This is a genomic window from Pseudomonas sp. FW305-7 (assembly GCF_058786735.1).
Map to the genome: position 1 here is coordinate 57,672 of NZ_JBYSZA010000007.1, position 115,343 is coordinate 173,014.

General features: G+C 60.2%; 90 protein-coding genes, 1 tRNA gene, 1 pseudogene and 1 riboswitch (2 of these 93 cut by a window edge). Of the genes and pseudogenes, 25 read left to right on the top strand and 67 right to left on the bottom strand.

The window, feature by feature from the left end; all coding sequences use genetic code 11:
* Positions 1–1,981, top strand: partial view of an NEL-type E3 ubiquitin ligase domain-containing protein gene (locus AC3WMT_RS11405; RefSeq protein ID WP_256583545.1) — the 3' end only. It extends 2,666 nt beyond the left edge of the window; the window shows 1,981 of its 4,647 coding nt (coding positions 2,667–4,647); its start codon lies off the left edge, out of view; its stop codon occupies positions 1,979–1,981.
* A 43-nt stretch (positions 1,982–2,024) separates the two neighbouring features.
* Here the strand turns inward: AC3WMT_RS11405 and dnaB are convergent, their stop codons facing one another.
* The 7 genes from dnaB to rnr form a co-directional block, all read right to left on the bottom strand.
* Entirely contained in the window at positions 2,025–3,422 is a 1,398-nt protein-coding gene (gene dnaB, locus AC3WMT_RS11410; protein ID WP_007915846.1) for a replicative DNA helicase, read from the bottom strand.
* A gap of 121 nt (positions 3,423–3,543) precedes the next feature.
* Positions 3,544–3,990 (bottom strand): 50S ribosomal protein L9, encoded by a 447-nt coding sequence (gene rplI, locus AC3WMT_RS11415; RefSeq protein ID WP_003186385.1) that lies wholly within the window; start codon positions 3,988–3,990, stop codon positions 3,544–3,546.
* A gap of 19 nt (positions 3,991–4,009) precedes the next feature.
* Positions 4,010–4,903: a hypothetical protein gene (locus tag AC3WMT_RS11420; protein ID WP_103304672.1), complete on the bottom strand. Its 894-nt coding sequence runs from the start codon at positions 4,901–4,903 to the stop codon at positions 4,010–4,012.
* Positions 4,904–4,939: 36 nt separating this feature from the next.
* On the bottom strand, positions 4,940–5,170 hold the full coding sequence (gene rpsR, locus AC3WMT_RS11425) for a 30S ribosomal protein S18 (RefSeq protein WP_002551829.1): 231 nt from the start codon (positions 5,168–5,170) through the stop codon (positions 4,940–4,942).
* 29 nt (positions 5,171–5,199) lie between these two features.
* Positions 5,200–5,622, bottom strand: coding sequence for a 30S ribosomal protein S6 (gene rpsF / locus AC3WMT_RS11430; RefSeq protein ID WP_103304671.1), 423 nt, complete (start codon positions 5,620–5,622; stop codon positions 5,200–5,202).
* 307 nt (positions 5,623–5,929) lie between these two features.
* Entirely contained in the window at positions 5,930–6,694 is a 765-nt protein-coding gene (gene rlmB / locus AC3WMT_RS11435) for a 23S rRNA (guanosine(2251)-2'-O)-methyltransferase RlmB (protein ID WP_103304669.1), read from the bottom strand.
* The gene (gene rnr, locus AC3WMT_RS11440) at positions 6,691–9,321 is read right to left on the bottom strand and encodes a ribonuclease R (protein WP_103304668.1); all 2,631 of its coding nucleotides are present in this window, start codon (positions 9,319–9,321) and stop codon (positions 6,691–6,693) included. The genes rlmB and rnr overlap by 4 nt, the downstream gene beginning before the upstream one ends.
* Before the next feature lie 226 nt (positions 9,322–9,547).
* Here rnr and AC3WMT_RS11445 point away from each other — a divergent pair.
* The 3 genes from AC3WMT_RS11445 to AC3WMT_RS11455 all read left to right on the top strand — a co-directional run bounded on the left by AC3WMT_RS11445 (position 9,548) and on the right by AC3WMT_RS11455 (position 12,397).
* Positions 9,548–9,634 (top strand) — tRNA-Leu (locus AC3WMT_RS11445).
* Between the two features lie 187 nt (positions 9,635–9,821).
* Positions 9,822–10,832, top strand: a complete 1,011-nt coding sequence (locus AC3WMT_RS11450) for an extracellular solute-binding protein (protein WP_103304667.1) — start codon at positions 9,822–9,824, stop codon at positions 10,830–10,832.
* Entirely contained in the window at positions 10,832–12,397 is a 1,566-nt protein-coding gene (locus tag AC3WMT_RS11455) for an ABC transporter permease (RefSeq protein ID WP_103304666.1), read from the top strand. Before AC3WMT_RS11450 ends, AC3WMT_RS11455 begins: the two co-directional genes overlap by 1 nt.
* A gap of 109 nt (positions 12,398–12,506) precedes the next feature.
* Here AC3WMT_RS11455 and AC3WMT_RS11460 read toward each other — a convergent pair whose 3' ends face one another.
* From AC3WMT_RS11460 to AC3WMT_RS11515, 12 genes are all read right to left on the bottom strand, one after another.
* Positions 12,507–14,441, bottom strand: a complete 1,935-nt coding sequence (locus AC3WMT_RS11460) for a methyl-accepting chemotaxis protein (RefSeq protein WP_103304714.1) — start codon at positions 14,439–14,441, stop codon at positions 12,507–12,509.
* Positions 14,442–14,581: 140 nt separating this feature from the next.
* Positions 14,582–15,871, bottom strand: a complete 1,290-nt coding sequence (locus tag AC3WMT_RS11465) for an adenylosuccinate synthase (RefSeq protein WP_085711159.1) — start codon at positions 15,869–15,871, stop codon at positions 14,582–14,584.
* A gap of 54 nt (positions 15,872–15,925) precedes the next feature.
* Complete coding sequence (locus AC3WMT_RS11470) at positions 15,926–17,113, bottom strand: ATP phosphoribosyltransferase regulatory subunit (RefSeq protein WP_103304665.1); 1,188 nt, start codon at positions 17,111–17,113, stop codon at positions 15,926–15,928.
* 313 nt (positions 17,114–17,426) lie between these two features.
* A complete protein-coding gene (hflC, locus tag AC3WMT_RS11475; protein WP_007950723.1) occupies positions 17,427–18,296 on the bottom strand; it encodes a protease modulator HflC in 870 nt (289 codons plus the stop codon).
* Positions 18,296–19,471, bottom strand: coding sequence for an FtsH protease activity modulator HflK (hflK, locus tag AC3WMT_RS11480; protein WP_103304664.1), 1,176 nt, complete (start codon positions 19,469–19,471; stop codon positions 18,296–18,298). Before hflK ends, hflC begins: the two co-directional genes overlap by 1 nt.
* Before the next feature lie 96 nt (positions 19,472–19,567).
* Positions 19,568–20,869, bottom strand: coding sequence for a ribosome rescue GTPase HflX (hflX, locus tag AC3WMT_RS11485; protein WP_103304663.1), 1,302 nt, complete (start codon positions 20,867–20,869; stop codon positions 19,568–19,570).
* A 12-nt stretch (positions 20,870–20,881) separates the two neighbouring features.
* A complete protein-coding gene (gene hfq, locus AC3WMT_RS11490; RefSeq protein ID WP_095109354.1) occupies positions 20,882–21,148 on the bottom strand; it encodes an RNA chaperone Hfq in 267 nt (88 codons plus the stop codon).
* Between the two features lie 95 nt (positions 21,149–21,243).
* The gene (gene miaA, locus AC3WMT_RS11495; RefSeq protein WP_103304662.1) at positions 21,244–22,215 is read right to left on the bottom strand and encodes a tRNA (adenosine(37)-N6)-dimethylallyltransferase MiaA; all 972 of its coding nucleotides are present in this window, start codon (positions 22,213–22,215) and stop codon (positions 21,244–21,246) included.
* Complete coding sequence (gene mutL / locus AC3WMT_RS11500; RefSeq protein WP_177431408.1) at positions 22,215–24,116, bottom strand: DNA mismatch repair endonuclease MutL; 1,902 nt, start codon at positions 24,114–24,116, stop codon at positions 22,215–22,217. The genes miaA and mutL overlap by 1 nt, the downstream gene beginning before the upstream one ends.
* 5 nt (positions 24,117–24,121) lie before the next feature.
* The gene (locus AC3WMT_RS11505) at positions 24,122–25,501 is read right to left on the bottom strand and encodes an N-acetylmuramoyl-L-alanine amidase (RefSeq protein ID WP_371919316.1); all 1,380 of its coding nucleotides are present in this window, start codon (positions 25,499–25,501) and stop codon (positions 24,122–24,124) included.
* A gap of 57 nt (positions 25,502–25,558) precedes the next feature.
* Positions 25,559–26,029, bottom strand: a complete 471-nt coding sequence (gene tsaE, locus AC3WMT_RS11510; RefSeq protein WP_016985707.1) for a tRNA (adenosine(37)-N6)-threonylcarbamoyltransferase complex ATPase subunit type 1 TsaE — start codon at positions 26,027–26,029, stop codon at positions 25,559–25,561.
* On the bottom strand, positions 26,017–27,516 hold the full coding sequence (locus AC3WMT_RS11515) for an NAD(P)H-hydrate dehydratase (RefSeq protein ID WP_103304659.1): 1,500 nt from the start codon (positions 27,514–27,516) through the stop codon (positions 26,017–26,019). The genes tsaE and AC3WMT_RS11515 overlap by 13 nt, the downstream gene beginning before the upstream one ends.
* A gap of 63 nt (positions 27,517–27,579) precedes the next feature.
* On the opposite strand from AC3WMT_RS11515, the gene queG reads away from it, so the two are divergent.
* On the top strand, positions 27,580–28,659 hold the full coding sequence (gene queG / locus AC3WMT_RS11520; RefSeq protein WP_103304658.1) for a tRNA epoxyqueuosine(34) reductase QueG: 1,080 nt from the start codon (positions 27,580–27,582) through the stop codon (positions 28,657–28,659).
* Here the strand turns inward: queG and AC3WMT_RS11525 are convergent.
* Both AC3WMT_RS11525 and orn read right to left on the bottom strand, forming a co-directional pair.
* Positions 28,641–29,255, bottom strand: coding sequence for a trimeric intracellular cation channel family protein (locus tag AC3WMT_RS11525; RefSeq protein WP_177431410.1), 615 nt, complete (start codon positions 29,253–29,255; stop codon positions 28,641–28,643). The two genes, queG and AC3WMT_RS11525, sit on opposite strands and share 19 nt — an antisense overlap.
* A 202-nt stretch (positions 29,256–29,457) precedes the next feature.
* On the bottom strand, positions 29,458–30,000 hold the full coding sequence (orn, locus tag AC3WMT_RS11530) for an oligoribonuclease (RefSeq protein WP_103304656.1): 543 nt from the start codon (positions 29,998–30,000) through the stop codon (positions 29,458–29,460).
* 107 nt (positions 30,001–30,107) lie between these two features.
* On the opposite strand from orn, the gene rsgA reads away from it, so the two are divergent.
* Entirely contained in the window at positions 30,108–31,139 is a 1,032-nt protein-coding gene (gene rsgA / locus AC3WMT_RS11535) for a small ribosomal subunit biogenesis GTPase RsgA (RefSeq protein ID WP_103304655.1), read from the top strand.
* A 114-nt stretch (positions 31,140–31,253) separates the two neighbouring features.
* Here rsgA and AC3WMT_RS11540 read toward each other — a convergent pair whose 3' ends face one another.
* The 4 genes from AC3WMT_RS11540 to motA all read right to left on the bottom strand — a co-directional run bounded on the left by AC3WMT_RS11540 (position 31,254) and on the right by motA (position 35,142).
* Positions 31,254–31,847: a hypothetical protein gene (locus tag AC3WMT_RS11540; RefSeq protein WP_103304654.1), complete on the bottom strand. Its 594-nt coding sequence runs from the start codon at positions 31,845–31,847 to the stop codon at positions 31,254–31,256.
* A 175-nt stretch (positions 31,848–32,022) separates the two neighbouring features.
* Entirely contained in the window at positions 32,023–33,156 is a 1,134-nt protein-coding gene (locus AC3WMT_RS11545) for a sterol desaturase family protein (protein ID WP_103304653.1), read from the bottom strand.
* 90 nt (positions 33,157–33,246) lie between these two features.
* On the bottom strand, positions 33,247–34,287 hold the full coding sequence (gene motB, locus AC3WMT_RS11550) for a flagellar motor protein MotB (protein ID WP_103304652.1): 1,041 nt from the start codon (positions 34,285–34,287) through the stop codon (positions 33,247–33,249).
* A 3-nt stretch (positions 34,288–34,290) separates the two neighbouring features.
* Positions 34,291–35,142, bottom strand: a complete 852-nt coding sequence (motA, locus tag AC3WMT_RS11555) for a flagellar motor stator protein MotA (protein ID WP_007952169.1) — start codon at positions 35,140–35,142, stop codon at positions 34,291–34,293.
* 166 nt (positions 35,143–35,308) lie between these two features.
* Here motA and AC3WMT_RS11560 point away from each other — a divergent pair, with 166 nt between their 5' ends.
* The 4 genes from AC3WMT_RS11560 to AC3WMT_RS11575 all read left to right on the top strand — a co-directional run bounded on the left by AC3WMT_RS11560 (position 35,309) and on the right by AC3WMT_RS11575 (position 40,403).
* On the top strand, positions 35,309–36,847 hold the full coding sequence (locus AC3WMT_RS11560; RefSeq protein WP_103304651.1) for an HDOD domain-containing protein: 1,539 nt from the start codon (positions 35,309–35,311) through the stop codon (positions 36,845–36,847).
* Between the two features lie 42 nt (positions 36,848–36,889).
* Complete coding sequence (gene rhdA / locus AC3WMT_RS11565) at positions 36,890–37,705, top strand: thiosulfate sulfurtransferase (RefSeq protein WP_103304650.1); 816 nt, start codon at positions 36,890–36,892, stop codon at positions 37,703–37,705.
* An 18-nt stretch (positions 37,706–37,723) separates the two neighbouring features.
* Positions 37,724–38,584, top strand: a complete 861-nt coding sequence (gene asd, locus AC3WMT_RS11570; RefSeq protein ID WP_064388600.1) for an archaetidylserine decarboxylase — start codon at positions 37,724–37,726, stop codon at positions 38,582–38,584.
* A 64-nt stretch (positions 38,585–38,648) separates the two neighbouring features.
* On the top strand, positions 38,649–40,403 hold the full coding sequence (locus AC3WMT_RS11575) for a cyclic-di-GMP receptor FimW-related protein (protein ID WP_103304649.1): 1,755 nt from the start codon (positions 38,649–38,651) through the stop codon (positions 40,401–40,403).
* 144 nt (positions 40,404–40,547) lie between these two features.
* Here the strand turns inward: AC3WMT_RS11575 and serB are convergent, their stop codons facing one another.
* Complete coding sequence (gene serB, locus AC3WMT_RS11580; RefSeq protein ID WP_103304648.1) at positions 40,548–41,762, bottom strand: phosphoserine phosphatase SerB; 1,215 nt, start codon at positions 41,760–41,762, stop codon at positions 40,548–40,550.
* A gap of 134 nt (positions 41,763–41,896) precedes the next feature.
* On the opposite strand from serB, the gene AC3WMT_RS11585 reads away from it, so the two are divergent.
* A complete protein-coding gene (locus AC3WMT_RS11585; protein WP_103304647.1) occupies positions 41,897–43,402 on the top strand; it encodes an AhpA/YtjB family protein in 1,506 nt (501 codons plus the stop codon).
* A gap of 250 nt (positions 43,403–43,652) precedes the next feature.
* On the opposite strand, the gene AC3WMT_RS11590 is transcribed toward AC3WMT_RS11585, so the two are convergent.
* The 9 genes from AC3WMT_RS11590 to AC3WMT_RS11630 all read right to left on the bottom strand — a co-directional run bounded on the left by AC3WMT_RS11590 (position 43,653) and on the right by AC3WMT_RS11630 (position 53,014).
* Positions 43,653–44,363: a PqiC family protein gene (locus AC3WMT_RS11590; RefSeq protein WP_103304646.1), complete on the bottom strand. Its 711-nt coding sequence runs from the start codon at positions 44,361–44,363 to the stop codon at positions 43,653–43,655.
* Between the two features lie 177 nt (positions 44,364–44,540).
* Positions 44,541–46,805, bottom strand: a complete 2,265-nt coding sequence (gene parC / locus AC3WMT_RS11595; RefSeq protein WP_103304645.1) for a DNA topoisomerase IV subunit A — start codon at positions 46,803–46,805, stop codon at positions 44,541–44,543.
* 7 nt (positions 46,806–46,812) lie between these two features.
* Positions 46,813–47,337 (bottom strand): retropepsin-like aspartic protease family protein, encoded by a 525-nt coding sequence (locus AC3WMT_RS11600; RefSeq protein ID WP_103304644.1) that lies wholly within the window; start codon positions 47,335–47,337, stop codon positions 46,813–46,815.
* Positions 47,334–48,323, bottom strand: a complete 990-nt coding sequence (locus AC3WMT_RS11605; protein ID WP_103304643.1) for an esterase-like activity of phytase family protein — start codon at positions 48,321–48,323, stop codon at positions 47,334–47,336. The genes AC3WMT_RS11600 and AC3WMT_RS11605 overlap by 4 nt, the downstream gene beginning before the upstream one ends.
* Positions 48,323–50,230, bottom strand: coding sequence for a DNA topoisomerase IV subunit B (gene parE, locus AC3WMT_RS11610; protein ID WP_103304642.1), 1,908 nt, complete (start codon positions 50,228–50,230; stop codon positions 48,323–48,325). The genes AC3WMT_RS11605 and parE overlap by 1 nt, the downstream gene beginning before the upstream one ends.
* Positions 50,231–50,271: 41 nt before the next feature.
* Entirely contained in the window at positions 50,272–50,880 is a 609-nt protein-coding gene (locus tag AC3WMT_RS11615) for a YqiA/YcfP family alpha/beta fold hydrolase (RefSeq protein WP_103304641.1), read from the bottom strand.
* 158 nt (positions 50,881–51,038) lie between these two features.
* A complete protein-coding gene (gene cpdA / locus AC3WMT_RS11620; protein ID WP_103304640.1) occupies positions 51,039–51,854 on the bottom strand; it encodes a 3',5'-cyclic-AMP phosphodiesterase in 816 nt (271 codons plus the stop codon).
* Positions 51,855–51,953: 99 nt separating this feature from the next.
* Positions 51,954–52,406, bottom strand: a complete 453-nt coding sequence (locus AC3WMT_RS11625; protein WP_064117171.1) for a DUF1249 domain-containing protein — start codon at positions 52,404–52,406, stop codon at positions 51,954–51,956.
* Positions 52,397–53,014, bottom strand: coding sequence for an NUDIX domain-containing protein (locus tag AC3WMT_RS11630; RefSeq protein ID WP_103304639.1), 618 nt, complete (start codon positions 53,012–53,014; stop codon positions 52,397–52,399). The genes AC3WMT_RS11625 and AC3WMT_RS11630 overlap by 10 nt, the downstream gene beginning before the upstream one ends.
* A 243-nt stretch (positions 53,015–53,257) precedes the next feature.
* On the opposite strand from AC3WMT_RS11630, the gene AC3WMT_RS11635 reads away from it, so the two are divergent.
* Positions 53,258–54,004, top strand: coding sequence for an RsiV family protein (locus AC3WMT_RS11635; RefSeq protein WP_103304638.1), 747 nt, complete (start codon positions 53,258–53,260; stop codon positions 54,002–54,004).
* Here AC3WMT_RS11635 and cytX read toward each other — a convergent pair.
* Entirely contained in the window at positions 53,973–55,265 is a 1,293-nt protein-coding gene (cytX, locus tag AC3WMT_RS11640) for a putative hydroxymethylpyrimidine transporter CytX (RefSeq protein ID WP_103304637.1), read from the bottom strand. The genes AC3WMT_RS11635 and cytX overlap by 32 nt on opposite strands.
* Positions 55,266–55,432: 167 nt before the next feature.
* Entirely contained in the window at positions 55,433–57,322 is a 1,890-nt protein-coding gene (gene thiC, locus AC3WMT_RS11645) for a phosphomethylpyrimidine synthase ThiC (RefSeq protein WP_103304636.1), read from the bottom strand.
* Positions 57,323–57,468: 146 nt separating this feature from the next.
* Positions 57,469–57,574, bottom strand: a riboswitch (TPP riboswitch).
* Positions 57,575–57,780: 206 nt separating this feature from the next.
* On the opposite strand from thiC, the gene AC3WMT_RS11650 reads away from it, so the two are divergent.
* Positions 57,781–59,214 (top strand): TolC family outer membrane protein, encoded by a 1,434-nt coding sequence (locus AC3WMT_RS11650; protein ID WP_103304635.1) that lies wholly within the window; start codon positions 57,781–57,783, stop codon positions 59,212–59,214.
* Positions 59,215–59,404: 190 nt separating this feature from the next.
* Here AC3WMT_RS11650 and waaA read toward each other — a convergent pair whose 3' ends face one another.
* Positions 59,405–60,679 (bottom strand): lipid IV(A) 3-deoxy-D-manno-octulosonic acid transferase, encoded by a 1,275-nt coding sequence (gene waaA, locus AC3WMT_RS11655; protein ID WP_103304634.1) that lies wholly within the window; start codon positions 60,677–60,679, stop codon positions 59,405–59,407.
* An 11-nt stretch (positions 60,680–60,690) separates the two neighbouring features.
* Positions 60,691–61,587, bottom strand: a complete 897-nt coding sequence (locus AC3WMT_RS11660; RefSeq protein WP_103304633.1) for a LysR family transcriptional regulator — start codon at positions 61,585–61,587, stop codon at positions 60,691–60,693.
* A gap of 108 nt (positions 61,588–61,695) precedes the next feature.
* Between AC3WMT_RS11660 and AC3WMT_RS11665 the strand changes: the two genes are divergently transcribed.
* The 4 genes from AC3WMT_RS11665 (at position 61,696) to AC3WMT_RS11680 (ending at position 65,278) form a co-directional block, all read left to right on the top strand.
* A complete protein-coding gene (locus AC3WMT_RS11665) occupies positions 61,696–62,028 on the top strand; it encodes a DMT family transporter (RefSeq protein ID WP_103304632.1) in 333 nt (110 codons plus the stop codon).
* A gap of 268 nt (positions 62,029–62,296) precedes the next feature.
* Complete coding sequence (locus tag AC3WMT_RS11670) at positions 62,297–63,472, top strand: NAD(P)/FAD-dependent oxidoreductase (protein ID WP_103304631.1); 1,176 nt, start codon at positions 62,297–62,299, stop codon at positions 63,470–63,472.
* Positions 63,469–64,281, top strand: coding sequence for an aldo/keto reductase (locus AC3WMT_RS11675; RefSeq protein WP_103304630.1), 813 nt, complete (start codon positions 63,469–63,471; stop codon positions 64,279–64,281). The genes AC3WMT_RS11670 and AC3WMT_RS11675 overlap by 4 nt, the downstream gene beginning before the upstream one ends.
* A 31-nt stretch (positions 64,282–64,312) precedes the next feature.
* Positions 64,313–65,278 carry a metal ABC transporter ATPase gene (locus AC3WMT_RS11680; protein WP_103304629.1) on the top strand — a complete coding sequence of 322 codons (966 nt, stop codon included), beginning with the start codon at positions 64,313–64,315 and terminating at the stop codon, positions 65,276–65,278.
* A gap of 4 nt (positions 65,279–65,282) precedes the next feature.
* Here the strand turns inward: AC3WMT_RS11680 and AC3WMT_RS11685 are convergent, their stop codons facing one another.
* From AC3WMT_RS11685 to msbA, 7 genes are all read right to left on the bottom strand, one after another.
* On the bottom strand, positions 65,283–66,083 hold the full coding sequence (locus AC3WMT_RS11685) for a hypothetical protein (RefSeq protein ID WP_103304628.1): 801 nt from the start codon (positions 66,081–66,083) through the stop codon (positions 65,283–65,285).
* A 51-nt stretch (positions 66,084–66,134) separates the two neighbouring features.
* A complete protein-coding gene (locus AC3WMT_RS11690; RefSeq protein ID WP_103304627.1) occupies positions 66,135–66,821 on the bottom strand; it encodes a hypothetical protein in 687 nt (228 codons plus the stop codon).
* Positions 66,822–67,796 (bottom strand): glycosyltransferase family protein, encoded by a 975-nt coding sequence (locus tag AC3WMT_RS11695; protein ID WP_103304626.1) that lies wholly within the window; start codon positions 67,794–67,796, stop codon positions 66,822–66,824. It abuts the gene before it with no gap.
* A 130-nt stretch (positions 67,797–67,926) separates the two neighbouring features.
* On the bottom strand, positions 67,927–69,348 hold the full coding sequence (gene hldE / locus AC3WMT_RS11700; RefSeq protein WP_103304713.1) for a bifunctional D-glycero-beta-D-manno-heptose-7-phosphate kinase/D-glycero-beta-D-manno-heptose 1-phosphate adenylyltransferase HldE: 1,422 nt from the start codon (positions 69,346–69,348) through the stop codon (positions 67,927–67,929).
* Positions 69,349–69,412: 64 nt separating this feature from the next.
* Entirely contained in the window at positions 69,413–70,813 is a 1,401-nt protein-coding gene (locus tag AC3WMT_RS11705; RefSeq protein WP_103304625.1) for a PIG-L deacetylase family protein, read from the bottom strand.
* Between the two features lie 4 nt (positions 70,814–70,817).
* Positions 70,818–71,714: a GNAT family N-acetyltransferase gene (locus tag AC3WMT_RS11710; RefSeq protein ID WP_103304624.1), complete on the bottom strand. Its 897-nt coding sequence runs from the start codon at positions 71,712–71,714 to the stop codon at positions 70,818–70,820.
* Positions 71,708–73,528 carry a lipid A export permease/ATP-binding protein MsbA gene (gene msbA / locus AC3WMT_RS11715; protein ID WP_103304623.1) on the bottom strand — a complete coding sequence of 607 codons (1,821 nt, stop codon included), beginning with the start codon at positions 73,526–73,528 and terminating at the stop codon, positions 71,708–71,710. The genes AC3WMT_RS11710 and msbA overlap by 7 nt, the downstream gene beginning before the upstream one ends.
* A gap of 125 nt (positions 73,529–73,653) precedes the next feature.
* On the opposite strand from msbA, the gene AC3WMT_RS11720 reads away from it, so the two are divergent.
* Positions 73,654–74,307, top strand: coding sequence for a protein kinase family protein (locus AC3WMT_RS11720; RefSeq protein ID WP_103304622.1), 654 nt, complete (start codon positions 73,654–73,656; stop codon positions 74,305–74,307).
* A 3-nt stretch (positions 74,308–74,310) separates the two neighbouring features.
* On the opposite strand, the gene AC3WMT_RS11725 is transcribed toward AC3WMT_RS11720, so the two are convergent.
* From AC3WMT_RS11725 to glnE, 12 genes are all read right to left on the bottom strand, one after another.
* Positions 74,311–75,771, bottom strand: a complete 1,461-nt coding sequence (locus AC3WMT_RS11725) for a glycosyltransferase family protein (protein ID WP_103304621.1) — start codon at positions 75,769–75,771, stop codon at positions 74,311–74,313.
* Between the two features lie 54 nt (positions 75,772–75,825).
* On the bottom strand, positions 75,826–76,734 hold the full coding sequence (locus tag AC3WMT_RS11730; RefSeq protein ID WP_103304620.1) for a glycosyltransferase family 2 protein: 909 nt from the start codon (positions 76,732–76,734) through the stop codon (positions 75,826–75,828).
* Positions 76,727–78,481 (bottom strand): carbamoyltransferase family protein, encoded by a 1,755-nt coding sequence (locus AC3WMT_RS11735; protein WP_103304619.1) that lies wholly within the window; start codon positions 78,479–78,481, stop codon positions 76,727–76,729. The genes AC3WMT_RS11730 and AC3WMT_RS11735 overlap by 8 nt, the downstream gene beginning before the upstream one ends.
* 172 nt (positions 78,482–78,653) lie before the next feature.
* Positions 78,654–78,989 (bottom strand): YceK/YidQ family lipoprotein, encoded by a 336-nt coding sequence (locus AC3WMT_RS11740; protein ID WP_103304618.1) that lies wholly within the window; start codon positions 78,987–78,989, stop codon positions 78,654–78,656.
* A 226-nt stretch (positions 78,990–79,215) separates the two neighbouring features.
* Positions 79,216–80,667, bottom strand: coding sequence for a lipopolysaccharide kinase InaA family protein (locus tag AC3WMT_RS11745; RefSeq protein WP_103304617.1), 1,452 nt, complete (start codon positions 80,665–80,667; stop codon positions 79,216–79,218).
* A complete protein-coding gene (locus AC3WMT_RS11750; protein WP_103304616.1) occupies positions 80,667–81,419 on the bottom strand; it encodes a lipopolysaccharide kinase InaA family protein in 753 nt (250 codons plus the stop codon). The genes AC3WMT_RS11745 and AC3WMT_RS11750 overlap by 1 nt, the downstream gene beginning before the upstream one ends.
* On the bottom strand, positions 81,416–82,150 hold the full coding sequence (locus AC3WMT_RS11755; protein WP_103304615.1) for a lipopolysaccharide kinase InaA family protein: 735 nt from the start codon (positions 82,148–82,150) through the stop codon (positions 81,416–81,418). Before AC3WMT_RS11755 ends, AC3WMT_RS11750 begins: the two co-directional genes overlap by 4 nt.
* Positions 82,150–82,956: a lipopolysaccharide core heptose(I) kinase RfaP gene (rfaP, locus tag AC3WMT_RS11760; RefSeq protein WP_103304614.1), complete on the bottom strand. Its 807-nt coding sequence runs from the start codon at positions 82,954–82,956 to the stop codon at positions 82,150–82,152. Before rfaP ends, AC3WMT_RS11755 begins: the two co-directional genes overlap by 1 nt.
* Entirely contained in the window at positions 82,956–84,077 is a 1,122-nt protein-coding gene (locus AC3WMT_RS11765) for a glycosyltransferase family 4 protein (RefSeq protein WP_103304613.1), read from the bottom strand. The genes rfaP and AC3WMT_RS11765 overlap by 1 nt, the downstream gene beginning before the upstream one ends.
* Positions 84,077–85,138: a lipopolysaccharide heptosyltransferase I gene (gene waaC / locus AC3WMT_RS11770; protein ID WP_103304612.1), complete on the bottom strand. Its 1,062-nt coding sequence runs from the start codon at positions 85,136–85,138 to the stop codon at positions 84,077–84,079. Before waaC ends, AC3WMT_RS11765 begins: the two co-directional genes overlap by 1 nt.
* A gap of 1 nt (position 85,139) precedes the next feature.
* On the bottom strand, positions 85,140–86,174 hold the full coding sequence (gene waaF / locus AC3WMT_RS11775; RefSeq protein ID WP_103304611.1) for a lipopolysaccharide heptosyltransferase II: 1,035 nt from the start codon (positions 86,172–86,174) through the stop codon (positions 85,140–85,142).
* Positions 86,175–86,503: 329 nt separating this feature from the next.
* On the bottom strand, positions 86,504–89,443 hold the full coding sequence (gene glnE, locus AC3WMT_RS11780; protein ID WP_103305384.1) for a bifunctional [glutamate--ammonia ligase]-adenylyl-L-tyrosine phosphorylase/[glutamate--ammonia-ligase] adenylyltransferase: 2,940 nt from the start codon (positions 89,441–89,443) through the stop codon (positions 86,504–86,506).
* A 384-nt stretch (positions 89,444–89,827) separates the two neighbouring features.
* Here glnE and aceE point away from each other — a divergent pair, with 384 nt between their 5' ends.
* From aceE to msrA, 5 genes are all read left to right on the top strand, one after another.
* A complete protein-coding gene (gene aceE, locus AC3WMT_RS11785) occupies positions 89,828–92,473 on the top strand; it encodes a pyruvate dehydrogenase (acetyl-transferring), homodimeric type (protein ID WP_103305385.1) in 2,646 nt (881 codons plus the stop codon).
* Positions 92,474–92,484: 11 nt separating this feature from the next.
* A complete protein-coding gene (gene aceF / locus AC3WMT_RS11790) occupies positions 92,485–94,458 on the top strand; it encodes a dihydrolipoyllysine-residue acetyltransferase (protein ID WP_103305386.1) in 1,974 nt (657 codons plus the stop codon).
* 281 nt (positions 94,459–94,739) lie between these two features.
* Entirely contained in the window at positions 94,740–96,137 is a 1,398-nt protein-coding gene (locus AC3WMT_RS11795; protein WP_103305387.1) for an alkaline phosphatase D family protein, read from the top strand.
* Between the two features lie 243 nt (positions 96,138–96,380).
* On the top strand, positions 96,381–99,077 hold the full coding sequence (locus AC3WMT_RS11800) for a putative bifunctional diguanylate cyclase/phosphodiesterase (RefSeq protein ID WP_103305388.1): 2,697 nt from the start codon (positions 96,381–96,383) through the stop codon (positions 99,075–99,077).
* 148 nt (positions 99,078–99,225) lie between these two features.
* Positions 99,226–99,891, top strand: a complete 666-nt coding sequence (gene msrA / locus AC3WMT_RS11805; protein WP_103305389.1) for a peptide-methionine (S)-S-oxide reductase MsrA — start codon at positions 99,226–99,228, stop codon at positions 99,889–99,891.
* Between the two features lie 126 nt (positions 99,892–100,017).
* Here the strand turns inward: msrA and AC3WMT_RS11810 are convergent, their stop codons facing one another.
* The 5 genes from AC3WMT_RS11810 to putP all read right to left on the bottom strand — a co-directional run bounded on the left by AC3WMT_RS11810 (position 100,018) and on the right by putP (position 106,296).
* A complete protein-coding gene (locus AC3WMT_RS11810; RefSeq protein WP_007915674.1) occupies positions 100,018–100,857 on the bottom strand; it encodes a 23S rRNA (adenine(2030)-N(6))-methyltransferase RlmJ in 840 nt (279 codons plus the stop codon).
* A gap of 240 nt (positions 100,858–101,097) precedes the next feature.
* Positions 101,098–101,418, bottom strand: coding sequence for a hypothetical protein (locus AC3WMT_RS11815; RefSeq protein WP_103305390.1), 321 nt, complete (start codon positions 101,416–101,418; stop codon positions 101,098–101,100).
* A 332-nt stretch (positions 101,419–101,750) separates the two neighbouring features.
* Complete coding sequence (locus AC3WMT_RS11820) at positions 101,751–102,455, bottom strand: DUF4123 domain-containing protein (RefSeq protein ID WP_103305391.1); 705 nt, start codon at positions 102,453–102,455, stop codon at positions 101,751–101,753.
* Positions 102,445–104,460 carry a type VI secretion system Vgr family protein gene (locus tag AC3WMT_RS11825; protein WP_103305392.1) on the bottom strand — a complete coding sequence of 672 codons (2,016 nt, stop codon included), beginning with the start codon at positions 104,458–104,460 and terminating at the stop codon, positions 102,445–102,447. The genes AC3WMT_RS11820 and AC3WMT_RS11825 overlap by 11 nt, the downstream gene beginning before the upstream one ends.
* 351 nt (positions 104,461–104,811) lie before the next feature.
* Positions 104,812–106,296: a sodium/proline symporter PutP gene (gene putP, locus AC3WMT_RS11830; RefSeq protein WP_103305393.1), complete on the bottom strand. Its 1,485-nt coding sequence runs from the start codon at positions 106,294–106,296 to the stop codon at positions 104,812–104,814.
* 457 nt (positions 106,297–106,753) lie between these two features.
* Here putP and putA point away from each other — a divergent pair, with 457 nt between their 5' ends.
* Positions 106,754–110,707 (top strand): trifunctional transcriptional regulator/proline dehydrogenase/L-glutamate gamma-semialdehyde dehydrogenase, encoded by a 3,954-nt coding sequence (putA, locus tag AC3WMT_RS11835; protein WP_103305394.1) that lies wholly within the window; start codon positions 106,754–106,756, stop codon positions 110,705–110,707.
* Positions 110,708–110,936: 229 nt separating this feature from the next.
* Positions 110,937–112,739, top strand: a complete 1,803-nt coding sequence (locus tag AC3WMT_RS11840) for an acyl-CoA dehydrogenase (protein ID WP_103305396.1) — start codon at positions 110,937–110,939, stop codon at positions 112,737–112,739.
* 143 nt (positions 112,740–112,882) lie between these two features.
* Here AC3WMT_RS11840 and AC3WMT_RS11845 read toward each other — a convergent pair whose 3' ends face one another.
* The 4 genes and pseudogenes from AC3WMT_RS11845 to AC3WMT_RS11860 all read right to left on the bottom strand — a co-directional run.
* A complete protein-coding gene (locus AC3WMT_RS11845; RefSeq protein ID WP_371919321.1) occupies positions 112,883–113,728 on the bottom strand; it encodes a methyl-accepting chemotaxis protein in 846 nt (281 codons plus the stop codon).
* A 21-nt stretch (positions 113,729–113,749) separates the two neighbouring features.
* Positions 113,750–114,820: pseudogene (locus tag AC3WMT_RS11850) on the bottom strand (HAMP domain-containing protein); the annotation flags it as partial.
* 99 nt (positions 114,821–114,919) lie between these two features.
* Positions 114,920–115,222 carry a cell division protein ZapA gene (locus AC3WMT_RS11855; protein ID WP_064117128.1) on the bottom strand — a complete coding sequence of 101 codons (303 nt, stop codon included), beginning with the start codon at positions 115,220–115,222 and terminating at the stop codon, positions 114,920–114,922.
* Positions 115,219–115,343 carry the 3' portion of a hypothetical protein gene (locus tag AC3WMT_RS11860; protein ID WP_103305398.1) on the bottom strand. Its footprint extends 106 nt past the window's final position, so 125 of the gene's 231 nt are visible here — the last part of the coding sequence; the start codon falls outside the window, past its right edge; the stop codon is at positions 115,219–115,221. The genes AC3WMT_RS11855 and AC3WMT_RS11860 overlap by 4 nt, the downstream gene beginning before the upstream one ends.

The window sequence follows — 115,343 nt, forward strand, 5'->3', positions numbered from 1 at the left end:
GTTGTGGGATACCGCCCAGCCCTCGGCATTTGATAGTGAAAACTCAAGAGCGCAGCGATACCGACGGCTCTTTCCGAGCAAGAGCATCAAGGAATGCCGGGAGTTCATCTGGGGTCTTGAACGCGGGGCCGTGGCGACGAAACTCAACAGCCTCGAACAGGAGTTTGGCGTGCTGAAAACCCAGCTCGACGCCTGGGTATTTTCTGGAGGAGGCAATCGCGGGGGTTACGTTCGGGCGTTCCAATTGGAGGCCAACGCACTGACCCGCTCGGACCGGGTCAAGGCCAGTGAGCGGATTATCAAGTGCTGGCGCCGAGAAACACCGCAGAGACTGGCCAATGACCGCACGCCCATCGGGCTGGAACTGGATCTCAGTGGCCTGATTCTGCCCACCTTGCCGGACATTGACGTCGATTTCAGTCATGTCGGTTCTCTGCGATTGAGCAATATGGCGCTGAGCACTTCGCCGGAAGGCTTTCTGACCCGATTCCGCCATGTGCGCTGGCTGGACCTGTCACAAAATGAGCTGCGCGAACTGCCGCCGGCCGTTGGCGAAATGAGCGGGATGACTCGACTTTTCCTGCAGAACAATCAGATTTCCCTGACCGCCGACACCGCCCGCGTGCTGTCCGAGCGCACAACACTGCGAGCCCTGTGGCTGCACGAAAATCCGCGACTGGGCATCCCGCCGGACTTCAGCCAGATGACCGACATTCGCTCGGTTAATCTGGCCAACACCGGGATCGACACTTTCCCGAGCGGAATAGCCGATCAGCCATTACTGGATACGTTCAATCTGAGCAACAACCGAATCACAGACATTCCGGATGCGGTCATCGCCCCGCCAGACGATCGACTGGCCCATACGGTGCGCATCAACAACGTGACTGACATCAGGAACAATCCGCTGTCCGCCGAAACCCAAACCCGGCTGTTCCAATATGACGAGCGCTTGTTAGCGGCCGAGATGCCGCTGAGAGGGCTGCGCAACCTGATCGACACGGCACGAGGCCATGCCCCCGTCGTACGCCCAGCGACAGATGATCCGATGTCACGCTGGACATCGGGCCTGACGACAGATGAGGTAACAGCCAGAAGAAGCCAGTGGCGAACACTGCATGAGCAGCCGCGCGCGGAGGGTCTGTTCGATACGCTTGAACGCTTGCTGGACATTCCGACCGGTCACCACGACCTTCAACGACGGGTCTGGAAGCTGATCGACAGCATCACCGAAAACAATGCGGATTCCGAACGCCTGCGCAAAGAGGTATTTGACCGGGCGGGCGACGCCGCCTGTTGTGATCGGGCGGCATTCACGTTTACCAATCTGGAAATCCTGACGATGGTGCACGATGCGCGCAGCCAAGCTCGAGATCATGCTCAAGGCCCGCAACTGTCTGCACTTTCCAAAGCGTTGTTCCGTTTGCATGAGGTCGACAAAATCGCCTCGGCGGACATTGCCCAGCGTGAGGCCAGGATCCTCGAGTCGAGGCCCCAGGGAGCTGCAGTGCAGGCAGCGCATCACGTCCGTGAGGAAGTCGAGATCCGGCTTTTCTATCGCCACCGCTTGAAAGACCGACTCCAACTGCCGGGACAGCCTGAGCGAATGGGTTTCGATAATTTAGTCGAGGTGTCCAAGGCGCAACTGGATGCGGCGTACGACAAAGTCATCGCACTGGACAATTCACCTGAAGCATTCGACGCCCTGGTGTCGAGGCAGTTCTGGCAGGAATTTGTCACTCACAAGTACCGGGTGCAATTTGAAGTGCAGCAACAAACGTTTCAGGATCGCCAGGCGACCCTCGATGACGCGCACGCCGCCGGGACGCTGGCATTCGCCGATTACGACGCGCAATCGAAGGCGCTGCAAACATCGCTGGCGAAAGTGGAAGAGGCGCTGATCGTCACGTTGTCCCGACAGGAACTGAACGAGCATTCCGCGCGCCACACCGGCGAGGAGGCAGCCGGCGGAACTGAATGACACGCGGGGTGAGGACGGCTGGCCGGTTGATACCGGCCAGCCATTATTCGTCGTCGTCGAAGTTGTAGCTGCCCGGCGCAAGGTTCTCGAAACGGGTGTACTTACCGATGAACGCCAGACGGATAAAACCGATCGGGCCGTTCCGCTGCTTGCCGATGATGATTTCGGCGATGCCTTTGTGTTCGGTTTCCGGGTGATACACCTCGTCCCGGTACACGAACATGATCACGTCGGCGTCCTGCTCGATCGCTCCGGATTCCCGGAGGTCGGAGTTCACCGGACGTTTGTTGGGACGTTGTTCCAGCGAGCGGTTGAGCTGCGACAACGCCACCACCGGGCAGTTGAATTCCTTGGCCAGGGCTTTCAGGGATCGCGAGATCTCGGAAATCTCGTTGGTCCGGTTGTCACCGCTGGAGCCCGGAATCTGCATCAGTTGCAGGTAGTCGATCATGATCAGGCCGACATCGCCGTGCTCACGCACCAGACGCCGGGTCCGTGCACGCATTTCCGACGGGCTGATACCGGCGGTGTCATCGATGAACAGCTTGCGGTCGTTGAGCAGGTTGACCGCCGAAGTTAGGCGCGGCCAATCATCGTCTTCTAGCTGACCGGAACGCACCTTCGTCTGGTCGATGCGGCCGAGGGACGAAAGCATACGCATGATCAGCGATTCGCCTGGCATCTCGAGCGAGTACACCAGCACCGCTTTTTCGCTGCGCAACACGGCGTTTTCCACCAGGTTCATCGCGAAGGTGGTTTTACCCATCGACGGACGGCCGGCGACGATGATCAAGTCGGACGGTTGCAGGCCGCTGGTCTTCTCGTCGAGGTCGGTGTAACCGGTGGACAGGCCGGTGATGGCGTTGTCGGTGTTGAACAGGGTGTCGATGCGGTCGATGGCCTTGGTCAGCAAATCGTTCACACCGACCGGGCCACCGGTCTTCGGCCGCGCTTCGGCGATCTGGAAGATCTGCCGTTCGGCTTCGTCGAGAATCTCGGCGGCGGTGCGACCTTCAGGATTGAAGGCGCTGTCGGCGATTTCAGTGCTGATGCCGATCAGTTGGCGCAAGGTTGCCCGCTCGCGGACGATTTGCGCATAGGCCTTGATGTTGGCGACGGACGGCGTGTTTTTCGCCAGCTCGCCAAGATAACCGAGGCCGCCGACTTGCGAGGTCTGACCTTCCTTGTCCAGTTGCTCGGACAGGGTCACGACGTCGATCGGCATGTTCTGATCGGCCAGTTTGGCGATCGCACGGAAAATCAGCCGGTGGTCATGCCGATAGAAATCGCCGTCGGAGACTTGATCGAGCACGCGTTCCCAGGCGTTGTTGTCCAGCATCAGACCACCGAGAACAGCCTGTTCGGCCTCGATGGAATGCGGCGGCACCTTCAGGGCAGCGGTTTGCAGATCGTATTGCTCGGGAGCGGAGATATCGTTCATGGCCACTTGTGTTTGTTTGGAAAAACAGGGAATTCAGAAAGACAAAGGGCACGACCTGTAAACAGGATCGTGCCCGATGTTAACCGTCTGACGGACAAGCCGCCAGCCGATCAGGTGTTGCTTAAGCTGCTACCACGACAACGCGTACGGTGGCTTCAACTTCGGCGTGCAGGTGCACAGCCACGTCGAATTCACCCACGTTGCGGATGGTGCCGTTCGGCAGACGAACTTCGCTTTTCGCAACTTCAACGCCGGAGGCGGTCAGTGCGTCAGCGATGTCGTGAGTACCGATCGAACCGAACAGCTTGCCTTCGTCGCCAGCGGTGGCAGTGATGGTCACTTCCAGCTCGGCCAGTTGGGCAGCACGGCTTTCAGCCGATGCTTTACGGTCTGCGGCAGCTTTTTCCAGCTCGGCACGACGCTCTTCAAACGCAGCCAGGTTGGCAGCGGTCGCAGCGGTAGCTTTGCCGAAAGGCAGCAGGTAGTTACGGCCGTAACCGGCCTTAACGTTTACTTTGTCGCCCAGGTTGCCCAGGTTGGCGATTTTTTCCAGAAGGATCAGTTGCATGTGGAAATCCTCTTAACTTTTAACCTTCACCGTTCGCGCTGTCGGTGTCTTTCGACACGTGACGACCGCGAAAATCAATCAGGCTGTCGACAATGGCCAGAACCACGAGCAACGGATAGATCAGCTGCATGAACAACAGCAGCGTGACGTACAACCCCACCAGCCAGAAACCGGCCAGTCGCTTCTGCCCGACCAGCCCGTGAATCAGGGCCAGACCAGCGAACACCAGCGGTACACTGCACAACGGCGTCAACATGGCCATCTGTGCACCGAAATTCGGGCCCAGAAGCATCAACGCCAGCAGCAACATCGCCGGCCCCAGCGGGATCCGGATGGCGCGAAACTCGCGACCAAAACCACCCGGGTTGTACAACAACGCCTGCCAATGCCGCCCGACAATCAGGCTCAGCACGCTGACGATCTGCAACAACGCCGCAATCAGTCCGGTCAGGACTGGCGCAATCAGGGACGCGAAACGCGCTTGCTCATCGACCGACAATTGCTTGTAGGTTTCACCGAGAAGCGCTGGCATGACCTTTATCAAGGCCTGCGCGAGCATCTCGATCTGGGCCGCAAATGCTGCCCCGAGCACCACTGAAAACACCACTCCAATCACTACGCTGACCAGCAGCGTGCGGACCCAGGATTCACTTGCGCGCAAAACCAACGCAAGTCCCGAAGACCCCAGCAGCACCAGAAGTGCTCGTGGGTCATCGGCATACAGCCACCAGATCAATGCCGGCAGCAGTCCCAGGGACAGAACGCCGAGGGCGTCCGTCAATCCGCGCCGCAGCAGTACAAGACTCCCGGCGGCAGCGCCCAACCAATACAACAACGGCAATGTTGCACATCCGGCCACCACGAGAGTGGCCTGCATACGGCCTCGCATGATGAACTCAGCTAAGGCACGCATGCATTCAATCCTTTGCTACTTGTCGACTGCCCGGTCTCAGCGGCCGTGGCTGTCGGTGTAGGCCAGCAGGGCCAGGAAGCGGGCGCGCTTGATAGCGGTGGCCAGCTGACGCTGATAACGAGCTTTGGTACCGGTGATGCGGCTTGGAACGATTTTGCCGGTCTCGGATACGTAGGCTTTCAGAGTGTTGAGATCTTTGTAATCGATCTCTTTCACGTCTTCAGCGGTGAAGCGGCAGAATTTACGACGACGGAAGAAACGTGCCATTTGATAGGCTCCTTAATAAGGTCCGTGGATTACTCGTCAGCGTTATCGCTGTTGTCGCTGTCATCACTATCGGTGCCTTCGGCGCCTTCGTGCTCAGGACGGTCGCGACGCTCACGGCGCTCACTGCGGTTTTCTTCAGCCTTGAGCATCTCGGATTGGCCGGTTACGGCTTCTTCGCGACGGATGACCAGGTTACGGATCACTGCATCGTTGTAGCGGAAGTTGTCTTCCAGCTCGGCCAGGGCCTTGCCAGTGCACTCAACGTTCAGCATCACGTAGTGAGCCTTGTGAACATTGTTGATTGCGTAGGCCAGTTGACGACGGCCCCAATCTTCCAGACGGTGGATTTTGCCGCCGTCTTCTTCGATCAGCTTGGTGTAACGCTCAACCATGCCGCCGACTTGCTCGCTTTGATCCGGGTGGACCAAAAAGATGATTTCGTAATGACGCATGAATGCTCCTTACGGGTTGTAGCCTGCCGCTCAAAAACGGTCAGACAAGGAGTGAATGACACTTATGGACTTGCCGGCGCGGGGCACATGCGTGCCTGCCGTCACAGCAAGGGGCGCAATTGTAGAGAAGGGACAGGAGAGGTGCAAGGCAATTGGTGATTATTTGAACAATCACCAATCCTGCCTTCACCACAAACCAATGTGGGAGCGGGCTTGCTCGCGAATGCGATACATCAGGCAACATAATTGTCGACTGACACTACGCTTTCGCGGGCAAGCCCGCTCCCACAGTTGATTGCATGCAGCTTTATTTCTTGGCGGAGGCCTTGGCTTTGGCGCCACGCTGACGCTGCGCTTCAAACAGGCACACACCGGTCGCCACGGAAACATTGAGACTGCTGACACTACCGGCCATCGGCAGATTCACCAGATAGTCGCAGTGCTCACGGGTCAGGCGACGCATGCCTTTGCCCTCGGCACCCATGATCAGAATGGTCGGGCCGGTCAGGTCCTGGTCATAAATGCTGACCTCGGCCTCACCCGCCGTGCCGACAATCCACAAACCGCGCTGCTGAAGCTTTTCCAGGGTGCGCGCCAGGTTGGTCACGGCAACCAGCGGAATCACTTCCGCCGCGCCGCAAGCCACTTTACGCACCACAGGTGTCAGCGTGGCCGACTTGTCTTTCGGCACGATCACTGCCAGCGCACCGGCAGCATCCGCCGAACGCAGGCAGGCACCGAGGTTGTGCGGATCGGTCACGCCGTCGAGCACTAGCAACAACGGTGCGCCTTCAGTGCGATCGAGCAGTTCGTCGAGCATTGCCTCGCCCCAGACCTGGCTCGGACTGACGTCCGCAACCACGCCCTGGTGCACGCCTTCAACCCAGGCGTCCATTTCGCGGCGCTCGGCCTGACCGACCTGGACACGATTCTCGTTGGCCAGTTCGATCAGGGTCTGCACGCGCGGATCATTGCGGCTTTCGGCCAGCCAGATCTGCTTGACGCGCTTCGGATGGTGACGCAGCAACGCTTCTACCGCGTGAACGCCGTAGATTTTTTCCAACTGACTCATGACTTCGCCTTCGGTTTACGCGCCCCGCCACTTTTGGCTGGAGCAGAACCCGCTTTTGGCGGGCCTTTACGGTGTTTGCTCGGTTTGGCTGGCTTGCCGCCGGCGGCCTTTTCAGGCGCCGACCGTCCGGTCTTTCCCGCAGACGCCGCTTTACCACCGCTTTTGGCATCGGAAAGCAGTGCTTTCTTCATTTCACGGCTTTTACGCAGCTCGGCGTTTTTCGCCACGGCGTCGCTTGGGCGATAGGCTTCGACAGCCTTCTCTTTGGCTGGACGACGGCTGGAAGTTTTGGCCGGGGCCTTTTCTTCCACAGCCTTGGTCGCTGGAGCAGCAGTTTCAGCGCCACGCTTTTTACGGCCGATCGGCGCACTGATGGTTTTTTCCGCCATCTCGAAGTCGATCTTGCGCTCGTCAAGGTCAACGCGCATGACGCGAACTTCAACGGTATCGCCGAGACGGAAGCTGCGACCGGTGCGCTCGCCCGCCAGGCGGTGATGCACAGGATCGAAGTGGTAGTAGTCGCCCGGCAGCGCGGTGACATGCACCAGACCTTCGACGTAGATATCGGTCAGCTCGACGAACAGACCAAAACCGGTCACCGCAGTGATCACGCCCGGGAACGATTCGCCCACGCGATCTTTCATGAACTCGCACTTGAGCCAGTTCACCACGTCGCGGGTCGCTTCGTCGGCACGGCGCTCGCTCATCGAGCATTGCTCGCCGAGCTGCTCAAGGGCCGCTTCGTCGTACGGGTAGATACGCGCCTTCGGAATGGTCATCGCACCGGCACGGCGAACGTGCGGGGTGTCCTGTTTCGAATGGATCACGCTGCGGATCGCGCGGTGCGTGAGCAGGTCCGGGTAACGACGGATCGGCGAGGTGAAGTGAGTGTAGGCTTCATAATTCAGGCCGAAGTGGCCCTGATTGTCAGCGCTGTACACCGCTTGACTCAGCGAGCGCAGCATCACGGTCTGGATCAGATGGAAATCCGGACGATCCTTGATGCTTGCCAGCAGTGCCTGATAGTCCTTCGGCGACGGGCCGTCCTTGCCTTTGTGCAGGGACAGACCGAGTTCGCCGAGGAACGCACGCAGTTTTTCCAGACGCTCCGGTGGCGGACCATCGTGGACGCGGTACAACGCAGGAATTTCGTGCTTCTTGAGGAATTCGGCGGTGGCAACGTTGGCCGCCAGCATGCACTCCTCGATCAGCTTGTGTGCGTCATTACGGGTGGTCGGACGAATTTCGGCAATCTTGCGCTCGGTACCGAAGATGATTCGGGTTTCCTGCGTTTCGAAATCGATCGCGCCACGTACGTGACGAGCCGCCAGCAGAACCTTGTACAGCGCATAAAGCTGTTTGAGGTGCGGCAGAACGTCGTTGTACTCACCGCGAAGCTGACGCGCCTCGGTGATTTTCGGCGTTTCCAGCATCGCACTGACTTTGTTGTAGGTCAGACGAGCGTGGGAATGGATCACCGCTTCGTAGAAGCAGTAGTCGGTCATTTCGCCGGACTTGGAGATGGTCATCTCGCAAACCATGGCCAGACGATCAACGTGCGGGTTCAGCGAGCACAGGCCGTTGGACAATTGCTCAGGCAGCATCGGCACCACGCGCTCGGGGAAATAAACCGAGTTGCCGCGCACTTGCGCCTCGTTGTCCAGCGCCGAACCGATCTTGACGTAGCTGGAAACGTCGGCAATCGCCACGTACAACTTCCAGCCGCCGGAGAACAGGCGCAGCTTGCCCGGTTTGGCTTCGCAGTAAACCGCATCGTCGAAGTCGCGGGCATCTTCGCCGTCAATGGTGACGAACGGCAGATGACGCAGGTCGACGCGCTTCTCTTTGTCTTTTTCTTCGACTTCAGGCTTGAGCTTGGCCGCTTCTTTCAAAACGGCTTCAGGCCAGACGTGCGGAATATCATAGGTACGCAGCGCGACATCGATTTCCATGCCCGGCGCCATGTAGTTGCCGACCACTTCGACCACGTCGCCTTGCGGCTGGAAGCGCGGTGTCGGCCAGTGGGTGATCTTCACCTCGACGAACTGACCGATCTGGGCGTTGGCATTGCGGCCCGGAGTGACCAGCACTTCTTGCTGGATTTTCGGGTTGTCGGCGACGACGAAGCCGATGCCGCCCTCTTCAAAGTAGCGACCGACGATGGTTTCGTGAGCACGCGACACCACCTCTACGATCACGCCTTCGCGGCGACCGCGACGGTCAAGACCGGAAACACGCGCCAACGCACGGTCACCATCGAACACCAGACGCATTTGCGCCGGGCTCATGAACAGGTCATCGCTGCCGTCGTCCGGCACCAGGAAACCGAAACCGTCCCGGTGACCACTGATGCGGCCGAGGATAAGGTCGAGCTTGTCTACCGGCGCGTAAGTGCCACGGCGGGTGTAGATCAGTTGAGCGTCGCGCTCCATGGCGCGCAGGCGGCGGCGCAGGGCTTCGATCTGGTCTTCTGTGGTCAGACCAAACTCTTCGACCAGTTGCTCGCGGGCAGCAGGCGAACCCCGATCGGCGAGATGCGCCAGGATCAGTTCGCGGCTAGGAATAGGGTTTTCATATTTTTCCGCTTCACGAGCGGCCTCGGGATCGAGGGACTGCCAATCGGCCATTAGAGAGTTTTCACCTTGTCTATATGCGGGTTAGTTTGGCATAGGCGCCATCAAACGGGAAATTTCCGACTCTATAAGGCCCATCTAAAGGCCTGTATCGACGCTTTGCAGGCGTTTTGAACACCGCTGGTAAAAAAAATCAAAAAATATCACAGCAGGGGTTTACAGTTAAAAAGGCGCTCCGTATAGTGCGCGCCATCGACGACGCACAAGCGCTGCCGATACTGCCCAGATGGTGAAATTGGTAGACACGCCAGCTTCAGGTGCTGGTGACCTTACGGTCGTGGAAGTTCGAGTCTTCTTCTGGGCACCAATTCAAACTCAAGGTTACGACCTTGGATTTCACAGAAACCCGCGAAAGCGGGTTTTTGCGTTTCTGGCATCTGAAAAAAATCTACCGCCGTACCAGACCCTGCCTCACCCCGCAAGGCGCACTTGAGAAACAATATCGTTTATCATTGTTGCAAGTTTTTGCAATGCGACAGTGAGGAACCCTGCGAATGACGTTTCGAAATACCCTGCGCCGAAGCCTGACCTTCACCCTCCTCGGCCTGGCGCTCGCCACTCCCCTCACCCAGGCTGCCGATGCGGTTTCCCTGACTCTCTACAACGGCCAGCACAAGGAGGTCGGCGACGCGATCGCCAAAGCCTTCGAAGCCAAGACCGGCATTCACGTCAATGTGCGCAAAGGCAGCAGCAATCAACTCGCCAGCCAGGTCATCGAAGAAGGCGACCGCTCTCCTGCCGACGTGATCTACACCGAAGAATCGCCACCACTGAACAATCTCGGCGAACTCGGCCTGCTGGCCAAGACCGATGACGCCACTCTGGCGGTTCTGCCAAAGACATACGTTGCCGGCAATGGCACCTGGATCGGCGTCACCGCGCGGGTTCGAGTGGTCGCTTACAACCCGAAACTGGTCGATGAAAAAGACCTGCCGAAATCGGTAATGGAATTCTCCGATCCGAAGTGGCAGGGCAAAGTCGGCTTCGTACCCACCAGCGGCGCGTTCCAGGAACAGGCCGTGGCGATCATCAAGCTGCACGGTCGTGACGCCGCCGAAGAATGGCTGACCGGCCTGCGCGCATTCGGCAAGACCTACAGCAACAATATGGTTGCGCTCAAAGCCGTGGAAAACGGCGAAGTCGCCACCGTTCTGGTGAACAACTACTACTGGTTCGCCCTGCAGCGTGAGAAAGGCAAACTTGATTCGAAGCTGCATTACTTCACCGGCGGTGACGTCGGCGGCCTGATCACCGTATCCAGCGCAGCCGTGCTGAAATCCAGCAAACATCCAAAAGAAGCCCAGCAATTTCTTGCCTACATGGCCAGCGAAGAAGGCCAGCGCGTCATCACCCAGACCACCGCCGAATATCCGCTGCACAAAGGTATGGAATCTGATCGCGGCCTCAAGCCGTTCAGCGAACTGGAAGCGCCGAACGTCACTCCTGCCGATCTGGGCAATGCTGAAGAAGCGCTGGATCTGGAACGTGAAGTTGGCTTGAACTGATGACCGCATCGTTATCCGCCCCCGCCGCGCGCGGGGGTTACGTGCCACGGCGCAAGCGCCCGTCGATCTGGCTGGTGCTGCCGGTGTTGTTACTGGTGGTGCTGAGCCTGTTGCCGCTGGCCTACGTTGGCCTGAAAGCCTGGCAGGCGGGCTGGGCCGAGGCGCTGCACTTGCTGTGGCGCCCATATGTGTTCGGCCTGCTGCGCAACACCTTGGCACTGATGGTGGGCGTGACGCTGACCTGCGGTGTGATCGGCCTGTCGCTGGCGTGGTTGCTGGAGCGCAGTAATTTGCCCGGGCGACGCCTGTGGGGTGTGATCCTGTGTCTGCCGTTCGCGGTGCCGGCGTTCGTCAGCAGCTTCACCTGGGTCTCCTTGAGCGCGCAGTTCGAAGGACTCGGCGGAGCGATTCTGGTGATGAGCCTGTCGAAATATCCGCTGATCTTTTTGCCGGTTGCAGCGACCCTGCGCAATCTTGATCCCTCCCTTGAAGAATCCGCCCGCACGCTGGGCCAAAACCGCTGGGGCGTGTTTTTCCGCGTCACCCTGCCGCTGCTCTGGCCGTCTCTGCTGGCCGGCTCGCTGCTGATTGCCCTGCACATGCTGGTGGAGTTCGGCGCACTGTCGATCATCGGCCTGCAAACTTTCACTACCGCGATCTATCAGCAGTTCGAACTGGAATTCAGTAACGCCAACGCGGCGATGCTGTCTGCGGTGTTGCTGGCGCTATGTCTGGTGCTGCTATGGCTCGAATTGCGCGTACGCGGCAAGGGCCGGCATGTGCGCACCGGGCAAGGTGCGGCGCGCCAGGCCGAGCAGGTTCGACTGGGACGGTGGGCCGCTGTCGGTCAGTTGTATTGCCTGATGCTGGCGATTGTCGGCAGCGGGATTCCGCTGGGGATGCTGGCGTATTGGCTTGCGGTGGGGTCCTCGGCGGCCTTCCCGGTCGCGGCGATTACCGAAGCACTGCTGTCGTCGCTGGCACTCTCGCTGGGTGGCGCGGCGTTGTGCCTGGTACTGGCGGTGCCGGTCGGATTGCTGGTGGTGCGGTACAAAGGCCAACTGGCGATCTGGGCCGAGCGCCTGCCGTATCTGCTGCATGCACTGCCAGGCCTGGTGATTGCGCTGACGCTGGTGTATTTCGCCCTGCACTACGTGCCGGTGCTGTATCAGACATCCGGGCTGCTGCTGATCGCTTACGCGCTGCTGTTTCTGCCACTGGCTCAAGCGCCGATTCGTACCGCGCTGAACAAGGCTGCACCGCAGCTGGAAGAAGCGGCGCGTACGCTGGGCGCTTCATCATTCACGGCATTTTGCCGGGTGACGCTGCCGATCATCTTCCCGGCCTTGGGCGCGGCGTTTGCGCTGGTGTTTCTGGATGCGATGAAGGAACTGACCGCGACTTTGCTGCTGAGTCCGACCGGGCTCAACACCCTGGCGACCGAGGTCTGGGCGCATACCGCGAATGTCGAATTTGCGGCGGCAGCGCCTTATGCGGCGCTGTTGATTTTGGTATCCGGGTTACCGGTTTATTTACTGACGACCCGGATGTATCTGAGCCGCTGACAGCGCTTTCGCGAGCAGGCTCGCTCCCACATTTTGACCGAGTCCCATCAGAGGAATGCGATCTAGTGCGGGAGCGAGCCTGCTCGCGAAGAGGGCCGCCCAGACAACCTCAAGCCCTGAACTGCCCCAGACTCGCCTTGAGCTGCGCCGCCAGACCATCCAGCACCTTGCCACTGGCCGTGGTTTCCACCACCGCCTGAGCCGCTTTCTCGGCCTGAGCATGGATCGTCTCGACCCGCCCACGCACGGCCTGCGCCCCCTGCGCCTGATGCGCAGCGGCCTGCGTCGCCAGACCAATCGCCGCATGCACCTGCTCGACCGAAGCCTGTACCGACTGCTGCAGCCGCGCACTGTCGCGCAGCACCAGCAAACCTTCGCTGGCCTGACGTCCGGCCTGACCGATCGCTTCCACTGCCTCACGCGCGCCCTGCTGCAACGCGACAATATGCGCCTGAATATCGCCAGTCGAACTTTGCGTCTTGCTCGCCAACGCCCGAACCTCGTCCGCGACCACGGCGAAACCACGTCCGGTCTCGCCCGCCCGCGCCGCTTCAATGGCTGCGTTCAATGCCAACAAATTCGTTTGTTCGGCGATCCCGTGAATCACCGTCAACACCACTTCAATCTGCTCACTCTGCTGCGCCAGCCGCTCGATGACCTTAGCCCCGGTATCGACTTGCCCCGCCAACGCCTCGATCAAACTGCCAACCTTGGCCGACGTGCGCGTGTTTTCGTCAGTGGCCTGGCGAATATCCACAACCTGCCTCAACGCCGCCTGCATCGCGTGGCTTTCCGATTGCGCTTCGTCGGCCATTTGCGACAACGCACGCAAGCTTTCCGCCACTTCATCACGCTGCATCCCCGCCGCCGCATCGGCGCCGGCATTGCGCAGGGTCATCGCGCCAATTTCCACGCCGGTACGCTGGGCGACATCGCCCGCCTCGCGCACGATCGGTTGCAACTTATCCACAAAGCGATTGACCGCCGAGGCCATGTCACCGATCTCGTCCTTGCTGTTGATCTGCACACGCTTGGTCAGATCGCCCTCACCCGCCGCCAGATCGTCCATTGCCGCGTTGAGCATCTTCAGACGATTGACCACCCGATGCCCGAGTACCACCGCCAGCAGCAACAGCACGCCGCAGCCCACCAGCGCCAGGCCCAAACCGATCCGCCAGCGCAGGGTTGCGGCAGCGTCCTGCACGGTACTCGCCGTGTTGGCTTTCATTTCGGCGGCAGTGGACTGCGCCGACTGCAGACGCGCCTGCATTGCTGCGGCACTGTCAGCGGCGGCGCCCTTGAGGCTGTCGCCGACCAACTGATCGCTGCTGGCAATCAGCGCCGAGAAGCGCTTGTCGAGCGCCGCCAGATCGGTCTCGACCGAAGCTGTGGAAACCCCCATCAGCACCTTGCCAATTTCTACGCCGTTCGGGTTGATCGACGCTTCGAGGTAGTAAACCGACGGATCGTTCTTCGCCGCGCCCAGCACTTTATCCAGCGCACGCTCGCCCTGGCCCTTTTCGAGCAAGGCCTTGTTGATCGGGTTTTCGCGATTGAGATAACGCGTCAGATGCTGCCCCGTGGCGTCGTCGTAGACCACGAACAGCACATTGGGATTGCGCTGGGCACGCCGGGCAAATTCGGACAAGGTCGGTACATCGCTGTCCCACATGGCGCGAGGTGCGACCGAGGCGAGTAATTGGGCCATGTCATTGGCCGAATCCTTCAGATCCTTTTCGAGTGTCGTACGCAGTTGCGCCTGTTCGTCCTTCAGACGCGAGGACAAACCAGTCGTCAGACGCTGACGGGTGCTGGTGGACAAGTTATCGAGGCTCGACGTGACTTCACGCCCGGCCTGCTCCAGTTCGCCGGAAAGCTTCTGGCTGTCAGCACCGAGGCGCACGGCAAGATCAGCTTCCAGCGCCGTGACGGTGCTCCGTGTCAGGGCGACTGCCACCAACACCTGCACCAAAAGGGCGATACCAAGGGTAACGAATACAGGGCGTAATAAACGGCTTTGTAACAGTGAGAGAACGGCCGACACTGTGAATACCTCTACTTCTGACGCCATTAATTTGATGGCACTCTTGTAGGGAGATTCACAGCAAAGGTCATGCCGTCCAACAGGCATAAACGACAAAGGCCCCGATCAAGGGGCCTTTGTGTTTTTACATCAACGACTTATCAAGCGAACGGATGACGCAGAACGATGGTTTCGTTGCGGTCCGGGCCCGTCGAAATAATGTCGATCGGCGCGCCGATCAATTCTTCAACGCGTTTGATGTAGGCACGGGCGTTGGCCGGCAGCTCTTCCAGGGTCTTGGCGCCCACGGTCGATTCGGTCCAGCCCGGTACTTCTTCGTACACAGGCTGCAGGCCTACGTAGCTGTCAGCGTCGGTCGGCGCAACGGCGTTGCCTTGTGCATCTTTGTAGCCGGTGCAGATGTTGATGGTTTCCAGGCCGTCGAGTACGTCCAGCTTGGTCAGGCAGATGCCCGAGATGCTGTTCACATCGATAGCGCGACGCAGGATAACGGCGTCGAACCAGCCGCAACGACGGGCACGGCCGGTGGTAGCGCCGAACTCGTGACCTTGTTTGGCCAGGTGCGCACCGACTTCGTCAAACAACTCAGTCGGGAATGGACCCGAACCGACGCGAGTGGTGTAAGCCTTGGTGATGCCCAGGATGTAGTCGAGGAACATCGGGCCAACGCCCGAACCGGTCGCCACGCCACCGGCGGTGGTGTTGGAGCTGGTCACGTACGGGTAGGTACCGTGGTCGATGTCGAGCAACGAACCTTGGGCGCCTTCGAACATGATGTCTTTGCCGGCGCGACGCAGGTCGTGCAGCTCGGCCGTCACGTCCAGCATCAGCGGCTTGAGCAGCTCAGCGTATTCCTTGCACTCAGCCAGGGTTTTCTCGAACTCGATGGCCGGCTCTTTGTAGTAACCGACCAGCATGAAGTTGTGGTAATCCACCAGTTCACGCAGCTTGTCTTCGAAGCGCGGCATGTTCAGCAGATCGCCAACACGCAGGCCACGACGTGCAACCTTGTCTTCGTAAGCCGGGCCAATGCCGCGACCGGTGGTACCGATCTTCAGCTCGCCACGGGCCTTTTCACGGGCCTGGTCCAGCGCCACGTGGAAGGACAGGATCAGCGGGCAGGACGGGCTGATACGCAGACGCTCACGCACCGGCACGCCTTTCTCTTCCAGCTTGGTGATCTCGCGCAGCAGGGCGTCAGGTGCAACCACCACGCCGTTGCCGATCAGGCACTGCACGCCTTCGCGCAGCACGCCCGACGGGATCAGGTGCAGGACGGTTTTTTCGCCGTCGATCACCAGCGTGTGGCCAGCGTTGTGGCCACCTTGGTAGCGCACTACGGCGGCAGCATGTTCGGTCAGCAGATCAACGATCTTGCCTTTGCCCTCATCACCCCATTGGGTGCCCAGGACTACGACATTCTTACCCATAACACTTGTCCTCATTCGCGCAAACTTGGTGCCGGCGATGGCCGGCAGGAAAACTCAAGAAGCCAGTGGCGATACTTGCCAAAGCCCGTTCTGCTGAATCAATTGCCGGTCGCAGTCCGCATCACGGGCGGCGGCCAAAGGTTGTCCAGGCAAAGCCTGAACGACACGCTGACCCTCACTGCGCAACTGGCAAACCTGCTGCCAGAGTGCCGCATCCGTACTGTCAGGCATCCAGATACCGCCAGACGGTAACTCGATGTCAGCACGCCCCAGGGTCACCAGGGTTTTCAAATCGGTAGAAAAGCCAGTCGCCGGACGGGCGCGACCGAAATCGGCGCCGATGTCGTCGTAGCGACCGCCCTGAGCGATGGACTGGCCAACGCCCGGCACGAACACCGCGAACACCACACCGGTGTGGTAGTGGTAACCGCGCAGCTCGCCCAGATCAAAGTACAGCGGCAACTCCGGGAAGCGCGCCGACAGACGCTCGGCGATTGCCAGCAAATCTTCCAGTGCCGCCAGCACCGGCGCCGGTGCATTGGCCAGACGCTCGCGGGCTGCAGCCAGCACTTCACGACCGCCACACAGATCAACCAGCGCTCGCAGCATGCCGGACAGATCGGCCGGCAAGCCTTCGGTCAAGGTAATGACCTCGTCGATGGCCTTGCGTTGCAATGCATCGAACAACTGCTGCTCGACTTCACCGGACAGGCCGGCGGCGCGCGCCAGACCACGGTAAATGCCGACATGACCAAGGTCCATGTGCACATCCGGCACATCGGCCAGTTGCAGCATGGCCAACATCAGACTGATGACTTCAACGTCGCTGCTCGGGCTGGCATCGCCGTACAACTCGGCGCCCAACTGGATCGGGCTGCGCGAGGACGACAGTGCACGCGGTTGGGCATGCAGCACGCTGCCGGCGTAGCACAGACGGCTCGGGCCTTCACGACGCAGGGTGTGCGCATCGATGCGCGCCACTTGCGGCGTGATGTCAGCGCGGAAACCCATCTGCCGGCCCGACTGCGGGTCGATGACCTTGAAGGTACGCAGATCCAGGTCCTGGCCCGCGCCGGTCAGCAGGGATTCCAGGTACTCGATATGGGGAGTCACGACAAACTCGTAACCCCAGCTCTGGAACAGATCCAACACCTGACGACGCGCAACTTCAATGCGCGCCGCTTCTGGTGGCAGTACTTCTTCGATGCCATCTGGCAGCAGCCAGCGGTCTACCGTTGCCATTACGCCATTCCCCTTTGATCCGGGCGGCCAGCACGAGGGCGAGCCTTGAGTGAAGCAGAAAATGATCGGTCCGTTCAAAACGCACGCGCATGAACGACGCAGCGAAAGGCCTGATACCGGCTTCGCCCATCACTTTCCTCGAAAAACTGTCGAGTCATTCAACCCGATGTTCTGCAGCAAAAACAGCAATCAAACGTGCAGACGCAAAAAAGCCGGGAATTTCCCGGCTGCCGCATCATACACACGTTTTCCCAAAGGATCACCCCGCCCGAGGTTTTAGCCGCCGGGCGGAATGATTCAGGTCAACGGCGTGTCAAGGCTTGGACTTTTCCAGATAACGGAAGAAGTCGCTGCTTGGGTCGAGGACCAGGACGTCGGATTTGTTCGCGAAGCTTTCACGGTAGGCGCGCAGACTACGGTAGAAACCGTAGAACTCTTGATCCTGACCGTAGGCCTTGGAGTAGATCGCAGCGGCCTGGGCATCACCGTCACCGCGAATCTCTTCGGACTCACGATAGGCTTCAGCCAGCAGTACGCGGCGTTGACGATCAGCGTCGGCACGGATGCCTTCAGCCAGCTCGTTACCCTTGGCGCGGTGCTCGCGAGCTTCACGCTCACGCTCGGTGCTCATACGTTCGAACACGCTGCGGTTTACTTCTTTCGGCAGATCGATGGCCTTGACCCGGACATCGACGACTTCGATACCCAGCTCTTTTTCCGCCATCTTGTTCAGCGAAGCGGTGATATCAGCCATCAGCGCATCACGCTCACCCGACACGACTTCGTGCAGGGTGCGCTTGCCGAACTGGTCACGCAGGCCGGATTCCAGACGACGGGACAGACGCTCGTCAGCAATTTGCTTGAGGCCGGAAGTTGCGGTGTAGAAGCGCTCGGCATCTTTCACCCGCCACTTGGCGTAGGCATCAACCATGACGGCTTTCTTTTCCAGGGTCAGGAAGCGCTGTGTCGGTGCATCCAGCGTCATCAGACGTGCGTCGAATTTACGCACCTGGTTAACGTAAGGCACTTTCACATGCAGGCCCGGCTGAACATCCGCCTGCACCACACGACCGAATTGCAGCAGCACCGCACGCTCGGTCTGAGCGACGATGTAGAAGCAGTTCCAGCCCACCAGTACCACGACAACGCCAACGATCAGGGCGATCAGCGATTTATTGCTCATCAGCGGGTCTCCCTTGTACGCGACTGCGGCACGTCAGTGACATGCGGCGTGACGTCCGTGTTATTGCTGGCGGCGGCAGAACCAGTGACCGCTGCATTGCTGCCCGAACTGTTCTGGATCATTTTGTCCAACGGCAGGTAAAGCAGGTTGCTCTGGCCGTTCTTGTTGCCGGTCACGAGTACCTTGCTGGTGTTGCTGAAGACTTCCTGCATGGTATCCAGGTACAGACGCTGGCGGGTGACTTCAGGCGCCTTGCGATACTCGGCGACCAGTTTGGTGAAGCGATCGGCCTCACCCTTGGCACGCGAAACCGTTTCGTCGCGGTAACCATTGGCATCCTCGAGGATACGCTGGGCCTGACCACGGGCTTCCGGCACAACGCCGTTGGCATAGGTTTCAGCCTGGTTGCGCGAACGCTGTTCGTCTTCACGGGCGCGGATCACGTCATCGAAGGCTTCCTGCACTTCACGCGGTGCTGCTGCGCTCTGTACGTTGACCTGGGTGACGGTGATACCGGTGCGATAGGTATCGAGGAAACGTTGCAGACGCTCCTTGATTTCGCTGGCCATCAACTCACGACCTTCGGTCAGCACCTGATCCATGGCGGTCGAACCCACCACGTGGCGCAGGGCGCTGTCGGTCGCATGCTGGAGGCTGATTTCCGGCTGATCGACGTTCAGCACGAAGTCCTGTAGGTTGCTGATCTTGTACTGCACGGTCAGCGGGACTTCGACGATGTTCTCGTCTTCGGTCAGCATCTGGCCCTGTTTGGTATAGGCACGCTCACGCGTGACGTTTTCCATGTACTTTTTATCGATCGGCGGGAAGTAGATGTTCAGGCCGGGGCCGACGGTTTCGTAGTACTTGCCGAAGCGCAGCACCACGGCTTGCTCCTGCTCGTCCACCACGTAGACCGCGCTGTACAGCCAGACAGCCGCCAGCACAACAAGGCCGATGCCGAGCAGACCGCCGAAGCCGCCACCACTCCTGCCCGAACCGCCGCCGTCATCACCACCGCGTTTCTTACCACCACCGAACAACCCGTTCAGGCTTTCCTGCAGCTTTCGGAAGGCCTCGTCGAGATCCGGTGGCCCCTTGCGGTCGCCGTTATTGCGGCGCTTGCCACCCCAAGGATCCTGATTGTTCGAGTTGCCACCCGGCTCATTCCAAGCCATAGCGCTCTCCATCTGATAAAGCAAAGACGCACCCACGGCGCGCCGACCAATGCTACAGAATGCCTGCCGTTGCGGCACAACCGCTTTTTCAGGCTTTTATTGCAAAGTGTGTTGCTCGATGAACTCCGTCGGCACAACGCCTTCACGACTGACCAGTCGATTGAGCTCCGAGCGCGGCAATCGAACGGCCAGCAAGCTGACACCTTCTTCGTCGTATTCTTCTTTCTGCACCGCGCCCAATTCGAAGAACTGTGCGCGCAGACGCGCAAAACGCTGAGGCAACCGTAAGGTACCGACAAACAGGTCACTGCCCAACAACTCGGCAATGGCTTGCTCAAGCAATTCCAGACCACTGCCATCACGCGCCGACAACCAGACCCGTTGCGGCCTGCCGTTTTCGTCGCGCTGGATTTGTGGCTCAACGCCTTCAAGCAAATCGAGTTTGTTGTATACCTCAAGTATCGGCAAGTCCTGGGCCCCAATCTCGCCCAGCACCACCATCACCTGCTCGATCTGCAACATCCGATCCGGTTCGGCCGCATCGATCACGTGCAACAAGAGGTCGGAGTTGCTCGACTCTTCGAGCGTAGACCGAAATGCCTCGACCAGCTTGTGCGGCAGGTGGCGAATGAACCCCACCGTGTCGGCCAGGACAATCGGCCCCAGGTCGTCCAGTTCCAGACGGCGCAGGGTCGGATCCAGCGTGGCGAACAATTGGTCGGCCGCGTACACGTCGGATTTCGTCACGTTATTGAAGAGTGTGGATTTGCCGGCGTTGGTATAGCCCACCAGGGAAACAGTAGGAATATCCGCACGGGAACGGCCGCGACGCGACTGTTCGCGCTGACTGCGCACTTTTTCCAGCCGCCCCTTGATCTGCCGCAGGCGAACCCGCAGCAGACGGCGGTCGGTTTCCAGCTGGGTTTCACCCGGACCACGCATGCCGATACCACCACCCTGACGCTCAAGGTGGGTCCAGCCACGAACCAGCCGGGTGCTCATGTGGTCAAGCTGGGCCAGTTCGACCTGGAGCTTGCCTTCATGGGTACGCGCGCGTTGGGCGAAAATATCGAGAATCAGACCGGTGCGGTCGATCACGCGACACTCGAATACACGTTCGAGGTTACGTTCCTGACTGGGCGTAAGGGTGTGATTGAAGATCACCAGATCGGCTTCTTCGGCATGTACCAGGTCGCGCAATTCCTCGACCTTGCCGCTACCAATCAGGAATTTGGCGGTTGGCCGATGACGCGGCACGTTAAAAAACGCAACGGTCTCGGCGCCCGCCGAATTAGCCAATTCCTGAAACTCCTGCGGATCTTCGCGCGCCTCAGGGTCCTGTCCATCCAAGTGAACGAGTATGACTCGCTCACCACCACCGTGGCGCTCAAAGAACAAAGGAGACTCCTATCAGGCGTTACCCGGAGCTGGATCAGCGTCGCCCTGTTCGTTTTCGGTTGCGCTAGGCAGACGAATTGGACGAACCGGCACTACTGTCGAGATAGCGTGTTTGTAAACCATTTGGCTGACGGTGTTTTTCAGCAGGATCACGAACTGGTCGAACGACTCGATCGTACCTTGCAGCTTGATACCGTTGACCAGGTAGATGGAAACCCCAACTTTCTCTTTACGTAAAGTATTCAAGTAAGGGTCTTGTAGCGAATGCCCTTTTGACATGTGCCGCACTCCTTTAAGGATTCAATAATAAAAAATAGGTAATTCAGATGGCTTTGGCCGTCACACCCCCAAGGATAGACGGCAATTGCAAGGACTCAGCTCAATATGGAGATGGTCCCAAGGTATTTCAAGGCGCGTGGCAGATTGTCGCAATCAAGACTGTCCAGCCAGTGTAAATCTTCCCAGCTGCGCAGCCAGGTGAACTGGCGTTTGGCCAATTGGCGCGTGGCAATGACTCCGCGCTCCTGCATTTCGGACAACGTCAGCTTGCCATCCAGGTAATCCCAGACTTGGCGGTACCCTACTGCACGTATAGACGGCAACCCCGAATGCAGGTCACTTCTTTTACGCAGGGCTACGACCTCGTCGATGAACCCCTGTTCCAACATATTTGTGAATCTTTGTTTAATGCGCTCGTGCAATACCTGGCGATTTGCCGGGGCAATGGCCAAGTTCGCGACAGTATAGGGCAATTGTTGCAGTCCCGAAGCGGCTGCTTCAGTACTTTGCGCAGATTGTTGCTGGCGCAGCGCGGTCATGCTCTGACCGCTGACCCGATAAACTTCCAGCGCACGACTCAAGCGCTGCGGATCGTTGGGGTGAATCCGCGCCGCCGACACTGGATCGATGATCGCCAATTGATCATGCAGAGCTTGCCAGCCAAGGCGTGCAGCCTCTTCTTCGATCTGCGCACGGATGGCCGCATCAGCCGCTGGCATATCTGCCAAACCGTCGACCAGTGCCTTGTAATAGAGCATCGTGCCGCCCACCAGCAGCGGAATTTTTCCGCGTGCGGTGATTTCGGCCATCGCTTGCAGGGCATCGCGACGAAAGTCCGCGGCCGAGTACGCCTCGGCCGGATCAAGAATATCGATCAAACGGTGCGGATATTCGGCCAGCAGCTCTTTGGAAGGCTTGGCCGTGCCGATGTCCATGCCGCGATAGACCAGCGCCGAATCGACGCTGATCAGCTCGCACGGCAGTACCTTGGTCAGCTCGATGGCCAGATCGGTCTTGCCCGCAGCGGTCGGGCCCATCAGGAAAATCGCTGGAGGAAGCTGGCTCATCAACGACCGCGCAGGAACAGTTTGTCCAGATCGTCCAGGCCCAATTGGGTCCAGGTCGGTCGGCCGTGGTTGCATTGACCGCTGCGCTCGGTGTTTTCCATGTCACGCAGCAGGCCGTTCATTTCCGGCAGGGCCAGGCGCCGGTTGGCGCGAATTGCGCCGTGGCAGGCCATGGTGCCGAGCAGTTCGTTCAGGTGTGCCTGAATCCGGTCGCTGGTGCCGTACTCCATCAAATCCGACAGCACGTCACCGACCAGGCGGTTGGCCTCGGCCTGCTTGAGCAGTGCGGGAATCTGGCGGATCGCCAGTGTTTCCGGGCCCAGACGCTGCAGTTCGAAGCCCAGACGCTGGAACCACGCCGCGTGTTCTTCGGCGCAATCAGCCTCGCGCTGACTGACCGCCAACGATTCCGGCACCAGCAACGGCTGGCCACTCAGGCCTTCGCTGGCCATGGCGATCTTCAGGCGTTCGTACATGATCCGCTCGTGAGCGGCGTGCATGTCCACCAGCACCAGACCCTGGGCGTTCTCCGACAGAATGTAAATACCCTTGAGCTGCGCCAGTGCGTAACCAAGCGGCGGGATGTCTTCCTGACCGGCCGGCAATGCGTTGGCATTGGCCTCGGGCAGCGGTGCGAAAAACTCGCGATACGCCGCTTGGGCCTCGGCGGCCGGTGGCACGGCGGATTGCGGACGCGGCGTGTATTGATACTGATAAGCGCCACCAGCGCTGCCACCTGACGAGGTGTTGAATGCCGGTTGCGCCTGCGGCTGCTCCAGCAACGCATTGGCCGCCAGACGCATTTCGCCTTGCGGTCCGAATTCGCCGGCATCAAGGCCGGTCGGACGGACGATGGCGGTGGTCACGGAACCGGCGAGCTGGTCTTCCGGACGCACATCGCCCAGCGCGCGGTGCAGCGTGCCGTAGAGGAAGTCGTGCACCATGCGCCCGTCACGAAAACGTACTTCGTGCTTGGTCGGGTGCACGTTGACGTCTACCGCCGCCGGATCGACCTCGAAAAACAACGCAAACGTCGGATGTCGACCGTTGAACAGCACGTCGCGGTAAGCTTGACGCACCGCGTGGGCGACCAGTTTGTCGCGCACCGCACGGCCGTTGACAAAGAAATACTGCAAATCCGCCTGGCTACGGTTGAAGGTCGGCAAACCGACCCAGCCCCACAGGTGCAAACCGTTGCGTTCGATCTCGATCGGCAGCGCCTGCTCAAGGAAACCCGAACCGCAGATTGCCGCCACACGGCGGGCGCGGGCCGCATCATCGTGGGCCTCGTGCAGGCTGAGGATGGTCTTGCCGTTATGACGCAGGTGAAACGCCACGTCGAAACGCGCCAGCGCCAGACGCTTGATCACTTCTTGCAGGTGATCGAATTCGGTTTTTTCAGTCTTGAGGAATTTACGCCGCGCCGGGGTGTTGAAGAACAGGTCGCGGACTTCCACCGAAGTGCCGACCGGATGCGCCGCCGGCTGAACCCGGGGCGCCATGTCGCGACCTTCGGTTTCGACCTGCCAGGCCTGATCGGCGTCGCGAGTGCGCGAAGTCAGGGTCAGACGTGCGACGGAGCTGATCGAGGCCAGTGCCTCACCGCGAAAGCCCAGGCTCATCACCTGTTCAAGATCTTCCAGATTGCGGATCTTGCTGGTGGCGTGACGGGCCAGCGCCAGCGGGAGGTCATCAGCCGAAATGCCGCTGCCGTCATCGCGAACGCGCAGCAGCTTGACGCCACCCTGCTCGACATCGACATCAATGCGCTTGGCACCGGAATCGAGGCTGTTTTCCAGCAGTTCCTTGATCACCGATGCCGGGCGCTCAACTACCTCACCGGCGGCGATCTGGTTCGCCAGCCGCGGGCTGAGCAATTCGATGCGGGCTGCGTTCGACACCTGATTCATTCTTTGGACGCCAGTTCGGTGCCAGGAATGGTCAGGTGCTGACCGACTTTCAGCTCATCGCTTTTCAGGTTATTCGCGCTGCGCAGCGTCGCCGGCGACACCTGATAGCGCACACCAATCATCGCCAGGGTCTCACCCGGGCCGACACGGTGATCACGCGGGCCTTGGGCGATCTTGCCGGAATCACGCAGCCAGGCAATGTAGGTGCCCGGTGGCGGGTTCTGCTGGAAGAACTGGCGCACGCCACTGCTGATCGAACGTGCCAGCGCCTGCTGGTGGCTCGATGCCGAGAGCTTGTTGGCTTCGTTGGCGTTGGAGATAAACCCGGTTTCGACGAGGATCGACGGGATATCCGGCGATTTCAACACCATGAACCCGGCCTGTTCCACGCGCTGCTTGTGCAGCGGTGTCACACGACCGATGTTGGTCAGGACTTTCTGACCGACGTTGAGACTGGAGGTCAGCGAGGCGGTCATCGACAGGTCGAGCAACACGCCGGCGAGCATACGATCCTTGTCGTCGAGGCTGACGTTGCCGGCACCACCGATCAAGTCGGAACGGTTTTCGCTGTCGGCCAGCCATCGGGCGGTCTCCGACGTGGCCCCGCGATCAGACAGGGCAAATACCGAAGCACCGAAGGCTGCCGCAGACGGCGCGGCGTCGGCGTGAATCGAGACGAACAGGTCGGCGCCCTTCTTGCGGGCGATCTCGGTACGGCCGCGCAACGGGATGAAATAGTCGCCAGTACGCGTCAGTTCGGCGCGGAAACCTTTCATGCCGTTGACCTGACGCTGCAATTCGCGCGCGATCTGCAACACCACGTCTTTCTCACGCTGGCCACGTGAGCCGGACGCACCCGGGTCTTCACCACCGTGCCCAGCGTCGATAACCACAATAATGTCGCGTTTGCCGGGCGGGGCCGGCGGCAACTTGATTGCCGGTTCGGAAGGTGTGACTGGCACCGCTGGCATGGTCGCCACTGACGGCGTTGGAGCAGGCACAGGCGCTGGTGCCGCATCGGCCGCGTTGTCGAACAGATCGACCACCAGACGGTTGCCGTACTGCGCGTTAGGCGCCAGCGAGAAACTTTTCGGGGTGACGGCTTTCTTCAGGTCGATGACTACCCGCAGGTCAGTCGGCGTGCGCTGGGCCGAGCGCATTGCAGTGATCGGCGTGTTCGCGGTCTGCACATTCAGCGGCGCGCCAAGTGTTGCGCCATTGATGTCGATCACCAGCCGATCCGGTGCAGTCAGGGTGAAGACGCTGTGCTGCACCGGGCCGCTGAGGTCGAAGACCAGCCGCGTGTTGTCCGGTGCGCGCCACAGGCGCACGCTGTTGACCTTCGTATCGGCCACAGCGTTGACGGTTACTGCCATCAATATCAGTCCAGCGGCAGCCACCAACGCGCGAAAGCGCATACCTAACCCCATCATTTAATTGGATTCCAATGCCAAAGCGGCACACCAGGCCTCGCCGCGCGACCCCTGGGATAAAATTTTCAGCGAACGCCCGCTGTCTTGCGGGCTAATGGTAATGGTCAGGTCAGGCTTTGGCAAAAAGCCTGCACCTTTATCGGGCCACTCGATCAGGCACAGGGCGTCGTCTTCGAAATAGTCACGGATGCCGAGAAACTCCAGTTCCTCCGGATCGACCAGGCGATACAGGTCGAAGTGGAAGGCGCGGATGTCGCCGATCTCGTAGGGCTCGACCAACGTGAAGGTCGGACTTTTTACCGCACCGACATGCCCCAACCCACGGATGATGCCCCGGGACAGCGTGGTCTTGCCCATCCCCAGATTGCCTTCCAGAAAAATCAGGCCATGGCCCTGGGTCACGCGGGCGATCCGTGCGCCAAAGTCGCTCATGGCCTGTTCATCGGCCAGGTACAGGGTTACTTCAGACACGGTGCATGCTCCTCCAACAACTGACGAATGGCTGGAATCAGATCACTGGCCGCCAGCCCACGGCCGAATTTCCCTTGTTGCATACCGGCATTGGCGTGCAGCCAAACCGCCAGGCAGGCGGCATCGAAACCGTTCATGCCTTGCGCCAGCAGTGCGCCGACCAAACCCGCCAGCACATCGCCGAGACCGGCGGTGGCCATGGCCGGATGGCCCTGATGACACAGCGCCAGACGTCCATCGGGATGCGCAATCAGACTGCCGGCCCCCTTCAACACCACCACCGCTGTATATTTTTTGCTCAACGCCAACGCCGCAGCAGGACGATCGGCCTGCACTTGTGCAGTACTGATCCCCAGCAAACGTGCAGCCTCGCCCGGATGCGGAGTGATCACGCAGTCCTTGGGCAGGCTGACGAAGCCGGTCGCCAGCAAGTTCAACGCATCAGCGTCCCACACTTGCGGCAACGGCGCGTTGGCCGCAGCGGACAACAACGCCCGCCCCCAACTCGCTTGCCCCAGACCTGGCCCTATAACCAAGACTGAAACCTTGTCCAGCAAGCCCATTAACTGGTTGGCCGATGAAGCGCCAAGCGCCATGGCTTCCGGCACGCGGCTCAAGGCTGCCGGCACGTGTTCCGGGCGAGTGGCCAGCGAAACCATGCCGGCGCCGCTGCGCAGGGCGCTTTCGGTGCTGAGCAGAATCGCCCCGCCGAAACCGTGATCGCCGCCGATCAGCAGCACGTGGCCGAATCGGCCTTTGTGCGCTGCCGGTGCACGTGCAGCCAATCGCGGAAGATTAGCCGCGTTAAGGCGTACGGCGCTGACAGGAATGTCACGACAGGTTTCGGCCGAGGCCTGCAAATCGTTAAACACTAGCCCGCCGATGTGATCCGCTGCGTCACCGGTAAACAGGCCGATTTTCAAACCAATGAAGGTGACAGTGAGGTCGGCGCGGACTGCGTCACCGAGTACATGTCCGGTATCGGCGCAGAGCCCGGAAGGAATATCCACCGCGATCACCGGCAAGCCGCTGGCATTGATCGCTTTGATCGCACTGGCATAAGGCTCGCGCACGTCACCGCCAAGGCCGGTGCCGAGCAAGGCATCGACGATGACACCGCGCAACTCGCTTTGCGCAGTCCAGTCCTGCACGGTGACGCCTTCAGCCAACGCCTCGGCATGGGCCAATGCGGCATCACCCTGCAAGCGCTGCGGGTCACCGACCGCCAACACCCGAACCGTCCAGCCTGCGCGCCGCGCCAGCGCAGCGACCAGATAGCCGTCACCTGCGTTGTTGCCATGCCCGGCCAACACGCTCAGTTCGGTCGCAGAAGGCCATTGCCGAACCAGCGCTCGCCATGTCGCATGGGCGGCGCGCTGCATCAATTCGAAGCCCGGCGTACCGGCAGCGATCAGCCGCGCATCGAGTTCGCGCACCTGTGCGGCGCGGTACAGCGCGTCGGGTAATTCATCTTTCGTGTGCGGCATGCGTCTTCGAGCTCCGATGTCTGGCAGAATTATACGCACCTCAGCTCCGGTTTCTCTCGCCTCATGTCCGCCATCACCACAGACCTGCCCGCCCTCGCCCAATCGATCAAGGATTGGGGCCGCGAGCTGGGCTTTCAGCAAGTCGGCATCAGCGGCCTCGATCTGGCCGAACATGAGCAGCATCTGGAGCGCTGGCTCGCGGCCGGCTACCACGGCGAAATGGACTACATGGGCGCCCACGGCAGCAAACGCTCGCATCCCGAAGAACTGGTTCCGGGCACTTTACGCGTGGTTTCGCTGCGCATGGACTACCTGCCGGGCGATACCGAAATGGCCAAACGCCTGGCGCAACCGGACAAAGCCTACGTGTCGCGTTATGCCTTGGGCCGCGATTACCACAAATTGATCCGTAAACGTGTTCAACAATTGGCCGACAAGATTCAATCCGAGATCGGACCGTTCGGTTTTCGCGCGTTTGTCGACAGCGCCCCGGTGCTGGAAAAAGCCATCGCCGAACAGGCCGGGCTGGGCTGGATCGGCAAGAACACCCTGGTGTTGAACCGCAAGGCCGGCAGTTATTTCTTTTTAAGCGAACTCTTCGTCGACCTGCCGCTGCCGGTGGATGAGCCGCACAGCAGCGAACATTGCGGCCGCTGCACCGCGTGCCTCGATATCTGCCCGACCAACGCCTTTGTCGGTCCGTACGTGCTGGACGCGCGGCGCTGCATTTCCTACCTGACCATCGAACTGAAAAACGCCATCCCCGAAGACCTGCGCCCGTTGATCGGCAACCGCGTATTCGGCTGCGATGACTGTCAGATCGTCTGCCCGTGGAACCGCTTTGCCAAGCCTTCCGGGGAAAGCGATTTCAAGCCACGGCACAATCTCGACAATGCCGAACTGGCCGAACTGTTCATGTGGGATGAGGACAAGTTTCTCAGCAGCACCGAAGGCTCGCCGCTGCGCCGCGCCGGTTACGAGCGCTGGCTGCGCAATCTGGCGGTGGGACTCGGTAATGCGCCGTCGAGCATTCCGGTGCTGGAAGCCTTGAAGGCACGCCGTGACTATCCGTCAGAGCTGGTGCGCGAGCATGTCGAGTGGGCGCTGAAACAACATGCCGAGCGTCAAGGCGCGTCGTTATAGACGAACTTGGGCATCTCCCAATGAAACCGGATCGCCAGCAGACGCAATAGAAAGCCGCCGAACAGTGTGATCAAAATCGCCTGTTCACTCGGCACATTGAGATACAGGCACAGCATGTAGCACCACGCCGCCGCGAACGACACGCTGGCGTAGAGCTCACGGCGGAAGATCAGCGGGATGTCGTTGCAGAAGATATCGCGCAGAATGCCGCCGAACACGCCGGTAATCACCCCGCTGACCGAAGCCACCAGCATGCCGTGGCCCATTTCCAGAGCCGTCATGCAGCCGATCAGGGTGAACGCCACCAGACCGACGGCGTCGAGCACCAGAAACAATGAACGCAAATGCCGCATCCAACGCGCGGTGAACACGGTGAGCATGGCCGCCGCCGATGTCAGCACCAGGTATTCAGGGTGTTTGACCCAGGTCAGCGGGTAATGCCCGAGCAACACATCGCGCACCGACCCGCCGCCCAACGCCGTGACGCAGGCGATCAGCACCACGCCAAACCAGTCCATACCGCGTCGGCCTGCGGACAGGGCACCGGTCATGGCTTCGGCGGTAATGGCAACGAGGTAGAGCATTAGCAGCATGATGGCGATCCAGGCAGGAAGGCGCGCAGTCTAGCCATTTCAGCGCCGCACCAGAAGGGGGCGCGCTCCGGGATGCATTTCTGACTTGAATCTTCCGAGGACTCTGTCGCCCTCTTCGCGAGCAAGCCCGCTCCCACAGGGGGAACGCATTCCAAATTGTGGGAGCGGGCTTGCTCGCGAAGACGTCAGTGCAGACACCGCTCAATCAGAACTTGATGAAGTGCTTGCGGTAGTGCTGCAACTCGGCGATGGATTCGCGGATGTCGTCCAGTGCCAGGTGCGTGCTGCCCTTCTTGAAGCTGTCGCGCACATCCGGTGCCCAGCGGGCGGCCAGTTCCTTGAGCGTGGAGACGTCGAGGTTGCGGTAGTGGAAGTAGCTTTCCAGCGCTTTCATGTGGGTATAAAGGAAGCGGCGGTCCTGGCAGATGCTGTTGCCGCAGATCGGCGACTTGCCCTTCGGCACCCACTTCTCCAGGAAGGCGATGGTTTGCGCTTCGGCTTCGGCCATGCTGATGCGGCTGTCACGCACGCGCTGAGTAAGGCCAGAGTTGCCGTGGGTGCGGGTATTCCACTCGTCCATGCGCGCGAGAACGTCATCGCTGTGGTGGATGGCGATCACCGGGCCTTCGGCCAGGGTATTGAGGTCACTGTCGGTGACGATAGTGGCCATTTCGATGATGACGTCGTTATCCGGATCCAGACCGGTCATTTCCAGGTCGATCCAGATCAGATTCTGCGGGTTTTGCATATTTCGGCTCCTAGGCAATGCTGCGCAGTTTAGCCTAGGCCGGTGCCCGGGCGTGCTAAACTCGCGGCCGTTTTACCTAATCGCTGCATTCTTCAGACGGAACACCCATGGCCAAACGCCAACTCAATCGTCGTCAAAACTGGCGCATCGAAAAGATTCAGGGCGAGCGCGCTGCCCGCGCCGCCAAACGCGAGTCCTCGGCTGTCGAAGCCCTGGAGGGCGGCGACCTCGGCCCTGAGCAACACGGTCTGGTCATCGCTCACTTCGGTGTGCAGGTCGAGGTCGAGGCCAAGGACGGCGAACTCGCCGGCCAAGTGTTCCGTTGCCACTTGCGTGCCAACCTGCCCGCACTGGTAACCGGTGACCAGGTGGTCTGGCGTGCCGGCAACCAGGGCATCGGGGTGATCGTCGCGCAATTGCCGCGCAGCACCGAGCTGTGCCGCCCGGACAGCCGAGGCCAGCTCAAGCCGGTCGCGGCCAACGTCGACATGATCGTCATCGTTTTCGCCCCACTGCCCGAGCCGCATGCCAACCTGATCGACCGCTACCTCGTAGCCGCCGAACACGCCGGCATCCGCCCGTTGCTGCTGCTGAACAAATTCGACCTGATCGACGAGCAGAACGCCCCGGCGCTCAACGCCCTGCTGGCCGTTTACCGCACGCTGGGTTATCCGGTGCTGGAAGTCTCGGCGCACCACGGCAACGGTATGGAACAACTGCAACAGCAGCTCGACGGGCGCATCAGCGTGTTCGTCGGTCAGTCCGGTGTCGGCAAGTCGTCGCTGGTCAACAGCTTGTTGCCTGAGGTGGAAACCCGCGTCGGGCCGTTGTCCGAACTGTCGGGGCAAGGCACGCACACGACGACGACCGCACGGCTGTTCCACTTCCCGGGCGGCGGTGAGTTGATCGACTCCCCGGGTATCCGGGAATTCGGCCTCGGCCACGTCAGCCGCGCCGACGTCGAAGCCGGCTTCATCGAGTTCAACGACCTGCTCGGCACCTGCCGCTTCCGCGACTGCAAGCATGATCGTGAACCGGGTTGTGCGTTGCTCAAGGCTCTGGAAGATGGCCGCGTGCAGCAGCAACGGATGAACAGCTATCGCTCGATCATCGCCAGTCTGCCGGAAAACGGTTACTGACCAGCAAGCTTCAAGCGTAAAAAAACCGCGAGATTCGCGGTTTTTTTATGTTCAAGTTCTGACGATGGTTTATCCGGCCAAGAATCTCTTACCAAACAGTGAGACACCCTCTGGTCAAACCTGAAACTTTCTCAGCGGTCCCACAGGGTAATCCAACTGCTTCAGCGATAATTCAAAGTCTCTGAGAAAATCATCCAACCGAGACTTCTTCAAAGACAAAACAAAGCGAAACTGCGCACCGTCATTTCTCTCAATGACAACACCGCAATCCCGCGCACCGAGCCAACCGCCCTGAACATAGCCGGAAATTTGCTTGATATCCGATTGGGGGATTACGCCAGAAAAATGCTCTGAACTCATCTGCCTTTCGATGGTGACGCCCGACGACTCAAAGCCCACATGGAAACCGGACTCGACAGGACTTTCATTATCGGCCTGAGCCTTACTCTCCGACCTTTCTACCAGTTTGATGAGCACAATCACGAATACGACAATCGCCACGACTCCGAGTACCAAGTAAGCGACAGGATCGGAAAAAGAAGGCCTTCCAAACAAATTCGCAAACACGACACCGCACAAAATTACGGCGTACATCCACTTTGTACTCGCTTCCATGAACCTCCAGGCCTTACCGAACGGCTTGATATACGTCTCGTGTGGATGAACATATATCTCTTGGATAACATTCGCCGGAATTAACACACTCACGCCTGACACTCCCTTTCTTCAAATCCATTTAGCAACACATGATAATCAGCACTCTACCCGTGCTTTCCAACTGCCTTGAGGCCAGCCGAAAAGATCGGTCCCGCGCGAAAAGCAACCATTCGAAAGCCAAAAGAAAAAGCCGCGATCATCGCGGCTTTTTCACATCCACCCCGCCCTACTTCGGCTCAGGCTTCCGAAACGCATACAGATGCTGACGCACAATCCCGCCCGGCAATTCTTTGCCAAACACGCCATAACGTACTGGCCATTCCTTCGGCGGCAGCTTGAAGGTGCCGAAGAGCATGTCCACCAGCGGTGTGTGGATTGCGTAGTTCTTGTAGATGTAGTCCTTGTGCCGGGCGTGGTGCCAATGGTGGTAACGCGGCAGGACGATCAGGTAATTCAGCCAGCCGCCGTTGATCCGCACGTTGGCGTGAGCCAGTACGGCTTGGACGCCGACCAGAATCACGTAGGCATTCAACGCCTGCGGCGCGAAGCCCAGCAGCATCAGCGGCACCAGCACGCCGGTGCGGGTCAGAAGGATTTCGATGAAGTGCACACGCGAGCCAGCAAGCCAGTCCATGTGCGTGCTGGAGTGATGCACGGCGTGGAGGCGCCACAGAAATGGCACGACGTGGTAGAGCCGATGCAGCCAGTACTGACCCAGATCCGCCACCAGTATCGCGAGCAGGAACTGCACCACCAGCGGCAAACTTTGCACGCTGGCCTGCAAGCCCGGCGACACCGCCCAACCGGCGATGTAGCTCGACGAGGCAGTGATGAAGATCAGGATGAACTGCACCAGCATGTGGCTGACGAAAAAGTAGGTCAGGTCGGTACGCCAGTGCGGGCGCAGGATGTTCTGCTCGGGGTCTTTGGAGTAAAGCTTTTCCAGCGGAATAAACACGAGCGCCGAGATCAGCAGCGCCAGCACAAACCAGTCCAGACCGAGCGAGTAAGGGGTCTGCCCGATCTCGCTGACCTGCACATTGGTGCCGCCGAGAAACACCGCCAGGCCTGACGCGACCAGTCCGGTGATGCCCAGGCGTTTACGCTTGTTGAGCAGGATGTTCAGGGTGCCGAGGCTGAACGACAGCACCAGCCCGAGCAACAGCGTGGTACGGGCGAATTGCTCGTCGTAGACCTTGCGCAGTTCGGCCGTGGTCAGCCATTCGGGAAACAGGAAGCAGAATACCGCCAGCAGGCTCAGCAGCCCGAGCGTGGCCGAGATGTAGCCACTGACCCGACCCTCGCCGAATTTGAAGGGAGCGTTGCCGTGCCGCTGAAAATAGGCTTTGAGTCTTTCCATAACTGATCTTCCGTGATTGCGAAAACTGCGACTGGTCAATGCGACGCAGGCAGGCACAAAAAAGCCACGGTCACCGTGGCTTTTTATGGATTACTGCTTCGGCGCGGGGGCCGCACTGCCCGGTTCGGCCGGTTTCGGCGCGGCGTCGTCGAACAGGTTGAGCCGTTCGCGCAACTCGTGTGCCGGTACCGGTTGCTGATCCGCCGGTAGCGCGTTCGGGTCGACCGGCGTTGCCGGAGCGGCGCCGTTCTGACTCTCATCGGCCGGTTTCGCCGGATCGGCACCTTGCGAACCTTCGATCGCGGCTTGGGCCTTTTTGGTCAGCACCACAATGTCGATGCGTCGGTTGACCGGGTTGAACGGGTTTTCCTTGTCGAACAATGCCGACGAGGCGTAACCGACCACCCGCGCCACTTGCGCATCCGGATAGCTGCCCGCAACCAAAGCACGGCGGGCGGCGTTGGCGCGGTTGGCCGACAGTTCCCAGTTACCGAAATCGCCGGTGCCGGTGTACGGCTTGGCGTCGGTGTGGCCGCTGATGCTGATCTTGTTCGGCACCGCTTTGATGGTGTCGGCCATGGCCAGCAGGATGTCTTCGAAGTACGGTTTCAGGCGTGCCGAACCCGAGTCGAACATCGGCCGGTTCTCGGCGTCCATGATCTGGATGCGCAAGCCGTTCGGCGTGATCTCGAAAAGGATCTGGTCCTTGAATTTCTGCAGCTGCGGATTCTCGTCGACCTTGTTCTGCAGTTCTTGCAGGAGCAGTTCCAGACGTTCTTTCTCAACCTGCTCGGCCATGCCTTCAACCTGTTCGGTGTCGACCGTGACCTTGTCCGGTTGCGGCTGGGATTTAACCTCGGGGTTGAGGGTGTTTTCCGGCGCCAGCGTCGGCGTACCGCCCAGATCGATGATGTACGGCGTGCCGCTTTCGGAGAAGCCGACCGGGTCTTTGAAATAGCCGGCGATGGCGATCTTCTGCTCAGGCGTAGCGGTGGACAGCAGCCACAACACCAGGAAGAACGCCATCATCGCCGTGGCGAAGTCGGCGAAGGCGATTTTCCACGCCCCGCCGTGATGCCCGCCGGCTATGCGCTTGACGCGCTTGATGATAATCGGCTGATTATTTTCCATGACTTAGCGACCGCGAACCGCTTGTTCCAGCTCGGCGAAGCTTGGACGGTGCGCCGGGTACAGAACCTTGCGACCGAACTCCACCGCCAGCGACGGCGGCATGCCGGAAGCCGAAGCCACCAGCGAAGCCTTGATGGCCTCGTAGACGTTCAGTTCTTCCTTGGCATCGTGAGCCAACGAGTGCGCCAACGGACCGAAGAAACCGTAGGCCGCGAGAATACCGAAGAAGGTACCCACGAGTGCCGCACCCACGTGCAGACCAATGGACTTCTGATCGCCTTCACCCAGCGAGGCCATGGTCACCACGATACCCAGTACCGCCGCGACGATACCGAAACCCGGCATGGCGTCGGCAATGCCGTTCACCGCGTGGGATGGGTGCTCGAGGTCTTCCTTCAGGCTATACAGCTCCATGTCGAACAGGCCTTCCAGCTCGTGCGGAGCCATGTTGCCGGAGGACATGATGCGCAGGTAATCGCAGATGAACGCGGTCATGCGTTCGTCTTTCAGTACCGCCGGGTACTTGGCGAAGATCGGGCTCGCAGCGGCATCTTCGATGTCGCCTTCGATGGCCATCATGCCTTCGCGGCGGCTCTTGTTGAGGATCTCGTAGATCAGGCCGAGCACTTCCAGATAGAAAGTGTGGCTGAAGCGCGAACTGAACATGCTCAGGGATTTCTTGAGCACGTGCATCGTCATGTAACCGGGGTTGGCCTGGAGGAATGCACCCAGTGCCGCACCACCGATGATCATCACCTCGAAAGGCTGGATCAGGGCGGCAATCTTGCCGTGGGAGAGCACGTATCCGCCGAGCACGCTCGCGAATACGACGATGATGCCGATAATTTTAGCCATAGGTAGAAAGTACTTATTTAAGTCGGGTTCAAGGTCATATTCGGAAGTTAAAAAATCTCTTCTTCTACTTATCGGCAAAACTGCGCCAGACTATAGCCAGTTCAGGCGAAAAGCCAATTTAGCCCATGCCGGGCGCGTCTACAGTCAGTGAAGATCTCGTCCAGACATGGCTAATGAAACGAACGTCCCACACGCAAAACCGACCACCGTCGACGGCTGGGTCAAGCTGCTCGACAGCGTCCGCCTGCCCGTGCCGCAAGAGGCTCACGACAAAGTCTGCCGGGCGATCCGTGATAATCGCAGCTCGATACGCGACATCGCCGACCTGATGCAGGACAGCCCGGCGCTGGCCTTGAGCATCATCCGTGAGGCGAATCGTCACACCCACGGCAACATGGGCACGCCGGCGGAAAATCTTGAAGTTGCGATCAATCGTCTCGGCCTCGCCCGCACTGAAGAGTTGCTCGCGCGCCTGCCGGCCGAACCGCAGATGCAGATCCCCAAGGCCCTGCGCCAACTGCAAATGATCAGCCAGCACGCTTCGCAGCAAGCCAACGGTTTTTTCGCCAGTCGCCTGGCGCGGCTGTGGCAGGACATTCATTGGGGCAGTCTGCTGTTTCTCTCGCCACTATGGCCATTGGCGCTGACCTATCCACAGCTACTTGAAGAGTGGGAGCTGCGAGTTATCCACAAGGGCGAATCGGCGCGGACTGTCGAGAAGCAATTGTTCGGTGTGCGTCTGCTGAAAATCGCTGAAGCGCTGGTGCAAGTCTGGCATCTGCCGATCTGGGTGCAGCAGGGCTACAAATTGCTGCTCAGCGAACAGCGCGAACTGGTCAAAGTGTTGCGCATCGCCCGCGACAGCGAACATCCGCTGCGCCAGCAAAATCGCCTCGACGATGACCCGACCTTGCGTCGCTGGCTCAATCAGCCGGCCAACACCGTTCTGTTGGCCAATGGTCTGGCGCTGTCGGCACAGCAGGCCTGGGACAGTCCGCACAGCGAGCGTTGGCAATACCTGACCAGCCTTTACCTGCAGATTTCGATGGACGAGGTGCAGCAACAGCTGCACCAGCAAGCCGCCAACAGTGCGCGTCAGCATGCAATGCCCGATTTGTGGCACCCGGCGGTTTCGCTGTTGTGGCCGTGGGGCACCCATCGTCTGCCTGCCGGCATGTTGCCCGCGCCAGCGCCGAATGCCGAAGATCTGACCCAGTGGCGTAAACAGTGCGCCGAACTGCTCGCCGAGCCGAGCCGCTTTACCAATGCCATGAGCCTGACCGTCGCCGCCCGCGATGCCTTGGTTGCCAGCGGCATGCGCCGGGTGATGATCCTGATGGCCGATCGCACGCAATCGAATCTGCGTGTGCATCAGACGTTCGGTCTGCCGAAGGCAGCCGGGGCGCTGAATTTTGTCGTCAGCCAAAGCAAAGTCCTGCAACGACTGCTGACCCAACAGGCGCAGGTGCGGATCAATCCCGAGAACAACGCACAATTCTCCGCGTTATTGCCGGCAGGCCTGCGCACGCTGTTCCGTGGCGAGCACCTGTTCCTGCGCTCATTGCTCAATAATGGCCGGGTGATCATGATCGTCGTTGCCGATCAGGGCGGCGGGCCATTCGCCGACATCAGCGTGCAAGCCTTCGGCAAAACCGCGCAGTGCATCGAAAAGGCCCTGCACAGCTTTAGCAGCCGTGGCCGATGAGGCTGCGCTACAATCCTCCCCTTTGTGCCCTGGAGACCTCACATGTCTGACTTCTCTGGCTTGCCGCTCGTTATCGAACCGAGCGACCTGCTCCCTCGGCTCGAGTCCAGCGAACTGATTCTGGTGGACTTGACCAGCCCCGCCCGCTATGCCGAAGGTCACCTGCCCGGTGCACGGTTTGTCGACCCGAAACGCACCCAGCTCGGCCAGCCGCCGGCGCCGGGGCTGCTGCCGGCGAAAGCCGATCTGGAAGCGTTGTTCGGTGAACTGGGCCATCGCAAAGACGCGGTCTACGTGGTCTATGACGACGAAGGCGGCGGCTGGGCCGGGCGCTTCATCTGGCTGCTCGACGTGATCGGTCACGACAAGTACCACTATGTCGATGGCGGTCTGCCGGCGTGGCTGGCGGAAGGTTCGCCGATGTCGATCCAGGTCCCGTCGACTGTCGGCGGCCCGGTGCCGTTGACGCTGCACGAAGAGCCGACCGCCACCCGCGAATACCTGCAAAGCCGTCTCGGCGCCGCCGATCTGGCGATCTGGGATGCACGCGGGCCGCTGGAATACTCCGGTGAGAAAGTGCTCGCAGCCAAGGCCGGGCACATTCCCGGCGCGGTCAACTTCGAGTGGACGGCGGGCATGGACAAGGCACGTCACCTGCGCATTCGCACGGACATGCCGCAGATCCTCGAAGACCTCGGGATCACCAAGGACAAAGAAATCATTACCCACTGCCAGACCCATCACCGGTCGGGCTTCACTTATCTGGTGGCCAAGTCCCTCGGTTATCCGCGGATCAAGGGCTACGCCGGTTCCTGGGGCGAATGGGGCAACCACCCTGACACGCCTGTCGAGATTTAAGGTTTTTAAGGACAACTAATGAAAGAGCGTCTGTTTATCCTCAGTCAGTACCTGCTGCCTCATCACCTGCTGTCGCGCCTGGCCGGCTGCGTCGCCGAGTGCCGCGTGCGCTGGTTCAAGAATGCCTTCACCCAATGGTTCGCCAAGCGTTATCAGGTGGACATGTCGCAAGCGCTGGTTGAAGACCTGACCGCTTACGAGCACTTCAACGCCTTCTTCACCCGTGCCCTGAAAGACGGCGCGCGCCCACTGGACCAGACGCCGGGCGCGATCCTCAGCCCGGCCGACGGTGCGGTCAGCCAACTCGGCCCGATCGAACACGGTCGTGTGTTCCAGGCCAAGGGCCACAGCTTCAGCGTGCTGGAACTGCTCGGCGGTGACGCGGCCAATGCGGCGCCGTTCATGGGTGGCGACTTCGCGACTATTTACCTGTCGCCGAAGGACTACCACCGCGTGCACATGCCGCTGGCCGGCACCCTGCGCGAAATGGTCTACATCCCGGGCCGGATCTTCTCGGTCAACCAGACCACCGCCGAAAACGTGCCGGAACTGTTCGCCCGCAATGAGCGCGTAGCGTGCATCTTCGACACCGAGCGCGGGCCGATGGCTGTTGTGCTGGTGGGCGCGATGATCGTTGCTTCGATCGAAACCGTGTGGGCCGGTCTGGTCACGCCGCCCAAGCGTGAACTGAAAACCTTCCGCTACGACGAAGCCGCCCGTGCGCCGATCCATCTGGAAAAAGGTGCTGAGTTGGGCCGCTTCAAGCTGGGCTCGACCGCGATCGTGCTGTTCGGCCCGGATCAAGTGAAGTGGGCCGAAGAGCTGGCGGCCGGTTCGCCAGTACAAATGGGCCAAGGCTTGGCACTGCCAAAAGCCTGATGCCTTGCTGTGGGAGCCGCTTCGGCTCCCACAGGTTGCAGCATTTGCTGCTATGGTTTTTGGCATGAGCCAGACCATCTCCCCTCCGCTGCTAAGCGCCCCCACTCCGACGCAATCGCGCCTGTCGTTTTGCGACGCCACACCGCGCGACCTCAAGCGCTGGATCGCCGGCCTGCCCAAGGCCAATATCGGCGAAACCGCCCGCCAGTTGTATCAAGGACTGGGCGAGCTCAATCAATTGCTGACCCCCAGCGACAATCGCCTGCAACTGCTGGAGCTGTTGCGCCCCGAGGTGTATTTCGTCTGCCAGCACCTGGAGCGGCACTTCCTGCATCAGGCAATCATGCTTGATGAGCGCTCGCGCAAGATCAGCAACCTGTGTCAGACGCTGCAAAGTCAGCTGTCCATCGGCTACAAACAGATCCTTTTGCGCATCGCGCCCAAGTACAGCAAGGATCGCGCGGCGCTGATCAGCCTGGCCCTGCAACGGGCGGCGCATGCACTCAAGGGTCAACTGGTGCGCGCCACGCAGTTGTACAGTTCGCCGCCGGAACACCTGTGGTTCGAGCTGCATCAGCTGTATCGCCTCGCCTGTGAATTGCAGTTGCATCAGCGCCGCGTGCATGACGACCTCGCCAGCCTGACCACGGAGCTGAGCCTCGAACAGACTTACATCGCCACCCTGTTATTGGGCAGCGCCCGTTGCAACCAACTGCGCCAAAACCAGATCGCCCGGCTCGCGGAAGTGTTGGAGCCGTGGAGCGCCTTGCTCAAGCTGCGCCCCGGCAGTCCGGACGATGGCTTGTTTGCGATTAGTGCCGACATTGACGTCGGCCCGCGCTACCGCTCGATGTTTCGTAGTGAGCAAAAGCCCGGGCTACTCGGTTTCGATCCGCAGCCGTTGGTGAATGCCATCGAAGCGCATCTGCTGCGTCAGGACACCTCGACGCCACTACCGATCTCGACAGGCCTCAGCTTCGATACCCTGCAACACTTGCACGCAACCTGGGGCCAGACCGCCGAGCGCAGCTTTCAACGCACCATGGGTCAGGGCACTTTGACCGTGTGCGTGGGCATGAGCGCCCTGCACTTCTACCTCGGCGGCGAACGCACGTTCAGCGAATTGCTCAAGCATCCCGGGGCCCGTGCGGCGAACTTCAGCAGCGTGGTGGCCAAGGGAGAAAAAGACAGCTGGAGTCAGGCCTTCGATGCCGCTCCGCAAAGCCAGGCTGATGAGTTCCTGCCTTATGAGGAAATTCAGTACGACCATCTGGTCGAGGACGAAAACAGCACCGACAACACGCCGCACTATCCGACCTATGCGTTGCCAGTGATCAATCACAGCCCCGGGGGTTATTGCCTTGGCTGGCCGAAAGAGGTGCCCGCCGAATTGCAGGCAGGTGAAATGCTCGGGATTCAGGACAGCGCGAATCTGGGCTGGAGCATCGCGGTGATTCGCTGGATCCGGCAAGTGCGCGGTGGCGGAACGCAGATGGGCATCGAACTGGTGGCGCCCCATGCACAGCCATGCGGCTTGCAACTGGTGCGTTCGCGAGACGACCACAGTCACTATTTACGCGGATTACTGCTGCCGGAAATCAGCGCAATCGATTTACCGGCAACCTTGCTGGCACCACGACTGCCGTTTCAGGAAGGCAATAAAGTGCTGATCAACACCCACGGCGAGGAGCACCGCGCCGGGCTGGATCGACGGGTGGCGAGTACGCACAGTTTCAATCAGTTTGCTTATCGCTCGCTGGAGGCCGCGCAGAATGGCGGGAGCGAGGAGGATTTTGATTCGTTGTGGAAATCACTGTAAACGCACAGCTTGGGATTGGCGGCGCGGCAATCGCGGGCAAGCCACGCTCCCACAGGTTTTGAGGTGATCACAATTTTGTGAGTAACCCAACACCTGTGGGAGCGTGGCTTGCCCGCGATGAGGCCCGCTCAGACAGCAGAGATCTTAGAGCTGCCCGTCGCGATCGCGGAAACCCAGCAGATACAACACGCCATCAAGACCCAACGTCGAGATCGCCTGCTTCGCCGACTGCTTGACCAGCGGCTTGGCACGGAACGCCACACCCAATCCGGCAATCGCCAGCATCGGCAGGTCATTCGCGCCGTCGCCGACCGCGATGGTCTGCTCCAGACGCAAACCTTCCTTGTGCGCCAGCTCCTTCAGCAGGTCAGCCTTGCGCTGCGCGTCGACAATCGGCTCGATCGCCACGCCAGTACACTTGCCGTCGACCACTTCCAGTTCGTTGGCGAACACATAGTCGATGCCGAGTTTGGCTTGCAACTGTTTGGCGAAATAGGTGAAGCCGCCGGACAGGATTGCAGTCTTGTAGCCCAGACGCTTGAGTTCGGCGAACAGGGTTTCTGCACCTTCGGTCAGCCGCAGCGACGCGCCGATCGAGTCCAGCACGCTGACGTCGAGGCCTTTGAGCAATGCCAGACGCTCCTTGAAACTGGCACGGAAATCCAGCTCGCCGGCCATCGCCCGCTCGGTGATCGCCGAAACCTGCTCGCCGACGCCGGCGGCCTTGGCCAGTTCATCGATGACTTCCGCTTCGATCAGCGTCGAGTCCATGTCGAACACCGCCAGACGACGGTTGCGACGGAACAGCGAATCTTCCTGGAAGGCGATATCGACGTTCAGCTCTTGAGCGACGCTGAGGAATTCAGCGCGCAGCGCCTGCGGATCGGCCGCTTCACCACGCACGGAGAACTCGATGCAGCCCTTGCCCTTGTCGGCCGGGGTGTCCAATGGCATGCGACCCGACAGACGGTCGATGTGATCGATGTTCAAGCCATATTTGGCGGTGATCGAGCTGACAGCCTGCAGTTGGCCGGCGGTCACTTTACGGGTCAGCAGGGTAACGATGTGGCGCTTTTTGCCCTGATTGCCCACCCATTGCTGGTAATCCTCTTCGGACACCGGGGTGAAACGCACCTGCTGATCGAGCTCGTAGCCCTTGAACAGGATGTCCTTGAGCACGGATTTACCCTGCTCGGAATCGGGAATTTCCACCAGGATGCCGAACGACAGCATGTCGTGGATCACCGCCTGACCGATGTCGAGAATGTTCACGCCACCCTGTGCCAGAACACCGGTAATGGCCGCCGTCAGACCCGGACGGTCGACTCCCGTGATGTTAATCAGGACGATTTCGCGCAACGCGCACCCCCGCAACTGGAAAAAAACCGCATTCTACCCACTTTCAGTGACCATCGGGCACCGCGAGCGCTTTGCCGGTCTAGGGCCTGTCGCTATACTGCGCGTCAACTTCACGGACAAAAGAGCCGAGCTCAGTGAACCGGCCCACGCCAGTTAAAACCGATAACTTCTTCCTGCTGATCTTCCGTGCACTGCGCCATCGCCGTGTACCGATTGCATTGCGCATTGCCAGCCATAACGTGATCCTGGTCGCTCTGGCCCTGGTGATCTATGCCGGCGTGATGGGTTTGCAATTCAAGCAGGCCATGCACGAGCAGGCCGATGCGCTGGGCGAAAGCCTGACCACGCAGACCGCCACTTCCGCCACGGAGCTGTTGGTGTCCAACGACATCCTCAGCCTCAACGTGCTGCTCAATAACCTGACCAAGAACAAACTGGTGGCCCACGCGGCGATCTATAGCGTGGACAACCGCATCCTCGCCGAATCCGGTCAGCGCCCCAAGCACAGCCTTTTGGGCGAAGCCGAAGGCATGTACGAGAGCAAGATCACTTTCCAGGACGTGACCGCCGGGCAACTGCGCATCAGCCTCGACATGGATCAGTTCCAGCAGCCGATGACCATCAGCCTGCAAAGCATGGGCATTTTGAGTGCGATTCTGTTGGCGCTGTCGTTAGCCTTGAGCCTGCGTATGGGCCGTTACCTGTCGACGCCGTTGCTGCAGTTGCGCGTCTGGCTGCGCCGAATCGACGAGCACACGCCGGGCATCGACCGTCAGGATGAAATCGGCGATCTGGCTCGTCAGTTGCACGCCAACTACGCACCGGAGCCTGCGCCTGAACCGGAACCCGAGTTCGTAGACGAGGACGACGAGCCTGAGTTCGAAGTGCGCAACCTGCGTGATCCGAGCTTCGACGAGACTCGCCCGCTGGCTGCGCAAAAACCCGCGCCTCGCCATGTGGTCAGCACCGTCGAAGACGATGAGGACGATGACGCGTTCGCCGATCTGCGTGACGAATCGCTTGCTCAAACCGCGCACCCGGTGATTCGCAAAGCGACGCCAAGCGTGCCGCAACACACGGCCGTGCTGGCGGTGCAACTGGGTTCGCAAGAGCAGCTGCGGCGTTTGCCTAAAGCGCGACTGGACGAATTGCAGGAACGCTATCGCGACTGCCTCGATCAAGCCGCTTCGCTGTATCAGGGTGAAATCGAAACCCTGAACGACGGCAGCACGCTGATGCTGTTCCACACCGAAGACTGCGGTGACGATTACCTGACCAACGCCATCTGCTGCGGCGAGTTGTTGCGGGCGCTGGGTCATCAGTTACAGATTGAAGTGGCGGACAGCGGTATCACCCTGCAATTGCAGCTGGGCCTGACCCTGGGTGATGAGTTGTTCGGTCTTAGTCAGATTGATCTGCTGCTCACCGATTCGGCCCAGGATGCACTGGCCCTGTCGCAACACAGCCGCAATCTGCTGCTGGTCGAGCGCAAGATCAGTGATGACACACTGATTCGCCAGCGTGCACGGATCCGCCCGATTGCCAGCCCTGAGGGCGCTTGCTGCGTAGAGCGGTTGATGGAGCCTTATCCGTCGATGCTTGAGCGGCAACTGGCGCGGATGCATGAGCGCCGGGCTTAAGCCTCAAGCCTGAAACATCGAAGCCCGCAGACGAGTGATTGTCTGCGGGCTTTTTTGTTGCCTTCACTGGCCTCATCGCGGGCAAGCCCGCTCCCACAGGAGTAGCGGTGTTCACAAGACCCGTGCAACGCCCGATAACCCGTGGGAGCGGGCTTGCCCGCGATGAGGCCAGCACTGAACACAAAGATCTCAAGCCACCAGACACAACAAAGCCCGCACAAGGCGGGCTCTGTTCTGACTCGATCCAGCGTCAGAAGCGGAACACTTCCATATCCGTACGAATCGGTGATGCCATCGGAATCTTCGGCTGCTTCTCGGCTTCTGCCGCCGGCGCTGCCGGTTTCGGTGCCGCTTTACGCGGAGCCTCGGCCACAGGTGGCTGATTGGCCAGTGGCTTGAGCGCCACTGACAGTTGCTCAGCCAGACGCTGCAACAGGATCCCTTGCGCCTGAACCTGCGAAGCCGTGCTTCCGGCGTGCAGTTCCTGCAGATGGACGATGCGGTTATCGCGCACCTTGCCGCGACGGTCGATCAGGCGCCATTGCGCATCGAGAATCGCCGGTTGTTTCTGACCGGAGTCCAGACGTGTGATGGTCAGCAAGACCTGCACATCCGGAGTAAACCCGGTTGTGGCTGGCGCCAGTACCACACGCTGGCTATCCAGATGACCGGCCACCTGACGCATCAACAACTGATCGATATCCGACGAAAGGCTGCCCGCCCAACGACCATCGGTCGCCGCTTGCAGACTGCCGTCCGGCTGACGTTGCAGCAATGTCTCACGTTGCAGGTAATCGGCTACGACCACCGGGCCCAACAAAACAGCCATGCCTGCGCTTTGCGCAGGCTGAACCGGACTTCCGCTGTCCAGTTGATACAGCGACACCGGCTGGTGAACGCTGCAACCCGCCAGGCCCAAAACGCCGGCGAGCAGGAAAATAAGGGGGCGCAGAGCAGTCATCATCCCGTCCAGGTGGCCGCCACAAGGCTGACCACAGTGAAAATACTCAATAAATATGAAGAACGCTCGGCCACGCCGGCGCTTGGAAAAGCCATATCATCCGTGAATATGCGTTCCGACTCCAGCGCCAAAGCGCCGATCTACGCGTTAAATCGTAGATACGGCGCTCTAGGACGCCTAATTGAGGTTTTCGACGAGCAGCGCATCGACCCGCTGGAAGCCACGAGGGAGTTTATTCCCGCGACGTCCACGCTCACCTTTATAGTGTTCGAGGTCGTCGGCCTTCAGCGAAAGGGTCCGTTTTCCGGCCTGCAGCACCAGTGTTGCGCCTTCCGGAAGTACGGCGATGTCCGTGACATATTCTTCGCGACTGGCCACACGCTCACCGGAAATACCGATGATCTTGTTGCCCTTGCCCTTCCCTAATTGTGGCAGATCGCTGATTTTGAAGATCAGCAGGCGACCTTCGGTCGTGACCGAGGCCAGCCAGTTGTGCTCACGATCAGCCACCGGACGCGGTGCGATCACTTTGGCATTGTTCGGCAGACTCAACAGGGCTTTACCGGCCTTGTTCTTGGCTTGCAGATCTTCGCCTTTGACCACGAAACCGTAACCGGCGTCGGAGGCGATCACGTACAGCGCATCATCCTCCGGCATCAGCACGCATTCGAAGGTCGCACCCGGTGGCGGCGTCAGACGGCCGGTCAGCGGCTCGCCCTGGCCCCGCGCCGACGGCAAGGTGTGCGCGGCGACCGAATAGCTGCGACCGGTGGAGTCGATGAACACGGCAAACTGGTTGGAGCGCCCCGCCGCCGAGGTCTTGAAGCCGTCGCCGGCCTTGTACGACAGGCCAGTGGCGTCAATATCGTGGCCCTTGGCTGAGCGAATCCAGCCTTTCTCGGACAATACGACGGTGACTTTTTCGTTCGGCAGCAGATCGTGTTCGGTCAGCGCCTTGGCTTCGGCGCGCTCGACGATTGGCGAGCGACGGTCGTCGCCATAGGTTTCGGCGTCTTTGATCAGTTCGGTACGCACCAGCTTCTTCAGCTTGGCTTCGCTGCCCAGCAGCGCTTGCAACTTGGCTTGTTCCTTGAGCAGTTCGTCCTGCTCGTCACGCAGCTTCATCTCTTCCAGTCGTGCCAACTGCCGAAGACGGGTGTCGAGGATGTAGTCGGCCTGGATCTCGCTAAGGGCGAAACGCTCGATCAGCTTGGCTTTCGGGTGCTCCTCGGTGCGGATGATATGGATCACTTCATCCAGGTTGAGGTAGGCGATCAACAAACCGTCCAACAGGTGCAGGCGACGCTCGACCTTGTCGAGGCGGAACTGCAGACGGCGCCGCACGGTCAGTACGCGGAATTCCAGCCATTCGACCAGCAACGCCCGCAAGTTTTTCAGCTGCGGCTTGCCGTCCAGACCGATGATGTTGACGTTGACCCGGTAGGTAGACTCCAACTCGGTGCTGGCGAACAGGTGCTGCATCAGCGCTTCGTGGTCGACGCGGCTGTTGACCGGAATGATCACGATGCGGCACGGGTTTTCGTGGTCGGATTCGTCGCGCAGGTCGGCGATCTGCGGTGCTTTCGAAGGTTTGGCCTGCATCAGTGCGGCGATCTGCTCCAGCACCTTGGCACCGGAGACCTGATGCGGCAGCGCGGTGACGATGATGTCGCCGTCCTCGACGTGGTAAACGGCGCGCATACGCACCGAGCCCTTGCCGGTTTCGTACATTTTCAACAGGTCGGCGCGCGGGGTGATGATTTCCGCTTCGGTCGGATAATCCGGGCCCTGAATGTGTTCGCAGAGCTGTTCGACCGTGGCTTTCGGCTCATCGAGCAAGCGTACGCAAGCGGTGGCGACTTCGCGCAGGTTGTGCGGCGGCACGTCGGTGGCCATGCCCACGGCGATGCCGGTGGTGCCGTTGAGCAGGATGTTCGGCAGGCGCGCCGGCAGAACCAGCGGCTCCTGCAGGGTGCCGTCGAAGTTCGGGCCCCAGTCGGCAGTGCCCTGGCCCAGTTCGCTGAGCAGCACTTCGGAATAACGCGACAGGCGCGCTTCGGTGTAACGCATGGCGGCGAAGGACTTCGGATCGTCCGGCGCACCCCAGTTACCCTGGCCATCGACCAGCGTGTAGCGATAGCTGAACGGCTGGGCCATCAGCACCATCGCTTCGTAGCACGCCGAATCGCCGTGCGGGTGGAACTTGCCGAGCACGTCACCGACGGTACGCGCCGATTTCTTGTGCTTGGAATCGGCGTCCAGCCCCAGTTCGCTCATGGCGTAGACGATACGCCGCTGTACCGGTTTCAGGCCGTCGCCGATATGCGGCAGAGCACGGTCCATGATCACGTACATGGAGTAGTTGAGGTAGGCACTTTCGGTGAAGTCGGCCAACGATCGGCGTTCTACACCGTCCAGGCTGAGATCAAGGGGGTTGCTCATGCAGGCCTCATCGGTTCGTTGTCTGGCGCAGCAGCATGGTGCCACCGCGCTGAGTAAATTCAAGTTTGTTCAGGGCGCTCATACCGAGCAGCACCTGATCGCCATGCAGCCCCGGCGCCACCAGTGCGCGAACATCCCGCAGCACGATGTCGCCCAGTTGCAGGCGGGCAATTTTTGTCCGATAGCCCTGGCTCAGGCCATTGGCCGTGCTCAGGGTCACACCGAAACCTTCTTCCAGCTTCAAACGCTTGGCCAGATCCGCCGGGATCGCCACATCGGTCGCGCCGGTGTCGAGCATGAACTCCACCGGCTCACCGTTGATCTGGCCGCTGGCGACAAAATGCCCTTGGGCATTGCTCGCCAGCTTCACTTCAATAAAGCCTTCGCCCTGCTCCGAACTCACGACGACGTTCGGATTCTGCTGGCGTTGTTCCCACTGGCCGAAAAACCGTGTGGCCAGAAAAAGTGCAGCACACCACGCTAGAATCATCAGCACCCGACCGGCGCGTTTGCCCGGCGGTTGCTGGCTCACGGCTTGGCGCTCCAACCGCCGTCAGGCGCGGCAAAGCGCCAGACGATCGGGCGTTTTTCGCCGTCGTTGCGGGCACCGTCGTTGTTGTCGATGCCGATCCACGCGCCTTGGGCATCCACCACCAGCGCTTCCGCCAGACCGTAGGCCTGTGAGTACTGGCGCTGTGGCTGCAAGGCATCTTCGGCATACGACCAGCACAGCTCGACCTTGGCGGTTACCGCATCGCGACGACAAATCTGAAACGCATTGCGCTCGAGGGTAAACAGCTTGCCGTTGAACAGCGACAGATCAGCGAAGTCGCGGGTGACGGCACGGGCCTTGGGAAACTGCGGCGGCTGCATCTCGACCCCGCCTTCGCTGAGCAGCACGCAGGCGCCCTCGCAATCCCAGACCGTTTGCTGCCGCTTGATCTTCAGCAGGCCACGGCGCTCACGCTCAGCGGCCAGCCACAACTGATCGCCCGCCGGGTTGATCGCCAGGCCTTCGAACAGCGCATTGAAGTGCAGCAACATGCCGCTGGCCCGAGCCTCTTTCACCAGCATCGGCGAAATCTTCAGCCACGACGCCGGGCCTTGTGGCGGCACTTGCAGTACCGCTGCGTGGGCCTCGCTGACAATGTAGCGATTGCCGGCGTTGTCGCAGGTGATGCCTTCGAAATCAAGATCGCCGCCACGAACGAACGAGGCCGCCCAGGTGCGCGAACTCAAACCCCAGGGCAAGCCGCTGTCAGGCACCTTTGGCACATCGATGTGCACGGTTTCAGCCAGCCAGACTTGATCTGCGGTTTTAAGCCGGTAGATCTGCTCATCATCGCGGTCGGACACCGTCCACAATTCATTGCCGCACAAGGCCAGCCCCGACAGGTTGCCACCGCGCATGCCGTCAACCGGATGCTCGGAGAGCAGGCGCAATTCCTGTAACGGCTCGGCCGAAACGGTCATCGCACTCAGCAGTAACGCACCTGCCAGGGCCCAGCCAAATCGCATCAGGCCAGCACCTCGGCGAGGTTGCCTTTGGATTCGAGCCAGGTCTTGCGGTCACCGGCGCGTTTCTTCGCCAGCAGCATGTCCATCATTTCCGAGGTTTCGGCAAAGTCTTCGCCCAGCGTCAATTGCACCAGACGCCGAGTGTTCGGGTCCATGGTGGTTTCGCGCAACTGCGGCGGGTTCATCTCACCCAGCCCCTTGAATCGGGTGACCTGCGGTTTGCCGCGCTTCTTCTCGGCTACCAGACGGTCAAGAATGCCGTCGCGCTCAGCTTCGTCGAGGGCGTAGTAAATTTCTTTGCCGAGGTCGATGCGGTACAGAGGCGGCATCGCGACGTAAACGTGACCGGCATCCACCAGCGGGCGGAAATGCTGGACGAACAACGCGCACAGCAAGGTCGCGATGTGCAGACCGTCGGAGTCGGCGTCGGCGAGGATGCAGATCTTGCCGTAGCGCAACTGGCTCATGTCTGCGGCGCCCGGATCGACACCGATGGCCACGGCGATGTTGTGCACTTCCTGACTGGCGAGCACTTCGCTGCCGTCGACTTCCCAGGTGTTGAGGATCTTGCCGCGCAACGGCAGGATCGCCTGGAATTCCTTGTCCCGCGCTTGTTTGGCGGAACCGCCGGCGGAATCACCTTCGACCAGGAACAGTTCGGAACGCATCGGGTCCTGCCCGGCGCAGTCAGCCAGCTTGCCCGGGAGTGCAGGGCCCTGAGTGACGCGTTTACGCTCGACTTTCTTGCTCGCCTTGAGGCGGCGACCGGCATTGTTGATCGCCAGTTCGGCCAGCGCCAGACCGGTTTCCGGGTTGGCGTTGAGCCACAGGCTGAACGCATCTTTCACGACACCGGAAACGAACGCCGCCGCTTCCCGGGACGACAGACGCTCTTTGGTCTGGCCGGAGAATTGCGGCTCCTGCATTTTCATCGACAGGACGAAAGCGATGCGCTCCCAGACGTCTTCCGGCGCCAGCTTCACGCCGCGCGGCAGCAGGCTGCGGAATTCGCAGAATTCGCGCATCGCGTCGAGCAAGCCCTGACGCAAACCGTTGACGTGGGTACCGCCCTGCGCCGTCGGGATCAGGTTGACGTAGCTTTCCTGCACCGCGTCGCCACCTTCCGGCAGCCACAGCAGCGCCCAGTCGACCGCTTCCTTGTTACCGGCGAAGGCACCGCAGAACGGTTCATTCGGCAGGCGCTCGAATTCGCTGACGGCGTCGACCAGATACGAGCGCAGGCCGTCTTCGTAATGCCATTCGACTTTCTCGCCGGTGCCTTTGTCTTCGAAGCTGACCAACAATCCCGGGCACAGAACGGCCTTGGCCTTGAGTACGTGCTTGAGACGGCTGATGGAGAATTTTGGTGAATCGAAGTATTTCGGATCCGGCGCAAAGTACACGCTGGTGCCGGTGTTGCGCTTGCCGACCGTACCGACGATTTCCAGCTCGGAGGCTTTGAAACCGTCGTTGAAGGTCATCTGGTATTCGTTGCCGTCACGCTTGACGCGCACCCGGACTTCGGTCGACAAGGCGTTGACCACCGAAATACCTACGCCGTGCAGACCGCCGGAGAACTGGTAATTCTTGTTGGAGAACTTGCCGCCCGCATGCAGCTTGGTGAGGATCAGCTCGACGCCCGACACGCCCTCTTCCGGGTGGATGTCGACCGGCATGCCACGGCCGTCGTCGCTGACTTCCAGCGAGTGGTCGGCGTGCAGGATGACCTGTACCGATTTGGCGTGGCCGGCCAGGGCTTCGTCGACGCTGTTGTCGATGACTTCCTGGGCGAGGTGGTTCGGCCGACTGGTGTCGGTGTACATGCCGGGGCGTTTGCGCACCGGGTCGAGGCCCGAGAGGACTTCGATGGCGTCGGCGTTATAAGAGCTAGCGCTGGGAGTGGCCATAGGGTCTCGTCGTCAGTCATTCATGAAATAGGGGCAAGACTTCACAGTGCGTTGAAATCGATTGCCTGATACAAATCGGCGCCAATGCCGGCAAAACTCAACAACGCCGGCAACTGCCCGGTAAATCCCTGGTAACCATGGTCGCCGCCGGCCTGAATGCGCAAGGCACAGGCCCGGTAATACTGCTGGGCGAGGCGATAGTCCAGTGTTTCATCGCCGGTCTGCAACCAGACCTGATAACGCTGTGCATCCTGGGGTGCCGGCACTTCCAGTTCGGCCAGCGCCGTCACATGGTCATGGGTCAATTCCCAGGTTTCATCGGTATACAGGTTTTTCTGCGTGCCCAGATAACCGTCGAACATCCGGTGCGGACTGACGGCTGGGTTGACCAACAGGGCTTTCAGGCCATGGCGCTCGGCCAGGTGAGTCGCATAGTAGCCGCCGAGTGAGCTTCCCACCAGCAACGGACTGCCCAGTTCGGCAATCGCTTGCTCCAACTGACCGATGGCTTCGCGCGGATGGTGATGCAGGGCCGGGACACGCAGTTGATCGCTCAAACCCAGTCGTTTCATCACCTCGACCAGTTGACAGGCCTTTTTCGAGGCCGGTGCGCTGTTGAAGCCGTGGATATAGAGGATCGAACCGGACATTTGAGCTCCCTGGGTGTCGGCGAAAGATAGCGGAGTTTACAGGGAGTCAGGGAATTCGTGGGTGTTTGTAAGGACGCCTTCGCGAGCAGGCTCGCTCCCACAGGTGTTCGCGTTCCAATGTGGGAGCGAGCCTGCTCGCGAAGGCCGCGACTCGGTATTCAGTAGCCGTTGGAGCCGTAATCGATGGTGAATTCGAAATCGGTAACGCGCTCAACTCCCGTTTCGAGGCGACCATCCGGCAGCAGCCGCAACCAGCGATAACCCGGCGCCTGCTCACCGACCTTGAAGTCTTCACTGCCCGGTTCGAACTGAATGCAGGTCGACGGCGAGGCCATCAGGCGCACGCCATTGCGCTCGCGATCAATTTCCTGATGCACATGCCCCCACAACACCGCCCTCGCCTGTGGAAAACGATCCAGCACCTCGAAAAACGCCTCAGGATTGCGCAAGCCGATCGGTTCCATCCACGCGCAATCGATCGACACCGGATGATGGTGGAAGCACACCAGATGATGACGCTCCGGCGCTTCGCTCAACGAGCGGGCCAGCAATTGCAGTTGATCGTCCTGAAGATAACCCGGCACTGAACCCGGCACCGCCGAATCCAGAAGAGTCACCCGCCAGTTGCCGATATCGACCACCGACTCCAGCAACGCGCTCTGCACCGCCGCCACCGCCATGATTTGCGGTTCGTCGTGATTGCCGGGAATCCAGCGCGCGGGTGCATCGATCTGCGCGCTCATTTCACGAAACTGCTGATACGACTCCAGCGTGCCGTCCTGGGAAATATCGCCAGTAGCCAGAATCAAATCGATCTGGGGCTGCTGCCCCAGCACCAGCTCAATGACCTTTTGCAGGCTCTCGCGGGTGTTCATGCCCAGCAGCGTGCCGTTCGCTTCAGCGAACAGATGGCTGTCGGACAACTGCACCAGCAACGCCGGGTCGGCGGTGGTCAACGTGGATACGCTCGGCAAGGCGTTCTCCCAGGGCAAAGGCACGGATTCGGTTGAATGGCGCAATTATGCTGGGGGACGAGTGAAAGGGGAAACCGCCGAACCGGACGCAGTTCACAACTAGCGTACGACTTCGTACTCGTGCCCCAACGCCAGGCAATGACTCAGCCATTCCCCCAGGAACAGATTGAGCTGAGCTTTTTCATCGGGCTGATGCATCGCGGCGTTCGGGTAAGGATAGATGCCGCGAAAGCGTCGTGCATGTTCGGCGCTGACCACTTCAGCCATGCGTGCGTCGTGATAGACCTGAACTTCCAGTTGCGGCACCGGCAGCCACGGAAGGCTGTGTTCCTGGCGCACTTGCAAGGTGGTGGTGTACGGACAGGTCTGCAGGACTTCGAGGGCCAGCACGCCGAGCATTTGCTCACCCTGAGTCACGGCGATGCGCCGCGCTTCGGGTTCGTTGCGCATGTCCGGCACCAGTCGCATCAGGCGCGCGTAATTGGCCTCGCAGGCGGCTTGCAGCCCTGCGAGGTCAACCCGATAACGATCGCGCAGCTTGTTTACGACCATAACCCCCTCACTTCGGCGCGGTTCAGCGCCAGCCATTGCAAGGCGATGATGCTCGCCGCGTTGGCAATGCGTCCGTCGCGTACGGCCTGCAAGGCATCTTCGAAGGCCCAGACCGTGACGCGGATATCTTCTGCCTCTTCCTCCAGCCCATGCAGGCCGCCAACGCCGTCGGTGCTGCAACGCCCCAGATACAAATGCACGAACTCGTTGCTGCCGCCCGGCGACGGGAAATATTTGGTCATCGGCCACAGGGCCTTGATGTCCAGCCCAGCTTCCTCCTGCGCTTCGCGGTGAGCAACTTCTTCCGGCACTTCTTCCTTGTCGATCAGACCGGCGACCAGCTCGACCAGCCACGGGTTGTCAGTCTTGCCCATGGCACCCACACGAAACTGCTCGATCAGCACCACTTCGTCGCGCTGCGGATCGTAGGGCAGCATGCACACGGCATCATGACGCACGAACACTTCGCGATTGATCTCCCGACTCATGCCGCCGGCAAACAACTCATGGCGCAGGTGCAAACGGTCGAGCTTGTAGAAGCCCTCGTAGCAGCGCTCGCGCTTTACCACATCGACGGTGGTCGGAATGGCGTTGGCAAAATCAGTCATGAAGCATCCTCTTTACTGCGAATCCATTACGAGGTGCCTTTTTGTTACCTGCAACGTGTCACCGGCAACCTCGACTTCGCGCCATCCTAACGCGCCCGCACCGTTTGATGCAGCCCCTTTACCGTCAGCGGGATGGACGGTGGAGGCGAAACCCACTCTAATTAGCTTAGTGGCGAACTGACTGCTTCTGCGAGAGTCGAAGCGGATATCTTTTTGCCTTCCCCTGCTTTCGAAAGGACGCCCATGTCGCTTTTCAAAATTGCCTCCGTGGCCGCCATCGCCCTGACTCTGGGTGCCTGCGCCAGCCTGTTCCAGCCCAATTACCGCACACCGCTGGAGACCACCCGCGATGCGTCGGAACAGCTGAAACCCGGCTGCTCCAACCCTGACTGCCCACTGGTGAATATCGACACTCTGCGTTTCCCGGCAGAACCGGCACTCGACGGGATCATCGAAAAACGTCTGTTGCAAATGACCCGCACCGAGAAAAACGCGCCGGTGGCGCCGACCCTGGCAGCCTATCGCGAGCAGTTCCTGGCCAATGCCGGCCCGCGCAACAGCAGCTACCTGCAAGCGAAAGTACGTGAGCAGCATGACGGCTTGGTGATCATCGAGTTGTCGAGCTACCTCGACACCGGCGGCGCACATGGCACCCCGGGGCGCGGTTTCATCAACTATTCGCGCCAGCAGCACAAGGTGCTGAACCTGTCGGACATGCTGCTGCCGGGTCAGGAAGACGCGTTCTGGAAGGCTGCGCAAGTAGCGCACAACAGCTGGTTGATCAGCACCAAGCTCGATCAGGAAGCGGAATTCGTCAAGAACTGGCCGTTCGTGAAAACCCAGAACGTGGCGCTGACCTATGGCGGCGTGATCCTCAAGTACGACGTGACCACCATCGCGCCTTACGCGCTGGGCCACGTCGAACTGAAGATTCCTTATCCGCGTCTGAACGGCATCCTCAAGCCCGAGCTGTTTCCCGGCCGTAACTGAAGGCCCGGCCCAGCACGAACTGCAACAGCCCTGCCAGCACCAGCGCCGGCAGGGTTGCGCCGACATCCGGATACAGATTCGCCAGCAAGTGGTAGGTGCTCACGCCACCCAGCCACGCCAACAGCGCCGGCCAGCGCAATGCGGCTGACGCGACCTGAGCACTGCGCTTGCGCAGGATGAAGTGATCCACCAGCACCACGCCAAACAGCGGCGCAAACACCGAACCGATCAGCAGCAGAAAATTCTGGTACTGCGCCAATGGCGCCAGCAAGGCGATCAGCGTGCAGATCACGCCGATGGCCAAGGCCAGATGCTCGACTTTCAAGCGCAACAGAATCCCGCTGGACACCGCTGCCGAGTGAATGTCGGCGAAGGCGTTTTCCGACTCATCGAGCAGAATCAGCAGCAACGGAATGCCCAGCCCGGCACCCGCCAGGGCCAACAGCAGCGCGTTGACTTCACCGCTCGGTGCGAACGCCAAGGTGTACGCAACGCCGAGGCTCATCAGCCAGAAATTGCCGATAAAGAAGCCGATCGCGGTGCCACCGAAAACGTTCTTCGCGCGCTTGCCGAAACGCGAGTAATCGGCGATCAGCGGCAGCCACGACAGCGGCATCGCGATAGCAATGTCGAAGCCCACGGCGAACGGCAGCGAACCGTCACCCGCCTGCGCCCATAGCGCCGCCAGATCAGCCTTGGCGAACAGGTTCCAGGTCAGCCAGATGCACGCGCCGAGCAGCAGCCAGATCCCCCACTTGCGCAGGATCTGCCGGACGAATGTCAGCGGCCCGCTGACTGCAAGCAAGGTCGCCAGCGTGCCGAAAAACAAGGTCCACAGCAGCGGGTAAGCCCACAGCGAGTGCTCGCCGAAAGCGCGGGTGCCCAGCAGGCTGGCGGCGTCGCGCATAACGATGATTTCAAAGGAGCCCCAACCGATCAGTTGCAGCAGATTGAGCAGCGCCGGCAGGCTCGCGCCTTTGCGGCCGAGGCTGAGTTTCAGCGCGGCCATCGACGACAGGCCGGTGTCGCTGCCGATCACGCCGACGGCGGCCAGCAGCAAAACGCCGACCAGCGTGCCGAGGAAAATCGCCAGTAACGAACCGGACAGGCCCAGACCTGGCGCTAGTAGCGCACCGGTCTGCAAGACCATCAGGCCGATGCCGAGGGAAAACCACAGGGAAAACAGATCGCGACCGCCGAATACACGCTTGTCGGCGGGCACGGCGAGATCGGGGGAATAAGTGCTGGGTTGAATGCTCAAGGGTGTTATCTCAGAGGGACATTTGTTGTTTTTTTGATCGCCATCGCGGGCAAGCCCGCTCCCACAGAATCCTCGCTGAACACAAATCTTGTGGGCAACGCAAAACACTGTGGGAGCGGGCTTGCCCGCGATGACGGCGGCGCGAGCGCCGCCGGACTCAGGTCAGATCAAACCTTCTTGTACAGCTGACTGCCTTCCTTCTTGAACCGCTCGGCCTGTTCCGCCAGGCCTTGGGCGACATCCACGTCGACCGCGTCGATCCGCTGGTTGGCCGCGTATTCGCGGACTTCCTGGGTGATCTTCATCGAGCAGAATTTCGGCCCGCACATCGAACAGAAGTGCGCGACCTTCGCCGAGTCCTTCGGCAGTGTTTCATCGTGATACGAACGGGCGGTGTCCGGGTCCAGACCGAGGTTGAACTGGTCTTCCCAACGGAATTCGAACCGCGCCTTGCTCAAGGCGTTGTCGCGAATCTGCGCGCCCGGGTGGCCCTTCGCAAGGTCGGCGGCGTGCGCGGCGATCTTGTAGGTGATGATCCCGGTCTTCACGTCATCCTTGTTCGGCAGGCCCAAGTGCTCTTTCGGCGTCACGTAGCAGAGCATCGCGCAACCGAACCAGCCGATCATCGCCGCACCGATACCCGAGGTGATGTGGTCGTAGCCCGGCGCGATGTCCGTGGTCAGCGGGCCGAGGGTGTAGAACGGCGCCTCGTCGCAGCACTCCAGCTGCTTGTCCATGTTCTCTTTGATCAACTGCATCGGCACGTGGCCCGGGCCTTCGATCATGCACTGCACGTCGTGTTTCCAGGCGATCTTGGTCAGCTCGCCGAGGGTTTCCAGTTCGCCGAATTGCGCTTCATCGTTGGCGTCGGCAATCGAGCCCGGACGCAAGCCATCGCCCAGCGAGAAGCTGACGTCGTAGGCCTTCATGATTTCGCAGATTTCGTCGAAGTGGGTGTAGAGGAAGTTTTCTTTGTGATGCGCCAGGCACCACTTGGCCATGATCGAACCGCCACGGGACACGATGCCGGTCACGCGTTTGGCGGTCAGCGGCACGTAGCGCAGCAGTACGCCGGCGTGAATGGTGAAGTAGTCGACGCCCTGCTCCGCCTGTTCGATCAGCGTGTCGCGGAACAGCTCCCAGGTCAGGTCTTCAGCCACGCCGTTGACCTTTTCCAGCGCCTGATAGATCGGTACGGTGCCGATCGGCACTGGCGAGTTGCGGATGATCCACTCGCGGGTTTCGTGGATGTGTTTGCCGGTGGACAAGTCCATCACGGTATCCGAACCCCAGCGAATGCCCCAGGTCAGTTTCGCCACTTCTTCTTCGATGGACGAACCCAGTGCGCTGTTGCCGATGTTGCCGTTGATCTTCACCAGGAAGTTACGGCCGATGATCATCGGTTCCAGTTCGACGTGGTTGATGTTGGCCGGAATGATTGCACGGCCACGGGCGATTTCTTCGCGCACGAATTCGGCGGTGATTTCTTTCGGGATGCTGGCGCCGAAGCTGTGGCCGGCGTGTTGCTGCTGCAACAGACCTGCGGCGCGGGCTTCTTGCAGCTTCATGTTTTCGCGGATGGCGACGTATTCCATCTCGGCGGTGATGATGCCTTTACGTGCGTAGTGCATCTGGCTGACGTTGGCCCCGGCCTTGGCGCGGCGCGGGTTGTTGACGTGAGCGAAGCGCAGTTTGGTCAGCTCTGGGTCGGCGAGGCGTTCCTGGCCGAAGTTCGAGCTCAGACCTGGCAGACGCTCGGTGTCGCCACGGTCGTCGATCCATGCCGAACGCACATCGCCGAGACCTTTACGCACATCGATCACCACGTTCGGATCGGTGTACGGGCCGGAGGTGTCGTAGACGGTGACTGGCGCGTTGATTTCGCCACCGAAGTCGGTCGGGGTCACATCGAGGGTGATTTCGCGCATTGGCACGCGGATGTCCGGACGGGAGCCCTGAACGTAGATTTTTTGCGAACGGGTGAACGGCTTGACCGATTGCTCGTCGACCTTGGCCGAGTCACTCAGGTTGATCGCGTTTTTAGATTTTGTAGTCATCACGGGCTCTCCAGACAGCATCCAGGCAGTGGATTGTCGGAGCAGAACCTGAAAGGCACGGACGCACCAGGACCGGTGCTGTGCATCGTCGTCGAGCGTTCGATTGTCGAACAATTTCCCGGACGAAGCACAAGAGGACTCGCCGGGTGACGAGAAATCTTGTTCCCTACGCAGGCGCTAACCTGATCAGGTTCAACGGGATCCGAAATTATTCGATCTCAGCCTCATAGCAAGGCACCCCGACAAGAACCCGGCCAGTCTAGACACAACCGGCAAAGAACGCCAACACCGCAGCAAACACCATGATGAATGGCGCAATTGGCGGGACTTGCAGGATTGTTGCCGCACGATTGCGCAACTACACTCGCTGTGCCCTGCGCGCCTTGACGCTACCGGGGCCGCGCCGTAGCCTTGGCGCTCACATTATTTTCGTAATATTTCTTGCTAGGGATCGCCTCATGCTGCGCAAACTTTCACTGGCTCTTGCCGTGTCTTGTGCGTCCAACGCAATGGCCTGGGCAGCAGAAGCGCCCTTGTCGAGCAAAACCGATCTGGTCAGCGTCTATCAGGAAGCGGTCGACAACAACACCGATCTGGCCGCTGCCCGCGCCCAGTACGGCGCACAGAAGGAAGTGGTGCCGCAGGCCCGCGCCGGATTGCTGCCGAATCTGTCCGGCGGCGCTGAAGTCGCCGACGTACGCACCTCGATCGACCAGCCTTCGGCCATTGCCAACCGTAGCGCGCATTCCTATCAGGCGACACTCGCCCAACCGCTGTTCCGCGCCGATCGCTGGTTCCAGTATCAGGCGGCCAAGGACGTCAACGAACAGGCCGCGCTGCAACTGTCGGCCACCGAACAGAACCTGATCCTGCAATCGGCCGAAAGCTATTTCAACGTGCTGCGCAGTCAGGACAATCTGGCCTCGACCAAGGCCGAAGAAGCGGCGTTCAAGCGCCAGCTCGATCAGTCCAACGAGCGCTTCGATGTCGGCCTGTCGGACAAGACCGACGTGCTGCAATCGCAAGCCAGTTACGACACCGCGCGGGCCAACCGGATCGTCGCCCAGCGTCAGGTCGATGATGCGTTCGAAGCACTGATCACCCTGACCAACCGTCAGTACAACTCGATTCAGGGCATCGTCCACACGCTGCCGATCCTGCCGCCGGCGCCGAACGACGCCAAGGCCTGGGTCGATACAGCGGCGAAACAGAACCTCAATCTGCTCGCCAGCAACTTCGCCGTCAGCTCGGCCGAACAGACCCTGAAGCAGCGTAAGGCCGGCCACCTGCCGACCCTCGACGCCGTGGCCAAATACGAAAAAGGCGACAACGACGCCCTCGGTTTCGCCAACCCGAATGCTTTTGGCACGCCATACCGTGGCAACGTCGAACAGAGCACGCTGGGCCTGCAACTGAACATCCCGATCTACAGTGGCGGGTTGACCAGTTCGCAAGTGCGCCAGTCGTATGAACAACTGAATCAGAGCGAACAGCAGCGCGAATCCCTGCGTCGACAGATCGTCGAAAACACCCGCAATCTGCATCGCGCGGTCAACACCGACGTTGAGCAGGTGCAGGCACGCCGTCAGTCGATCATCTCCAACCAGAGCGCGGTGGAAGCCACGGAAATCGGTTATCAGGTCGGTACGCGCAACATCGTCGACGTGCTCGATGCCCAGCGTCAGCTGTACACCTCGGTGCGCAACTACAACAACACCCGCTACGACTACATCCTCGACAACCTGCGCTTGAAGCAGGCGGCGGGGACGTTGAATCCGGGGGACTTGCAGGATCTGACGCGGTATCTGAAGGCCGACTACAACCCGGACAAGGACTTCCTGCCACCGGATCTGGCCAAGGCAGCGGAAGCACAGCTCAAGGCCCGGCCTTAAAAGCAAAAGATTGCTGCCTTTTCCTGTAATAGCGGCGGACTGTGGCGAGGGGATTTATCCCCGATGGGCTGCGCAGCAGCCCTGAACCCATTCACCGTATTGATTCAGGAAGACCCCGATTACCGGCTCTACGACTGCTCCGCAGCCGGTCGGGGATAAATCCCCTCACCACAATGGTTTGGTGAACGAGCTATTTGATCAACCTGCCCAAGCCATCCAGCAAACGCTGCAACGCACCCTGGTTGCGACGCATCACCGCCAGCCCCGCATCAGCCATGCGCTGTGCATCCCGTGGCAGTTCGAACAAACGCTGCACTTCCACCGCCAGCCCTTCGGCATCATCCACCTCGGCCAACGCGCCAGCCTCACGCAATTGCGCGGCGATATCGAGGAAGTTGAACAGGTGCGGGCCACTCAACACCGGTTTCGCCAGCGCGGCGGGCTCCAGCAGATTGTGCCCACCATTCGCCACCAGGCTGCCGCCGACAAACGCGCTGTCCGCCAAGGCATAGAGAAACAGCAACTCGCCCATGGTGTCGCCGAGCAGTACCGACGTCTGCGCATTGACACTGACGCCGGTCGAGCGACGCACCGTGGCAAAGCCTTCGCGCTGGCACAGTTCGAACACCGAGTTGAAACGCTCCGGATGACGCGGCACCAGGATCAGCAGCGCATTCGGATAGTTGGCGAGCAAGCGACGATGGGCGTCCAGCACCACTTCATCCTCGCCCTCGTGGGTACTCGCGGCGATCCACACCGGACGCTCCAGCGCCTGCCATTGGCCACGCAACTCAGCGGCTCGTTGCAGCAGCTGCGGGTCGATGGTCAGGTCAAATTTGATCGAGCCGGTCACCTCGACCGTCTCCGGGCGCGCACCGAGATCACGGAAGCGTTGCGCCTCAGTGGCGGTCTGCACGGCGAAAAAGCTCATCTCGGCGAGCATCGGCGCGGTCAGTTTGCTGAAACGCGCGTAACCGCGAGCCGAGCGCTCGGACAATCGGCCGTTGGCCAGCGCCACGGGAATCCCGCGTTTGGCGCATTGGTGAATGTGGTTGGGCCACAATTCGGTTTCCATGATCACCGCGAGTTTCGGTTGCGCACGATCGAGAAACCGCGCCGCCGCGCACGGCAAGTCATACGGCAGATAACAATGCTGGATGCGCGGCTCATCGGCGAACAGTGCATGAATGCGCTCCGAACCCGTCGGGGTCATGCAGGTCACGGTGATCGCAAGCGTCGGATAACGTTGCAGCAAGGCGCGGATCATCGGCGCGGCGGCGATACTTTCGCCCACCGACACCGCGTGTACCCAGATGCCGCCGGGTTGCAGCGTCGGCATCCCGTAGGAGAAACGCTCGCCAATCCGCTCGGCATACGCCGGTGCCTTGCGCGAGCGCAGCCACAGCCGAATCGCCACCAATGGCAGCCCCAGGTAAAACAGCGCGGTGTAGAGAGTTCTATTCATGGCGGCGGAGTTTATCGACTTTTGCCGTCGATCGCCTGCAAGTGCACGGCAAAACGTTCAGCCAGCCAGCACGCGGCCGGACCAAGAGGCTCGTCGCGTCGCCAGACCAACTCGACCACCAGCGCCGGCGGGGTCCATTCGCTGTCGAGTTCGACCATCAATCCCTGATACGCCGAGTACTGCACCACATGGCGCGGCAACCAGGCCCAGCCAAGGTCACGCACCAGCCATTCGGCCATCACGTAAAAACTGTCGGCACGCCATACCTGCGGGCTGGCCGGTTCGTTGCCGGGATAGACACTGGTTTGCGTCGACATCAACAACTGCCGGTGTTGCGCCAGTTGCTGGCAAGTGACCCAGGATTGCGTCGCCAACGGATGATTGATGCCGCAGACCGTGACCATTTCCACACTGCCAAGCACCCGCCGCTCCAGCGCTTCGGGGATTTCGTCGTGATAGAACAACAGCCCGAGATCGGCGCGGCGCTCCACCAGTTTGCGTGCGACCTCGCCTTGGGCGGCGCTGGTCAATTGCACTTCCAGGCTGGGAAATTGCTCGGCCAGCGCACCGAAACTTTCCACCAGCGCCTGATAGGGCATCGCCTCATCCTGCGCCACGCGCAACTGCGCTTCCTGCCCGCGCATCATCGCCATGGCACGGCCGTTGAGGCGTTCGCATTGACGCAAGACTTCGCGGGCCTCTTCCAGCAACGCTTCTCCCGCTTCGGTGAGGCACGGCTGGCGACCGCTGCTACGCTCGAAGAGACTGACGCCCAGATCATCTTCGAGCAGGGCGATGGCGCTGCTGATCGCCGACTGCGCCTTGCGCTGCTTGCGCGCCACGGCGGAGAACGAGCGCTGTTCGGCGACATCGATAAAAACGCGTAGCTGATCGAGATTCCACTGCATGTTGCGTCACCAACCCATCTTGTAAACAGATAGGTAATGACTTTACCGCATCTGGTGAATCTCTAGAATACCGCCTCAGCAAGCAACGTTTCCTATGAGGGTTTACACATGAACGCCTACGTCTATCTGGCCATTGCCATCTGCGCCGAAGTGATAGCCACCGTTTCGATGAAAGCGGTCAAGGGCATCAGTACGCCGCTGCCGCTGATTCTGGTGATCGTCGGCTACGGCATCGCCTTCTGGATGCTGACGCTGGTGGTGCGTACCGTGCCGGTGGGCGTGGCCTACGCGGTATGGGCCGGCATGGGCATCGTCATGGTCAGCGTGGCGGCGCTGTTTATCTATGGGCAGAAACTGGATATCCCGGCGATGCTCGGGATGGCGCTGATTGTCCTGGGTGTCGTCGTCATCCAGTTGTTCTCGAAAACCGCCGGCCATTAATCCCTCTCAAGCACATTCCAAAACCTGTGGCGAGGGAGCTTGCTCCCGCTCGGCTGCGTAGCAGTCGTAAAATCGCACACCACCGAGTGTCAGCAATAACTCGGTCTCAGGTTTTGGGCTCGCTTCGCGACCCAGCGGGAGCAAGCTCCCTCGCCACAGGGGATTTGTCAGGCCAGAGGTTTTGCATTCGGCCTGTTGATCATCGACAAATCCGCCCCTTTCCCGAGTCTGTATACTGCGCCCTCGTCTTGAACACTGAGGTCGTTGCATGCCATCCGTTATTTCCACCGACGTTCTGATTGTCGGCGCTGGTGTCGCCGGCCTCTGGCTGAACGCGCGCCTGCGCCGTCAGGGTTTTTCGACCGTGCTGGTGGAAAGCGCCAGCCTCGGCGGCGGGCAGAGTGTGAAATCCCAGGGCATCATCCACGGTGGTGCCAAATACGCGTTGCACGGTGCGCTGACCGGCGCCTCGGAAGCCATCGCCGACATGCCACGCCGCTGGCGTGAAGCGCTGGCCGGCGACGGTGAACTGGACCTGTCCGGCGTGCGCCTGCTCTCCGAAGCGCATTACCTGTGGTCGCCGGGCACTCTGGCCGGCAACCTCACCAGTTTCTTCGCCAGCAAAGCCGTGCGTGGCCGTGTCGATCAGGTCAAGGGCGATCAATTGCCGCCGGCACTGCAGGACAAACGTTTCAAGGGCAAGGTCTATCGCCTCGCCGAACTGGTGGTCGATGTGCCTAGCCTGATTCAACGCCTGGCCGATCTGGCCGGCGACGGCTTGCTGGCCGGGCAAACCATCGAGCCGTTGCTGGAAGCGGGTGTGCTGGTCGGCTTGAAAGTCGACGGTCGCGAGATCCGTGCGCAGCGCATCGTCCTCAGCGCCGGCGCCGGCACCGCTGATCTGCTCACCGCTCTGGGCCTGAGCCATCCGGCCATGCAACGCCGGCCACTGCACATGATCATCGCCAAAGGCCCGGGCCTGAAACCGCTGTACGCACACTGCCTGGGCGGCGGCACCAAGCCGCGTATCACCGTGACCACGCACCCGGCGGCGGATGGCCAATGGGTCTGGTACATGGGCGGCGACATCGCCGAGAGCGAAGGTGTAAACCGCGAGCCCGCCGAGCAGATCGCCACCGCGCAGAAAGAAATCGCGCAGTTGCTGCCGTGGATCGACCTCAGCACCACGCAATGGGCGACCTTGCGCGTCGACCGTGCCGAGCCGCTGCAAACCGGCCTGACGCGCCCGGACAATGCCTTCCTCGCTGAAGAGGGACGCTTGCTGGTCGGCTGGCCGACCAAACTGGCGCTGGCTCCGGATTTTGCTGATCGGGTGATCGCCTCTCTGCAGCGCGACGGCATCCAGCCGCAAGCCGCCGCACCTTTGCCGCCCCTGCCAAAACCACCGCTGGGCGTCCCAGCCTGGGAGCAACTGCTGCCATGAGTATCGCTACCCTGCATGACTTGCATCGCCCGCTGGGCAGCACCGGCCTGACGGTTTCGCCACTGGGCCTGGGCACGGTCAAACTCGGCCGTGATCAAGGGGTGAAATACCCCAACGGTTTTCAGATCCCCGACGATGAGGCGGCGCGCATGCTGCTGCGGCAAGCGCAGGGTATGGGCATCAACCTGATCGACACCGCGCCGGCTTATGGCCGCAGCGAAGAACGCCTCGGCCCGCTACTGCGGGGCCAGCGACAGGACTGGGTGATTGTCAGCAAGGTCGGCGAAGAGTTTGCCAACGGCGAGTCACGCCACGACTTCAGCGCGGCCCACACGCGCCTGTCGGTGGAGCGCAGCCTGCAACGTCTTGAAACCGATTTTATCGATCTGGTGCTGGTGCACTCCGACGGCAATGACATGGCGATCCTCGAGCACGAAGAGGTGTACGCCACACTCGCGGCACTCAAGGCCGAGGGCAAGATTCGCGGCTTCGGTTTCTCCGGCAAAACCGTCGAAGGTGGCCTGAAGGCACTGGAGCAGGGCGACTGCGCGATGGTCACCTACAATCTGAACGAACAGAGCGAGAAGGCAGTCATTGACTATGCTGCTGCCCATGGCAAAGCCATTCTGGTGAAAAAGGCCCTGGCCAGCGGTCACGTTTGCCTGAGCCCAGGTGTGGACCCGGTGCGTGCCAGCTTCGAATTGCTGTTTGCCCAGCCCGGCGTAGCCAGTGCTATTGTCGGGACGATCAATCCGCTGCACCTCGCCCATAACGTTGCGACCGTTGCCCAGGTCCTTCGTGGTCACTGACGCCGCCCCGCGGCCTTAAGCAGGAGCCGATATGCCGCGCACGCTCATCAGAAAGAACCCGAGCAACTTCAAGACCCTGCCGCTGTTCGTCGAAGCCACCCCCGAAGGCCTGACCTATCAGAGCGTCGGCATGCCGCTGAACTTCGCGCAGACCTTGCAGCGACGCAAACCGGTGAGCGTGGCGGATGCCGAGCGCTTTTCGCTGGAGCTGGCGAATCTCGGAGTCTCGGTGCGCCTGACCCTGCATTGGCAGAATCGCGATTATTGGGTGCTGGTACGCCAGCGCCGGCAGGATCGCGGCGACGTGGTGCTGAAGCTGATTTCCGGTTACGTACCGGCCCACGAACTGAATATTCCGCTGCACACGGCCATCCAGGAAATTGCCGAAGAGTGTTTGCTGGAAACCCCGGAAGGCTGGCTCGGCGGACGTTTCAACGACACGTGGCTGCCGGCGCCCTACTCCTCCGCGCTGCATTACCGCGAGGCCTTGCCGTTTCGGCTGACGCCGTTGTCCGGCTCGGCGCGCCCGATTCGTTGCGCCAACCTGCAATTGCTGGAACGGCCGCGCGCCTATGTGCATTTGCCGACCGCGTCGCTGCAATTGATCTATGACTTGCGTCTGGACGTGCCCAAGGAAGCCAAATCCCTGAGCCTGTTCCATGTCGATGAGCGCCTGGAAGGTGATCAACTGGTGGCACGGCTCGACCGCAAGCGCCCCGACCTCTATCTGATGCCGCTCAAGGACGGTGCACCACTGGCCGAACTCTATACCCTCAAGCGCGACAAACTCCTGCCGGCCGGCACCCGCGGACTTTACCTCGCAGAGAGCTTCGCAACTCAAGAGGGCTGGGTCGTACGCGATGAACGAATTCGCTGGAAGGACTGGGTCGTGCAGCAAGGCCTGCAACCCGCAAAGCCCCCTCGCACAGGCCTCAAGCAACTGAGTCTGAAGGCGCTGCGCCTGGTTGGCATCGGCAAAAAACGCGCGAGCAAATAGCCGGTTAGCGCTTGCTATCGATCCATGTGCGCAAGGTCGCGAAGAAATGGAAGTAGCGGTTCTCACGCTTGCCCATGCCACGCTTGGGCGAGAACGACTCTTCGGCAAATGCGCCGGTAATGCGTACCCGTGATGCTTGGGTTTTCAATGTGCAAACCTTGGCATCAACCCGCTGCAATGCGTACTTGAGCAAACGCTCGGAGTGCAGCTTTCGCCCCGTCGCCTTGCAGAATTCGAAGATGCGCTCGATCCGCTTGCCGTAGGCGACGTAAGTGTCGCGCCCACAAATGGCAAAGCGGTCATTCAACCCGCCCCACCACTGCCAGTCAGGAATGTAGGCATTGTGCCGCCGGGCCTCTGGATGATTGAACACATAAGCAGGCAGCGGGTTGTGGAAGAAATTGTCCGGTCGCACGAACACCACGTAATCCGGATCGAAGGCCTCGATCATCGTGGTCACGGTGTGCAGCGAGTTGAGCTGATAGATCAGGTTGCGCAGCGACGCGAAGTCATCGGCCCACGTGTCGCCTTGTGCCTTGACCTGCTCGAAATCCCAGCGCTCCAGCACGCCTTCGGTTGAAGTCAGCGTCCCGGTCATCGATTCGAAGGGCTGATAGTTGTCCGCCGCCAACTGGCCTTTTTCGCCGGAGCGCGAGTTCTGCACTTCATCGATTTTGTACAGGTGATAAAAACACTTTACGTCGCTGCCCGCAGGCAACTGCGCCAGGACGTTCTGCTCGATGGAGGGGTAGCAAATCGGCGAGTTTCTCGGAATCCCGAAAAAGGCCACGGCAATTTTCAACACTCAACAGCACCTTTTGAAAGTAGTTCGGGCCGGCCGGCGACAGGCTATCGCTTATTTCTGGCGGAACAGCTTTTGCCACCAGCGACGGGGTTGCAGGGGCACTACGATGACGTCCGACTTCTGCAGCCAGTCGCGCTCGTAATCCCAGGCGTGACCACCCCACAGCTTGCCGGCTTCGTTGGAAAAACCCAGAGTCATCAGTTGATAGTTATAACCGGGTTGACCGCGCAACCAGTCGAGCAACACCAGCGTGTTGAAACCGGTCGTGGGGCCGACGTAACGCTTGCCTCCCGGCCGGTCGACCGGATAGTTCCACAGCGGCGGCAACGGGATGCGATCCCAGTACATCGCCACCCGCGGTAACGGGCACATCGGTGCCGCGCAACCGACCAACAGGGTGAAACACCGTTCACTCGCCTGATTGATCAGTCGTTGTACGTCCGGCCCGTAAGGCAGGCCGAAAAAGTAATGGTCCGGGGCGTTATAGCCGTGCACAAAGACATTGGCGCTTTGCGCGTTGAGCAGCGCTGCCTTGATGCAGGTATTGAAGCTGACGACGACGTCATCGACGCCTATGTTCAGCGCCTGAACATCCGTCGCCGTGATGGCCGGGTTGTTGGCAATCAGGATGACCCGCGCTGCGCGACTCAGGCACTCGCGCAACGCCTCGGGCAAAGCGCCCAACACCGACTGGTCACCACCGGGCAGCGCATCCAGCGCCATGTGTTCGTCCATCATTCAGACCGGCACCTTCATCCCGTGACGCAGCTTCACCCAGAACCGCGTAAATGCCGACGGCGGCTGCCATGGGCGCATCTCGCGCTGGATTTCAGCCGCGAGGGACTGGCCAACCCGCGCGAAGGAATAACGGCTCTGTGCAAAGGCCTGACCATTGCTGGCGATGCGATCCGCCAGCTCAGGGTTGCCTTGCAACAGTTTGATCTTTTCCACCGCTTCGTCTTCGCTGCGGTAGAACACGGTGTTGTGCATGTCTTCGAAACCGAGCAACTGGTCTTCTTCGCCCTGGCTCCAGGCCAGCAGCACACAACCGCAGGCCATGGCTTCGAAATTCTTGATCATGAACTCGTTCATGCCGATATCGGCGCTGACAAAGATCCTGATGCGATTGAGCGTTTCGAGATACTCCGAGCCCGACTTCGTGCGCGTCACCAGCATCCCGGTTCGCTTCGACAGCGATTCGAGCAGTGCTTTGCGTTCGGCATATTCGGTGCTTTTCAGGCTGCCGAGAAAACCGACGGGAATGTCCCGCTCAGTGCCGATGTTGCGCAGCATCTGCTCGTCGTAACCCTTGGAGACGAACACTGTATCAATGCCTTCAGCGAGCATTTTGCGCGCGACCACCGCACCGGATACCAGTGCGCGGCAGCTCGGCAGACGGCTGTAGAGCCGCGAATACACGCCCCGATACTTACTGGCAGGCATGTAGTTCTGGTAGGCGTCGTGTTCGAGAAAGATCAGCCCGGGAATGCACTTGAGCACCCGCAGTTGCGGGGCCAGGCGCTTGACCCGGGAGAAGATCACCACGCGGTCGAACATCTGGTAATCGACCGAGGCCAGAAACGGCCCGAGGTTCATCTGTTGCTGTTTGCTCAGACGGTGGATGACACATTCATCACAGTTCTGCTGCACGATGTCGTAGAGCCGGTCAAGAATGACCCGCTGCTCGTCCATCACCAGGAGCATGACTTTCATAAGTTAATTGACCACGCGACATAGGCAGGCAAGCGCATCGGATTCAAACCTGCCAACATCAACGGAAACGGTTAGATCCCCAAGGCAAAATCCGTTCACACGCAGTACACAACGGTAAAGATTCATCTGCTCAACGACTGCGGATTTTTTCGACAATCGCTGTTGTCGAGCTGTTTTCCACCAGTCCCAGCACTTTCACGGTGCCGCCATAAGCCGACACGATATCGGCACCCACCACTTGGTCGATCCCGTAATCGCCGCCCTTGACCAACACGTCCGGCTTGACCTCACGCAGCAGGTTTTCCGGTGTGCCTTCAGGGAAGCTGATGACCCAGTCCACAGCCCCGAGCCCGGCCAGAACCGCCATACGCCGGTCAACACTGTTGATCGGGCGCCCCGGCCCTTTCAGTCGGCTGACGGACGCATCGTCATTGACCGCGACGATCAGACGATCGCCCTGGGCTCGCGCCTGCTCCAGATAAGTCACGTGGCCGGCATGCAGGATGTCGAAACAGCCATTGGTGAAGACGATCTTCTCGTTGTGCGCGCGGGCATCGGCTACCGCCAGCAGCAACTGCTCGAGGCCCAGCACACCGCGCTCGGAGCCTTCTTCGCGCTGAATGGCGCGACGCAGTTCCGGGGCGCTGATGGCAGCGGTACCGAGCTTGCCGACGACGATGCCGGCGGCCAGATTGGCCAGTGCCACAGCGTGCGGAAGCTCTTCGCCGGCGGCAATGGCAGCGGCCAGGGTCGAAATCACGGTGTCACCGGCGCCGGTGACATCGAACACTTCACGGGCACGGGCCGGCAGGTGCAGTGCCGGATGATCCGGACGCAGCAGGGTCATACCGTGTTCGCCTCGAGTGACCAGCAGCGCACCGAGTTCGAGATCGTGCATCAGGGTTGCGCCCTTGCTCACCAGTTCGTGTTCATCGGCGCAACCGCCGACGATGGCTTCGAACTCACTGAGGTTCGGGGTGATCAGGCTGGCGCCACGGTAGATCGAGAAATCCTTGCCTTTCGGATCGGCCAGCACCGGAATGTTTTTTGCCCGGGCCGCCTGGATCAGCGCCTGATGGTTTTTCAGCGCGCCTTTGCCGTAGTCGGACAACACCAGGACCTTGATGCCTTCGAGCAGGTCGTCGACCTGCGAGCCAAGGGCCAGGGCGTCAGTGGCAAACGGTTCTTCAAAGTCGATACGCAGCAGTTGCTGGTGCCGGCTCATGACCCGCAGCTTGACGATGGTTGGCTGGTGCGCGATGCGCTGGAACAGGGCCCGAACGCCCGCGCCTTTGAGACTGTTGCTCAGGCTGTCGGCGGCTTCGTCATCACCGGTCACACCGACCAGAGACGCCGGCGCACCCAGCGCGGCAATGTTCAAGGCAACGTTCGCGGCGCCGCCCGGACGGTCTTCGATTTGCTCGACCTTAACGACCGGCACCGGTGCCTCAGGGGAAATCCGTGAGGTTCCGCCATGCCAGTAGCGGTCGAGCATGACATCGCCGACTACCAAGACCGGGGCTTGATCGAAACGCGGCATGGACAACTTCATGGAGCAACCCACATACAAAATGAACAGGGGCGCGATATTAACACAGGGTAAAGCGCCGTCCGCCTCAATCTGAAAGGTCGCGCACCCAGAACAATTCGTGGCGCCGGACCGCCTTGCGGAAAAATTCGTTACTGCCCGTGACAGGCCAGCGGCGCCCCGCCAGTCCGTGCTGGATCCAGCGACGCAATTGCCGCTTGAACACTTGCCCACCCTGCAAATCATGCTCCATGGCCAGTGCCATGGCCTTGTCCAGTTGCACGTCGGCTGACAGCAGCGGGCTCCACAAGCGATCGGCTGGCAATGCCTCGATGGCCGGCGGCAGTGCGATACCGGCACCTGCCGGCCCCATCGGCCAACGGTCGTTGTCATGCAGATGATTGGCGTACATCAGCAGGGTCGTCGGCTTCCAGTTGCTGCGGCCAACGGCCTCAAGCAGCGCCTGAGTGGCGGCGACGTGGTCACTGTGCGGGTCCAGTTCGGGATGCGGTGTCACCAGCACTTGCGGACGATAGTGCTCCAGCAGGGCTACCAGGTCGCCGACCAGATTCTGCCAGGTCGGTTGCCCGTCAAGGTCACCGGGCAAGATCAGCGGGTTGTGTCTGCGCACGCTGCGCACATCGTTTTCCTGCGACTCGCGAGAGCCAAACGCCTTGCCTGGCTCGGCGGCCATTGCAGGCAATTGCAGACAGTAGTAACCCAGTTGCACGCAACGTTCTGCGGGCACACCGCCCCACAGCGGAATCACCAGACTGTCCCAGCTGCGCAAGCGGCCTTTCAAGCGTGCGGCAGCGGCTTGATCAAGGCCCAGTCGCTGGAAGTCTTCAGCCTCGATCTCGCCTTGGGTAAGGGTGACGATGCTGACGTCTTCGCTGCGACTGTAAAGGCCGAATGCCGCAAGCTCGGCATCATCGGCATGCGGCGCGATGACCATGACGCGCTGGCGAGCGTAGTCAGGGTTGGCCATGACCCACAGCGCGCCCGTGGCACCCGGCGTGCAATGGTGGCCGCGCAGCGACAGCGAACCCTGGCCCAGCGCCGTCGCTTGTCCGGAAAGGTTGAGAAAACGCCGCCCTTTGACCCCACGTTCAAAATCCTGGCGATCATTGCCGACCTGAACATACGGATCGAGCCAGCGCCCCAGCCAACCGGCCTTCACTTCAAGCTCGAGAATCAGCGTTTCACCCGGGGCCAATGGCTCGCTCAGGCGCACCACACCGCCATCCAGGCTGACGGCCTGACGTGCTGTATTCGCGGGAAACCGGTATTGATAATCGTCGCTGGGGCGGTAAAACAAGTGATCGGCAAACCACGCTTCGTGGGCAACCCAGGCAAGCACCAGCAACAGCGGCACCAGCCACCAGGCGATCAATACACCGATCAGCAACAGCGCCACCAGAAAGGCGACGAGGAACAGACGCTTGCTGCGTCGATGGGCCTTGAGAAGCTGTTGCTTGCGAGCGCTCATGGGTTCAGACCTTGTAGACCGGCACCGTGTGGCACCAGCGATCCTTGTACTCACGGTCGGCACGACCGAATGAATAACGCAGCGGCTTGCCCAGTGCTTGCGCGTCAGCCCAGGCCTGCTGGGTGTTGACGAAGCTCAGTACGCTGCCGGGGCTGAATTCGCGACTCTGCGGGTCGACGCCACCGTTGATGTACTCCAGCGACACCCATTGCGGCGCCTCGACACGGTACAGAACCTGAATCGCCACGGGCGCCGATTCAAGCATGGCCACCGAACCGGTCATGAATTCGCGCAACAAGGTGAAGACTTCGACGAGCCCGGCCTTGCCAGGCACTTCGAAGCCCCAGCGACGCTCGAACAGATCGCCATATGCCTGCGCTTGCTCTGCCGGAGAAAACTCCGACATCGGCACCAGCGAACCACCCGCCTCTTCCAGCAGACGCTGTTCGCGACGCTGGTTGTAGCGAAATTTCTTCGAATACTCTTCCGGCAACCGGGCCAGGGCCAAGCCCTCCGGTTGGGTTTTCAGGGTGCTGATCTGCTCGGCATTGATCTGGGAGACATACGCCATGCGCTGGCGGACCGGCACGACGACATCCGGCGCGATCGGCAGGATGATTTCCGCATTGCCCATGTCGAGCAAGCCACGCTTGCCTTCACGCTTGAGGACTTCCTTGGACAAGGCCACATGCCGCCCCCAGCAGGGAATGGCGGCAACCACCTCACCGCCAACGATCCAGCCCAGGTAGCGCAGTTCGATCCCGACGAATGTCGACAGTCGCTCGACCACCTCGGGATGCGTCGCAAAGCTGCCACCGAAACGCAGCCAGGCTTGAGCGTAGGCATCCCGGTCAATTTCGCTCCAGCCACGTTCACGAAAGCTGCGAAACACCCTCAGCATACGTTGGTCACGTGGGCCGGCTGCGGCTCGTCACCCTCTTCGAACTCTTTGGCATGCAGGCGCGAGTAATAGCCGTTCTGCTCCAGCAGTTGTGCGTGGGTGCCACGCTCGACAATCCGGCCTTCGTCCATGACCAGAATCAGATCGGCCTTCTCGATGGTGCTCAAGCGGTGCGCGATCACCAGAGTCGTGCGGTTCTGCACCACATGATCCAGCGCTGCCTGAATATGCCGCTCCGACTCGGTATCCAGTGCAGAAGTGGCCTCGTCGAGAATCAGCAGCGGTGCATCCTTGAGCAGGGCGCGGGCGATGGCAATGCGCTGACGCTGGCCACCGGACAGCAGCACTCCGTTCTCGCCGACCATGGTTTCATAGCCCTGCGGCATCTTGACGATGAACTCATCGGCATAGGCCTCGGAGGCCGCGCGTTTGACTTCCTCGAAAGGCGCGCCGGCCAGATCGCCGTAAGCGATGTTGTTGGTCACCGTATCGTTGAACAACGTCACCGCCTGGGTCACCAGCGCAATCTGGCGACGCAGGCTGCGCAGGGTGAAATCCTGCACTTCCACGCCATCGAGCAGAATCTGCCCGTGTTCATGCTGATAAAAGCGCGGAATCAACCCGGCCAGAGTGGACTTGCCGCTGCCGGAACGGCCGACCAGAGCGACCATTTGCCCAGGCTCCACGACGAAGCTGATGTCGTTGAGTACCTGTTTGTCGGTGTCCGGGTACTGGAAGCTGAGATTGCGCACTTCCAGTCGGCCTTCAAGGCGATCGCGCTCGACCGTACCCTGATCCACTTCGGCCGGCTCATCGAGCTGCTCGAAGATACTCTCGGCACCGGCCACACCTTTCTGAATGGTCGAGCTGACTTCGGAGAGTTGGCGAATAGGCTTCGGCAACAGACCGGCCATGGTGATGTAGGCCACCAGATCGCCCGGCGATGCATCACCGCGAAGGTACAGCACAAGGAACATGACCACGGCCATGGCGCTGTACGTCACCAGTTGCAGCATCGGCGTGTAGACCGCGCCGGTCTTGGTCATCGTCAGCTGCTTGTCGGTGTTGCTCTGGCTGGCATCGCGAAAGCGGTCCTTTTCATAGACTTCGCCGCCGAAACTGCGCACCACACGGTAACCATGGATCGTCTCGGAGGCGACGTGCGTGACGTTGCCCATCGACACCTGGATCTTTTTGCTTTGCTTGCGAAATTTCTTGCTGGTGCTGTTCACCATGATGCCGATGACCGGCAGGATGGCCACCATCACCAGCGTGAGTTTCCAGTTCATCCACAACAGGGTGCAGAACAGGAAAATCACGGTCATGCCTTCACGGATGACCACTTTGATCGCGTCCGTCGCAGCGCCGGTGACCATCGTCACGTTGAAGGTGATTCGGGAAATCAGATGCCCGGAGTTGTTCTTGTCAAAGAACCGGTTGGGCAGCTCCAGCAACTTGTTGAACAGCACCACCCGCAGGTCATGCACCAGGCCCAGGGAAACCCGAGCCAGGAAGAAGTTGCCTAGATACGAGCCCACGCCCTGCAACAGCGCAATGAACACGATCATCAGCGGCACGGTTTCGAGCAATTGCAATTTGCCCAGGTACGGGTTGCCCGGAAACAGGCTGGCCTCAGGATTGGCCAGGCCATCGACAAAGTACTTGAGGATGTAAGCGAGCATCGGCTGAGTCGATGCGAAGATCAGAAACCCGACGATGCTGAGAAGGAAGAGACCGGCGTAAGGCCGCACGTAAGCCAAAAGGCGGAAGTAGATCGCCAGCGTTGACTGGGCTTTCGGTTCAGGACTGCTCATGGTGATCCGCACAATTCAGTGAGGCGGGGATGATATCACACGCGTTTTTCCCCCGATAAACATGACTGCAAGCCAGCCTTTGACCAAGTCGGTTAAGATACCCCGCTAATGATGGGGAGCCAGACATGCAATCGATTGACCACAGCACTTACGAGGCACTGCGCGAAGGTGCACACGTATTGGAAGCCGACGGTTCCGGCGACAAGGTGCTCAGATTGGCCGATGGACGCATGCTCAAGCTGTTCCGTCGCAAGCGGCTGCTCAGTTCGGCGCTGTTCTATCCCTATGCGCAGCGCTTTGCCGACAACACCCGGGCACTGGAGCAGCGCGGCATTCTTTGTCCGACCGTCATTGCGGTGTATCGCATTCCGAGTATCGAGCGCGATGGCGTTTATTACAGCCCGCTGGCGGGCGATACGGTGCGCCAGTTGCAAGGCAGCAGTGAAGGGAATGATGCGTTGAGGTTCCAATTGGGCGGATATTTCGCTCAATTGCATGAAAAAGGCGTGTATTTTCGCTCGCTGCACTTCGGCAATGTCGTACTCACACCCGATCACCAACTGGGCCTGATCGACATCGCCGACCTGCGCTGCCAGAGACGCGCACTCAGCGACAGCAAACGCCTGCGCAACTTCGCCCATTTGCTGCGCTATAAAGAAGACCGCCAATGGTTGCTGGGCGAAGACGCTGGCGACACCTTCATCGAAGGCTACCGCCAGGCCCTGCCAAGCAACCGGCAAGCGCCACTGATCTCGCGCCTGCGTCCGCTGCTGGGTTGAGCCTTAGCGGCCGATGACCAGCAGCGTTGCACCTTTGCGGTTGGCGAAATGCTCGAGGATGCGCAACTTGTGCGCCTCCAGCCATTCCTTCAGCCAAGGCTCGTCACCCTTCGCCTCAATCACAAAATAGCGATAGTCGCCGGCATGGGCGGTGGACATCGCCTCTTCCTGGGTCAGAACGGGCAACACGTAGCCGCGACCGGCGTAGTAGCTGATCCGCCCATCTGCGAAGTATGTCGACGCATCCGGCTCGACATGGGAGGACATCCAGCGCCCGGCCTCGACATAGTGGGTTTTGCCGGCCCCGGTGGAGATGACGTTCGACAGCATCACCAGCAACCCCACGATAACCAGCCACTTGCCCCAACGCGGGAACTCGCGAACAAAAGCGGCCAGTCCCAGTGCCAGCACCGGCACAAACAACAGATTGAGAAAGCTCAGGTAGCGAGTGTTCATGAACTGTTGCTTGATGAAAAACAGCACCAGCACCACCAGGTACAACAGCGCCGTCCAGGCGAAGGGGCGGTAGTCACGCCAGTAGGTGCCTAGCACTCCCCAGTTGCGGCGCAGGATGAACGGAACGGCGAAAGGTCCCATCAACTTGACGAAACTGATAGTCATGGTCGCCAGGATGCCAAAGAAAATGATTCGGCCGGCTTCGTCCTGGGAGTACTTGTTAATGAGCGAGTTGGCAAACTGATCACACAGCATCTGAAACGAAGACAAGACACTGTGCGGCGCAATCATGTCCAGATAAAGCATCAGGCGGGCCGACAGGAGCGCGCCCGACACACATATACCCAACAGGCCCAGAATCGGTAATAGCGAAAACTGAAAGAATTGCAGGCGTCGTGTGGACGACCAGAGGTTTGGCAACTGCCACAGCGCCAACGCCGGCAACAGCAGCAACGCCTCCAGGCGGAAAAAGGCTGCTCCGATAATCGCCAGATGAATGAACGCCGCGCGTAGCCAGCCGCCACGGGTTTGCCAGCGCAATGCAAACCACAGCGCCAGCGTGCAGAAAAACCAGAAACCGCATTCACGGATGATGTCATTTCGAAAGGCATTGACCGCTGGCATTGCCAGCACCACCAGACAAGCCCAGCGGGTGACGTGCGCAGAACGCTGACGTACGCAGTCCACCATCAATGCACTGGTGCCGGCGAAGAAGAGGCCACACCAGAGATAGGCGCTCAGTTCCAATGGTAAATGCAGGATCAGATGCGTGCCGGCGAGCAGAAAGGAAAACCACGGCCAGTCGAAAGTTGCCCAAGCCACATTGGGACCGTGCTCGGTAACTTGTTGCGCAATATCGATGTACAGCGCGGCATCTCGCCCGACTGTCGCGGTGCCCATGACCGCAATCAGCGACAGCAGCACACTGCCCAGAAACGCCAGCCATACCGGGTATTCATCGATGATTCTGGAGACCCGAGTTGCCACTTTAACGCCCGTACCTTTCACCCAGCCACCTCAATGACACTCGTTATGTGGTACGCACATGTGTTCGCGAACCGCTTACCGAAACAACAACCGCAAAGCCTTACGAGTGTAGGACCAGCGCGAAAACGTGCGCCAGTCGGCACGCAACGCCTGAAAATAGAAGCCCTTGGCCAACGCGTATTCACCATGTGAATAGCAATCGCGAAACAGCGACAGGCAGCGCTGCGCCAGAAATGCCTGACGTAAATCCTGCATCTCTGCCGGCAGGCGCCGACTTGAAAACACTTCGCTGACCACCTGCTCCGTGCCAGCGGCAAGACTTTGGCGCAGATCATGACGCATGCTGTCGGCATGTTTGTAGATCAATGCCATAGGCTGATCGAGAACGGTGCAAGGGAAACGCGCCAGCACCTGGGCAAACACTGGCAGGTCCTCGACGTTGCGCAGATGCTCCGGGTAATTACCCGGAGCGAATACAGCGCGATGCATCGCGCACGCACCATTGGAAATCGATACAGTCTTGTCCAGCAGGTAACCCTGTAAACGCTGACGGGGAGTCGAAGGCAACGGCTTGGCTGCCTGCAAGCTGCGCCTGCCGTCAGCGAACACTGACCAGTGGGCACCGATGACCATCAGGCTTTGAGGGTTGCTGGCAATGTGTTGCGACAGCGCAGCCAAAGCGCCGGGGGCCATTTCGTCATCGGAATCCAGGAAAACCAGGTATTGCCCGGTCGTCTCTTCAAGCCCCCGATTTCGCACTGAAGACAGCCCGCCATTGCTTTTGCGCAACGCGCGAAAACGCCCGCCATGTTTGAGAAGAAGTTTCTCTACTACTTCAGGCGTTTCGTCCGTCGACCCATCGTCGATGACTAACAGATCCGTCGTCGCATCATCCAGCTGCGCCAATACCGACTCCACTGCACGAGGCAGGGTCCGCGCATAGTTGTAAGCGGGAATCACGACGCTGATCAGTGTTTCAGTCAAGTCCGTATCCTTTAACACCCTCTTTTACGACCAGAATATCTTCCATGATCAAGTATTCCAGATCGGAGCCGAAAAACATGTTCAGCGCGTCAGTCGGCGAGCAGATCATCGGTTCTCCACGACGGTTGAGCGAGGTGTTCAGCGACACGCCGTTGCCGGTCAGGTTTTCCAGCGCTTTCATCATGTCGTAGTAACGCGGATTGTATTCGCGCTTGAGCACCTGCGCCCGGGAAGTGCCATCTTCGTGGACGACTTCCGGCACACGGGTTTTCCACTCTTCCGCCACTTCGAACGTGAAGGTCATGAAAGGAGCCGGGTGATCGATCTTGATCATCTGTGGCGCGACGGTATCGAGCATCGACGGGCAGAAAGGCCTCCAGCGCTCGCGGAACTTGATCTGGTGGTTGATACGATCAGCCACGCCGGCCACGCTAGGGCAGCCAATGATCGAACGGCCGCCCAATGCGCGCGGACCGAATTCCATGCGACCCTGGAACCAGGCCACCGGATTGCCTTCAACCATGATTTTGGCGATCTGTTCCGGCATGTTGTCGAGCTTGCGCCAGGCAGGCTTGTTCTCGTGACGAGCGCACGCGGCGATCACGTCTTCGTTGCTGTACGACGGGCCGAGGTAGACGTGTTCCATCTTCTCGACCGGCACGCCACGGGCATGAGACACATAGGCTGCCGCGCCAACCGCAGTACCGGCATCGCCGGACGCCGGCTGCACGAAAAGCTCCTTGATGTCGTCACGGGCGATGATTTTCTGGTTGAGCTTGACGTTCAACGCACAGCCACCGGCGAACGCCAGTTTGCCGGTTTCCTTGAGCACGTCGCCCAGGTAGTGATCGATCATCTGCAGCGCCAGTTTCTCGAACAGCGCTTGCATGCTGGCGGCATAGTGGATGTACGGTTCGTCAGCAATATCGCCTTCACGCTTCGGACCAAGCCACTCGATCAGCTTCGGCGAGAAGTAGAAACCCTTGCCCTTCTCTTTATAGCGGCGCAGGCCGATCACGTTGGCGTAATCGGTGTTGATCACCAGCTCGCCGTTCTCGAACGAGGCCAGACGCGAGAAATCGTATTTGCTGGCATCGCCATACGGCGCCATGCCCATGACCTTGAACTCGCCGTCGAGCATCTCGAAACCGAGGAACTCGGTGATCGCGCCATACAGGCCGCCGAGGGAGTCAGGATCGAAGAATTCCTTGATCTTGTGGATCTTGCCGTTCTCGCCATAACCGAAAAAGGTCGTGGCGTACTCGCCCTTGCCGTCGATACCGAGGATCGCGGTTTTCTCTTTGAAACCGGAGCAGTGGTAAGCGCTGGAAGCGTGGGCCAGATGGTGTTCGACCGGTTCGATCTTGATTTTTTTCGGATCGAAACCCAGTTGCTCCAGGCACCAGACGATCTTGTTGCGATAGCGTTTGTAGCGACGGTTGCCCATCAGGATCGCATCGAGCGCGCGATCCGGGGCATACCAGTAACGCTTGGCATAGTGCCAACGGGCCTTGCCGAACAGACTGATCGGAGCGAACGGGATCGCTACCACGTCAACGTCGGACGGTTTGATACCGGCCTGCTCAAGACAGAACTTCGCCGACTCGTAGGGCATGCGGTTTTTTGCATGCTTATCGCGTACGAAGCGCTCTTCTTCGGCCGCCGCCACCAGCTTGCCGTCGATGTACAAGGCTGCTGATGGATCATGGCTAAGGGCGCCGGACAGGCCAAGAATCGTCAATGCCACAGGGGTCTAGCCTCTTTAGTCTGCGTGCAGGCGCGATGCGCCTTGAAAATTGATGTGCCCTCGCAAAGGGCGAGGAACAGCTAAAGGGCGGGATTATAGCGTAAACATGCGGGGAATTACCCTGTGCGAATTGCCCCAGGTTGAATGGATCGGATAAACCCTGCCTGTGGGTTCAATAACCGCCCGTGCGCCAGTAGATACCGAGATTACCGTCAGTCGCCTGACGATAAATGGTGTAGGGCAGCACAACCGTATCGGCCACTCCGGACAATGGCAGATCCAGCAAGACGAATGGCGCGAGAAAGCCACTTGGATCGGGCGGTGCGTTCAACACGCAGAAATCGTAGGCCAGACCGCTGTAAACGCGCGGAATGGATTGGCAGTAGGTTTTTTGTTTGCGCATGTCCCGGGCGACATCGGCATCATCCTGCAATACAGTCAGGACACTGCCGCAGCCTGATAAACCCCATGAAAAAGCGCCCAACATCACAGCCTTTTTGATCATCAAAATTTGCCCTCCATTGTCGTCAGGCAAACTAGCATCGGGGCTGAAGCGGGCACAGGTCATGGCTTCTGATGAAGCTGTAGGACCATTCAGAAAATATTGTCCCTCACTGAGCGAGGAACATTTTCGGTGGTTTTACAGATCTCTTCGCGAGCAAGCCCGCTCCCACAGGAGGAATGCATTCCAAGGGTGGGAGCGGGCTTGCTTGCGAAAGGGTCGAAGAGCCGATTCAGCCGGCGCTGGAGATATCTTTAGGCAAACGCTGATCGATGACCTGATACAACGCACTACTCGCCGGCCAGTTACGCATGAAACGCGCCCGATCCCGCGCATAGGCACCAGCAAAGGTGTTCACCGAGCCGTGCTGGCACATCGAATCGAGATCGATCAGCGCCCAGCGGTCGTTCTGCCAGAACAGGTTATGGCCCTTGAAGTCGCCATGACTGATGCGCTCGGCAATCAACCGGGCAAACAATTGATCCAGCGCCTGCAACTCCGCTTCCGGAGCATCACCACTTTCAACATACGGCGCAAAGCGCTCGATGATGTCCGGCCCCGGCAGGAACTCGGTGACCAGATATGCACGGCTGCGCAGCCACAAAAAGCGCTTTTCCAGCACCGCCAGCGGCTTGGGCGTGGCGATGCCGAGAAACGCCAGGCGATTGCCCTCACGCCACGAATGCCAGGCACGACTCGGGCGCCAGAAACGCTTGAGCCAATGGGCGAAGCCCTTGATGTTATAGCGCTTGATCACCAGCGCGCGCCCCTCCACGTCGACCTTGCCGACGCTCGCAGCGCCGCCGGTCTTGTAGAGATGCCCCTTGTCCAGCAACTGATCGGCCTGTTCCAGCACCGGCAGCATTGCCGCCTCTTCCTCGCGACGGATCGCGCGCAAACCAAAGGCTCCCCGCCGAACGCTGAACAGCGTGCATTCGCGACCGACCTTGATCAGGTAATCCTTCAGACGCCAGCGGCGAACCTTGTCGATCTGTTTCTGCAAGGCTTCCAGTGGCAGCGCGTGCTCGCTGTTGCTCAGCAGGTAATACACCAGCAGTTCTTCGGTGAACGGTTCAAGCGCCTTGGGCAACTGGGCGAAAAACACACCGAGATTTTCCAGGACTTTCTGCCGCGACAACGGCTGTCCGGCGGTTTCCACACAGATGCCCGCGCCGTCGATCAAATACAACTGCCCGCCGTGACGCAGCAGATTGTCCAGGTGCAGGTCCTCCTGCCAAAGCCCTTTACCGTGCAACCGGCCAATCGCACCCAGCGCCTCGGCCAGCACCGCGGATTGCTCATCCGCCAACATCGGCAGCGCCTCGACTTTCGTCCAGGCGTCGCCGAGGCTTTCAGCACCCTCAAGAAAATCGAACAGCAGCCAGCCGCCCTCAGCGTTCTTCAGGCCATCAGCCAGCAGCAACGGTGTCGTCAGGCCTTGAGCAGCCAGCAAGCGCACGCCTTCCAGCTCTCGCTGAAAGTGCCGGGCCGCCTTGCTGCCGACCAGCAACTTGGCCAGCACCGGACGCCCACGCCAGACGCCAGCGCCGACGTAGCGTTGCCCCGGCAAAACACGCAACAGACTCAGCAACTGCAAGTCCGCGGTGCCGGCCGCATCGGCCAGCGTTATTGTCAGCGGCAGTTGCGGGGTGCGCCCGGCAGCGGCCAGCTCGGACAATTGCATCAGCGGGTCTCCTTGTGACTACGGCGCGCGGTCAGCCGGGCGAGCCAACTGTCGAGCAGCGAGCTGTCGGTCGGCTGGTCGAGATACGCCGCCAGCAATTCGCGCAACTGCGCCTCGCTCCACTCCGGGGCACGGCGTTGCAGCGGCTCCAGATCCTTGATCCGGTCACGCATGCCGAATAGCAGTGGCCGGGTTTTTTCCAGGTCGATCAATTGCGCCTGGTACCCGTTGCCACTGGCTTGCAGAAAAATGTGTTTTGGATAGAAACAACCGTGCACCTGACGCACGCCGTGCAGATGCCGCGCCAGCAGCCCGCAGGCCTTCAGAATCGCCGATTGCTGTGCAGTAGCAAGCTGAGCCCAGCGCGCCAACAACGACTCCAGATCGCTCCAGCCGTCGAGGGCGCGCGTCAGCAGAATTGCCCGGACTTCGCCATCGACTTTGCGCTGACCAAAAAACGCCGCTTGCAGCGCGGGAATGCCGAGCTTGCGATAGCGGCTGATATTGCGAAATTCACGGGCAAAGCTTGGCTCGCCAAACGGCGCGTGCAAGGTGCGGGTCAGGTAATTGCTCTGGCGCTTGAGGTAGAAACCCTGGCCCTCCAGATCCAGACGAAAGACGCTGCTCCAGCCGCCACGGGCGGTATTGGGTTCGTCCACCGCCTCAAGCTGTTTGGCCCACAGCGCGTCAAAAGTGCCCAGACCGTGACGCTCAAGCAGCGCACGGTCCTCTTCGGCCAGAAAATCAGTCATTCACGTCCCTCGAAAAATCTCACCACGTGCCGAATCCGTTTCTTGTCGGCCGTATTCAGCCGATCGCACTGGCGGTATTGCTTATAGAAACGCAGGCGCTGGGTATTGGACAGGTGATATTTGGCGAGCTTGTCGAGACAGGCCAGATCCTTGGTGATCCGATACTTGAGCCAGAAGCCGCGCCAGAACTCGCCGTTGGGGCAATCGATGAGAAATACGCGCGCCTGATCGTCGATCAGCAGGTTGCGCCATTTCAAATCGTTATGGGTAAAACGGTGATCATGCATCGTTCGGGTATAACCCGCCAACTGCCGGCTGATGCCATCGACCCAGGCGCGATCCTTGAGCCTCGGATCCTTGCGCTCGGCGAAGGCCGCAAGGTCTTCGGTATGCGGCAGTTCACGGGTAATCATCGCCCCACGGTCGTACGCCGCGCCGCGTCGCTCCAGGCCCCAGGCCACCACTTCAGCGGTGGGAATGCCCCATTTGGCGAAGCGTTTGAGGTTTTGCCATTCCATCTTCACTCGTGGCTTGCCGAGGTAACGGCGCAAGCCCTTGCCGGCACCGACGTAGCGCTTGACGTAATAGTTGACGCCGTTGCGTTGCACGCGAATGACTTCGGACAACGGATCGCGGGTCAGCCGCTCGCCTTGCAGGGCGAATACGGCCTGAAGGCTGCCGAAGTCTTCGGCAAGATCGCTGTACTGCGGCTCAAGAGTCCAACCCGCCATCAGAGCGCATCCCCGTAACGCTGCTTGCGCGCGTAGAGCTTGTTGGCCTTGCCTTCCAGCCAGTTCAGCAGCGGTGCTTCTTCCGCCAGAATCTGGCGCAGCGGTTGCTGGAAATAGCCTTTGAGGAAACGCAATTTGTCGCGGCGGGTCAGGCCGATGTCCAAAGCGGAAAAGTACAGGGCGGCCAGATCCTTGTTGCGCCAGCGCTGAGTGATCTTTGCGCGGGTCTGGGCACGGTGCAGGTCGATCACCGAGAGCTTGAAGTCTTGCGGGGTGATCGGCTTGTCGGTGTGCAGCAGAAAGTGGCAGATGTAGCAGTCGCGGTGGTTGACCCCGGCGCGGTGCATCATGCCGGTCATGCGCGCCACTTCGGCGATCAGCGCACGTTTGAGTCTTGGCTCTGGCGGCTGCTTGACCCAGTCGATACTGAAGTCTTCGAGGCTGAGGGTCGGCGCCAGTTCTTCGGTAACGATGAACGAATGCTGATCCGCCGGGTTGCTGCCCTTTTCGCCATACGCCACGGCGGTCATGGTCGGCACGCCGACTTCCTGCAACCGCTGGATCGCTTTCCATTCCTGACCCGCGCCCAGCACCGGCAGCTTGGCGGTCAGCAGGTTCTTGAAGATTTCGCCCCAGCCAATGCCACGGTGAATCTTCACGAAGAAACCGTTGCCATCGACTTCCGTGCGCAGCGTCCGGCGGGCTTCCAGCTCGCGGTAAACCTCGCCCTGCAAGCCTTCGACCTCGGCGAACGGGTCCCGTCCGGCCCAAAGGCTCTTGAACGGTTCAGCCAGCATCAACTTCATTAAGCGCGCTCCGCCAGAATCACATCGGCCGCGTGCTGCGGCATGCTGTAAAGGTCGGCCGTCTCGGCGAAGGCCAGACCGTTGCGGCTCCAGGCCGCGCGTGCAGCGTCGTCGTTCAACATATCGGTCAGGTATTGCGTCAGTTGCGCCTGGTCGAACGGCTCGTCCAGTACTCGCCCGGCATCCGCCTCGGCAATGTAATGGGCGTAGCCGCAGACGGCGCTGACCAGCACCGGAAGCCCGGCGACCAGCGCTTCGAGCAGCACTGTACCGGTATTTTCGTTGTAGGCCGGGTGGATCAACAGGTCGGCGCCGAGCAGGAACCGCGGAATATCACTGCGGCCCTTGAGGAACGTCACGTTGTCGCCCAACCCCAAAGTCGCGCTCTGCATCTGGAACAATTTGGGGTCATCCTGGCCGATTACAAACAGCCGGGTGCGTTTCTTCAGTTCCGCCGGCAATGCGGCCAGCGCTTTCAGGCTGCGATCGACGCCTTTGGTCTTGAACCCGGAGCCGATCTGTACCAGCAACAGGTCATCGTCCTTGAGGTTGAATTCGGCGCGAAATCCGGCGCGAATTTCATCGGCATCCGCTGGGCGGCGACGATCCTGGGCAATGCCCGGCGGCAGCAGGTGGAAGCGCTCCAGCGGCGTGTCGTAATGCTTGATGAACAGCGGCTGCTGCACTTCGGAAATCATCAGCACTTCGGTTTTCGCGTCTTTGGCGAACACCGCGCGTTCGTATTCGGCGAAGTGGCGATAGCGGCCCCAGCGACGGTACAGCGAATGGCGCAGGTTTTGCGCCTTGTCTTCGAAGCAGCCGTCGGCGGCGTAATAGACATCCAGCCCGGGCATCTTGTTGAAACCGATCAGCCGGTCCACCGGACGCTTGGCCAGGTCCGCTTCCATCCACGCAGTGAGTTTCTCGTTACGACGATGGTTGAAAAACGCCTTGACCGGCGCCACCAGCACTTCGAAACCGGGCGGCACGTCGCCTTCCCAGATCAGCGTGTAGACGCGGATCTGGTGGCCGCGCTTCTGGCATTCGAGGGCGATGCGCATGAAGTCGCGCTGCAAGCCACCGAACGGGAAATATTTGTACAGGACGAATGCCAATTGCATCAGCGCAGCTCCTCAGCCATTAACAACGTGCTCAGTCGGCTGGCGACACGCTCGGGATTCAGACGCGTGAAGCACAGAGGCTGCTCGCGTTTCAGGTCAAACTGACGGGCATCCTGCGCGGTCGGTTGATAGGTACATTTCTTTTGCAGGCACGGCGCGCACGGAAAATCGCTGGCCAGGTGAATCTGCAATTTGCCGTAGGCGCCGGTAAGGCCCGGGTTGGTCGGGCCGAACAGCGATATGGTCGGCACGTCCAGCGCCGCGGCCAAATGGCCAAGACCCGTGTCTACCGCCACACAGGCTTGCGCCCCTGCGAGCACTTTGCCGACACCGGCCAGATTCAGTTTCGGCAAGACTTCGGCGTGCTTGAAACCGGCGGCGATCCGCTCGGCACGGGCCTTCTCCAGCGGATTGCCCCACGGCAATTTGACACCGACGCCGAGATAACCGACCCGCTCGGTCAGTTCGCGCCAGTAGCTTTCCGGCCAGTGCTTGGTGTCCCACGTCGTGCCATGCAGGAACACCACAAAGGCGTTCTTGCGCGGCAGTTCGACCAGACGCTCGACGTTAAGGCCGTAGTCGCCCAAGCCTTTGGGCAAGTCGTAACCCAGCGCAATGGCGAACAACTGCCGCACGCGCTCGACCGCGTGCTGACCACGGGCCACGGCCAGTTTGCGGTCGTAGAAACGCGCCGCCATCGGCTCGCGGGCCGAACCTTTGTCGAGGCCGGCTACCGGCGCTTTGACGTAACGGGTCAACCAGGCACTTTTGAGCAGGCCCTGGGCGTCGATCACCAAATCATATTTCTGCGCGCGAACCGATTGCTTGAAGCGTTTCCACTCGCCGCTCTTGATCGTCTGCCAGATATTTTTGCGCCAGCGCCGGATCGCCACCGGAATCACTTTGCCAACGGCCGGGTGCCAGGTCGGAATCTCGGCAAAGCCTTCTTCCACCACCCAGTCGAACTTGATCCCGGGGATTGCCCGGGCCGCGTCGGTCAGCGCCGGCAACGCGTGAATCACGTCGCCCAGCGATGAAGTCTTGATCAGCAATACCCGCAACTTAATGAACCTCGACCACGGAGCCCTGCAATTTCTGCAAGGCATCGTTGACCGCGTCCGGCATCAGCTGGCGCAGGCAGTTGTAATGGCCGAAACGGCAGGTACGGTCGAAACACGGACTGCAATCGAGGCCCAGGCGCACGACTTCGACGTGTTCGGCCAACGGTGGCGTGAAGCCCGGTGAAGTCGAGCCGTAAACCGCCACCAGCGGGCGGTTCAGGGCAGCAGCGACGTGCATCAGGCCGGAGTCGTTGGAGACGACGGAGTCGGCGCAGGACATCAGGTCGATGGCTTCGGCCAACGAGGTGCCGCCGCTGAGGTTGACCGACTCTTCACGCAGGCCGGGAATCAGCCGCGCGCGGATGTCTTCGCCCACGGCGTGATCGTTCTTCGAACCGAACAGCCACACCTGCCAGCCTTCGCGGATCCGCGCTTCGGCGACTTTGGCGTAATGCTCGGACGGCCAGCGCTTGGATTCACCGAACTCGGCGCCGGGGCACAGGGCCAACACCGGGCGGTCGAGGGTCAGGCCGAACTTGGCCAGCGCCGCTTCGCGGGTGACCGGGTCGATTTGCAGGCTCGGGCGCGGATAGGGTTTCGGCAGCTCGGCGTTCGGCTCGTAAGCCAGGGCCATGAACCGCTCGATCATCAACGGATAGCGTTCTTTGTCGAGGGTGCGCACGTCATTGAGCAAGCCGTAGCGGAATTCGCCACGCCAGCCCGTGCGTTTCGGGATGCCGGCGAAGAACGGCACCAGCGCTGACTTCAGCGAGTTCGGCAACAGGATCGCCTGGTCGTACTGGCCGCGCAGGGATTTGCCGATGCGTCGACGGGTCGCCAGCTCCAGCGCGCCGTGGCCGAGCGGAAAGCTCAAGGCCATGCGCACTTCAGGCATGCGCTCAAGGATCGGCCGGCTCCACTCGGGGGCCAGCACGTCGATTTCGCATTGCGGGTGGCGTTGCTTGAGACACTGAAACAGTGTCTGCGCCATCACCATGTCACCGACCCAACTGGGCCCAACGATCAGAATATTCATGTGGTTTCCAAAAACGAACCGGGGAGGCATTTACGCCTCCCCGCCTCGAGAATTCTACAAACACTGTAGATCTACTGTGGGAGCGAGACTGCTCGCGATGGGGTCTTCACATTCAACATTATTGTCGTCTGATACTCCGCTATCGCGGGCAAGCCCGCTCCCACAGGGTTTTGCATTCCTTCACACATCTGCATTTCAACGCAGATCACTGTGGGAGCGGGCTTGCCCGCGATGAGGCCATCACATTCGATAGTGATGGTGGCTGACACTCCGTCATCGCGGGCAAGCCCGCTCCCACATGGGCCATCAGGTGTTTCAAATATCCGGTTTCAGCTTAGCCCCAACTCTTTCCAGATCCGTAAAACCTGCCGGCGTTCGTCGGCAAACTGGTCGCCTGCAATCACCCCGGCATCCTTCTGCAAGGCCTGCCGGTGGGCGGCGGAGCGGTAGGCTTTATAGGCCTCACGCAACAGACTGGCATCTTCGGCAGGCATCAGCCCTTCGTGTTCCAGCTCTTCCAGAATGCGGATGTTATCGGTCCAGCGCAGCAATGGCGGGTGGCTTTGCGACCACGCCAGGGCCGCGTATTGCACCATAAATTCAATATCGACGATACCTCCGGCGTCCTGCTTGAGATCGAACGGCGCCGTGGCGTCGAAGGCATTTGCCGCCGTACCGGCCGCGGTGCTCTTGCTGCCGAGGTTGTCGCGCATCTTAGCGCGCATCTCGCTGACTTCCTGTTGCAGCTTGGCAAGGTCCCGCGCCTTGCCCAATACCTGAGCACGGACTTTCTCGAAGGCCTGACCGACATCCTGACTACCGACCAGCACCCGTGCCCGCACCAGCGCCTGATGCTCCCACGTCCAGGCTTCATTTTCCTGATAGCGGGCAAACGCGCCGAGGGAACTGACCAGCAGCCCGGAGGCACCGGACGGCCGCAGGCGCATGTCCACTTCATAGAGCTGGCCGGAGTTGGTCTGTGCGGTCAGCAAGTGAATGATCCGCTGGCCCAGCCGGGTGAAGAACTGCGCACCATCAATCGGTTTCGGCCCGTCGGTTTCCGCCTGTGGATCACCGTCATGGATAAACACCAGATCCAGATCCGAACCATGCCCCAACTCGATCCCGCCGACTTTGCCGTAACCGACAATAATGAAACCGGGATCGCACAAAGTGCCGTCAGTGCGCAGCGGCGTACCGTACTTGGCCACGGTCTGGCGCCAGGCCAGGGCCAGCACCTGTTCGAGAATCGCCTCGGCCAGCCAGGTCAGGTAATCGCTGACTTTCATCAACGGCAGACTGCCAGCAATTTCCGAGGCGGCGACACGCAAGCGGTGCGCCAGTTTGAAATGGCGCAAGGCTTCCATTTGTTGTTCGAGGTCGTCCTCGGGAATCCGCGTCAGGCGCTCACGTAATTCGGCGGCGAGTTCCGGCGCCAGCGGCGGCTTGAACAGACGCCCTTCGTTGAGCAGTTCGTCAAGCAGCAGCGGGAAACGGGTGATCTGTTCAGCAATCCACGGGCTCGCCGCGCACAGTGTCAGCAAACGGCGCAATGCACCGGGGTTTTCTGTCAACAAAACCAAATAAGCCGAACGGCGGGCCACCGCCTCAACCAACGGCAGCACTCGCTCAAGGACCAGATCCGGGTTGTCGTGCTCGACCGCTTGCGCCAGCAGGCGCGGGATAAATGCATCGAGACGCTCACGGCCCAAACGCTGCATCGCCCGCAACTGCGGACTGTTGCGCAAGCCGGCCAGTGCTTTCAGCGCCTTGGGCGCGTCGGCGAAACCGCCCTCTTCCAGCTGCCGGCACGCAGCCTCTTCATCCTGCGCTTCTTCCCACAACGGCAGCCATTCACCGCCGACCACCACTTCGCTTTCGGTGCCTTCGTCCTCATCGGGATCGGCGATCACCTGTGCAAAGTGCCAGGCCACGCGGCCGCGCCAGAACATGAGTTTTTCGTGGAAAGCTTGCCAGTCAGCGAAACCGAGCATGAAGGCGATGCGCGCCTGATCCTGAGCGCCATCCGGGAGCATCTGGGTCTGGCGGTCGGCGATGGCCTGAATCGCGTGTTCGGTGTAACGCAGAAACTCGTAGCCTTCGCGCAATTCGCTGATCACCGCCGGCGGCAGATAACCCTGCCCTTCCAGCGTGCTCAATACCTTTAATAGAGGACGCTGCTGCAAGCTCAAGTCGCGCCCGCCGTGGATCAGCTGAAAAGCCTGGGCAATAAACTCGACTTCACGGATACCGCCCGAGCCGAGTTTGATGTTGTCGGCCATGCCTTTACGGCGGACTTCCTGCTGGATCAGCTGCTTCATGGTGCGCAGCGCTTCGATGGCCGAGAAGTCCAGATAACGCCGATAAACAAACGGGCGCAGCATCTCCTGCAATTGCGCGCCAGCCTGCTGATCGCCGGCCACCACCCGCGACTTGATCATCGCGTAGCGCTCCCAGTCACGACCCTGATCCTGGTAATACTGCTCCAGCGCATTGAAGCTCAGCACCAGCGCGCCGGACGAACCGTACGGGCGCAGGCGCATGTCGACGCGAAACACAAAGCCGTCGACGGTTATCGGATCGAGGGCCTTGATCAGGCGTTGACCGAGCCGGATGAAGAATTCCTGGTTATCCAGCGCGCGTTTCACGCCGACGGTTTCGCCGCCCTCGGGGTAGGCGAAGATCAGGTCGATGTCGGAAGACAGGTTCAACTCGACCGCGCCAAGCTTGCCCATGCCGAGAACAACCATTTGCTGCGGCAGACCGCTGCGTCGGCCAGTCGGTGTGCCGAACTGCTGGCAATGGCGGCTGTACAGCCATTGATAGGCTTGATCGATGGTCGCGTCGGCCATGTCCGAGAGGTCGCGGCAGGTCTGCACCAGATCGGCCTGGCGGGTCAGGTCGCGCCAGATGATGCGCACTTGGTGCCGGGTGCGTTGACGGCGTAGCACGCGACCGAGTTCATCTTCGCTCTCGGCGGCGTTCACCACAGCGGCAATCTGCGCGCAGAGTTCACCCGGTGCAAACGGTCGGTCGAGCTCTCCGGACTGCACCAGCGACAGCAACATCAAAGGGTCACGAACGCTCTGTTCAATGACAAACTCGCTGGCCGCAGTAACGCGGGCGAATTGCGCCCAGCGCTCTGGCGTCCAGGTGGAGAAGCCGTGATCGTCCTCAAGCGAGGCGACGGCCGTACGGAACGACTGCTCGGATCGGCTGACCAACGGCAGGAGAATGGCGGGCAGTTCGGCAAGCACGGGCAGGGTCATGGTCTATCCTTGATCGGCGTGTAAAGGGCCGCTTGTAGTGAATGATGAAAACCCGCTACGTGAAGGACTGTCGAACAAAAGTTAGAAATAGCTGAAATTTCTTCTTCTTTGGCACCCAGCATCAAACTTTCACCTTTTTCGGATGGTAATCGACCAACCTTAACGATTATTCTCACAACGCAGTCAGAGGCCACAAGCCTTTCATCTGTAGTTTTACTACTCGTCTATACATTCGAAAGGCTGAAATGCCCGAAGATTTGTAGTAAAACTACACGCCGCCGGAACAACCTGTCGGCAATCCAAGAATTTTAAATCGTCTGCCCACAAGGCCAGTCGCAAACTCAGGCAACCGATTCTGGAAGCCTTTCCGCCCTGGAGCAAGCCATGCAAGACCTCGATCCCGTCGAAACCCAGGAATGGCTGGACGCCCTGGAATCGGTTCTCGACAAAGAAGGCGAAGACCGTGCTCACTATCTGATGACCCGTATGGGTGAACTGGCGACCCGCAGCGGCTCGCAACTCCCTTACGCCATCACCACGCCTTACCGCAACACCATCCCGGTAACCCACGAAGCACGCATGCCTGGCGACCTGTTCATGGAACGCCGCATTCGCTCGTTGGTACGCTGGAACGCGATGGCCATGGTAATGCGTACGAACCTGAAAGATTCTGACCTGGGTGGTCACATCTCCAGCTTCGCTTCCAGTGCGACCCTGTATGACATCGGCTTCAACTACTTCTTCCAGGCCCCGACCGACGAACACGGCGGCGACCTGATCTACTTCCAGGGCCACACCTCGCCAGGCGTTTACGCCCGTGCGTTCATGGAAGGCCGCATCACCGAAGACCAAATGAACAACTTCCGCCAGGAAGTCGACGGTCAGGGCCTGTCGTCCTACCCGCACCCTTGGCTGATGCCTGACTTCTGGCAATTCCCGACCGTATCGATGGGTCTGGGTCCGATCCAGGCGATCTACCAGGCGCGCTTCATGAAGTACCTGGAACACCGCGGTTTCATCCAGCCGGGCAAACAGAAAGTCTGGTGCTTCCTGGGCGACGGCGAGTGCGACGAGCCGGAATCCCTGGGCGCCATCTCCCTGGCCGGCCGCGAGAAGCTGGACAACCTGATCTTCGTCATCAACTGCAACCTGCAGCGCCTCGACGGCCCGGTTCGCGGCAACGGCAAGATCATCCAGGAACTCGAAGGCGTGTTCCGCGGTGCACAGTGGAACGTGACCAAAGTCATCTGGGGCCGTTTCTGGGACCCACTGCTGGCCAAGGACGTCGACGGCATCCTGCAACGTCGTATGGACGAAGTCATCGACGGCGAGTATCAGAACTACAAAGCCAAAGACGGCGCGTTCGTGCGTGAACACTTCTTCAACACGCCTGAACTCAAGGCAATGGTTGCTGATCTGTCCGACGACGAGATCTGGAAACTCAACCGTGGCGGCCACGACCCGTACAAGGTCTACGCGGCGTACCACGAAGCGGTCAACCACAAAGAACAACCGACCGTCATCCTCGCCAAGACCATCAAAGGTTATGGCACCGGTGCCGGCGAAGCGAAAAACACCGCGCACAACACCAAGAAGGTTGATGTTGAAAGCCTGAAGCTGTTCCGTGATCGTTTCGACATTCCGGTCAAGGACGAAGAGCTGGAGAACCTGCCGTTCTTCAAGCCAGAGCCAAACAGCGCCGAAGCCCGCTACCTCAGCGAGCGCCGCACTGCACTGGGCGGTTTCGTACCTCAGCGGCGCGCGCAGAGCTTCAGCGTACCGACCCCGGATCTGGACACCCTCAAAGCCATCCTCGATGGCTCGGGCGACCGTGAAATTTCCACCACCATGGCGTTCGTGCGGATCCTCGCGCAACTGGTCAAGGACAAGGAAATCGGCCCGCGCATCGTTCCGATCATCCCGGACGAAGCCCGTACCTTCGGTATGGAAGGCATGTTCCGTCAGCTGGGCATCTACTCCTCCGTCGGCCAGCTCTACGAGCCAGTCGATAAAGACCAAGTGATGTTCTACAAGGAAGACCAGAAAGGTCAGATCCTTGAAGAAGGCATCAACGAAGCAGGCGCCATGAGCTCGTTCATCGCTGCCGGTACTTCGTACTCCAGCCACAACCAGCCAATGCTGCCGTTCTACATCTTCTACTCGATGTTCGGCTTCCAGCGTATCGGTGACCTGGCCTGGGCTGCCGGCGACAGCCGTACCCGTGGCTTCCTGATCGGCGGCACCGCCGGCCGCACCACCCTGAACGGTGAAGGTCTGCAACACGAAGACGGTCACAGCCACCTGCTGGCCGCGACCATCCCGAACTGCCGCACCTACGATCCAACCTACGGCTACGAGCTGGCGGTGATCATTCAGGACGGCATGAAGAAGATGACCGAAGAGCAACAGGACATCTTCTACTACATCACCGTGATGAACGAGTCGTACCAGCAGCCAGCCATGCCGGCCGGTGCCGAAGAAGGCATCAAGAAAGGCATGTACCTGCTCGAAGAAGACACCCGCGATGCGGCGCACCACGTTCAGCTGATGGGCTCCGGCACCATCCTGCGTGAAGTCCGTGAAGCGGCGAAGATCCTGCGTGAAGAGTTCAACGTCGGCGCCGACGTGTGGAGCGTCACCAGCTTCAACGAACTGCGTCGCGACGGCCTGGCCGTAGAGCGTAGCAACCGTCTGAAGCCTGGCCAGAAGCCTAAGCTGAGCTACGTCGAAGAGTGCCTGAACGGCCGTAAAGGTCCGGTCATTGCCTCTACCGACTACATGAAGCTGTTCGCCGAGCAGATCCGTCAGTGGGTACCGTCCAAGGAATTCAAAGTCCTGGGCACCGACGGTTTCGGCCGCAGCGACAGCCGCAAGAAACTGCGTCATTTCTTCGAAGTCGACCGTCATTTCGTGGTGTTGGCAGCCCTGGAAGCACTGGCTGACCGTGGTGATATCGAACCTAAAGTCGTGGCCGAGGCCATCGTCAAGTTCGGTATCGACCAGGAAAAACGCAACCCACTGGACTGCTGAGGAGACATTTTGTGAGCGAACTCATTCGCGTACCTGACATCGGCAGCGGTGAAGGTGAAGTAATTGAACTGTTTGTGAAGGTCGGCGACCGTATCGAAGCCGACCAGAGCATCCTGACCCTGGAATCGGACAAGGCCAGCATGGAAGTGCCGGCCCCGAAAGCCGGCGTCATCAAAAGCCTGAAAGTTAAGCTGGGCGACCGTCTGAAAGAAGGCGACGAACTGCTGGAGCTGGAAGTCGAGGGCGCCGCTGAAACGGCCCCTGCTCCGGCTGCTGCTCCTGCCGCCAAGGCTGAAGCTGCACCGGCTGCCGCTCCTGCACCGGCTGCGCCAGCCGCAGCTCCTGCTGCCGCTTCGGTTCAGCAAGTGCACGTGCCGGACATCGGTTCGTCGGGCAAGGCACAGATCATCGAGATCCAGGTCAAGGTCGGCGATAAAGTCGAGGCTGATCAATCGTTGATCACCCTGGAATCCGACAAGGCCAGCATGGAAATCCCGTCGCCTGCCGCTGGCGTGGTCAAGGCCATCAGCGTCAAGCTCAACGACGAAGTCGGCACTGGCGACCTGATTCTGGACCTGGAAGTCGCGGGTGCTGCGGCCCCTGCTGCGGCCGCTCCGGCTCAGGCTGCTGCACCGGCTGCTGCCGCTGCGCCTGCTCCTGCCGCTGCGCCTGCTCCTGCCGCTGCGCCTGCTCCAGTTGCCGACAGCGTCCAGGACATCCACGTCCCGGACATCGGTTCGGCCGGCAAGGCCAAGATCATCGAAGTGTTGGTCAAGGCTGGCGACACCGTCGAAGCCGACCAGTCGCTGATCACCCTGGAATCCGACAAGGCAAGCATGGAAATCCCATCGCCTGCCGCTGGCGTGGTGGAAAGCGTTTCCATCAAGCTGGATGACGAAGTCGGTACCGGCGACCTGATCCTCAAGCTGAAAGTCAAAGGCGCGGCCCCTGCTGCTGCGGCGGCTCCAGCTGCCGCTACTGCACCGAGCGCTCCAGCGCCAGCCGCTGCTGCTCCGGCTGCCGCACCTGCTGCCGCTCCGGTTGCTGCTCCGGCCAAGCCAGGCGCGAAAGTTCACGCCGGCCCGGCCGTGCGTCAACTGGCCCGTGAGTTCGGCGTCGAGCTGAACGCTGTCGGCGCCAGCGGCCCGCACGGTCGTATCTTGAAAGAAGACGTGCAGACTTACGTCAAAGCGATGATGCAGAAGGCCAAGGAAGCACCGGCCGCTGCTGCTGGCGCAACCGGTGGCGCGGGCATCCCGCCGATCCCGGTCGTCGATTTCAGCCGTTTCGGCGAAATCGAAGAAGTGCCGATGACTCGCCTGATGCAGATCGGCGCGTCGAGCCTGCACCGTAGCTGGCTGAACATCCCGCACGTGACTCAGTTCGATTCGGCTGATATCACCGAGCTGGAAGCGTTCCGCGTCGCGCAGAAAGCCGTTGCCGAGAAGGCTGGCGTCAAGCTGACCATCCTGCCGCTGCTGCTCAAGTCCTGCGCGCACATGCTCAAGGAACTGCCGGACTTCAACAGTTCGCTGGCGCCAAGCGGCAAGGCGATCATTCGCAAGAAGTACGTCAACATCGGCTTCGCCGTCGACACTCCGGATGGCCTGCTGGTACCGGTCATCAAGAACGTCGACCAGAAGAGTCTGTTGCAACTGGCAGCCGAAGCCGCTGCGCTGGCCGCCAAGGCCCGCGACAAGAAGCTTACTGCTGACGACATGCAAGGCGCGTGCTTCACCATTTCCAGCCTCGGCCACATTGGCGGCACCGGCTTCACGCCGATCGTCAACGCGCCGGAAGTGGCGATCCTCGGTGTTTCCAAGGCAACCATCCAGCCAGTCTGGGACGGCAAAGCCTTCCAGCCGAAACTGATGCTGCCGCTGTCGCTGTCCTACGATCACCGTGTGATCAACGGCGCCGCTGCCGCCCGCTTCACCCAGCGTCTGGGCAGCCTGCTGGCGGACATCCGTACCATCCTGCTGTAATCCCAAGTGGCCCTCCGGCAACGGAGGGCCGCTTGTGTTTCACGTTTTCGAGCGCCACACGCTCGTACCTCAACCCCGTCAATTGACGGGGCTTTTTTTTGTCCGAAATAAACCCGCCTTAGTATTTTTCCTACAAGTTGCGCTGACATCAGCCACGACCGAAGTCAACTTCGCGCCGACTTTTTTACTCGCCATGCAACTAACCTTGGTACAACAAAGTTAATCAATCGAACTTTGCATGAATGACTTACTTACGCAGCACCCAATCGAATGGATTCGACATGTTAAAACCGACTATCGGCCCGATCATTGGCCACGTTACAACTAATCACGCACGCATCTTTATTCGCGGCAACAGTCAAAACAACGCCCCGGTATTTGGCGGGATACGCTATCGCATTAGCGGAACACAACAATGGTCAAAAGCCATCTTCGCCAAACTGAGCGAGTTGCGCGACATGTCTGAAGTGCTTGTACTTAATAATTTGAGCACGGACACCGAGTATGAATATCAGGCCGGCTGGTTCAGCCCGATGAGCCCGGTACACACCACGGACTCTGTCGCCGAGTTGCCGCTGCAATGGCCACGGGAGATTTACCGCCTACGCACTCGTTCCAGCAAAGCCATGCAGGCCCGGGCCTACATTGTCGGATCTTGCCGCTACTTGCGCATGACCGCCGGCGTTGCATCGTTGCCGCACTTGGGCGACCGGATCTTTGCTTCCATCAGTCAATTGATTGAAGGCGCACAACCAGCAATCAGCGCAACACTCATGACCGGCGATCAAATCTATGTCGACGATCTCAATCTGATTGCACCGGATCGCGAATACAAAGACATACTCAGTAAATACCGCGCGGCCTTTTCCCAACCGCACATTAAACATTTGATGTCCGGCACTTCGACTTACATGATTCTCGATGATCACGAAATAGAAGATAACTGGCCAGCCAATGCCGGAAAGTCCGATGGCGAGTTATACCGTAATGCCATGGCGGCCTATGAGTTGTATCAAGTCAGTCACAGTCCGGCACATGAACTGACAGATAACGGGCAAGTCAACCGTTCGAAACTTGAGCACTACTGGTATCAGTTCAGCGACGGTGATATCGAATGGTTTGTCACCGACAGCCGCACCCGACGCAACTTGTCGGCCGATGATCGACGCATCCTTGATGAGGCGCAGGAACAGGCGTTACTCAACTGGCTGATCAACAGTCCGGCACGGGTGAAGTTCGTGGTCACCAGCGTGATGTTCTACCCGGACCGCAAAGTGCTGGGCGACGATGCCTGGAAGGCCTTCCCGGAACAGCGTCTACGCCTTCTTGAAACAATCCGCACTCGACGCATCAAGAACGTCGTGTTCATTTCGGGTGATGTGCATGGTTCGTTGACGTCGCGCCTGACCCACAGCGAAGCAGCGGACTTCGAAGTGCACACCATCGTCTCCTCGCCTCTGTGCAACAGCAAGTTGCTGCCATACGCCAAGGCGTCCACGTTCATTCTTGACCAGCCGCTGGTGACGACGGCGGCGGGCGATTATCGGCATGAGTTGACCAGCACCGTGATCAGTGAGGACAACTTTGCCCATGTGGTGGTTGAGGCTGATCAAATTCTGGTCAATTACCATGATCGGGATGGGAAAAAGTTGCAGTCGATCGCCATAAAACTGCGCTGAGCCTTTATGAATCGCAGCCTTCGGCAGCTACCGTAAGCCCCGCAGGAACTGCCGCAGACTGCGATCTTTTGCTCTTTTCTGAACGACGCTGGAGAAATGCCCAACGCAGCCGACACATTCTTATAGCACTTGGCCTTCATCACTCTTGTCAGTCGGTGCCGCAATGATGCAACCTTGCCGCAGGCAACAGTAAAGAGGGCGAGAGCCCGGCGCGTTCAGCATATTTCCAAGCGAGTTCCCTTCATGAAGAGCCAACCCGATGCCGCCAGCCGTATGGCGGCCGAGGTAGTGACGCAGTTGCCTGTGCCCTCGCGGCTCGGCATGCTGCGTTTCGAGCGCCTGAATGAAGCCAGTTGGGCGATGCTGTTTCTCGATCCAAACTGCGAACGCCAGTTCGGTCAGCCGGCCGTCGAACTCTGTGCACTGGTCGGCTCGCCCTACGCCAGCCTGATGGAACCGGAAGCGCGTTACCAACTGCACGACACGATCCAGCAACAACTGCGTGACAGCCCGCATTATCTGGTGCGCTATGCCCTGCACACCGCCGCAGGCAAGCTGAACATCCTCGAATTGGGCGAAGCCTACAAACAGCACAATCGTCATCTGCTGCGCGGCTATCTACTGGCGGTCGATGATGTGTTCGACGAAGTGCCGCAGGTGCCCTGCGTCGACCTCGAAACCCAGAACTCGCGCCTGCAAATCGCCCTCGAACTCAACCAGCGCGCCCAGCAGGAACAACTGCAACACCTCGAACGCGTGCGCGCCCAGCAAGATCTGATTCTGCTGCTCGCCCGCCAGCGCTACAGCTCGCACAACTCGCTGCAAGAAGCCGCCGAACTGATCACCCGCTGCGCCTGCGATATCTATGAAATCGACTGCGCCAGCCTGTGGAACCTCGAAGGCCAGCAACTGGTGCCGATCTCGGCCTACCATCGCGCCACGCAGGAATACATCCTGCCGGACGTGATCGACGTCAGCGGCTTCCCCGACTACATGGAAGCACTGCACAGCAGCCGCGCCATCGACGCGCATAACGCGATGCGCGACCCGCGCACCCGCGAGATGGCCGAAGCCTTGCGCCCGCGTGACGTCAACGCGATGCTCGACGCCAGTATTCGCGTCGACGGCCAGGTAGTCGGTGTGTTGTGCCTGGAGCAGACCGGCGTGACCCGCGCCTGGCAATCCGACGAAATTGCCTTTGCCGGCGAACTGGCCGACCAGTTCGCGCAAGTCATCAACAACCATAACCGCCGCACCGCCACCAGCGCCCTGCACCTGTTCCAGCGTGCGGTCGAGCAAAGCGCCAACGCGTTTTTGCTGGTCAACTGCGACGGCGTGGTCGAGTACGTCAACCCAAGTTTCACGGCGATCACCCAGTACACCACCGAGGAAGTCCACGGCCAGCGTCTGTCCGAGCTGCCAGCGCTGGAAAACCTCAGCGAACTGCTGTTCGACGCGCCCTCGGCGCTGGCCAAAAGCAACAGTTGGCAGGGCGAATTCAAGAGCCGCCGCAAAAATCTCGAACCGTACTGGGGCCAGTTGTCGATCTCCAAGGTGTATGGCGACAACCGCGAGTTGACCCACTACATCGGCATCTACGAAGACATCACTCAGACCAAACTCGCGCAACAGCGCATCGAGCGTCTGGCGTACACCGACAACCTGACCAACCTCGGTAACCGGCCGGCGTTTATCCGCAATCTGGACGAACGCTTCGCCCGGGATAGCGATACCCCGATCAGCCTGCTGCTGGTGGACATCGACAACTTCAAGCGAATCAACGACAGCCTCGGCCACCAGACCGGCGACAAACTGCTGATCAGCCTCGCCCGGCGCCTGCGCAACAGCCTGAGCCCGAGCGGCAGCCTCGCGCGTTTCGCCAGTAACGAGTTCGCGGTGTTGCTCGACAACACCGACCTTGAGGCCGGCCAACAAATCGCCAGCCAGTTGCTGATGACCCTCGACAAGCCGATGTTTGTCGACAACCAGTTGATCAGCGTCACCGGTTCCGTGGGTTTGGCCTGCGCGCCGCTGCATGGCCGCGATCCGCAAACCCTGATGCGCAACGCCGGCCTCGCCTTGCACAAGGCCAAGGCCAACGGCAAACATCAGGTGCAGGTGTTCACCGAAGCGCTGAACGCCGAGGCCAGTTACAAACTGTTCGTCGAGAACAACCTGCGTCGCGCCCTGACCCAGAATGAGCTGGACGTGTTTTACCAGCCCAAGCTGTGCCTGCGCAGTGGTCGCTTGCTGGGTATGGAAGCGCTGTTGCGCTGGAATCACCCGGAGCGCGGTATGATCCGCCCGGATCAGTTCATCAGCGTCGCCGAAGAAACCGGGCTGATCATTCCGATCGGCAAGTGGATCGCCCGTCAGGCCTGCCGCATGAGCAAGGCGCTGACCGCCGCCGGCATGGGCAATCTGCAAGTGGCGATCAATCTGTCGCCCAAGCAGTTCTCCGATCCGGACCTGGTCGCGTCCATCGCCAATATCCTCAAGGAAGAAGCGCTGCCAGCCAATCTGCTCGAACTGGAGCTGACTGAAGGCCTGCTGCTGGAAGCCACCGAAGACACGCACTTGCAGCTCGATCAGCTCAAGCGCCTGGGCCTGACCTTGGCCATGGACGACTTCGGTACCGGTTACTCATCGCTCAGCTATCTGAAGAAATTCCCGATCGACATCATCAAAATCGATCGCAGCTTCATCCACGAAATCCCGGACAACCAGGACGACATGGAAATCACCTCCGCCGTGATTGCCATGGCTCACAACCTCAAGCTCAAGGTCGTGGCCGAAGGCATCGAGACGGCTGAACAACTGGCCTTCCTGCGCCGCCACCGTTGCGACGTCGGCCAGGGTTACCTGTTTGACCGGCCGATTCCCGGCGCCGAGCTGATCCAGGCCCTGAAGCGCTACCCGCGCGGCCCGCTCTGCCTCTAAAACACCGCAGATTCCTTGTAGGAGTGAGCCTGCTCGCGATAGCGGTGCGTGCGAGTACCCGCACATTTTGACTAGTGATTAACTCGGCATCATTGGGCACACTGGCGGTCTGACTTTTTACATCCCATCCTGACTGAGAGGAACGATCATGGTTCTGCGCTCGGAAATACTGGTGAACAAAAACGTGCTCCCGACTAAAGAACAAGCTCTGCCCGGCCGCGAAACCGCGATGACCCTGCCGGAAAAGCATTTCGTCTTCGAAGAAACCCCGCTGCTTGGCCCGTTTTTCCAGGACGTCGATTTTGCAATCTTCGGTCTGGGCTGCTTCTGGGGCGCCGAACGTCGCTTCTGGCAGCGTGAAGGCGTGGTCAGCACGGTCGTTGGTTATGCCGGCGGTTTCACACCGAACCCGACTTACGAAGAAGTCTGCTCGGGCCTGACCGGCCACGCTGAAGTGGTGCTGGTGGTGTATGACAAGGCCAAAGTCAGCTACGAAGAGCTGCTGGCGATGTTCTGGGAATTGCACAACCCGACACAGGGCATGCGTCAGGGCAACGACATCGGCACGCAGTACCGCTCGGTAATCTATGCGACCTCGCCCGAGCATCTGGACGCGGCGCAGAAGAGCAAGGCGACTTATCAGGCCGAGCTGTCGAAGGCTGGCCTGGGCGAGATCAGCACCGAGATCGAACAGGCACCGACCGTGTACTTCGCCGAGGCGTATCACCAGCAGTATCTGGCGAAAAACCCGGAAGGTTATTGCGGGATCGGCGGCACCGGTGTGTGCATGCCGCCGAGTCTGGCGGGTAACTAAACCCCAAAAGCATCGCGGGCAAGCCCGCTCCCACAGGGTCATGCGCTATTTTTGAATTCGGCGCTAAACCTGTGGGGGCGGGCTTGCCCGCGAAGGCGTCCGTTCAGACACCATCAAAGCAACTGATTAACTCTCGGCAATCAACCAATCCATCTGCCAGCCACCTTGGGTCTGCCCAAGCTTTTTCGACAACCACGGCAGCAACTCACGCAATTCTTCCTCCAGCCCCCACGGCGGATTGGCAATCGCCATGCCCGAACCGTTCAGGCTGTTCGGCGTGTCCAGCGGATGCACCAGCAGCTCAACACGCAACAACTTCGGCGCACCGGTGCCGGCCAGGTCCTGATAGAACCGACGCAACGCGCGCTGATCCTTCACCGGATACCAGATCGCCGCCACGGTCTGGCGCATACGGCCAATCGCCTCTTTCAACGACGCCGCGCAACGCTGCATCTCGTCGAGCTGCTCGAACGGCGGATCAATCAACATCACCGCACGCTTCTCCTGCACCGGCAACATCGCCCGCGCCACATGCCAACCCTCGCCCAGATGCACTTTCACCCGACGATCACCGGCCATGTTGTCCTTGAGCAGCACGCCGTCTTCCGGGTGCTTCTCGTTGAGCATCACCCGATCCTGCGGGCGAGTCAGGCGCCGCGCCAGTTCCGGCGAACCGGGGTAATAGCGCAACTGGCCATCCGGGTTCATCTCGTGCAACACCTTCATGTAGTCGGCGGTCAGCGCCGGCAGGTCAGGCTGATCCCACAAGCGCGCGATGCCTTCCAGGTACTCGCCGGTACGGTTGGCCTGATCGCCCTGCAAGTCATACAGACCGATGCCGGCGTGCGTGTCGAGATAGGCAAACGGCTGCTCCTTGCGCGACATCAGGGCGATGAGGCGGGTCAAGGTCAGGTGTTTGAACACATCGGCGTGATTGCCGGCATGGAAGGCGTGACGATAATTCATGGCTGCTCCTGCGAAGGGCGCAAAGTTTACCTTTTACCGGGCGGCAAGTCAGGGGTTGGCGGCCGAGCGGACAGACAACAAGCTCCCTGTGGCGAGGGGATTTATCCCCGATGGGCTGCGCAGCAGCCCCAAAACCACCCGACGCGGTACGCCTGAAACAGCGTGTTTGCGGATCCGGGGTCCGCTGCGCAGACCATCGGGGATAAATCCCCTCGCCACAATACTGAGTCATCGCGGAACTCAGGTTGGCATTGCGCCTAATCGCTTGCCGATGACATCGAGCAAATCACAGCCGTCGCGCAAGGGAATGGCGCAGAGTTTGGCGAAGTCGCTGAGGATGAGGGAATCGCATTCGATCGAGCCGCGCATGCACAGGTTTTCCAGTACCTGGACGACGGTACGGATGCGGTAGTTGGCGGCGTCCATCAAGATGTCGGAAGGGGCGTGGGTGTCGACGAACAGCGTGGGCATGTCGTTGCAGTTGCTGGTCAATGCCATGTAGCGGTTGTCGGGGTGGGGGATGTGTTTTTTATAGGGTGGATCGGGATGCAAAGTTGTCATTTCATTATCTCCATGATTGATAAACGTGAGCTGCCAACGCACCTTCCTACAGGTTTGGGTGGCAGCTGTGCGCAAGAGTAGGAACCGAGCAATCATGGACCTCGGTCACGCCGAAGCGTGTCCCGCGCACAGCCGCCGCGAACGATTTTACGAACTTGAATCAAGTGCCGCAAAAAGCCAACGAACTGTAACGCCATGAAAGCGAGGGTTCCTACACCCTGCCACCACTTTCGCGGTGACAACGAAAAGACTATCCCTGCACCCCATCGCCCACCAGTTCATGAAAACCGCCGTGACTCGAAGGAAACGTCCGAGGCCTTCGCCCGGAAATCTCACTCCGACTCTGTCAGCAAATACTCCAACAACGCCGACTGCGACGATTCTTCCGACGTTGGAACTTGAAAAAACTGCCTGACCTTACATCGCAAGACCGCCTCGGGAAATGCCTCGAACAGCGCCGGATGCTCTTCGCTCAGCCACTGCACAGTATTACTGACCTGAACATCAGCTCCGTCCGTCGCCAATACCGAACCAGGCACTTCCCACCATGGAAACACCCGCCCGGAAACCTGCGCCTTCCCCCCGATATCAATGGCCTGACCATTAATCAATCCACGCGAGATCACCGGCAACAGCTGAGCCGCGCTGACCGCCTCGGACTGCAAGATCGGCGACAAAAACCGTCCATCCCAAAAACGGAAAAACACCGCTTTGCCGTCCGGCATCAACACCTGAGTCAAACTGCGAAAATGCTCAACCACCACTTCAAGGCTCGCTGAAGACACCGCCAGCCAGCCCCAATCATGAGACTCAGTAGTCGCCGCCCAATCCAGAAACTCACTGTCTGCCGGGACAATTCCCACGAAAGGCATCACTGCATACCACTCGGCGTAGATCGTATCCGCCCAAATCGGGCTAGCCGCTACCTGCGGCGGCTTGGCGGCGCTGGCATGACTGAAGATCGCGAACAGCTGTTCCGAACATTTCAGCGGCTCACGCTCCAGCCACTCCGAAGGCTTTAGAAAATCAGGCTGCACAAACACCGTCCTTGCAACGCTCACACTCTTCGCAGAATGGCGCATCGCCCTTGAAGCTCATGATCTGTGCTGCGGTAAGAATGGCCGCCGGCGCTGCCGTCAGTTTTTCCGGCAATCCAGGCACAACTGGCGCCGCACTCATGGCCACCATTGGCGCACCACCGACCATGATCGGCACGCTGCTGAAAATCCCGCCGGGGCCGATGTTGATCCACTGCCCGCCGGCCTGAATGGTTGCGCTCGCACCGCCATCGATCACCACTTGCTGGCCGGCGCTGACGTGAATTTGCTGACTGGCGCTGGTCGCCTGACTGCTCACGCGGATATGCCGGTCGCCGACCACCGTCAGGTGATCGTCCTGTTTCACTTCAGCCCGGCGCTGGCCGTGGGTGATGCGTTGCTCGTCAGCCTTCAACTCATGTTTGGCGAGGCCGGTGACGACGATGCTGCGTGCGTTATCGACCTGCACCTGTTGGTCGTGCAAGACATGCTGGGTCCAGTTGCGCTGGGCGCGCAGGTAAATCTCCTCGGCGCCTTTTTTGTCCTCGATGCGCAACTCGTTGTAGCCACCGCACCCCGGGCTGCTCTGGCTGCGGAAAATGCTGCGGGTCTTGTCCGCCGGCAGATCCAGCGGGACCGGGGTGGCGGCGTTGGGCAGGCAGCCCACCACCAGAGGTTTGTCAGCGTCGGCGTCGATGAAACCGACCAGCACCTCCATGCCTACCCGTGGAATCAGCACACTGCCGTAACGGTCGTGGGCCCAACCGGTGGCGACGCGCAGCCAGCAACTGGAGTGCTCGTTCAACTCGCCATCGCGATCCCAGGCCAGTTGCACCTTGACCCGGCCGAACTCGTCGCAGTGGATTTCCGTGTCTTTCGGCCCGGTAACGACGGCCGGCTGATAACCGAGCATCCGCGGTTTTTCCGGCCCCAGCGCCGGACGAAAGAACACGTCCCACGGCGTCGCAAGAAAAGTATTACGGTAGCCCTGGAATTCTCCTCCATCGCTGGTGACCGACTCCTCCAGCACTTGTGGTTGTCGGCCATGGTGTTCGATACCGGTGAGCAGCCACAGATCATTCCAGTCGTTACGCGGGTGGTCAGTCAGTTGCAGGAAATGTCCGCAAACCAATGCGGATTGATCGCTGATGCCCTCGGCCTGACGGAAATCGGCGACATGCCTTTCAAGTGCGCGTTGCGCCAGATGCTTGCCGGTTTCACGATCGTTGAATTGGCCAGGAAAGTGATAGTCCTCAAGCACCGGGCGCTGCTCGCTGTCGATGCGACTTTCCAGTTGCAACTGCGGCTTTACAAAGTTGTAGTCGCGTCGGGTGACGGCGCTGGTGCGGGTTTCCACGCGGACATTGAAGCGTTTGATTGCCGGCGCCCCGCCAGCCATGCCGCTGCCGGGCAGGTAGAGGGTCGGTTCAGCGAGACGCGGAAACACCGTCTGATCATCGCCGAACACCAACAAATGGCCCTCGGGGCTGTGCTGAAAATGGTAATGAATGCCGACCTCGGCACACAAACGCTGGATAAACGCCAGATCGCTCTCGGCGTATTGCACGCAATACTCTCGCACCGGGTAATCGCTGCCGAGGCGAAACTCGAAGGCATCGCGCAGGATCGCGTGATCCTTGAGAATCTGCGCAACGATCTGCGGCACGCTCTGATGCTGGAATATCCGCTGATTGGTCCGGTGCCCGAGGTATGTGAGACGCGGCACAAGGCTGATGTGATAGCGCGTAAGACGTTTGCCGGAATCGCCCTGTCCGACCTGATAAATCTGACCGTGCACACCGGAACCGTCCGCCTCAAAGCTCAGAAATGCCTGACAGTGCAGCAGGCTTTCGAGGTCCAGATCCGGTCGCTCGCTGACCAGTTCCAGCTCAAAGCGAAAAGATTGGCTGATGGCTTCCTTGCCCGTGAACTCAAGGACTTTGAGGTCGTGCTGGGCGCCTTCAAGGGTCAACGTGAAGCGCGGTTGATTGGCAGGCGCGAACATCCGATGTTTCTCTGCAGTGTGAGGGCGGCCGATTCTGCATGAGGGACAAGAGCGATTGAGCGGGCGACAGGAAAATCAGATTTGCCCTACATGGACTGCTGAATATCCCGTAAAAAGTCGGCGCATCCGACTACAGACATACGCCTCAAAACCAACACGGAACCTGTGGGAGCTGGCTTGCCGACGATGATGCCAGCACCTTCAGCACATGCATTGACTGACACACCGCTATCGCTGGCAAGCCAGCTCCCACAGGGTTCTCCAGTACTCTTGAGAAATTCTGGGCAATAAAAAACGGCCCGCTCCTTGTGGGAGGCGGGCCGTTTTCCTGTGGGCTTTAGCTCAGCGCCATCACTTGTTCAGATGGAAATCTTTTTCTGCCGCTTCGAAGCGCATCACCATGCCTTTGCTTGGCGAACCGAGCTTGCTGACGATGTAGATCGCCAGGCTGGCGAAGATGAAGCCCGGGATGATTTCGTACAGACCCATCACCTCGAAATGCTTCCATACCACCACGGTGATCGCGCCGACCAGGATACCGGCCAGTGCGCCGTTGCGGGTCATGCCTTTCCAGATGACCGAGATCAACACAACCGGACCGAACGCAGCACCGAAACCAGCCCAGGCGTACGACACCAGACCCAGCACGCGGTTTTCCGGGTTCGCCGCCATCGCGATAGCGATCAGAGCAACCAGCAGCACCATGGCGCGGCCGACCCAGACCAGCTCGGTTTGCGAAGCGGATTTACGCAGGAAAGTCTTGTAGAAGTCTTCGGTCAGAGCGCTGGAGCACACCAGCAGTTGGCAGCTCAGGGTGCTCATTACCGCTGCCAGAATGGCCGACAGCAACACACCGGCAACCCATGGGTTGAAGAGGATTTTTGCCAGCTCGATAAACACACGCTCGTGGTTTTCGGTCACGGGACCGGCAACTTCCGGGTGCGCCGAGAAGTAGGCGATACCGAAGAAGCCCACCGCCACGGTGCCGCCCAGGCACAGGATCATCCAGGTCATGGAGATGCGACGGGCGTTGGCGATCGATTTAACCGAGTCAGCGGCCATGAAGCGCGCAAGAATGTGCGGCTGACCGAAGTAGCCCAGACCCCAGCCCATCAGCGAGATGATGCCGATGAAAGTGGTGCCCTTGAGCATGTCGAAGTTGCTTGGATCCTGGGCTTCGATCGCCAGGAATGTGGTGTCGACACCGCCAGTGGCCAGCAGCACGATGATCGGCGTCAGCAGCAGGGCGAAGATCATCAGCGTGGCTTGTACGGTGTCAGTCCAGCTCACCGCCAGGAAACCACCCACGAAGGTGTAGGCAATCGTCGCTGCAGCACCGGCCCACAGCGCGGTCTCGTAGGACATGCCGAAGGTGCTTTCGAACAGACGGGCACCAGCCACGATGCCGGATGCGCAATAAATGGTGAAGAACACCAGAATCACGATGGCCGAGATGATCCGCAGCAGGCCGCTTTTGTCTTCAAAACGGCTGGAGAAGTAGTCCGGCAGAGTCAGGGCATCGCCGTTGTGCTCGGTCTGCACGCGCAGACGACCGGCAACGAACAGCCAGTTCAGGTAGGCACCGACGATCAGGCCGATGGCGATCCAGCTTTCGGACAGACCGGACATGTAGATGGCGCCCGGCAGGCCCATAAGCAACCAGCCACTCATGTCGGAAGCACCGGCGGACAACGCCGTCACCACGCTGCCGAGGCTGCGGCCGCCAAGAATGTAGTCAGAAAGGTTATTGGTGGAGCGATAGGCCATGAAGCCGATCAGCACCATTGCTGCGATGTAGATCACGAACGTGATCAGTGTTGGATTGCTTACGCTCATTAAGTTACGCCCTGGCTTTGTTTTTATGTAGCAGCGGTGATGGATCGCACACAAACGACGACGTTTGGCAGACGAATCCGGATCCCGAGCATTTAGGACTGATGTTTCCCCAGGAAAGCCACCAGCCGATGCACCGGTTTACACCGGTTGCACCTTGGGCGCGAATGCTATGCAACAAACCAAAAAAGGTGCAACCAGTTTCGCGAGAATTAGTTGCACCTAGTCGGATATATCGACAAACAAGCGGTTTTTGCTCCCTTTTAGCGCAGTCAACGCGCTTTGCTAGAAGCAAAAGCACCAAGCAGGAGCGGCACTTTCGTACCAGAAAATATTTCCTGATGAGCTGCTTATTTTTCCGACAAAAAAAGGGTTGCACCCGGTTGCACCTCTTTCAGCGCACGGCTAATCTTGCCGCCAGCTGATGCCACGCAACTGTGGCAACCATGAGGATAAAAATATGGCTACCACCACCCTTGGGGTCAAACTCGATGACCCGACCCGCGAGCGCCTGAAGGCTGCCGCGACCTCGATTGATCGCACACCGCACTGGCTGATCAAGCAGGCAATTTTCAATTACCTGGAAAAACTCGAGGGTGGTGCAACCCTGACCGAGCTGAACGGTTTGACCGCCAAGGACGCCGACGACGCTGGCGAACTTCATACCGATCACGCCCACCAGTGCTTCCTCGAATTTGCTGAAAGCATCTTGCCGCAGTCGGTTCTGCGCGCTTCGATCACCGCCGCTTACCGCCGCCCTGAGCCGGAAGTCGTGCCAATGCTGATCGAGCAGGCGCGCCTGCCGGCGCCGATGGCTGAAGCGACCAACAAACTCGCCGCCTCTATCGCCGAAAAACTACGTAACCAGAAAAGTGCCGGCGGTCGTGCAGGCATTGTTCAGGGTCTGCTGCAGGAGTTTTCCCTGTCGTCCCAGGAAGGCGTGGCGCTGATGTGCCTGGCCGAAGCGCTGCTGCGTATTCCGGACAAAGGCACTCGCGACGCACTGATCCGCGACAAGATCAGCACCGGCAACTGGCACCCGCACCTGGGCAACAGCCCTTCGCTGTTCGTCAACGCCGCCACTTGGGGTCTGCTGCTGACCGGCAAACTGGTGTCGACCCACAACGAAGCCGGCCTGACTTCTTCGCTGAGCCGCATCATCGGCAAGAGCGGCGAACCGATGATCCGCAAGGGCGTCGACATGGCCATGCGCCTGATGGGCGAACAGTTCGTCACCGGCGAAACCATCGCCGAAGCGCTGGCCAACGCGAGCAAGTTCGAAGCCAAGGGCTTCCGCTATTCCTACGACATGCTCGGTGAAGCGGCACTGACCGAGCACGACGCCCAGAAGTACCTGGCGTCGTACGAACAAGCCATCCACTCGATCGGCAAAGCCTCCCACGGCCGTGGGATTTATGAAGGCCCGGGCATCTCCATCAAACTGTCGGCACTGCACCCGCGCTACAGCCGTGCGCAGTACGAGCGCGTGATGGACGAGCTGTACCCGCGCCTGCTGTCGCTGACCCTGCTGGCCAAGCAATACGACATCGGCCTGAACATCGACGCCGAAGAAGCCGACCGCCTCGAGCTGTCGCTGGATCTGCTTGAGCGTCTGTGCTTCGAGCCGCAACTGACCGGCTGGAACGGCATCGGTTTCGTTATCCAGGCTTATCAGAAGCGTTGCCCGTACGTGATCGACTACGTGATCGATCTGGCCCGCCGCAGCCGTCATCGCCTGATGATCCGTCTGGTGAAAGGCGCGTACTGGGACAGCGAGATCAAGCGCGCCCAGGTCGAAGGCCTGGAAGGCTATCCGGTCTATACCCGCAAGGTGTACACCGACGTTTCCTACATCGCCTGCGCCCGCAAACTGCTGTCGGTGCCGGAAGTCATCTACCCGCAGTTCGCCACGCACAACGCCCACACCCTGTCGGCCATCTACCACATTGCCGGTCAGAACTATTACCCGGGCCAGTACGAATTCCAGTGCCTGCACGGCATGGGCGAACCTTTGTACGAGCAGGTTGTAGGCAAAGTTTCCGAAGGCAAGCTGAACCGTCCGTGCCGCGTGTACGCTCCGGTTGGTACTCATGAAACCCTGCTGGCGTACCTCGTACGTCGTTTGCTGGAAAACGGCGCGAACACTTCGTTCGTCAACCGCATCGCCGACCAGTCGATTTCGATTCAGGAACTGGTGGCCGATCCGGTTGCGCAGATCGAGCAGATGGCAACCGTGGAAGGTGGTTTCGGCCTGCCGCACCCGCGTATTCCGCTGCCGCGTGACTTGTACGGTTCCGAGCGCGCCAACTCCAGCGGCATCGACATGGCCAACGAACATCGTCTGGCCTCGCTGTCCTGCGCCCTGCTCGCCACCGCGCACAACAACTGGAAAGCCGCGCCGATGCTCGGTTGCGCTTCCAGCAACGAAACGCCTGCGCCAGTACTGAACCCGGCAGACCATCGTGATGTGGTCGGTCACGTTCAGGAAGCCACCGTCGAGGACGTCGACAACGCCATCCAGTGCGCGCTGAACGCTGCACCGATCTGGCAGGCCACCCCGCCGGCCGAGCGCGCGGCGATTCTGGAGCGTGCCGCTGACTTGATGGAAGGCGAGATCCAGCCGCTGATGGGTCTGCTGGCTCGCGAAGCCGGCAAGACCTTCGCCAACGCCATCGCCGAAGTCCGCGAAGCCGTCGACTTCCTGCGTTATTACGCGGTGCAGGCACGCAACGATTTCAGCAACGACGCCCACCGCCCACTGGGCCCAGTGGTGTGCATCAGCCCGTGGAACTTCCCGCTGGCGATCTTCAGTGGCCAAGTCGCTGCGGCACTGGCTGCCGGTAACCCGGTATTGGCCAAACCGGCCGAGCAAACCCCGCTGGTTGCCGCTCAAGCCGTACGCTTGCTGCTCGAAGCCGGGATTCCGGAAGGCGTGCTGCAACTGCTGCCGGGTCGCGGTGAAACCGTCGGTGCCGGTCTGGTCGGTGACGAGCGCGTCAAAGGCGTGATGTTCACCGGTTCCACTGAAGTTGCTCGTCTGCTGCAACGCAACATTGCCGGTCGCCTGGACAGCCAGGGCCGTCCGATTCCGCTGATCGCCGAAACCGGTGGCCAGAACGCAATGATCGTCGACTCCTCGGCACTGACCGAACAAGTGGTGATCGACGTGGTGTCTTCGGCCTTCGACAGCGCTGGTCAGCGTTGCTCGGCGCTGCGTGTGTTGTGCCTGCAGGAAGATTCCGCTGATCGCGTCATCGAAATGCTCAAAGGCGCGATGGCTGAAAGCCGTCTCGGCAATCCTGAACGCCTGTCCGTGGACATCGGCCCAGTCATCGACGCTGAAGCCAAGGCTGGCATCGACAAGCACATCCAGGGCATGCGCGACAAAGGTCGCAACGTGTACCAAGTGGCGATTGCCGACACTGAAGAAGTCAAACGCGGCACCTTCGTCATGCCGACCCTGATCGAACTGGAAAGCTTCGATGAGCTGCAACGCGAGATCTTCGGTCCGGTGCTGCACGTGGTGCGCTACAAGCGTAAAGAAATCGATCAACTGATCGGCCAGATCAACGCTTCCGGCTACGGCCTGACCCTCGGCGTACACACACGTATCGACGAGACCATCGCCAAGGTGATCGACAACGTCAACGCCGGTAACGTCTACGTCAACCGCAACATCGTTGGTGCCGTGGTCGGCGTGCAGCCGTTCGGCGGCGAAGGCCTGTCGGGCACTGGCCCGAAAGCCGGTGGTCCGCTGTACTTGTACCGCTTGCTGTCGACTCGCCCTACGGATGCCATCGAACAATCCTTCGCTCGCGGTGATGCTGCCGTGGCGCCGGACGTGCGTCTGCGTGATGCCATGAGCAAACCGCTGAATGCCCTGAAAGCCTGGGCCGAGAGCAATAAGTACGCCGACTTGAGCACTCTGTGCGTGCAGTACGCTACGCAGTCGCAGAGCGGCATCACCCGCGTGCTGGCCGGCCCGACCGGTGAGAAGAACAGCTACGCCATCCTGCCGCGCGAGCACGTGCTGTGCCTGACGGAGGTTGAAGGTGATCTGCTGACGCAACTGGCAGCAGTGCTGGCGGTTGGCGGTTCGGCGGTATGGCCGGAATCCGACATCAGCAAGGCCTTGTTCGCACGCTTGCCGAAGGATGTTCAGGCGCGGATCAAGCTGGTTTCCGACTGGAATAAAGACGAAGTGGTGTTTGATGCGGTTCTGCATCACGGCCATTCCGACCAGTTGCGTGGCGTTTGCCAGCAGATTGCCAAGCGTGCCGGTGCCATTGTTGGTGTCCAGGGCTTGTCCCAGGGCGAGACCAACATTGCGCTGGAGCGTCTGGTGATCGAGCGAGCGTTGAGCGTTAACACGGCTGCGGCGGGTGGTAATGCCAGCCTGATGACTATCGGCTAACGTCCCTGGTTGATTGATCGTTCCCACGCTCCGCGTGGGAATGCCTCCTGTGACGCTCTGCGTCACGCCGTTTAGGGACGCGGAGCGTCCCGGGCTGCATTCCCACGCAGAGCGTGGGAACGATCATGCCCTACACTCGTTTTGCCCCTCCATCACGCTTATCAATCATCCTGTTCAGCTTTTATCAGCACGCCTAGACTCGGCCCAACCCAAAAAAAGGTAGGCCGCCATGTCCGAGACGCTGCTCAGTTCCCGCAATCTGGCTTTCGAGCTGTATGAAGTCCTTGATGCCGAGGGCCTGACCCGCCGTGAGCGTTTTGCCGAGCACAATCGCGAGACCTTCGACGCCGCCATCGGCACCGCACGCAACATCGCCGAAAAATACTTCGCGCCGCACAACCGCAAGGGCGACGAGAACGAGCCGCGCTACGAGGACGGTAAGGCGATTCTGATTCCCGAGGTGAAACCGGCGGTGGATGCCTTCCTTGAGGCCGGATTCCTCAACGCCGCGAGAAGTTTCGACGCCGGTGGCATGCAACTTCCTACGCTGCTCTCGCAGGCCTGCTTCGCGCACTTCCAGTCGGCCAACGCCGCATCGACGTCGTATCCGTTCCTGACCATGGGCGCGGCGAACCTGATCGAAAGCTTTGGCACCGACGAGCAGAAGCAGCGCTTCCTGCAACCGATGATCGACGGTCGTTTCTTCGGCACCATGGCCCTGACCGAACCCCACGCTGGCTCATCGTTGTCGGATATTCGTACACGCGCCGAGCCTGCGTCCGACGGCACTTATCGCCTCAAGGGCAACAAGATCTTCATTTCCGGCGGTGATCACCCCCTCTCGGAAAATATCGTGCACATGGTGCTGGCCAAACTGCCGGACGCGCCGCCGGGGGTGAAGGGCATTTCTCTGTTCATCGTGCCGAAATTTCTGGTCAACGATGACGGCAGCCTCGGTCAGCGCAACGACGTGTTGCTCGCGGGGCTGTTCCACAAGATGGGGTGGCGTGGCACCACTTCCACCGCACTGAACTTCGGCGATAACGGTGAATGCGTCGGCTATCTGGTGGGCAAGCCGCATCACGGTTTGAGTTACATGTTCCAGATGATGAATGAAGCGCGGATCGGCGTCGGCATGGGTGCGGTGATGCTCGGTTATGCCGGTTATCTGTATTCGCTGGAATACGCCCGCGAGCGTCCGCAAGGTCGAGTGCCGGACAGCAAAGACCCGACCACGGCACCGGTGGCGATCATTCAGCACGCGGACGTAAGACGCATGCTGCTGACGCAAAAGTCCTACGTCGAAGGGGCATTTGACCTCGGTTTGTATGCCGCGCGTTTATTCGACGACACCACCACGCTTGAGACCGAAAGCGAGCGTAAACAGGCTCATGAGTTGCTGGATTTGCTGACGCCGATCGTCAAATCCTGGCCGTCGGAGTTCTGCCTGAAGGCCAACGAGCTGGCGATCCAGATTCTCGGCGGCCACGGTTACACCCGTGAATACCCGGTGGAGCAGTATTACCGCGACAACCGGCTGAACCCGATCCACGAGGGCACTCATGGCATTCAGTCGCTGGACTTGCTCGGGCGTAAGCTGGCGCAGAACGGTGGCGCGGGACTGAAGCAATTGATTCGTCTGATTGCCAATACCGCTGAGCGCGCAACGGCGCACGAATCGCTGACCGCGCTGCGTGAGCCGCTGGAGAAACTGGTCGCGCGTTTGCAAGTCGTGACCATTGGTTTGTTGACCGATCTGGCGCAGGGCAAGGTCAACAGCAGCCTGGCGAACTCGGCGCTGTACTTGAAGGTGTTCGGGCACACGGTGATTGGCTGGCGTTGGCTGGAGCAGGCGATTCGTGCCGAAGAAGGCTTGCTGAAAGGCAATGCGGCGGATGTCGACTTCTATAAGGGCAAGTTGCAGGCGGCACGGTACTTCCTGACGTGGGAAGTGCCGGGTTGTCACCATGAGCTGGCGTTGCTGGAGGCGCGGGATGATACGTGTCTGACGATGCAGGATGCTTGGTTCTGATCTGGATTATGCGTTGCGGCTGATACCGTCTTCGCGGGCAAGCCCGCTCCCACAGGGTTCTTTGGTGGTCACACATTTCGTGAAACCGCCGCAGTACCTGTGGGAGCGGGCTTGCCCGCGAAGGGGCCGGGACGGGTGGCGCATCAACTCAACTTGAACCCACCCATCTGCCGCGCCAGATCATCCGCCAACCGCTGCAACATCTGACAATCCTCTCGACAAGCCCGAACCTCTCCCGCCGTCGCCCGCGCCAGATCGGAAATCCCCTGCACGTTACGGTTGATCTCCTCGGTCACCGCCGACTGCTCCTCGGTCGCTGTCGCCACCTGGTGGTTCATGTCACTGATGCGCTCGACCTGCCCGGTAATCGCAGTCAACGATGCGCCGGTACGCTGGCTCGACTCAACCCCGGTGCCCGTCGCAGCCTGGCCGGTGCGCATCGACGACACGGCGTTTTCCGCACCTTGCTTGAGGCTGCCGATCATTTGCTGAATCTCGTCGGTGGACGCCTGGGTTCTGCGCGCCAAGGTGCGAACCTCGTCTGCAACGACAGCGAACCCTCGGCCCATGTCCCCGGCGCGTGCGGCCTCGATGGCAGCGTTCAGCGCCAATAGATTGGTCTGCTCGGAAACCCCGCGAATCACCGCCAGCACCGAATCGATCGACGCCACTTGCTGCGCCAACTCACCCACCGCGCCCGCCGCCACACCGATCTCATCGGACATGCTTTCTATATGTCGAATCGAGCCACCGACCACTTCCCGCGCCTGCATCGCTTCGTCCCGTGCGGTTTGCGAAGCCAGCGCGGCGTTGCCGGCGTTCTGGGCGATTTCCTGCACGGTCAGGCCCATTTCGTGAACGGCGGTGGCGACCATGTCGGTCATTTCCTGCTGCCGACCAGAACGCTCGGCAGTGTTCTCCACCACCTTTGCCACCTGCCCGACCGCCGTGCGCAAGCGCTCGCTGGTGGTCAGCACTTCGCCGATCATCCCCCGTTGGCTATCGAGGAAACGGTTGAAGCCGCGGGCGAGATCGCCCAGCTCATCGGCACGACTGGAATCTAACCGATGGGTCAAATCTCCCCCACCGCTACCGATTGCTACCAGCGCCGCTGTTACCTGACGAATCGGTCGCACCAACCCTTGGGCCAGCCATACCACCAACGCGAGGCACACCAGCGCCACCGCCAATCCGATGCCGCCGCTCATCCACATCGCCTTGCGGGCTTCGGCGTAGATCTGCGACTGCGGCACTTCGGCCACCAGGGTCCAGCCCAAATCACGCAAAGGCAGGCTGAAGGCAAGGAAGTCTTCGCCATCCCGCTGGAAGCTGCTGCTTATGGCAGTTTTTTGACCCATGACGGCCTGCGCCGCCGAAGCGCCAATCTGCTCGCTCAAGGTGCGCTTGCCACTGAACTGCGCCTCGGGGTGCACCTGGATCAAACCGTCGGAACGCACGAGATAGACCTTGCCGCGCTCGCCGAAGCTGAAGTTGTGAATCAGCTCGGACAGCTCTTTCATGCTCAGCCCAAGCCCCGCTACGCCGACCACTTTGCCGGCCTGTTCAACCTTCAGATCGATGAACAGCGCCAATTCTCCGGTGGCCCCATCGTTGTCGATGTTCAGGGTGCGCGGCTGATTGCTGTCGAGGAAAGAATAGAACCAGGCGTCGGCCGGTTTGGCGCGACTGAGGGTGCGATCCAGGCCTTTTTCGGTGATGTAGTGATTCGATTCGGTGCCGATGATCAAAGCGGTAAAAGCCTTGTGTTCGGCGCGGATGCCTTCCAGATACTGTGCGAAGGCCGCCGTTTTGCTGCCGTCTTCACCCGCCGCCAACCAATCGCGCACCATGGAATTGCTGGCGATGTCTTTCGCGGCCGTCAACGGCTGGATAAGGATGCGTTCGATGTCGTTGCGCGTCGCTTCGATGCTCGACGGCAACGCTTGTTCGACCAGATAGCTCTGGGCGAGGCGGTTGACCACCAGGGTATAAATGCCAACCACGATCAGGATGCTGACCAGCAGGGCGGTGCCCATGCTGAGAATCAGCTGCCATTGAATACTGCGTCGCCACAACTGCATGGAGCACCCCCAAAGAATAAGTGGCCGAAACAATGCAACAGCCGTGCCGATTGTATACAACCCGATCGACAATCTATTCTTTGGTTGTGCGCAAACCCGTCAGCCCTGATTGATGGTCTTGGCGATGGTGTCGACCGTGGCGCTGACTTGCTCTTGGTAACGGTCGAGTTCTTCTTTGTGCTGCTTCTTCATTTCGATCTGCTGCGAGCACAGATTCATTGCCGCCAGCACCAGCAGGCGGTCGCCGATCAGCGTCGGGTATTTCCTTTTGGTGTCGTCCAAAGCGGCCTTGAGCATCATTGCCGCGTCCAGCAGGGTCTGTTCTTCCCCGGCCGGTGCCTTGATCGAATAGTCCTCCCCGAGAATGGAGACGACTTTTACCCCTGCTGTGTGGTGGTTCATGCGCTGACAGGACCTGCGTTGACGCGATCAACCAAGGCTTGAATGCGTGCGGCGGTGGCGCCGTGCTTTTCTTCCTGTTCCATCAGGCTCAGTTGCAGGCTTTCGTTTTCATCCTTGGCCT

Excerpts from the sequence above, each read along its gene's own strand:
- dnaB (WP_007915846.1), bottom strand. The coding sequence starts at position 3,422 with ATGAACGATATCTCCGCTCCCGAGCAATACGATCTGCAAACCGCTGCC.
- rplI (WP_003186385.1), bottom strand. The coding sequence starts at position 3,990 with ATGCAACTGATCCTTCTGGAAAAAATCGCCAACCTGGGCAACCTGGGC.
- AC3WMT_RS11420 (WP_103304672.1), bottom strand. The coding sequence starts at position 4,903 with ATGCGTGCCTTAGCTGAGTTCATCATGCGAGGCCGTATGCAGGCCACT.
- rpsR (WP_002551829.1), bottom strand. The coding sequence starts at position 5,170 with ATGGCACGTTTCTTCCGTCGTCGTAAATTCTGCCGCTTCACCGCTGAA.
- rpsF (WP_103304671.1), bottom strand. The coding sequence starts at position 5,622 with ATGCGTCATTACGAAATCATCTTTTTGGTCCACCCGGATCAAAGCGAG.
- rlmB (WP_103304669.1), bottom strand. The coding sequence starts at position 6,694 with ATGAGTCAGTTGGAAAAAATCTACGGCGTTCACGCGGTAGAAGCGTTG.
- rnr (WP_103304668.1), bottom strand. The coding sequence starts at position 9,321 with ATGGCCGATTGGCAGTCCCTCGATCCCGAGGCCGCTCGTGAAGCGGAA.
- AC3WMT_RS11450 (WP_103304667.1), top strand. The coding sequence starts at position 9,822 with ATGACGTTTCGAAATACCCTGCGCCGAAGCCTGACCTTCACCCTCCTC.
- AC3WMT_RS11455 (WP_103304666.1), top strand. The coding sequence starts at position 10,832 with ATGACCGCATCGTTATCCGCCCCCGCCGCGCGCGGGGGTTACGTGCCA.
- AC3WMT_RS11465 (WP_085711159.1), bottom strand. The coding sequence starts at position 15,871 with ATGGGTAAGAATGTCGTAGTCCTGGGCACCCAATGGGGTGATGAGGGC.
- AC3WMT_RS11470 (WP_103304665.1), bottom strand. The coding sequence starts at position 17,113 with ATGGCAACGGTAGACCGCTGGCTGCTGCCAGATGGCATCGAAGAAGTA.
- hflC (WP_007950723.1), bottom strand. The coding sequence starts at position 18,296 with ATGAGCAATAAATCGCTGATCGCCCTGATCGTTGGCGTTGTCGTGGTA.
- hflK (WP_103304664.1), bottom strand. The coding sequence starts at position 19,471 with ATGGCTTGGAATGAGCCGGGTGGCAACTCGAACAATCAGGATCCTTGG.
- hfq (WP_095109354.1), bottom strand. The coding sequence starts at position 21,148 with ATGTCAAAAGGGCATTCGCTACAAGACCCTTACTTGAATACTTTACGT.
- miaA (WP_103304662.1), bottom strand. The coding sequence starts at position 22,215 with ATGAGCCAGCTTCCTCCAGCGATTTTCCTGATGGGCCCGACCGCTGCG.
- AC3WMT_RS11505 (WP_371919316.1), bottom strand. The coding sequence starts at position 25,501 with ATGGCAGTAACCGTCAACGCTGTGGCCGATACGAAGGTCAACAGCGTG.
- AC3WMT_RS11515 (WP_103304659.1), bottom strand. The coding sequence starts at position 27,516 with ATGCCGCACACGAAAGATGAATTACCCGACGCGCTGTACCGCGCCGCA.
- queG (WP_103304658.1), top strand. The coding sequence starts at position 27,580 with ATGTCCGCCATCACCACAGACCTGCCCGCCCTCGCCCAATCGATCAAG.
- orn (WP_103304656.1), bottom strand. The coding sequence starts at position 30,000 with ATGCAAAACCCGCAGAATCTGATCTGGATCGACCTGGAAATGACCGGT.
- rsgA (WP_103304655.1), top strand. The coding sequence starts at position 30,108 with ATGGCCAAACGCCAACTCAATCGTCGTCAAAACTGGCGCATCGAAAAG.
- AC3WMT_RS11545 (WP_103304653.1), bottom strand. The coding sequence starts at position 33,156 with ATGGAAAGACTCAAAGCCTATTTTCAGCGGCACGGCAACGCTCCCTTC.
- motB (WP_103304652.1), bottom strand. The coding sequence starts at position 34,287 with ATGGAAAATAATCAGCCGATTATCATCAAGCGCGTCAAGCGCATAGCC.
- motA (WP_007952169.1), bottom strand. The coding sequence starts at position 35,142 with ATGGCTAAAATTATCGGCATCATCGTCGTATTCGCGAGCGTGCTCGGC.
- AC3WMT_RS11560 (WP_103304651.1), top strand. The coding sequence starts at position 35,309 with ATGGCTAATGAAACGAACGTCCCACACGCAAAACCGACCACCGTCGAC.
- rhdA (WP_103304650.1), top strand. The coding sequence starts at position 36,890 with ATGTCTGACTTCTCTGGCTTGCCGCTCGTTATCGAACCGAGCGACCTG.
- asd (WP_064388600.1), top strand. The coding sequence starts at position 37,724 with ATGAAAGAGCGTCTGTTTATCCTCAGTCAGTACCTGCTGCCTCATCAC.
- AC3WMT_RS11575 (WP_103304649.1), top strand. The coding sequence starts at position 38,649 with ATGAGCCAGACCATCTCCCCTCCGCTGCTAAGCGCCCCCACTCCGACG.
- AC3WMT_RS11590 (WP_103304646.1), bottom strand. The coding sequence starts at position 44,363 with ATGACTGCTCTGCGCCCCCTTATTTTCCTGCTCGCCGGCGTTTTGGGC.
- parC (WP_103304645.1), bottom strand. The coding sequence starts at position 46,805 with ATGAGCAACCCCCTTGATCTCAGCCTGGACGGTGTAGAACGCCGATCG.
- AC3WMT_RS11605 (WP_103304643.1), bottom strand. The coding sequence starts at position 48,323 with ATGCGATTTGGCTGGGCCCTGGCAGGTGCGTTACTGCTGAGTGCGATG.
- parE (WP_103304642.1), bottom strand. The coding sequence starts at position 50,230 with ATGGCCACTCCCAGCGCTAGCTCTTATAACGCCGACGCCATCGAAGTC.
- AC3WMT_RS11615 (WP_103304641.1), bottom strand. The coding sequence starts at position 50,880 with ATGTCCGGTTCGATCCTCTATATCCACGGCTTCAACAGCGCACCGGCC.
- AC3WMT_RS11625 (WP_064117171.1), bottom strand. The coding sequence starts at position 52,406 with ATGGTCGTAAACAAGCTGCGCGATCGTTATCGGGTTGACCTCGCAGGG.
- AC3WMT_RS11630 (WP_103304639.1), bottom strand. The coding sequence starts at position 53,014 with ATGACTGATTTTGCCAACGCCATTCCGACCACCGTCGATGTGGTAAAG.
- AC3WMT_RS11635 (WP_103304638.1), top strand. The coding sequence starts at position 53,258 with ATGTCGCTTTTCAAAATTGCCTCCGTGGCCGCCATCGCCCTGACTCTG.
- thiC (WP_103304636.1), bottom strand. The coding sequence starts at position 57,322 with ATGACTACAAAATCTAAAAACGCGATCAACCTGAGTGACTCGGCCAAG.
- AC3WMT_RS11650 (WP_103304635.1), top strand. The coding sequence starts at position 57,781 with ATGCTGCGCAAACTTTCACTGGCTCTTGCCGTGTCTTGTGCGTCCAAC.
- waaA (WP_103304634.1), bottom strand. The coding sequence starts at position 60,679 with ATGAATAGAACTCTCTACACCGCGCTGTTTTACCTGGGGCTGCCATTG.
- AC3WMT_RS11660 (WP_103304633.1), bottom strand. The coding sequence starts at position 61,587 with ATGCAGTGGAATCTCGATCAGCTACGCGTTTTTATCGATGTCGCCGAA.
- AC3WMT_RS11665 (WP_103304632.1), top strand. The coding sequence starts at position 61,696 with ATGAACGCCTACGTCTATCTGGCCATTGCCATCTGCGCCGAAGTGATA.
- AC3WMT_RS11670 (WP_103304631.1), top strand. The coding sequence starts at position 62,297 with ATGCCATCCGTTATTTCCACCGACGTTCTGATTGTCGGCGCTGGTGTC.
- AC3WMT_RS11675 (WP_103304630.1), top strand. The coding sequence starts at position 63,469 with ATGAGTATCGCTACCCTGCATGACTTGCATCGCCCGCTGGGCAGCACC.
- AC3WMT_RS11680 (WP_103304629.1), top strand. The coding sequence starts at position 64,313 with ATGCCGCGCACGCTCATCAGAAAGAACCCGAGCAACTTCAAGACCCTG.
- AC3WMT_RS11690 (WP_103304627.1), bottom strand. The coding sequence starts at position 66,821 with ATGATGGACGAACACATGGCGCTGGATGCGCTGCCCGGTGGTGACCAG.
- AC3WMT_RS11695 (WP_103304626.1), bottom strand. The coding sequence starts at position 67,796 with ATGAAAGTCATGCTCCTGGTGATGGACGAGCAGCGGGTCATTCTTGAC.
- hldE (WP_103304713.1), bottom strand. The coding sequence starts at position 69,348 with ATGAAGTTGTCCATGCCGCGTTTCGATCAAGCCCCGGTCTTGGTAGTC.
- AC3WMT_RS11705 (WP_103304625.1), bottom strand. The coding sequence starts at position 70,813 with ATGAGCGCTCGCAAGCAACAGCTTCTCAAGGCCCATCGACGCAGCAAG.
- AC3WMT_RS11710 (WP_103304624.1), bottom strand. The coding sequence starts at position 71,714 with ATGCTGAGGGTGTTTCGCAGCTTTCGTGAACGTGGCTGGAGCGAAATT.
- msbA (WP_103304623.1), bottom strand. The coding sequence starts at position 73,528 with ATGAGCAGTCCTGAACCGAAAGCCCAGTCAACGCTGGCGATCTACTTC.
- AC3WMT_RS11720 (WP_103304622.1), top strand. The coding sequence starts at position 73,654 with ATGCAATCGATTGACCACAGCACTTACGAGGCACTGCGCGAAGGTGCA.
- AC3WMT_RS11745 (WP_103304617.1), bottom strand. The coding sequence starts at position 80,667 with ATGCAATTGTCCGAGCTGGCCGCTGCCGGGCGCACCCCGCAACTGCCG.
- AC3WMT_RS11750 (WP_103304616.1), bottom strand. The coding sequence starts at position 81,419 with ATGACTGATTTTCTGGCCGAAGAGGACCGTGCGCTGCTTGAGCGTCAC.
- AC3WMT_RS11755 (WP_103304615.1), bottom strand. The coding sequence starts at position 82,150 with ATGGCGGGTTGGACTCTTGAGCCGCAGTACAGCGATCTTGCCGAAGAC.
- rfaP (WP_103304614.1), bottom strand. The coding sequence starts at position 82,956 with ATGAAGTTGATGCTGGCTGAACCGTTCAAGAGCCTTTGGGCCGGACGG.
- AC3WMT_RS11765 (WP_103304613.1), bottom strand. The coding sequence starts at position 84,077 with ATGCAATTGGCATTCGTCCTGTACAAATATTTCCCGTTCGGTGGCTTG.
- waaF (WP_103304611.1), bottom strand. The coding sequence starts at position 86,174 with ATGAATATTCTGATCGTTGGGCCCAGTTGGGTCGGTGACATGGTGATG.
- glnE (WP_103305384.1), bottom strand. The coding sequence starts at position 89,443 with ATGACCCTGCCCGTGCTTGCCGAACTGCCCGCCATTCTCCTGCCGTTG.
- aceE (WP_103305385.1), top strand. The coding sequence starts at position 89,828 with ATGCAAGACCTCGATCCCGTCGAAACCCAGGAATGGCTGGACGCCCTG.
- AC3WMT_RS11795 (WP_103305387.1), top strand. The coding sequence starts at position 94,740 with ATGTTAAAACCGACTATCGGCCCGATCATTGGCCACGTTACAACTAAT.
- AC3WMT_RS11800 (WP_103305388.1), top strand. The coding sequence starts at position 96,381 with ATGAAGAGCCAACCCGATGCCGCCAGCCGTATGGCGGCCGAGGTAGTG.
- msrA (WP_103305389.1), top strand. The coding sequence starts at position 99,226 with ATGGTTCTGCGCTCGGAAATACTGGTGAACAAAAACGTGCTCCCGACT.
- AC3WMT_RS11810 (WP_007915674.1), bottom strand. The coding sequence starts at position 100,857 with ATGAATTATCGTCACGCCTTCCATGCCGGCAATCACGCCGATGTGTTC.
- AC3WMT_RS11815 (WP_103305390.1), bottom strand. The coding sequence starts at position 101,418 with ATGACAACTTTGCATCCCGATCCACCCTATAAAAAACACATCCCCCAC.
- AC3WMT_RS11825 (WP_103305392.1), bottom strand. The coding sequence starts at position 104,460 with ATGTTCGCGCCTGCCAATCAACCGCGCTTCACGTTGACCCTTGAAGGC.
- putP (WP_103305393.1), bottom strand. The coding sequence starts at position 106,296 with ATGAGCGTAAGCAATCCAACACTGATCACGTTCGTGATCTACATCGCA.
- putA (WP_103305394.1), top strand. The coding sequence starts at position 106,754 with ATGGCTACCACCACCCTTGGGGTCAAACTCGATGACCCGACCCGCGAG.
- AC3WMT_RS11840 (WP_103305396.1), top strand. The coding sequence starts at position 110,937 with ATGTCCGAGACGCTGCTCAGTTCCCGCAATCTGGCTTTCGAGCTGTAT.
- AC3WMT_RS11845 (WP_371919321.1), bottom strand. The coding sequence starts at position 113,728 with ATGATCGGCGAAGTGCTGACCACCAGCGAGCGCTTGCGCACGGCGGTC.
- AC3WMT_RS11855 (WP_064117128.1), bottom strand. The coding sequence starts at position 115,222 with ATGAACCACCACACAGCAGGGGTAAAAGTCGTCTCCATTCTCGGGGAG.